Source organism: Desulfonatronum zhilinae (assembly GCF_900182865.1).
GTDB classification, from domain to species: Bacteria; Desulfobacterota; Desulfovibrionia; order Desulfovibrionales; family Desulfonatronaceae; genus Desulfonatronum; species Desulfonatronum lacustre.
Genome location: NZ_FXUJ01000014.1, coordinates 1 through 115,343 on the forward strand (window position 1 = coordinate 1; position 115,343 = coordinate 115,343).

At 59.7% G+C, this 115,343-nt stretch carries 101 protein-coding genes, 1 tRNA gene and 1 rRNA gene (1 of these 103 running past the window's edge); 56 read left to right on the forward strand and 47 right to left on the reverse strand.

The features are described 5' to 3' along the window. Positions 1-91 (forward strand): 5S ribosomal RNA (gene rrf, locus AC559A_RS11710); the annotation flags it as partial. An 80-nt stretch (positions 92-171) separates the two neighbouring features. On the opposite strand, the gene AC559A_RS11715 is transcribed toward rrf, so the two are convergent. Continuing rightward, positions 172-966: a PHP domain-containing protein gene (locus tag AC559A_RS11715; RefSeq protein ID WP_498818053.1), complete on the reverse strand. Its 795-nt coding sequence runs from the start codon at positions 964-966 to the stop codon at positions 172-174. Between AC559A_RS11715 and AC559A_RS11720 the strand changes: the two genes are divergently transcribed. Beyond that, complete coding sequence (locus AC559A_RS11720) at positions 966-1,871, forward strand: DMT family transporter (protein ID WP_498818054.1); 906 nt, start codon at positions 966-968, stop codon at positions 1,869-1,871. The two genes, AC559A_RS11715 and AC559A_RS11720, sit on opposite strands and share 1 nt — an antisense overlap. A gap of 77 nt (positions 1,872-1,948) precedes the next feature. Next, positions 1,949-2,025: transfer RNA gene (locus AC559A_RS11725), tRNA-Arg, on the forward strand. 148 nt (positions 2,026-2,173) lie between these two features. On the opposite strand, the gene AC559A_RS11730 is transcribed toward AC559A_RS11725, so the two are convergent. Both AC559A_RS11730 and AC559A_RS11735 read right to left on the reverse strand, forming a co-directional pair. Then, a complete protein-coding gene (locus tag AC559A_RS11730) occupies positions 2,174-3,952 on the reverse strand; it encodes an aldehyde ferredoxin oxidoreductase N-terminal domain-containing protein (RefSeq protein ID WP_498818055.1) in 1,779 nt (592 codons plus the stop codon). Continuing rightward, on the reverse strand, positions 3,945-4,379 hold the full coding sequence (locus AC559A_RS11735) for a 4Fe-4S dicluster domain-containing protein (protein WP_028571886.1): 435 nt from the start codon (positions 4,377-4,379) through the stop codon (positions 3,945-3,947). The genes AC559A_RS11730 and AC559A_RS11735 overlap by 8 nt, the downstream gene beginning before the upstream one ends. Before the next feature lie 437 nt (positions 4,380-4,816). Here AC559A_RS11735 and AC559A_RS11740 point away from each other — a divergent pair, with 437 nt between their 5' ends. Together AC559A_RS11740 and AC559A_RS11745 are read left to right on the forward strand one after the other, a co-directional pair. After that, positions 4,817-4,963: a hypothetical protein gene (locus AC559A_RS11740; RefSeq protein WP_498818056.1), complete on the forward strand. Its 147-nt coding sequence runs from the start codon at positions 4,817-4,819 to the stop codon at positions 4,961-4,963. Positions 4,964-5,145: 182 nt separating this feature from the next. Further along, positions 5,146-5,952 carry an ElyC/SanA/YdcF family protein gene (locus tag AC559A_RS11745; RefSeq protein ID WP_051434466.1) on the forward strand — a complete coding sequence of 269 codons (807 nt, stop codon included), beginning with the start codon at positions 5,146-5,148 and terminating at the stop codon, positions 5,950-5,952. A gap of 42 nt (positions 5,953-5,994) precedes the next feature. Here AC559A_RS11745 and AC559A_RS11750 read toward each other — a convergent pair whose 3' ends face one another. The 11 genes from AC559A_RS11750 to AC559A_RS11800 form a co-directional block, all read right to left on the reverse strand. Beyond that, complete coding sequence (locus AC559A_RS11750) at positions 5,995-7,086, reverse strand: AI-2E family transporter (protein WP_028571885.1); 1,092 nt, start codon at positions 7,084-7,086, stop codon at positions 5,995-5,997. Positions 7,087-7,116: 30 nt separating this feature from the next. Then, a complete protein-coding gene (locus tag AC559A_RS11755) occupies positions 7,117-8,067 on the reverse strand; it encodes a YbgA family protein (RefSeq protein WP_028571884.1) in 951 nt (316 codons plus the stop codon). 119 nt (positions 8,068-8,186) lie between these two features. Then, a complete protein-coding gene (locus tag AC559A_RS11760; RefSeq protein ID WP_498818057.1) occupies positions 8,187-9,359 on the reverse strand; it encodes an ATP-binding protein in 1,173 nt (390 codons plus the stop codon). Further along, complete coding sequence (gene lysA / locus AC559A_RS11765; RefSeq protein WP_498818058.1) at positions 9,344-10,597, reverse strand: diaminopimelate decarboxylase; 1,254 nt, start codon at positions 10,595-10,597, stop codon at positions 9,344-9,346. The genes AC559A_RS11760 and lysA overlap by 16 nt, the downstream gene beginning before the upstream one ends. Before the next feature lie 151 nt (positions 10,598-10,748). Then, positions 10,749-13,502: a DNA mismatch repair protein MutS gene (mutS, locus tag AC559A_RS11770; RefSeq protein WP_498818059.1), complete on the reverse strand. Its 2,754-nt coding sequence runs from the start codon at positions 13,500-13,502 to the stop codon at positions 10,749-10,751. Continuing rightward, positions 13,495-14,616: a tetratricopeptide repeat protein gene (locus tag AC559A_RS11775; protein ID WP_498818060.1), complete on the reverse strand. Its 1,122-nt coding sequence runs from the start codon at positions 14,614-14,616 to the stop codon at positions 13,495-13,497. Before AC559A_RS11775 ends, mutS begins: the two co-directional genes overlap by 8 nt. A 139-nt stretch (positions 14,617-14,755) precedes the next feature. Further along, positions 14,756-15,175, reverse strand: a complete 420-nt coding sequence (locus AC559A_RS11780; RefSeq protein WP_028571880.1) for a LapA family protein — start codon at positions 15,173-15,175, stop codon at positions 14,756-14,758. A gap of 21 nt (positions 15,176-15,196) precedes the next feature. Continuing rightward, on the reverse strand, positions 15,197-15,691 hold the full coding sequence (locus AC559A_RS11785; protein ID WP_028571879.1) for an HIT family protein: 495 nt from the start codon (positions 15,689-15,691) through the stop codon (positions 15,197-15,199). A gap of 153 nt (positions 15,692-15,844) precedes the next feature. Continuing rightward, positions 15,845-16,585 (reverse strand): amino acid ABC transporter ATP-binding protein, encoded by a 741-nt coding sequence (locus AC559A_RS11790; RefSeq protein WP_028571878.1) that lies wholly within the window; start codon positions 16,583-16,585, stop codon positions 15,845-15,847. After that, the gene (locus AC559A_RS11795; protein ID WP_498818061.1) at positions 16,572-17,399 is read right to left on the reverse strand and encodes an amino acid ABC transporter permease; all 828 of its coding nucleotides are present in this window, start codon (positions 17,397-17,399) and stop codon (positions 16,572-16,574) included. Before AC559A_RS11795 ends, AC559A_RS11790 begins: the two co-directional genes overlap by 14 nt. Positions 17,400-17,505: 106 nt before the next feature. After that, positions 17,506-18,249 carry a basic amino acid ABC transporter substrate-binding protein gene (locus AC559A_RS11800; protein ID WP_498818062.1) on the reverse strand — a complete coding sequence of 248 codons (744 nt, stop codon included), beginning with the start codon at positions 18,247-18,249 and terminating at the stop codon, positions 17,506-17,508. Positions 18,250-18,500: 251 nt separating this feature from the next. Here AC559A_RS11800 and AC559A_RS11805 point away from each other — a divergent pair, with 251 nt between their 5' ends. Next, a complete protein-coding gene (locus tag AC559A_RS11805) occupies positions 18,501-18,986 on the forward strand; it encodes a hypothetical protein (protein WP_028571875.1) in 486 nt (161 codons plus the stop codon). Positions 18,987-19,056: 70 nt separating this feature from the next. Here AC559A_RS11805 and AC559A_RS11810 read toward each other — a convergent pair whose 3' ends face one another. After that, positions 19,057-20,043 (reverse strand): DUF362 domain-containing protein, encoded by a 987-nt coding sequence (locus AC559A_RS11810; RefSeq protein ID WP_498818064.1) that lies wholly within the window; start codon positions 20,041-20,043, stop codon positions 19,057-19,059. Continuing rightward, positions 20,040-20,891: a rhodanese-like domain-containing protein gene (locus AC559A_RS11815; RefSeq protein WP_498818065.1), complete on the reverse strand. Its 852-nt coding sequence runs from the start codon at positions 20,889-20,891 to the stop codon at positions 20,040-20,042. The genes AC559A_RS11810 and AC559A_RS11815 overlap by 4 nt, the downstream gene beginning before the upstream one ends. Positions 20,892-21,312: 421 nt before the next feature. On the opposite strand from AC559A_RS11815, the gene AC559A_RS11820 reads away from it, so the two are divergent. The 6 genes from AC559A_RS11820 (at position 21,313) to AC559A_RS11845 (ending at position 30,507) form a co-directional block, all read left to right on the forward strand. Further along, the gene (locus AC559A_RS11820; protein ID WP_028571873.1) at positions 21,313-21,969 is read left to right on the forward strand and encodes a site-2 protease family protein; all 657 of its coding nucleotides are present in this window, start codon (positions 21,313-21,315) and stop codon (positions 21,967-21,969) included. 72 nt (positions 21,970-22,041) lie between these two features. Further along, positions 22,042-23,064, forward strand: a complete 1,023-nt coding sequence (gene trpS, locus AC559A_RS11825) for a tryptophan--tRNA ligase (protein WP_498818066.1) — start codon at positions 22,042-22,044, stop codon at positions 23,062-23,064. 50 nt (positions 23,065-23,114) lie between these two features. Continuing rightward, a complete protein-coding gene (locus AC559A_RS11830; RefSeq protein WP_498818067.1) occupies positions 23,115-24,302 on the forward strand; it encodes a lipopolysaccharide assembly protein LapA domain-containing protein in 1,188 nt (395 codons plus the stop codon). A 255-nt stretch (positions 24,303-24,557) separates the two neighbouring features. Continuing rightward, entirely contained in the window at positions 24,558-25,784 is a 1,227-nt protein-coding gene (locus AC559A_RS11835; protein ID WP_498818068.1) for a tetratricopeptide repeat protein, read from the forward strand. A gap of 293 nt (positions 25,785-26,077) precedes the next feature. Beyond that, complete coding sequence (locus AC559A_RS11840) at positions 26,078-27,262, forward strand: efflux RND transporter periplasmic adaptor subunit (protein WP_498818069.1); 1,185 nt, start codon at positions 26,078-26,080, stop codon at positions 27,260-27,262. Positions 27,263-27,405: 143 nt separating this feature from the next. After that, positions 27,406-30,507 carry an efflux RND transporter permease subunit gene (locus tag AC559A_RS11845; protein ID WP_498818070.1) on the forward strand — a complete coding sequence of 1,034 codons (3,102 nt, stop codon included), beginning with the start codon at positions 27,406-27,408 and terminating at the stop codon, positions 30,505-30,507. 86 nt (positions 30,508-30,593) lie between these two features. On the opposite strand, the gene AC559A_RS11850 is transcribed toward AC559A_RS11845, so the two are convergent. From AC559A_RS11850 to AC559A_RS11900, 11 genes are all read right to left on the reverse strand, one after another. Continuing rightward, on the reverse strand, positions 30,594-31,157 hold the full coding sequence (locus AC559A_RS11850) for a Uma2 family endonuclease (RefSeq protein ID WP_498818071.1): 564 nt from the start codon (positions 31,155-31,157) through the stop codon (positions 30,594-30,596). Between the two features lie 142 nt (positions 31,158-31,299). Then, positions 31,300-31,851 carry a ferritin-like domain-containing protein gene (locus tag AC559A_RS11855; RefSeq protein WP_498818072.1) on the reverse strand — a complete coding sequence of 184 codons (552 nt, stop codon included), beginning with the start codon at positions 31,849-31,851 and terminating at the stop codon, positions 31,300-31,302. Between the two features lie 107 nt (positions 31,852-31,958). Then, positions 31,959-34,241: a chemotaxis protein CheA gene (locus AC559A_RS11860; protein ID WP_498818073.1), complete on the reverse strand. Its 2,283-nt coding sequence runs from the start codon at positions 34,239-34,241 to the stop codon at positions 31,959-31,961. Further along, a complete protein-coding gene (locus AC559A_RS11865) occupies positions 34,238-35,353 on the reverse strand; it encodes an STAS domain-containing protein (RefSeq protein WP_498818074.1) in 1,116 nt (371 codons plus the stop codon). The genes AC559A_RS11860 and AC559A_RS11865 overlap by 4 nt, the downstream gene beginning before the upstream one ends. Before the next feature lie 80 nt (positions 35,354-35,433). Beyond that, positions 35,434-36,171, reverse strand: a complete 738-nt coding sequence (locus tag AC559A_RS11870; protein WP_498818075.1) for an ATP-binding protein — start codon at positions 36,169-36,171, stop codon at positions 35,434-35,436. Positions 36,172-36,173: 2 nt separating this feature from the next. Then, the gene (locus AC559A_RS11875) at positions 36,174-37,298 is read right to left on the reverse strand and encodes a PP2C family protein-serine/threonine phosphatase (protein WP_498818076.1); all 1,125 of its coding nucleotides are present in this window, start codon (positions 37,296-37,298) and stop codon (positions 36,174-36,176) included. Positions 37,299-37,458: 160 nt separating this feature from the next. Beyond that, entirely contained in the window at positions 37,459-39,036 is a 1,578-nt protein-coding gene (murJ, locus tag AC559A_RS11880; RefSeq protein WP_051434463.1) for a murein biosynthesis integral membrane protein MurJ, read from the reverse strand. A gap of 212 nt (positions 39,037-39,248) precedes the next feature. Continuing rightward, a complete protein-coding gene (locus AC559A_RS11885) occupies positions 39,249-40,511 on the reverse strand; it encodes an amidohydrolase (RefSeq protein WP_498818077.1) in 1,263 nt (420 codons plus the stop codon). Between the two features lie 21 nt (positions 40,512-40,532). Then, positions 40,533-41,864 carry an amidohydrolase gene (locus tag AC559A_RS11890; protein ID WP_498818079.1) on the reverse strand — a complete coding sequence of 444 codons (1,332 nt, stop codon included), beginning with the start codon at positions 41,862-41,864 and terminating at the stop codon, positions 40,533-40,535. 759 nt (positions 41,865-42,623) lie between these two features. Next, on the reverse strand, positions 42,624-43,040 hold the full coding sequence (locus AC559A_RS11895) for a MarR family winged helix-turn-helix transcriptional regulator (RefSeq protein ID WP_028571861.1): 417 nt from the start codon (positions 43,038-43,040) through the stop codon (positions 42,624-42,626). Beyond that, positions 43,030-44,952: a heavy metal translocating P-type ATPase gene (locus tag AC559A_RS11900; RefSeq protein WP_498818080.1), complete on the reverse strand. Its 1,923-nt coding sequence runs from the start codon at positions 44,950-44,952 to the stop codon at positions 43,030-43,032. The genes AC559A_RS11895 and AC559A_RS11900 overlap by 11 nt, the downstream gene beginning before the upstream one ends. 223 nt (positions 44,953-45,175) lie before the next feature. Between AC559A_RS11900 and AC559A_RS11905 the strand changes: the two genes are divergently transcribed. The 6 genes from AC559A_RS11905 to AC559A_RS11930 all read left to right on the forward strand — a co-directional run bounded on the left by AC559A_RS11905 (position 45,176) and on the right by AC559A_RS11930 (position 49,589). Continuing rightward, on the forward strand, positions 45,176-45,499 hold the full coding sequence (locus AC559A_RS11905) for a hypothetical protein (RefSeq protein ID WP_035261473.1): 324 nt from the start codon (positions 45,176-45,178) through the stop codon (positions 45,497-45,499). Next, positions 45,496-46,377 (forward strand): ABC transporter ATP-binding protein, encoded by an 882-nt coding sequence (locus AC559A_RS11910; RefSeq protein WP_498818081.1) that lies wholly within the window; start codon positions 45,496-45,498, stop codon positions 46,375-46,377. The genes AC559A_RS11905 and AC559A_RS11910 overlap by 4 nt, the downstream gene beginning before the upstream one ends. 12 nt (positions 46,378-46,389) lie before the next feature. Then, complete coding sequence (locus tag AC559A_RS11915; RefSeq protein ID WP_498818082.1) at positions 46,390-47,058, forward strand: hypothetical protein; 669 nt, start codon at positions 46,390-46,392, stop codon at positions 47,056-47,058. After that, entirely contained in the window at positions 47,058-48,341 is a 1,284-nt protein-coding gene (locus AC559A_RS11920; RefSeq protein WP_498818083.1) for a DUF4857 domain-containing protein, read from the forward strand. The genes AC559A_RS11915 and AC559A_RS11920 overlap by 1 nt, the downstream gene beginning before the upstream one ends. Positions 48,342-48,629: 288 nt before the next feature. Next, positions 48,630-49,052, forward strand: coding sequence for a hypothetical protein (locus AC559A_RS11925; protein WP_498818084.1), 423 nt, complete (start codon positions 48,630-48,632; stop codon positions 49,050-49,052). Positions 49,053-49,286: 234 nt separating this feature from the next. Then, entirely contained in the window at positions 49,287-49,589 is a 303-nt protein-coding gene (locus AC559A_RS11930) for a CopG family antitoxin (protein WP_498818085.1), read from the forward strand. A 148-nt stretch (positions 49,590-49,737) separates the two neighbouring features. On the opposite strand, the gene AC559A_RS11935 is transcribed toward AC559A_RS11930, so the two are convergent. From AC559A_RS11935 to glgP, 7 genes are all read right to left on the reverse strand, one after another. Further along, complete coding sequence (locus AC559A_RS11935; RefSeq protein WP_498818128.1) at positions 49,738-50,229, reverse strand: peptidylprolyl isomerase; 492 nt, start codon at positions 50,227-50,229, stop codon at positions 49,738-49,740. A gap of 167 nt (positions 50,230-50,396) precedes the next feature. Then, on the reverse strand, positions 50,397-51,473 hold the full coding sequence (locus tag AC559A_RS11940; RefSeq protein WP_498818086.1) for a branched-chain amino acid aminotransferase: 1,077 nt from the start codon (positions 51,471-51,473) through the stop codon (positions 50,397-50,399). Between the two features lie 41 nt (positions 51,474-51,514). Further along, positions 51,515-51,844, reverse strand: coding sequence for a HigA family addiction module antitoxin (locus AC559A_RS11945; RefSeq protein WP_498818088.1), 330 nt, complete (start codon positions 51,842-51,844; stop codon positions 51,515-51,517). 13 nt (positions 51,845-51,857) lie between these two features. After that, on the reverse strand, positions 51,858-52,136 hold the full coding sequence (locus tag AC559A_RS11950; protein ID WP_028571850.1) for a type II toxin-antitoxin system RelE/ParE family toxin: 279 nt from the start codon (positions 52,134-52,136) through the stop codon (positions 51,858-51,860). Then, the gene (locus tag AC559A_RS11955; protein ID WP_498818089.1) at positions 52,133-52,645 is read right to left on the reverse strand and encodes a hypothetical protein; all 513 of its coding nucleotides are present in this window, start codon (positions 52,643-52,645) and stop codon (positions 52,133-52,135) included. Before AC559A_RS11955 ends, AC559A_RS11950 begins: the two co-directional genes overlap by 4 nt. Before the next feature lie 5 nt (positions 52,646-52,650). Next, positions 52,651-53,973 carry a phenylacetate--CoA ligase family protein gene (locus AC559A_RS11960; protein ID WP_498818091.1) on the reverse strand — a complete coding sequence of 441 codons (1,323 nt, stop codon included), beginning with the start codon at positions 53,971-53,973 and terminating at the stop codon, positions 52,651-52,653. 176 nt (positions 53,974-54,149) lie between these two features. Continuing rightward, positions 54,150-56,714 (reverse strand): alpha-glucan family phosphorylase, encoded by a 2,565-nt coding sequence (gene glgP / locus AC559A_RS11965; RefSeq protein WP_028571849.1) that lies wholly within the window; start codon positions 56,712-56,714, stop codon positions 54,150-54,152. Between the two features lie 505 nt (positions 56,715-57,219). Between glgP and dut the strand changes: the two genes are divergently transcribed. Together dut and AC559A_RS11975 are read left to right on the forward strand one after the other, a co-directional pair. Then, on the forward strand, positions 57,220-57,672 hold the full coding sequence (dut, locus tag AC559A_RS11970) for a dUTP diphosphatase (protein ID WP_028571848.1): 453 nt from the start codon (positions 57,220-57,222) through the stop codon (positions 57,670-57,672). A gap of 197 nt (positions 57,673-57,869) precedes the next feature. Continuing rightward, positions 57,870-59,072 (forward strand): aspartate aminotransferase family protein, encoded by a 1,203-nt coding sequence (locus AC559A_RS11975; protein WP_498818092.1) that lies wholly within the window; start codon positions 57,870-57,872, stop codon positions 59,070-59,072. Positions 59,073-59,085: 13 nt separating this feature from the next. Here AC559A_RS11975 and AC559A_RS11980 read toward each other — a convergent pair whose 3' ends face one another. Further along, the gene (locus tag AC559A_RS11980; RefSeq protein ID WP_498818093.1) at positions 59,086-59,724 is read right to left on the reverse strand and encodes a Uma2 family endonuclease; all 639 of its coding nucleotides are present in this window, start codon (positions 59,722-59,724) and stop codon (positions 59,086-59,088) included. A 149-nt stretch (positions 59,725-59,873) separates the two neighbouring features. On the opposite strand from AC559A_RS11980, the gene AC559A_RS11985 reads away from it, so the two are divergent. Beyond that, a complete protein-coding gene (locus AC559A_RS11985) occupies positions 59,874-60,059 on the forward strand; it encodes a hypothetical protein (protein ID WP_028571846.1) in 186 nt (61 codons plus the stop codon). Positions 60,060-60,103: 44 nt separating this feature from the next. Here AC559A_RS11985 and AC559A_RS11990 read toward each other — a convergent pair whose 3' ends face one another. The 9 genes from AC559A_RS11990 to carB form a co-directional block, all read right to left on the reverse strand. Further along, positions 60,104-63,037 (reverse strand): [protein-PII] uridylyltransferase family protein, encoded by a 2,934-nt coding sequence (locus tag AC559A_RS11990; RefSeq protein WP_084031943.1) that lies wholly within the window; start codon positions 63,035-63,037, stop codon positions 60,104-60,106. A 109-nt stretch (positions 63,038-63,146) separates the two neighbouring features. Then, positions 63,147-64,316, reverse strand: coding sequence for a D-alanyl-D-alanine carboxypeptidase family protein (locus tag AC559A_RS11995; protein ID WP_028571844.1), 1,170 nt, complete (start codon positions 64,314-64,316; stop codon positions 63,147-63,149). Positions 64,317-64,452: 136 nt separating this feature from the next. Beyond that, positions 64,453-64,911 carry a chemotaxis protein CheX gene (locus AC559A_RS12000; protein ID WP_028571843.1) on the reverse strand — a complete coding sequence of 153 codons (459 nt, stop codon included), beginning with the start codon at positions 64,909-64,911 and terminating at the stop codon, positions 64,453-64,455. A gap of 77 nt (positions 64,912-64,988) precedes the next feature. Next, positions 64,989-67,412 (reverse strand): penicillin-binding protein 1A, encoded by a 2,424-nt coding sequence (locus AC559A_RS12005; protein WP_498818094.1) that lies wholly within the window; start codon positions 67,410-67,412, stop codon positions 64,989-64,991. Beyond that, positions 67,412-67,963: a YkgJ family cysteine cluster protein gene (locus tag AC559A_RS12010; RefSeq protein ID WP_028571841.1), complete on the reverse strand. Its 552-nt coding sequence runs from the start codon at positions 67,961-67,963 to the stop codon at positions 67,412-67,414. The genes AC559A_RS12005 and AC559A_RS12010 overlap by 1 nt, the downstream gene beginning before the upstream one ends. Before the next feature lie 213 nt (positions 67,964-68,176). After that, positions 68,177-69,214 (reverse strand): KpsF/GutQ family sugar-phosphate isomerase, encoded by a 1,038-nt coding sequence (locus AC559A_RS12015; RefSeq protein ID WP_211239039.1) that lies wholly within the window; start codon positions 69,212-69,214, stop codon positions 68,177-68,179. A 16-nt stretch (positions 69,215-69,230) separates the two neighbouring features. Next, entirely contained in the window at positions 69,231-70,628 is a 1,398-nt protein-coding gene (purF, locus tag AC559A_RS12020) for an amidophosphoribosyltransferase (RefSeq protein WP_028571839.1), read from the reverse strand. Then, a complete protein-coding gene (brnA, locus tag AC559A_RS12025) occupies positions 70,625-70,894 on the reverse strand; it encodes a type II toxin-antitoxin system BrnA family antitoxin (RefSeq protein ID WP_498818095.1) in 270 nt (89 codons plus the stop codon). The genes purF and brnA overlap by 4 nt, the downstream gene beginning before the upstream one ends. Positions 70,895-70,899: 5 nt before the next feature. Further along, entirely contained in the window at positions 70,900-74,145 is a 3,246-nt protein-coding gene (gene carB, locus AC559A_RS12030; protein WP_498818096.1) for a carbamoyl-phosphate synthase large subunit, read from the reverse strand. Positions 74,146-74,574: 429 nt separating this feature from the next. Between carB and AC559A_RS12035 the strand changes: the two genes are divergently transcribed. From AC559A_RS12035 to AC559A_RS12090, 12 genes are all read left to right on the forward strand, one after another. Then, complete coding sequence (locus AC559A_RS12035; protein ID WP_498818097.1) at positions 74,575-75,060, forward strand: chemotaxis protein CheW; 486 nt, start codon at positions 74,575-74,577, stop codon at positions 75,058-75,060. A 70-nt stretch (positions 75,061-75,130) separates the two neighbouring features. Beyond that, a complete protein-coding gene (locus AC559A_RS12040) occupies positions 75,131-77,413 on the forward strand; it encodes a methyl-accepting chemotaxis protein (protein ID WP_498818098.1) in 2,283 nt (760 codons plus the stop codon). A 339-nt stretch (positions 77,414-77,752) separates the two neighbouring features. Continuing rightward, positions 77,753-79,828 carry a PAS domain S-box protein gene (locus AC559A_RS12045; RefSeq protein WP_498818099.1) on the forward strand — a complete coding sequence of 692 codons (2,076 nt, stop codon included), beginning with the start codon at positions 77,753-77,755 and terminating at the stop codon, positions 79,826-79,828. 523 nt (positions 79,829-80,351) lie between these two features. Continuing rightward, positions 80,352-80,735, forward strand: coding sequence for a response regulator (locus tag AC559A_RS12050; protein WP_498818100.1), 384 nt, complete (start codon positions 80,352-80,354; stop codon positions 80,733-80,735). 2 nt (positions 80,736-80,737) lie between these two features. After that, a complete protein-coding gene (locus tag AC559A_RS12055; RefSeq protein ID WP_498818101.1) occupies positions 80,738-83,062 on the forward strand; it encodes a CBS domain-containing protein in 2,325 nt (774 codons plus the stop codon). A 5-nt stretch (positions 83,063-83,067) separates the two neighbouring features. Further along, positions 83,068-83,901: a sensor histidine kinase gene (locus AC559A_RS12060; RefSeq protein ID WP_498818102.1), complete on the forward strand. Its 834-nt coding sequence runs from the start codon at positions 83,068-83,070 to the stop codon at positions 83,899-83,901. A gap of 26 nt (positions 83,902-83,927) precedes the next feature. Then, positions 83,928-85,637, forward strand: coding sequence for a long-chain-fatty-acid--CoA ligase (locus AC559A_RS12065; protein ID WP_498818103.1), 1,710 nt, complete (start codon positions 83,928-83,930; stop codon positions 85,635-85,637). A gap of 502 nt (positions 85,638-86,139) precedes the next feature. Further along, positions 86,140-87,303 (forward strand): FprA family A-type flavoprotein, encoded by a 1,164-nt coding sequence (locus AC559A_RS12070; RefSeq protein ID WP_498818104.1) that lies wholly within the window; start codon positions 86,140-86,142, stop codon positions 87,301-87,303. Positions 87,304-87,336: 33 nt separating this feature from the next. Continuing rightward, the gene (locus AC559A_RS12075; protein WP_028571830.1) at positions 87,337-87,645 is read left to right on the forward strand and encodes a hypothetical protein; all 309 of its coding nucleotides are present in this window, start codon (positions 87,337-87,339) and stop codon (positions 87,643-87,645) included. 292 nt (positions 87,646-87,937) lie between these two features. Then, a complete protein-coding gene (locus tag AC559A_RS12080) occupies positions 87,938-88,369 on the forward strand; it encodes a hypothetical protein (protein ID WP_498818105.1) in 432 nt (143 codons plus the stop codon). Next, entirely contained in the window at positions 88,366-89,865 is a 1,500-nt protein-coding gene (locus tag AC559A_RS12085) for an ATPase domain-containing protein (protein ID WP_028571828.1), read from the forward strand. The genes AC559A_RS12080 and AC559A_RS12085 overlap by 4 nt, the downstream gene beginning before the upstream one ends. Continuing rightward, positions 89,856-90,797 (forward strand): diguanylate cyclase domain-containing protein, encoded by a 942-nt coding sequence (locus AC559A_RS12090; protein ID WP_498818106.1) that lies wholly within the window; start codon positions 89,856-89,858, stop codon positions 90,795-90,797. The genes AC559A_RS12085 and AC559A_RS12090 overlap by 10 nt, the downstream gene beginning before the upstream one ends. Before the next feature lie 116 nt (positions 90,798-90,913). Here AC559A_RS12090 and AC559A_RS12095 read toward each other — a convergent pair whose 3' ends face one another. Both AC559A_RS12095 and AC559A_RS12100 read right to left on the reverse strand, forming a co-directional pair. Continuing rightward, on the reverse strand, positions 90,914-91,201 hold the full coding sequence (locus AC559A_RS12095; RefSeq protein WP_498818107.1) for an addiction module antidote protein: 288 nt from the start codon (positions 91,199-91,201) through the stop codon (positions 90,914-90,916). Positions 91,202-91,204: 3 nt separating this feature from the next. Continuing rightward, positions 91,205-91,504: a type II toxin-antitoxin system RelE/ParE family toxin gene (locus AC559A_RS12100; protein WP_498818108.1), complete on the reverse strand. Its 300-nt coding sequence runs from the start codon at positions 91,502-91,504 to the stop codon at positions 91,205-91,207. 30 nt (positions 91,505-91,534) lie between these two features. On the opposite strand from AC559A_RS12100, the gene AC559A_RS12105 reads away from it, so the two are divergent. From AC559A_RS12105 to AC559A_RS12205, 21 genes are all read left to right on the forward strand, one after another. Beyond that, positions 91,535-91,885 carry a desulfoferrodoxin FeS4 iron-binding domain-containing protein gene (locus AC559A_RS12105; protein WP_498818109.1) on the forward strand — a complete coding sequence of 117 codons (351 nt, stop codon included), beginning with the start codon at positions 91,535-91,537 and terminating at the stop codon, positions 91,883-91,885. A 46-nt stretch (positions 91,886-91,931) separates the two neighbouring features. Continuing rightward, the gene (locus tag AC559A_RS12110) at positions 91,932-92,081 is read left to right on the forward strand and encodes a lmo0937 family membrane protein (protein ID WP_156932893.1); all 150 of its coding nucleotides are present in this window, start codon (positions 91,932-91,934) and stop codon (positions 92,079-92,081) included. Between the two features lie 153 nt (positions 92,082-92,234). Next, a complete protein-coding gene (locus AC559A_RS12115) occupies positions 92,235-92,483 on the forward strand; it encodes a hypothetical protein (RefSeq protein ID WP_028571823.1) in 249 nt (82 codons plus the stop codon). Between the two features lie 33 nt (positions 92,484-92,516). After that, complete coding sequence (locus AC559A_RS12120; RefSeq protein WP_084031940.1) at positions 92,517-92,669, forward strand: DUF3309 family protein; 153 nt, start codon at positions 92,517-92,519, stop codon at positions 92,667-92,669. A gap of 7 nt (positions 92,670-92,676) precedes the next feature. Then, positions 92,677-92,877, forward strand: a complete 201-nt coding sequence (locus AC559A_RS12125) for a DUF3096 domain-containing protein (RefSeq protein WP_281172400.1) — start codon at positions 92,677-92,679, stop codon at positions 92,875-92,877. Positions 92,878-92,938: 61 nt separating this feature from the next. Next, positions 92,939-93,118 (forward strand): CsbD family protein, encoded by a 180-nt coding sequence (locus AC559A_RS12130; protein ID WP_028571822.1) that lies wholly within the window; start codon positions 92,939-92,941, stop codon positions 93,116-93,118. A gap of 65 nt (positions 93,119-93,183) precedes the next feature. Beyond that, positions 93,184-93,573: a cytochrome c3 family protein gene (locus tag AC559A_RS12135; RefSeq protein WP_498818110.1), complete on the forward strand. Its 390-nt coding sequence runs from the start codon at positions 93,184-93,186 to the stop codon at positions 93,571-93,573. Between the two features lie 42 nt (positions 93,574-93,615). Continuing rightward, positions 93,616-95,133: a B12-binding domain-containing radical SAM protein gene (locus tag AC559A_RS12140; protein ID WP_498818111.1), complete on the forward strand. Its 1,518-nt coding sequence runs from the start codon at positions 93,616-93,618 to the stop codon at positions 95,131-95,133. A gap of 290 nt (positions 95,134-95,423) precedes the next feature. Then, positions 95,424-95,693, forward strand: a complete 270-nt coding sequence (locus AC559A_RS12145; protein ID WP_498818112.1) for a hypothetical protein — start codon at positions 95,424-95,426, stop codon at positions 95,691-95,693. A 55-nt stretch (positions 95,694-95,748) separates the two neighbouring features. Continuing rightward, positions 95,749-97,128 carry a PAS domain-containing sensor histidine kinase gene (locus AC559A_RS12150; RefSeq protein WP_498818113.1) on the forward strand — a complete coding sequence of 460 codons (1,380 nt, stop codon included), beginning with the start codon at positions 95,749-95,751 and terminating at the stop codon, positions 97,126-97,128. A gap of 196 nt (positions 97,129-97,324) precedes the next feature. Next, positions 97,325-100,426 (forward strand): chemotaxis protein CheB, encoded by a 3,102-nt coding sequence (locus AC559A_RS12155; RefSeq protein WP_498818115.1) that lies wholly within the window; start codon positions 97,325-97,327, stop codon positions 100,424-100,426. A gap of 57 nt (positions 100,427-100,483) precedes the next feature. Beyond that, entirely contained in the window at positions 100,484-102,703 is a 2,220-nt protein-coding gene (locus tag AC559A_RS12160; RefSeq protein WP_498818116.1) for a PAS domain S-box protein, read from the forward strand. 733 nt (positions 102,704-103,436) lie between these two features. Beyond that, the gene (locus tag AC559A_RS12165; protein ID WP_498818117.1) at positions 103,437-104,183 is read left to right on the forward strand and encodes a M15 family metallopeptidase; all 747 of its coding nucleotides are present in this window, start codon (positions 103,437-103,439) and stop codon (positions 104,181-104,183) included. 37 nt (positions 104,184-104,220) lie between these two features. Continuing rightward, the gene (locus tag AC559A_RS12170) at positions 104,221-105,951 is read left to right on the forward strand and encodes a uracil-xanthine permease family protein (protein WP_498818118.1); all 1,731 of its coding nucleotides are present in this window, start codon (positions 104,221-104,223) and stop codon (positions 105,949-105,951) included. A 29-nt stretch (positions 105,952-105,980) separates the two neighbouring features. Further along, positions 105,981-106,421, forward strand: a complete 441-nt coding sequence (locus tag AC559A_RS12175; protein ID WP_028571816.1) for a cupin domain-containing protein — start codon at positions 105,981-105,983, stop codon at positions 106,419-106,421. A gap of 16 nt (positions 106,422-106,437) precedes the next feature. Next, positions 106,438-106,641 (forward strand): amidohydrolase family protein, encoded by a 204-nt coding sequence (locus AC559A_RS12180; RefSeq protein ID WP_498818129.1) that lies wholly within the window; start codon positions 106,438-106,440, stop codon positions 106,639-106,641. Between the two features lie 85 nt (positions 106,642-106,726). Then, the gene (locus tag AC559A_RS12185) at positions 106,727-108,001 is read left to right on the forward strand and encodes a C45 family autoproteolytic acyltransferase/hydrolase (RefSeq protein WP_498818119.1); all 1,275 of its coding nucleotides are present in this window, start codon (positions 106,727-106,729) and stop codon (positions 107,999-108,001) included. 70 nt (positions 108,002-108,071) lie between these two features. Next, positions 108,072-109,628 carry an ATP-binding protein gene (locus AC559A_RS12190; protein ID WP_498818120.1) on the forward strand — a complete coding sequence of 519 codons (1,557 nt, stop codon included), beginning with the start codon at positions 108,072-108,074 and terminating at the stop codon, positions 109,626-109,628. Between the two features lie 3 nt (positions 109,629-109,631). Next, a complete protein-coding gene (locus AC559A_RS12195) occupies positions 109,632-111,425 on the forward strand; it encodes an amidohydrolase (RefSeq protein ID WP_498818121.1) in 1,794 nt (597 codons plus the stop codon). Then, positions 111,407-111,775 carry a hypothetical protein gene (locus AC559A_RS12200; protein WP_498818123.1) on the forward strand — a complete coding sequence of 123 codons (369 nt, stop codon included), beginning with the start codon at positions 111,407-111,409 and terminating at the stop codon, positions 111,773-111,775. Before AC559A_RS12195 ends, AC559A_RS12200 begins: the two co-directional genes overlap by 19 nt. Positions 111,776-111,813: 38 nt before the next feature. Continuing rightward, entirely contained in the window at positions 111,814-112,497 is a 684-nt protein-coding gene (locus tag AC559A_RS12205; protein WP_498818124.1) for a CatA-like O-acetyltransferase, read from the forward strand. A gap of 56 nt (positions 112,498-112,553) precedes the next feature. Here AC559A_RS12205 and AC559A_RS12210 read toward each other — a convergent pair whose 3' ends face one another. Further along, a complete protein-coding gene (locus tag AC559A_RS12210; protein ID WP_498818125.1) occupies positions 112,554-114,158 on the reverse strand; it encodes an AAA family ATPase in 1,605 nt (534 codons plus the stop codon). Positions 114,159-114,669: 511 nt separating this feature from the next. On the opposite strand from AC559A_RS12210, the gene AC559A_RS12215 reads away from it, so the two are divergent. Both AC559A_RS12215 and AC559A_RS12220 read left to right on the forward strand, forming a co-directional pair. Then, positions 114,670-115,104: an Lcl C-terminal domain-containing protein gene (locus AC559A_RS12215; RefSeq protein WP_498818126.1), complete on the forward strand. Its 435-nt coding sequence runs from the start codon at positions 114,670-114,672 to the stop codon at positions 115,102-115,104. 146 nt (positions 115,105-115,250) lie between these two features. Beyond that, on the forward strand, positions 115,251-115,343 hold the start of the coding sequence (locus AC559A_RS12220) for an Lcl C-terminal domain-containing protein (protein WP_498818127.1). Its footprint extends 372 nt past the window's final position; the window shows 93 of its 465 coding nt (coding positions 1-93); its start codon is at positions 115,251-115,253; the stop codon falls past the right edge of the window.

Here is a 115,343-nt window from a genome sequence, read left to right on the forward strand (position 1 = left end):
ACACCCGACCCCATTCCGAACTCGGAAGTTAAGCCCTCCAGCGCCGATGATACTGCGGTTCTAACCGTGGGAAAGTAGGACGCCGCCAGATCATTTCTCATCACAAAAACGCTCGCTTAGATACCTAAGCGGGCGTTTTTGTTTTTGAGAGAACTTGCAATCAGAGGCTTTTCAACCATGTGCGCCAAGCAAAGGGTGCAAAGCCAGCAGGGCACGGTTTTGAAATTCGACAGGAGAATGGCGCTTGAAGAGACGAGCGAGGTCCACTTCGTCGCTAGGAGGAGCGGATATCGGCAGGTCATTGGAAATCAAACCGATGATGTCTTCGTCATGGCCGTCGGTATTGTAGAGCGGGATGAGGTCGTACGCTTGTAAATAGTGCTCGTAGAGGGCATGGTCCGCCGAAAGGATTTTGTCGGGACGCTCTATGGCATGGTCGCGCAAGATGTTGATGGACCGCATTTCCAGGCCGTCGCAACAACCAAGGACTTGCTCCAGTTCCGGCGTCGGGCTTGTCTGGTATCGAAAGGCGTGCGCGACGAAAAGAAACGTGTTGTCCCGCTCCGGGGCGACAAGACGGTTGAGTTCCGAGAGGGAAAGGTGGTGTACTGGATGACTCAGAAAACGAGCCCCGAAGGCCACGATATGGTACCCTTCCGTCAGCGCGACCTCGATACCGGAGTAGAGTTTCAATTGCGGATAGTTGGATTGTAATGCTTCGAGGCGATCCTGATCCCAGTAGACGCCATGTTCCGTGAAAAGCAGGGAGTCCAAGCCTCGGGCAATGGCGATTTCACAAGCATTTCTGGGATTGACGAAGGAGCAGCAGGAGTGCTGGCTGGTATGAAAATGGCAATCAATACGCATAATGACGCGACGTTTCCGTTGTCTGATAGAGTCCGTGGAGATAAAAAGACTTGGCAGGGGCGGCCATATGAAGAAATCACACAAGGCGATCGCACTCAATGAAATTGTCCAGGGAATCCAAAATAGGCTACGCCTATGTTCTTCTGGCCGCAACTCTCTGGGGAATGATCGGTCCTCTGGCTTTGCTGGCGTTTCAACAAGGCCTGGAGCCGTTGGAAGTCGCCTTCTGGCGGGCGACGCTGGGAGCGCTGCTGTTCATGGTGCATGTCTCGATCCATGGCCAATGGCGTGTTCAACGAGCCGACGTCCCGGCTTTTTTCTTTTTCGGGCTGGTCTGTGTCGGAGTGTTTTACGGCGCGTTTCAGAAAACGGTTGATCTTGGCGGCGCTTCCGTCGCGGCGGTCCTACTCTATACAGCTCCGGCCTGGGTGGCCTTGCTGGCCTGGATATTTCTCGGGGAAGCCCTGGGACGCCTGAAGATACTGGCCGTGGGCATAACCTTGCTGGGTGTTCTGGGAGTCAGCCTCGGTCCGGACGGCCTGACCGCCCTTCGCGAAGGTCTCTGGAATCCGGCCGCCGTGGGGTATGGTTTACTTTCAGGGCTGACCTACGCTCTCTACTATATTTTCGGAAAGCGGTATTTGAGTAAATACTCCGCGGCCTCGGTGATGGTCGTTTCCTTGCCGATCGGGGCCCTCGCCCTCTATCCCTTTGTGGACTTTCATGAAAAAACGCTCGTCGCCTGGATAGCCTTGGCCGTTCTGGCTCTCGTTTCCACCTATGGGGCCTTCCTGGCCTATTGCGCGGGATTGCGTCGCCTTGAAGCCACTCGCGCCTCCGTGGTGGCCACGTTTGAACCCGTGGTGGCCGCGTTGGTCGCCTATGCATGGTGGGGGGAGCGATTGGGCTATCTTGGTATTTTGGGAGCGATGCTGATCATATTCGCCGTTCTGATCATGGTCCGGGCCGGCGACGATCCTCGGGCCCGTTGTGTATCCCGCTGATGATCGCGCTTGCTGAAGACAGATGCTTTCCTCACTCTTGACCAGGTTCATAAGCTTACAGTAGAGATAACCGCTTCGCGCCAGTAGCTCAGTTGGATAGAGCATCGGCCTTCTAAGCCGAGGGTCGGGGGTTCGATCCCTCCCTGGCGCACCAAGAAAATAAAGGGCTTCCGATGAACCGGAAGCCCTTTTTTCTTTCAATACCTCAATTCACTGAAAACCAATATTTTTCTGGATTCCTGCATGTCCATGGGTCGGTATCGCCGATAGACTTGGTTGAATCGTTCTGAGCGCTGAAAGCGCTACGTCGACGACTCCTCTTCCTTGGCCGGGAGTGGAGCGCCCAGTTCCCGGATGGCTTTGGTGTAGGATCGGCGCAGGGCTTCCAGGTATTCCGGGTCCATTTTGCCGGCCCAGGTTTCCACTTCCAGGAATCGCTTCGAAATGGTGGTTTTTTCCGGCTCATATCCCGTGGCCAAGCGCATCCGCCAGCGCAATCGCTGCATTTCATCGGCGGCTTTGTCCATGTTCTCGGCCAGTTCGGGCAGGCCGACGACCTTCAAGCATTCGGCCAGAAGCGATTTTTTGTAGACCCCCCGGGCGAAGAGGCAGGAGACCAGGGAGGTTAACAAGACACGTTCCCGTTCGTCCTCCACGAAATAGCGGGTGGCTTTTTCCGGGTCCTTGTCGTGTTTTTTCTGGTCATAGCCATAGGCTCCGGTGTCCAGGTGAGAGTGGCGGAAGGACAGGGACTGGGAGGCGAAAAAGGTCTCTCCGGTGGCGTACCCGGCCATTTCCTGGCCCAGGACGCAGGCGAAGTCCTCTCCGCCGTATTTCGCCGCGGCGTGGGCCACGCCTTTGGCTAAATCCTTATAGAATTCGTTCTTGGCATGGCCCAGGCACCAGATGGCTTCCTTGTAGGCCGCGGTGTTGCCGAAGACCAATTCTTCCTCCACCTGTTCCTTACTCAAAAGTCCTTTCTGATACGCCTCGGTGGCCCAGGCCAGGGCCACGCCGGTGCTCATGGCATCCAGTCCTTCCTTTTCCACTTCATCCATCAGGGCCAGGCACTCGGACGCGTTCATTACGCCGAGCATTGAGCCCAGGGCGAAGATCAGTTCATAGTCGTAGGCCACTTGGCGAATCTGGAAGCGGTGTTCGTCCTGGAACTGCTCCCGGAGCATGCCCACGTGGATGCAACCCACCGGGCAACCGGCACAGGCGGTGTTGCGGATCAGCAGGTCCTTGGCAAAGGTTTCGCCGGAAATGCCGTCCACCTCATGGTCCGTGGTCTGGGTCAAGTTGCGGATGGGCAGAGACTTGAGCGCGTTGAGCGGGGCCACGTTTCCCGGGGTGCCCAGGTTGTGGTACTTGCTCATCATTTCCGTATCGGTCATGTCGTCGTGGACTTTTTTGAACAGCTTGGCATAAGCCTTGGTGTCCGCGCCCGGCAATTCCTGGTCGCCATCCCCGGAGATCACCAGGGCCTTGACGTGCTTCGCTCCCATGACCGACCCCGCGCCCAGCCGTCCGAAATGGCGGAAGGTGTCCACGTTGATGCAGGCGTAGGCGGACAAGGTCTCCCCGGCCGGGCCGATGCGTAAGATGCTGCGATGACCGGAAGCCCCGGGAAAGGCCCTGCGGATCACTCGGCCCGTGGTCAGGGCGTTGGCGCCCCAGAGGTAGTTGGCGTCCTTGGTTTCGATGATCTTCGAGCCCACATGTACGGCCACGGGCACCTCGGCCCGGCCGCGCAGCACCACGGCGTCGTATCCGGCGAAGCGCATGGCCAGGGCTAGACGGCCACCGGCGTGGGATTCGGCGTACTGGTCGTGATGGGGCGACTTGAAGCCGCAGACCACCTTGGACATCAGCGGAAAATAGCCGGTCAGGCAACCGATGGCGAAGATCAAGGGCTGGTCCGGGTGAGACCATGGTTTTTCAGGTAGACCGTAGGTTTCAAACAAAGCTGCGGCTAAACCGCTGCCGCCGATGTGGACGTTCTTGTCGCCAAAGGAGATGATTTCGCCTTTGTCCCGGTCCAAGTGGACGATGCAGATACGAAACGCGGTATCAGTCATTGGCACCACCTCCCTGGCGGACATGTTCCTGTTTTTGGCGCATTTCCAGACAGTCGTGGGGGCAGAACTCCACGCATCGGCCGCAATGAATACACACGTATGGCTGTGTCTTCTCGTCCAGATAGACGGCGTCCACCGGACAGGCTGGGGCGCATTTGCCGCACTGAATGCACAGCTTCATTTTTACAATTACTCCGCCGCCTTTGCGCTGGGAAAAAGCGCCGGTGGGACAGGCCTTGACACAGGGGGCCGGGTCGCAGGCCAGACAAAGCCGGGCTTCAAAGCCGGTGGTGATGCCGCCGCTGGACTTGATCCGGATGCCGGCCATGCTCCAGGAGAGCTTCTTGTGCACCTGCCGAGCGCAGGCCAAAGAGCAGGAGTGACAGCCGATGCATCGGTCCATGCGTGATGCACGCAAAATCTTCATTGTATTCCTCAATGGTTGAAGGTTGGAAGGTTGAAGGAGAATGTCTCGTGAAAAATGCCAAGTTAGCCTTTTTACCTTCAGGGCGCAAAAATCACTTTCGACCTCACCGGGGCTGTTGGGCGGGGGGAGGATGGTTTGGGCTGAGGAAAGTCTAAAGAAAAAGAGAGCGCGAGGCGCGAAGAGAAGTGGGCGGGCTTGTTCAAGGATGTTGACCTGGCAAGAGTCCTCTGTATCATTGAAGGTGAGCAGGCATGACCAGGCGCGTGAAATGCCCCTTGAATTCGGTACACAACACTTCGGATCAGGATAACAAGCCGGAGTAATATCGAATCCGTTGCGACGAATGGGAAGAGTGGGGCTGTGTTGAGCAGAGTCGAGTGATTTTTATAATTGCGAATGAAGGAGAGCCGATGTAAGACGCGAACCACTCGTATTTCTTGATTCGACCTCCGGTCCCCAGGCCATCAATCCTCGATCTGCACCGCCACAAACGCGACCTGGCCACCAGTTTGCTGGAAGGAACGGACAGCGGAATCAAACTGTCCGTGGAGGAGATGATGGATATGATCCGGGGGGCGGAGTGATTTATACCAAGTTTACTTCGGTAGTGAGTTATTCACTTGAAAAAAAGTTATCGGGGTCGGCGTCGCTATCGGGATCGGGATCGGGATCGATACTGTTTGTTCGCCCATGACCCTTATTCGACCCCGATTCCGATACCGACCCCGACACCGAAGGAGAAGCTTTGAATCCTGAACCATCTCCAATGATCCTGTTGAAAAAAATCATCGGCCAGTTTTGCATGCCCCTGAGCGTGGCTGGATTTCTGTTGGTTGCCGGGCTGGCGCTGCTGTGGTTCGGGAAAGGCCGGAAGCCAGCCGGGTTGTTGCTGCTATTGGGGACGATGGTTGCGGTGGGCTTTGCCTCGTCTCCGGTGGCGGATCGCCTTCTGACTCCGTTGGAGCGTCGTTACGAACCCGTGACGGATGTTCGGGGTTTGGCGGACGTCAGGTTTGTCGTCGTGCTGGGCGGAGGGCATCGTTCCGATCCTCGATTGCCCGCGACAATGCAATTGTCCGACGCCTCGCTTGCCCGGCTCGTCGAAGGAATCCGGCTGCATCGACAGCTTCCGGAGAGCGTTTTGGTTTTTACTGGAGGAGCGGTTTTCGATGCGTTTTCCCATGCTCAGGTCATGGCTGAGGCCGCTGGAGAGCTGGGAGAGTTGGAGCCGAGGATTCTACTGGACCAACCCAGGGATACGGCGGAGGAGATGCTGGCGTTGCGGGAGGTGATCGCGGCGGATGAGCTTTTTTTGCTGGTGACCTCGGCATCGCACATGCCGAGGTCCGTGACCCTGGCCAAGGCCGCCGGACTGGCTCCGATCCCGGCTCCGACGGATTTTCTGGTCAAGCAGTCCTTGGAGAAGGAGCGCCATCCTGGTGATTATTTCCCGTCCGCCGCCGCGTTACGTCGCAGCGAACGTGCCGTCTACGAGTACCTGGGGATGGTCTGGGCCCAAGTCCGGGAGGTTCCTCGGTTGCGTCGCACTGTAGCGGAGACGAAGGACGGTTAAAGAGGATGGGAAGGGAAAAAGGCTGTCTCTCCCCTCCGCTCTTTATTCTGTGGACTGCGTGCCGGGTTCTGATGCCTCCGGAGGCGGAGCCATGGATCTGGGCCAGGCGCGGAGTACGGCCTGGACCACTGTGGCCAGGGGAATGGCGAAGAAAATGCCCCAGAAGCCCCAGAGTCCGCCGAAGACCAGGATGGCCAGGATGATGGCCACGGGGTGGATGTCCACCACTTCGGAAAAGAGCAGGGGGGCGAGGAGGTTGCCGTCGATGGCTTGGATCACGGCGTAGGCAATGAGCACGTACAACAATTCGTCCCCGAACCCCCATTGGGCATAGGCCACAATGGCCACGGGCAGGGTGACCACGGCGGCTCCGATGTAGGGAATCAGCACCGACAGGCCGACCACCAGCCCGAGCAGCATGGCGTACTGCATGCCGAGCCAGAGAAAGGTCGCGTAGGTAGCGCCCCAGACGATCAGGATTTCCCAAAACTTCCCCCGTATATAGTTACCGATCTGGTTGTCCACTTCCAGCCAAACCTGCTTAGCCAAGTTCCGCTCCTTGGGCAGGAAGCCTCGCAGCCAGCTCACTATTTTCTCTTTATCCTTGAGGAAAAAGAAGATCAGCATGGGCACGATGATCAAGTACACGATGATGGTGATCAACCCCGTGACCGAGGCCACGGAAAAGGTCAGCAGCTTTTGGCCGAAGGTGAACAGTTCGGTGCGCAGCGCCGTGGTGAACTGGACCACCTGTTCGTCGCTGATGAACTTGGGGTAGCGCTCCGGGAGCTGGAGCAGCAGGGCTTGGGTGTGGGTGATCAGGCCGGGGATCTGCTGAACCAGTTGGGCGATCTGCTTGGTGAGCATGGGCAGCAGCCAGAACAAGGCGATGAACGATCCGGTCAAGAACCCGAAAAAGACGATCAGCACGGCCAGGAGTCGAGGAACTCGCCAGTTGGTTAGAAACCGCACTAATCCTTCCAACAGATAGGCCATGACCAGCCCGGTCAGAAAGGGTACAACCATCCGCCCTAGGAAGTAGATCCCGGCGAACACCACGATCAGCATGCCCACCAGGATCACGACCTGGGGGTCGTTGAAATGTCGTTGGAACCAGTCCCGGATCAGGCGCATGGCGTGGGCGTGGGAAAAGGTGAGTAGGGGCTAGGCGTGGTTGCGCAGTTTGAGTTCCAAAGGGTGCGGATGGAAGAAGAACTGTGTTGTGAGATACGGTTCATCATACTTGCGGATGTAGTGGTTGAGCAAGGTTATCGGGACGATCAGCGGGATTTGGCCTTCCTTGAAGCGTCGGAAGACGTCCAGCAGTTCCTGCTTTTCCCAGGCCGTAATCTGCTTTTTGAAATGGCCCATGCTCTTTTCCAGCACGTTGAACAATTTGGCCTTGGTGGTGCGTATTCGCAGGGCCTCGGACAGCAGGCGACCATACTCGGCGAAGACCTGGTCCCGATCCATTTCCGAGGCCTGGGCCACCAAGCGGCCCAAGGCTGTGTAATGTTTCGGGCTGTGGGCTAAAATAAGATACTTGTGGTGTGCTTGAAAGGCAACCAGCGGGCCCAGGGCGGGTTTGGCCACGACTACGTCTTGCCAGCGACGGGCCACGAAGATCCGTTCGATGAAGTTTTCCCGAAGGCCCGGATCGTTCAAGCGTCCATCGTCCTCCACCGGAATGTCCGGAAAACGGGTGATGAACGTCTTGGCGAAAATACCCACCCCTTTTTGCTGGGGCATGCCTTGTTCGGAGTAGACCTTCACGCCTTGCAGGCCGCTGGATGGCGATTTGCTTTTGAAGATGAACCCGCAAAGGTCCTGTCCGGCCAGCCATTTATTCTTCTCCGTAGTCCAGGCCAGCATTTGGTCCGTAAGGTCTTCGCCGGAGCGAATGGCCCGCAATCGCGGATTCTCGATGTTCCCCACCAGCCGCATGGCCTCCCGGGGCACGGGCATGCCGCACTCCACCTCGGGACAGACCGGCACGAATTCCACGTACTTGCCCAGGGTGTCCCGCAGGAATCGATCCAGCTTGTGTCCGCCGTCATAGCGGACGTTGTTGCCCAGCAAGCATGAGCTGATGCCCAGACGTAATGGTTTTTCCATGTCGTCGTTCTCCGGGTAAATGTTAAAGGGGCTCACGCGAAGGCGCGAAGACGCTCAGGATGTACATATCATTTCGGCTTCGCGTCTTCGCGCCTTCGCGTGAGCCAAACATCACCCCATCACATCGGTAAGGTGACCAGACAAGTCGTGCCTTCCTCAGGATGGGACCGTAAGGTCAGGTGGCCGTGATTCTTGCGTACGGCCAGCCTGGCGATGGGCAGACCGAAGCCGGTGCCCAGGGCCTTGGTGGAGTAAAAGGGCGTGAACAGGCTCTCCAGGCTGTCCGGATCCGGGGTCGGGCCGTTGTTGAAGATGTGGAGATCCAGAAAGTCGCCGTTGGTCTCGCTTGGGGCGGAGCTGATCCGGACCTCGGGGGTGGAGGCGTCCGCCGCGTTTTCCAGGCTGTTTTGAATCAGGTGATACAGAATGACCCGCAGGTCTTCCGGATCCGCCAGTACGTTGGGGTGGTGCGGGTCCAGCCGGATTTCGATACGAACCCCCTCCTGGGGGAGCAGTTCCGCCAGGGCGGCCTTGATCGCGGAGTCCAGGTCGCAGGTGTTGGGCCGGGGCTCGCGTTGGAAGACCTCGTTGTAGGTGTTCACATTGCGAACCATCCGCTCCAGGCGGTTGGCCTCCAGCAGCATGGTCTCGTACACTTCGTGCCTGGGGTCGTCCGCGGGAAGCTGTTTGCGCAGACGCAGGACGTTGCCGCCGATGACCATCAAGGGATTGCGGACCTGATGGGCGATGCCGCGAATGATCTCCATATCGCACTTGGTCAGGGAAGTGATAAAGGCGTCCGTCTCCACCAGCAGGCAGAGATCCAGAAGGCGATCCATCAGGTCGATGGCCGCTGAGCAGGGTTCCGGGTCCAGCTTGGCAAAGGCCGTTTCATGGATGAATTTGCGGGCCATGGCGTAGCCCAGGCTGATGTAGCGATGGTCGATGCCCGCGGCCACGTGGTTCAAGCCGCTGCGCCACTGGGCGACCAAAAAAGCGTCTTGGTTGCGGTTCTGGAAAAAGGATTCGTACCAATGGGACCAGATCCGGATCATCCGTTCATGTGACGGGCCGTGGTCCAGGACGACGCGAGTCGCCGGGATGCCGTGAAAATGATCGAAGACCCGCTGGGCGAATCGCTCCTTTTCCGGCAAGAACGCGTCCGAAAGGTGATCCATCCGGACGAAGTCCTCCTGATCGATGCCCAATTGGCTTTGAAAGCCGCGCAGCCGGTCCATGGGGACCGGCACGGACGGCAACCGCTCGAAGAGGGTGTTCATTCCTTGAGACATTGACGCTCCAGGGCAATCAGGTCGCTGTAGGTTTCGCGTTTGCGGGCCAGCATTGTCTGGGAGCCGTCCACCAGAATTTCCGCGGCCCGGGTGCGGGAATTGTACTGGGAGGACATGGTAAAGCCGTAAGCGCCGGCGGAAAAGATCGCCAGCAGTTCTCCGGAGCGGACTTCGGGCAGGTCCCGGTCCCGGGCCAGGAAGTCGCCTGACTCGCAGATGGGTCCGACCACGTCCACGTTCCGTGTCGGCCGACGTTGGGGCGTCACTTCGGCGATGGAGTGATGGGACTGGTACAAGGATGGCCGAACCAGATCGTTCATGGCGGCGTCGACGATCACGAAATGCTTGGTTTCCGTGGACTTGGTGTACACGACTTCCGTGACCAGAATGCCCGTGTTGCCGGCGATGACCCGCCCCGGTTCGAGGATCAGGGTGACGTCCATGTCCTGAAGTTCCCGGACCAGGACTTGGCCGAACTCCTTGGGATGCGGAGGCTCTTCCTGGTCGTAGGTGATGCCCAGGCCGCCTCCCAGGTCCAGAAAACGAACATCCACGCCCATTGTTTTCAACTTTTGGCTGAAGTCCTTGATCCGGTGCAGGGCTTCCAGGAACGGTTCGATGGAGGTGAGTTGAGAGCCGATGTGGCAGTCAATGCCCACGGGCTCGATGCCTGGAAGCTTCAGGGCCAGTTCATAGCCTTCCAGGGATTGCTTGATGTCCAGGCCGAACTTGTTGTTTTTCATCCCCGTGGAAATGTAAGGATGGGTCTTGGGGTCCACGTCCGGATTGATGCGCAGGCTGATCCGGGCGACCTTGCCCAGTTCCAGGGCGATATCGTTGATCCGCCGCAGCTCGTCCATGGACTCCACGTTGAACATCAGAATGTCGGCCAGCAGGGCTTCCCGGATTTCCTCGGCCCGTTTGCCCACTCCGGAATAGACGATTTTGCGGGCCGGGACCCCGGCGGAAAGGGCCCGGAACAGTTCGCCCCCGGAAACGATGTCCATGCCCGCGCCCAGTTCGCTGAGCAGGCGCAGTACGCAGAGGTTGGAATTGGCCTTGACCGAATAGCACGTCATGTGCGGCAAATCGGCGAAGGCGGAGTCAAAGGCCTGGAAGTGGCGCTTGAAGGTGGCCGTGGAATAGACGTACAGCGGGGTGCCGTACTGAGCGGCCAAATCCCGGACCGCCACATCCTCGGCGTACAGTTCTCCATTGCGATATGTAAAGTGATGCATGGGTTCGATTCTCCTTCATTCATTTTTTACGTTCAATATGGTCGCACATTCAGGCTTTGCCTGGAGACGAAATCGAAATCGAAATCGGTATCGAAATCGCTATCGTCGACATTCGAGCTCGTTATTTGCTTTTCGCGATTTCGATTTCGATTCAGATTCCAACGTCGCCTTCCAGGCGTTCCTTCCATTGCTGGAGCAGGGTCAACGCCTGCATGGGGCTGAGGTGCGTCGGGTCCAGGTCGCGTAATCGGTTCAAAATTTCGGTTTCTTCCGGATTCTCGCGGGAGGGTGGCGTGATTCCCAAGCCGGGCAAGGGATCGCGGAGCAGTTGTTGTCGCGCCGGTTTGGATGACTGGTGGAGCTTTCGAGGTTGTTTCGCGGCGTCCAGTTCCTCCAGAATCTCCTTGGCCCTGGCCACGACCCCGCGCGGCAGGCCGGCCAGCTTGGCCACCTCGATACCGTAGCTGCGGTCCGAAGGGCCTGGGACCAGTCGGCGTAAAAAAATGATGTCGCCTTTCCACTCCTTGACCGCGATGTTGTAGTTGCGCACACCGGGCAACCGGCCTTCCAGGGAGGTCAGTTCGTGGTAATGGGTGGCGAACAGGGTCCGCACGGGCCCTCTGGATTGTTTCACCCCCTGGCCGGAGAGTTCCTCCACCACGGCCCAGGCCAGGGCCAGGCCGTCGTAGGTGCTGGTCCCCCGGCCGATTTCGTCCAGGATGACCAGACTGCGTTGGGTGGCCTGACGCAGGATGCGAGCCGTCTCAATCATCTCCACCATAAAGGTGCTTTGCCCAAGACTCAAGTTGTCCGAGGCCCCCACACGGGTGAAGATCCGATCCGTGAGGCCGATGGACGCCCGGGCGGCCGGGACGAAGGAGCCGATCTGGGTCAGGATGCAGATCAGCGCTGTCTGGCGGAGCACCGTGGACTTGCCGCCCATGTTCGGACCGGTGATGATCAGCACCCTCCGCTGGTCGTCCAGGTGCACGTCGTTGGGAATGTAGTCCGCGCTGCCCTGGCAGGCCTCGATGCCCGGATGACGGCCGCCGATGATGGAGATGTTCAGGTTCGTGGCCACGGCGGGGCGGGACCAGGACCATTTCCTGGCCGCTTCGGCCAAGGCCAACCAGACGTCCAGGCGGGCCACGGTCTCGGCCATGCGCATGACCCGTGGCCGGAATCCGTCTACCTTGTCCCGCAGTTCCTGAAACAGTTTGTGCTCCAGAACCTTGCGCCGATCCGAGGCTCCCAGCAAGCGATCCTCCAGCTCTTTCAGCTCTTCGGTCACGAAACGCTCGCTGGACACCAGGGATTGTCGCCGCTGGAATCGCTCGGGCAATTCCTTGCTCTGGGACCTGGGCAGCTCGAAATAATAGCCGAAAACCCGGTTGTAGCCCATCTTCAGTTTCGGTTGGCCGGTCAGTTCCTGTTCCCCGGCCAGCATCTCCCGCAAGGTATCCTGTCCGTGCTCCGCCAGGTCCAGCAGAACGTCCAGATCCGGGTCGTATCCGGGGCGAAAAATGCCGCCGTCCGTGATCAGCAGGGGCGGAGAGTCTACCAGAGCCCGCTGGAGCAGGTCCGCCAGGTCGTCAAGATCGTCCCATGTCCGCAAAACGTCCTGGAGCAGTTGCGGGGGCATGTCGTCGAAGTTGCCCGGTCCATGGTCGGAAGGTGAAACCACCGGGGATCCGTTTCCCGGCACGTCGGAATTTTGACCAGTCTGGGTCAGAGTGTTCAAGGCTTCCCGGAGCCCGGGCAGCCGGGCGACGCCTTGACGCAGGGCCGCGAAATCCCGGGGCGAGGTCCGGTTCATGGAAATCCGGGTGGCGATGCGTTCCAGGTCCGTTGTGGTGGACAGTCGCTGGGCGAGTTCGGAGCGGGATGCGTCGCTTTCCAACAGTGCTGCGACGACGGCCTGGTTTTGGAGGATCGGCTCCGGCTCCTTCCAGGGGTAGTGGAGTCGGGATTCCAATAGGCGGCCGCCCATGGGCGTCAGGGTCTGGTCCAGGACGTGGCGCAGGGTGCCCGGTCCGCGTCCGCCGTCTAGGCGGCGAAAAATTTCCAGGTTGCGCAGGGTGACTTCGTCCAGGAGCAGAAAATCGCCGGGTTGGATGACTTGAAACGACTGGAGGTGGTTCGGATCGTGTTTCTGGGTCTGCTTCAGATAGGCCAGCAGGGCCCCGAAGGCCTGGATGAGCTGCGGCTTGTTCTCCAGGTCCAGGACGTGCGGATCGGCCACGCCCTGGGTGCGCAGGACCCGTTCCTTGGCCTGTCCGAACTCGAAGAACCCGCGCACGGGCAGCGGGGTGATCCGGTCGGCGACGTCCCCGGCCTGGACCGGAGGGCGGAGATGCTCGGGCAGCAGAAGTTCCCGTGGCTGGAGCTTGTTCACCCAGGACCACAGGGGCATCTGCCCGCGTACCCGGATGCCTCGGCACGCCCCGGTGGACACGTCCACCCAGGCCAGCCCGCCGAAATCCGCCTGGGCGTCCCAGAACAGCGCCGCAAGAAAATGGTGCTCCTTGGCCTCCAGGCCGGCGTCCTCCACCAGGGTGCCCGGGGTCAGGACTCTGGTCACGGCCCGTTTGACCAGTCCCTTGGCCTCTTTGGGGTCTTCCACCTGATCGCAGATGGCCACCTTGAGCCCCTTGTTCAGGAGTTGGGTCAGGTAGGATTCGCAGGCGTGATAGGGCACCCCGCACATGGGAACGGGGTTTTCGGCGTTGGGGTTGCGGCTGGTCAGGGTGATCTGCAGTTCCCGGGCCGCCGTTTCGGCGTCCTCGAAGAACAGCTCGTAGAAGTCCCCCATGCGGAAAAAGAGCAGGGCGTCCGGATGGGCGGCCTTGATGCCCAGGTACTGCTCCAGCATGGGCGTCAGCTTGGGCGGACTTGGATCACTCATTCAGATTGCGGCGAAAGGTGATGGAGTGCCAGGAACCACAGCGGGGACAGATGAAAAAGATCGATTCCCGCTTCAGTCCGCACTGACGGCAGGAGAATCGTTTGACTTCCCGGGCACGGGAAAGAAAAAAATCCAGTTGCACGGCCAGGGTTTTTGGCAAATCGTGGTGTTTTTTTGCCAGATTCAGGATTTCCAGGCGGGCCAGCCAGAAATTCGGCTCCAGGATCAGGCAGCGCTCGAACCAGGCCTGGGCGTCCTGTTCGTGGCCTTGGTTCAGGAGCAGCAGGCCTCCGTAATACTGGAGCAGCATGTCCTGGGGATAGCCGGACAGCACGGCCAGGGCGGCGTCCAAGTCCGGGGCGGAAGAGGGGGCGTTGCCGGAACGGTCGTTGTTGCTCGAAGTATTTAGAAGTCCTTCAAGCAACATGAAGCGCATCTGTTCCGGGACCAGGGCCATGGCCTTGTCCAGGATAGTGGCCGGCTTGGTTTTTTCCAGCCCGCCCCAGGCGCGTTGCAGTTTTTCCAGCCAAGCCTCCATGCATCCCGGGGAAACCTTCAGGGCCCGGTCGAGCCATTTACCAGCCGGGAAGCGCTTGGGGTCGTCCCGACACTCTTTTTGGGCCTGCCGAACCATGTAATGGGCCTCGGCAACGGAGTTGCCCAACTCCTGGTAATACTTGGCCGCCTGGACGTATTCCTCGGATTCGGCGCTGAGTTTGGCCAGTTCCAGGGTGATGGCCGGGTTGTTGCCGGCGATCTTACGGGCTTGGCGCAAGGCGTCGAAGGCCCGGTCCACAAAGCCGCCGCGTTTGTAGTCCCGGCCCAGTTCATAATATGCACGGGCTTTGAACTCTTGATGCAAGCCGGGGCGCAGGATCAGGTTCTGGCGGATGTGAACGGCCCGCTCGATTTCCCCTTGGGAACGGTACAGGTTGCCCAGAGCCAGATAAATTTCCACGGCGTCCGGGCTGTTCTTGACCACCCGGCTCAGTTCGCTGATGGCCGCGAAGGTGTCCTCGGAGGGCGGCAACAACCCGTCCGCGTGGGATTCGTTGGGAAAATGATTCTGACCCATGGACCTGGAGGAGAAAACCATTTTTATCCAATCGCGCATTCGTTACAACTCAATGAAAAAGGCGGTCAAAAGGAAACACCACCGGGTTCACGCGCGGCCCGGAATGCCGAGATGCGTTTCGTGAACCCGATGGCGGCCAACAACGCGCCGAGAGGAGGCGCGACGTGGGACAATGACCTTATGCCACGCCGTCTTCGCGCTTTTTCTCGGAATAGGGCTGCGCCGACTCGTCTGCGTAGGATGCCGTGGAGAAGGCGGTTTCGGTCTTGGAGCTGGAAGGATAGACTTCCTCTTCCAACGGCAGGTTGCGCAGGGAGGTCACTTCCTGCTCCAGGGCGGCCAGTTTGGCCTTGGAGGATTTCAACTCATGGGTAAGCCGGATTTTTTCCGCCAGGAAATAACTCATGCTGAATACCGAGCCGATCACGAAACTCACCAGGACGATCAGGTAAAAGGGCATTTCGCGGGAAACGAAGCTCAGGTCGAACAGTTCCAATTTGAGAACGAGTTCGTTGGACAACATGTCGTTGTTTTGGATAAAGAACACCATGGAGACGAAGAAAAAAAGTGTCAGCAGCAAGACCTTCAAATAGCGCATACAGCCTCTCCTTATGCGGGGTTAGAGTGTGGGTGAGATGGTAAGAAACAGCGATGCCAGTTTGGCGTGCGTCGCCGAGAGGTGCTCGGAGACGACGCGGGTTTGGCCGCAAACCGTCATAAATGAGGTGTCTCCGTGCCAGCGGGGGACGACGTGCATATGCAGGTGGTCCTGAATGCCCGCGCCGGCGACGCTTCCCAAGTTCAAACCGATGTTGAAGCCGTCCGGCCCGAGCGCCTCGCGGAGAACCCGGACGGAGCGTTGCAGCCAATCCGTCATTTCACCGGCTTCCGCCTCGTTCATATCCGTCAGGTCCGGAACATGGCGGTACGGAGCCACCATCAGGTGGCCGTTGGTGTAGGGATACCTGTTCATGATCACAAAGCAAAGCCTTCCGCGAACTAAAACCAGTTGATCGCGATCCCGCGCGGTGGATTCCGGAAGGCAAAACACGCACTCGTCCGCCTTGGGACCGAGAATGTACTCCATTCTCCAGGGGGCGAAAAGGGTGTCCATAAGGGTTCAACTGTTCAGGGGGTCACGGTTCAACGGTTACGGTCGTGATTGAGGGCGAGTGAGGTTCGGATCAAAAGATCGTCATGGAAAGCAGGTTTGCATGTCCTGGCCAAAACCAACCGTTGAACCGTGAACCGTTGAATAGCTGAACCCTCACAAAATCTGGCTCAAAAACTTTTTCAGCCGGGGATGCTCGGGGCGTTCGAAAAAGTGGTCCGGTGCACCGACTTCCACGATTTCCCCCTGGTCCATGAAAACGATCCGGTCCGCCACTTCCCGGGCAAAGCCCATTTCATGGGTGACCACGGCCATGGTCATGCCCTCCTTGGCCAGGGTGACCATGACGTCCAGCACCTCGCCGATCATTTCCGGGTCCAGGGCGGAGGTGGGCTCATCAAAGAGCATGATCTTGGGGTTCATGGCCAGGGCACGGGCAATGGCCACCCGTTGTTTTTGGCCGCCGGAGAGCTTGACCGGATAAACCGCGGATTTTTCATCGATGCCCACTTTCTTCAACAGGGCCATGGCCCGTTCCTCGGCTTGGGCGCGGGGAATGTTCTTCAGCTTGATGGGGGCCATGGTCAGGTTTTCCAGCACCGTCTTGTGTGGAAAGAGGTTGAAGCTTTGAAAAACCATGCCCATTTCCATGCGCAAAACGTTGATGTCGTTTCTGGGGTCGTTGACGTCCTTGCCGTCCACGGTGATGACGCCCCGGTCGATGGTCTCCAACCGATTGACGGCCCGCAACAGGGTGCTTTTCCCGGAGCCGCTGGGTCCGATGATCACCACTTTTTCCCCGGCATGGATGTCCAGGGACACGTCGTTCAGAGCCTTGAGGTCGCCGAAAAATTTGCTGGCGTTGCGGATGCTGATGATTTTTTCAGCGGCGCTCATAATAATTCAACCTTTCTTCCATGGTGCTCACGACTTTGGACAGGAGCAGGGTGATCACCAGATAGACCAGGGCAACCATGGTGTACGTTTCGAAGTAGTTGAAGGTCACGCTGGCGAATTCCCGACCGCGGCGCAGGATGTCCGACACCGCCAGGATGGAGACCAGGGAGCTGTCCTTGAGCAGGGCGATGAATTCGTTGCCCACGGGGGGCAGGATGGTCCGCCAGGCTTGGGGCAGGATAACGTAGAACATGGTCTGGGTGCGGTTGAAGCCCAGGGATCTGGCCGCCTCGGTCTGACCATGGTCGATGGATTCGATCCCGGCTCGAAAAACTTCGCCCATGTAGGCCCCGTAGCAGATGCCCATGGCGATCACCGCGGCCACCAGGGGCGGCATGTTTTTCAGGAAGATGAACAGGGCGTTGGAGTCCGGAAGGTTGGCGAAGACCTGACCCAGAGCGAAATAGATGTAGAAGAGTTGGACCAGCAGCGGGATGCCGCGAACTACTTCGACATAGGTGGAGGCGATCAGGTTGATGACCCGTTTCTTTGAAATCCGCCCCAGACCGGTGAACAGGCCCAGGACCAGGGCCAGAAGAATGGACAGGATGGTGACCTGAAAGGTGACCACGATCCCGTCCGGGAGAAATTTGAGAACCCGCAAGTATGGATCTGGGCGGGAGATGCACAGATAGGCAATGATGCCCAGAGCGCCGATCAGGGCGATCCACCAGGCGCTGAAAAGTCCTCGGTCTTGCTTGCGCGGCAGGGCCGCTCCGTCTCCAACGTCAATGACGACTTGCTTTTCGGCCATCGTTTCCCTTTGGCGTCGCTTGAGGATTCAAGAAGGATCAAGCCTCTTCATGCCGGAGGCTGGCCGCATCCGGCATGAAGAGAGAGGTGATCATCAGGGAACTGGGTTATTCCCCGCCGAACCATTTTTTGAAGATTTGATCGTATTCACCGCTGGCCTTGACCGCGGCCAAGGCGCTGTTGATCAGTTCCAGGGTTTCTGTGTCACCCTTTTTCACGGCAAAGCCCAGGTACTCCGGCTCGTCTGGCTCGATCAAAAAGGCAAGGGTCAGGGTCTTGGAGAAGTCCGGATGGGTCAGGGCATAGTCCGCGGCCACGGCATCGTCGGCGATCACCGCGTCCAGGCGGCCATTGGCCAGGTCGGTGACGGCCAAGCCCACTTCGTCATAGCTTTTGGCGTTGTTTCCGGCAATGCGCATGGCGGCGAAGTAGCCGGTTGTCCCGATCTGCGCGCCGAGAGTCTTGCCGGCCAGGTCGGCCTCGGTCTTGATGTCCGAGCCGTCCCGGACCACGACGCCCTGCTTGACTTCAAAGTAGGGATCGGAAAAGTCCATGGCGTTCTTGCGTTCCTCGGTGATGGACACGGAGGAGGAGATGGCGTTGTACCGCCCGGTAGCCAATCCTGCGAAAATTCCGTCCCAAGCCGTGTTCTGGATCACGGCTTCGAATCCGCCGGCCTTGGCCATGGCATTGACAAGATCCGGCCCGAATCCGACGCACTCGCGGTCTTCGCTGATCATTTCCATGGGCGGCCACGTGCAGTCGGACGCGAAGGTGATCGTGCGCTGCGCCCAGGCCGTGGACGTCATTGCCGCCAACAGCAGTCCTGTCAGAAGAAAACGCTTCAACATGCTCCAAAACCTCCATTCGTTTGCGTTGAGATGAATATCATGTGGAGAGAAACATCATCTTCCACACCGTGTGCCTGTAAAGAGTTGGCCCCGTCAGGTCAAGAACCTGGGCGGAGATGGGGCGGGTTCGCGAAGCTCTGGGCGAGTTTGGTTTTGGTTAGGGCCGGAGTTGCGAAGCTTCCCGGCCCTGGGTAGTCTATACGTTTTGGAGCGGGCGCAGTTTTCTATATACTTTAAAAGATGGAGGAAGCATGCCTCAGATCAATCGAACGGCCACCGCGAGGCGGTGGTTTATGGGCTTGGCGGTCTTTTTTGCAATTTCTCTGAGCGGCCCGGCATTCGCCGCTGCTTCGTATGACGAGGCATTGGACGCGTTTTTTTCTTTGTTGACGGAAGGCAAGGCATCGGAGGCAATTGGCGGATTGATAGCAACCAATCCCAATTGGTATGCTGGAGGTGAAGGCATAGCGGAAACAACGTCAAAACTGGAGTTGTTGCCGGAAACGTTTGGAGCCTACACCGGTCGGGAACGCATCGGGCTTTACGAATACAGCAGCCGAATTCATGTCCTCACCTACCTCATGTACAACGCGGAAGCATCCTTGCGGATGGAATTCATTTTCTACAAGCCGGAAAATGAGTGGAAGATTATCAACTTCAACTTCGGAGAGGTCTCTTCCGAAGAGTTGATTGAAAATGCCAGAGCAGGTGTTTTTCGAAGTATTACGGATAAATGACCACACTCTCGAAGTCTGGGGATGTTCCCCCGGCTTCGAGCCGATCCCGCAGTCCCTCCTCTGCTCGTTATCATCTGCCCGCTGCTACAGCGCGAAGCCCCAGCCAAGCTCGGCGGCACATGCTTTTGACGACCTGCCGGGGGTGGAAAGAGATCGGGTTGAGGCGATCCGGGGCCTGGTAGGCGGAAAGGTCCAGGTCCGCGGGGGAGAGCAGAGGGGTGGTGATCTGGTCCGGGTGGTGGCCGGGCAGATTTTTCCGGCGGGCCTCACGCCAGAGGGGAACCTGTTCCGGACATAGGCCCAGGGCCGTATAGACGGCGGTATCCAGGGCCACGGGGTTGCCCGAGGCGGCCAGCAGGCCCAGGTAGCACGGCTGTCCGCTGGCCGGGCCGGAGACGTCCATGGCCGTGACCGCGTCCAGCAGAGAGGTGGTGGGCGGCAGGTGGGGTTGGAGATCCAGGATCAGCCCGGCCAGGTCGTCGCCCTGGCCGTGGCGCATATGGGCCAGGGCCTTGCGCACCCCGCAGACGCACCCGAACAGGTTCTTGGCCGCGGCGGTGATGTACATTTGGGAATGGGCCTTGAGCCGGGGCAGGTTGAGCAGCAGGTCGGCCTCCAGGACGTGGCGGGAGATGCCCACCTGGATGCCGGCCTGAGAAGCGCCGGTCAGGCGGACCGAAACCGGTCGGTTCAGGTTGCGCACCGGCACGGGCAGGTCGCCCAAGGCCTCGGTCAGGCCGGCGGCCCGGGCTACCTGTCCGGCGGTGCCGAAGGCCGGAGAGTCGCCCACCTGGACGCGGACCCCGTGATCCAGCAGCAGGATGCACACGGCCCGGACAACCTGGGGGTGGGTGCAGGAGAGATGGGCCCGGCGGGAGGTGACCAGATTGGGCTTGACCAGCACTGCGTCCCCGGGGCGAAAGACGCGGCCCAAAGCTTTCCAACAAGCCTGGATGGACTCGGCAAGCTGGTCCATCTCGTAGGCCGCGCAACGGGTCAGGGCCACGGGGATTCGAGAACCATCATAATGCTCATTTGGGCCGGGGCGCGTGGTCACGCCGTGCACTCCGGCAAGAGCCGGGCCAACAGGCGCTGGTGCTTCAGTTCATCCTCAGCCAATTCCAGAAAGACCGCTTCCAGTTCCGTTCCCGCATGGACCCCGGCCAGGTTTTTGTACAGGTCATAGGCCGCGGTCTCGATCATCAGGGCCAGTTCGGTCACGGAAAGGCAAAAGCCGTTGTTCGCCTTGTCGGTGCCGCGATGCTGGAGCCGCCCCACGACCGCCTCCAGCGATTCCCCGCCCTCAAGAATATCCCCTTTCAGTTCATCAAAGCAGGCCTCGAAATCCCGCTGGGCATATTCCGCGTCAGCGAGTTGCAGGCGGTGGAAGATCACCCTGGCATGGGCGCGCTCCACCTTGCCCAGGGTGGTGAGAGTCGCGGCCATTTCCGAGGATGTGGCTCTGCTTTCCGCGGCCTGGTAAAATCGCTGGGCGGCTTTTTCCAGATCCATGGCCCGCAGCAGGGCTTGGGACGTGGTCTCAAACGACTCCCGGCCCGGGGCGAACACCTCCAGCCGGGGCATGTCGGTCAGCGCTCGGCCGTCCCAGGCCATGAACCCGCCGAGCATGTTCAGGATGCGGGTATCCGGAGGCAGGGCGGTCTGGGCCAGGTTGGCCGCGGCCTGGGAGCGCGCGCCGCTGCGGCAGTAGAAAACCAGGTTTGACGTGGCGGCGAGTTCGTCCAGGCGGGCTTCAATTTCCGGCAACGGTAGCAATCGAGCCCCGGGGATATGGCCCTCCCGGTATTCGCCTGGCTGGCGGACGTCCACCAGGGCATAGTCGGACTCTTTCAGCTTGGCGCTGAATGCGGGCAGTTCCTCGGGGTAGATGGATTCGACGGGCATGGTATGGGTCCTTTGGGGTTTGACGTGCCTTATTGGATATCAGTGGTGCAGGGGAGATTCCCTGTGTGGTTTGAAAACGTAACCGACAAGCGTGATGTTGTTCAAGGCGGGAGGCCGGTCCGGCCAGGGCTTTTTTTCTCGGGAAACTCGCAATAATTTCAAATTTGTCAGGATAAATGGGGCCAGGGGGATATCGCCCTGGTTGGAGCAGGAAAGATCGAAATCGAAATCGCTATCGAAATCGGAAAGTTACCAGCAATCGATTTCGATCACGATTTCGATTTCGATACCGATCCAGAGAGCCTTGGCTTGAGAAAAAATTTGCCCTGCCCGGTCTGGCCAAGCTGAGAAAACCTTTGAAAATGGACGCTACGCGGCCATTCCTTGCTTCCATCGGCCAAGCGTGGTATTTTGATGAAATATGTTCGACATAGCATCTTTCATCCGCGAACTGGCGATTATGGCCGTACCGGTACTCATCGCCATCACCTGTCATGAGGCGGCGCACGGTTACGCGGCGTGGCGTTTGGGCGATCCCACCGCCAAAAACGCCGGACGGCTCACCTTCAATCCCATCCGCCACGTCGATCCCGTGGGGACGATACTTTTTCCGCTGATTCTCGTCCTTATTAAAAGCCCCTTTCTTTTCGGTTGGGCCAAGCCGGTTCCGGTGGATCCCCGCTATTTCCAGAACCCGGTCAAAGGGATGATGCTGGTCTCCCTGGCCGGTCCGGGGACCAACTTCGCTCTGGCATTGGCCTTCGCCTTCCTGTTTCACGCCTTGATCTTTCTGGCCGTGACCCTTGGCGGGGCCGGGATGAGCGTGATCGAACCGTTGGCCCTGATGGCCCAGTACGGGGTGCTCGTCAATCTGATTCTGGGGATTTTCAACCTGCTCCCCATCCCGCCTTTGGACGGCGCGAAGATCCTGGCCGGGTTTCTGCCCGCCGGCGGCGTTCGCATGATCTACAGTTTCGAGCGGTACGGCTTTGTCGTTATTATCTTGCTGCTGATGACCGGTGTGCTGCAAAGTGTTCTGCTGCCGATGGTCAGATTCTTTACCAATATTTTGCTTTGATCGATCCATTTGCGCAGTGGGTCGAGTTTTTATGAATTTTTAAACCACTTATTACTGAGGAAGATCGGTTTCATGTCCACGACCCCGCAACGCATTGTTTCCGGAATGCGGCCCACCGGGCCGCTGCACTTGGGCCATTACTTCGGCGTACTCGTCAACTGGATCGCCTTGCAGGAAGAGTACGAGTGCTTTTTCTTCGTGGCCGACTGGCATGCCCTGACCAGCGAGTACGCCAGCCCGCAGAGGATCCGGCAGTTCGTGCCCGAACTGGTCATGGACTGGGTGGCCGCTGGACTGGATCCGGAAAAATGCACGATGTTCCTGCAGTCCCAGATCAAGGAGCATGCCGAGCTGCAACTCCTGCTGTCCATGATCACCCCTCTGGGCTGGCTGGAGCGCAACCCCACCTACAAGGAAGTGAAAGGCGAACTCGAGGGCTCCAAGGACTTGAGCACCTACGGCTTTTTGGGCTACCCGGTGCTCATGGCGTCGGACATCCTGATCTACCGTCCGCAGCTCGTTCCGGTGGGCCAGGACCAATTGCCCCACCTGGAGCTGACCCGGGAAATCGCCCGGCGCTTCAACTTCCTTTATACTCCGCTCTTTCCGGAGCCCCAGGCCAAGTTGACCGAGGCCCAGAAGCTGCCCGGCCTGGACGGCAGAAAAATGAGCAAAAGCTACGGCAACGCCATCCACCTTTCGGAGTCCATGGAGCAGGTGACGCCGAAAATCATGAGCATGCTCACGGACACCAACAGGATGCGCAAAAAAGACCCCGGCAACCCGGATCAATGCAACATGTTCCCCTACCACATGCTGATGACGGATGCCGCTCAGCGCTCCGAGATCGTCTCCGGCTGCACCCAGGCCACGTTGGGATGCGTGGACTGTAAAAAGCTGCTTTTGAAAAGCCTCGGTGCGTTCCTTGAGCCCATGCGGGAACGGCGGGCCGCGTTGGAAGCCCATCCGGCCAGGATTTGGGAGATGCTGGAGGCCGGCAATCGCAAGGCCCACGAACAGGCCCTGGAGACGCTGACCCTGGTTCGGGAACGGGTTAACCTGGAATACAAGGAACTGGCCGCCCTTCGGGCCTGATACCGAGTTTTTTCGGGCGCTTTTTCGCGAAGTCGGGAAATGGAGCTGATATGAAACATGTCAAAATCCTGTTCTTCCTTCTGTTCTGTGTGGCCATCGCCCTGGGCGCGGTGCAGAACGCCGAAATCTTGTCTCCGGCCCTGCCCATGGTGATCCATTGGCCGGAGTTGCTGAGCGTCGAGTTCAGCTTACCCATTTTTGTCCTGATTTCGATCCTTTTCGTTGCGGGGTTCGTCGTAACCAGCCTGCCGTATCTCGGCGAGCATCGGCGCTTGAAACGCTCGGTGGCTGAAACAAAACGAGAGGTCGCGGACCTTGAACGCGAACTGCGCCCAGAGCCAGAGCCAGAGCCGGAACCCGACTCGACGCTCGAAACCTCCGAACCGGAAGAGCACCGGGACAATTCTTCGGCGACATCCCGCCGGGGGGCCGCCACCGACATTTCATCCACGGAAACTTCCACGCTAACCCTTCAGCCGCCCATGGAGTCCACGATGGAAAAGAAAACCATATCGGAATCGGAAGACAAAGTCCTTGCCGAGAATTCGGAACAGGCCTCCGCTGAAAATACCGCCGCATCTTCCCTTGAAGTTCAGGAAGGAACTCCGGAATCCACCCAGTATTCCCATGCAACCGACGCATCCGACCCTTCCAAAACTGTTTTGGAATCAATTTCGGAATCTCTCGATAAACAAGCTTCCGATCCTTCCCGGTCCGGCAACGCATCCGAAAACCGACCGGAATTCAAGGAAGATGAAGTCCTGGAACGTCCGTCCGGCCCGGGGTGGGGGGCCGTCCTGTTCCTCTCCGTCGCCTTGGCCTTGGTCGTGAGCAGCGGGGTTTACATCGTGCTTAACAACCAAATGACTCAACTGTCCGAACAGCTCGGAGACCTGCACATTCAAAGCGGTCATATGGCCTCGACCCAGGAGGAGATGGGACGGACCTGGGAGCGCGAACGGGTGTCGGTTCGTGATGAACTCGAGTCCCTGGGGCAAGGTCAGCAGCAATTGGGTGTCGAGGTCGAAACCCTGGAAGAGCAGATGCTGGCCTTGCAGGGCCTGCCCGAGATATTTCGCAAACAGCTTGTGGCCGGGTTTCTGCGGGACACCGCGGGAAAGACCGCGTTTTTGGGGTCCCAGGTGGAGACCGATGAGCAACGCGATACCCTGGAACGGGTTGAGGAGATGCTCCAGTCATTGGCCAAGGAACTTGAAGACGCCGGGGGCGGGCGCTAGCCTGGTCCTGCCATGAAGATTGAGAAATTTGGCGAGCCGGCGTCTTGGGAATCGGAAAAGGGTCGCGAAAATGATGCTTACAAAGTGATCATCGGGATCGCCGGTTCGCTCAACCGCTGATCGGAACGCGTTTTTCGCGTCCAAGCCGGTATTGCGATGGATCGCCGCCGAAACGAGGCTGGAGACAAGGCGTATGCAAACCGGGTTTCGTCCAAGCTCTTGTCTCCAAAGACATCTAAAGGGGGATGAATCAACGTGTCGAAGCAGAAAACAAGTAAATCCAGTTCCAGCAAACCCAGCGCAAGCTCCAGTGCGGGTTCCGGTTCCAGTTCAAAGCTGACCAAGGCTGAACTTGAAGCCATTGCCCTTGAGTTTCGCGAGGAGTTGAAAAAGGTCGCCGAGGGGCAACAGACTTTTCAAGCGTCCAGCGGACAGGAACTCGAAGCTTTGAAGACTGGATTGGGGCGCTTGGAACAGAGCCTCGCGGATTTCGACTCCAGGTGGAACATCAACGAGAAGCAGCTTCAGACCGTGGGAGAAATGGCCGCTTTGGCGCAACAGCGCCTGGATAAGGAACTCGCGGTCCTGGGAGATCGCCCTTGGGAGAAGAGCGGTGAGGAACTGCAAAACGTTCTCAAGGCTACTACTCAGAAAGTTATTGATCTGGAGAAAAGTTTACGGAAGGATATCGGCGACTTGAAGAAGGCGGCCCAAGAAGCCGCCCGAGAAGCCGCCCAAGAAGCCTCTAGAGATACCGCGCAACGTGTGGCCGATCTGGAAAGCCGGATGGCGGAGCAAGCCGCCAATCTTCCCGTTGACCGAGAGCAGGACATCCTTGCCTTGGGGAGCCGCTTGGATGCTCGCCTGAATGCACTGGAAAGCGCTTTGGAAGAACGTTTCGCGAGCGAAGAGGAACGCTTGGTCGTCTTGGAAGGGGAGCGCACTACTCTGGCCGACAAGCTCAAGGAATTGCACGAAGCGGTTCAAAAGTCGGCCCCGACTCCAGAAGCCCCCGCTGCTCCGGCGCCGTCCAAGCAAGCCGAGGAACAATCTTCTCCTCCTGTCGTCGCAGCCAAGCCGGAAAAAAGCGCTCAGGACTGGCTGCGCCAAGCCCGTCTGCTGTGGAACTGTCAGCTGTATACCGATCCTCAGGCCGCCGTGGACTGCCTGACCCGGGCCTTGGATATCGCTCCCGACAACCCCGAACTGCTCAATGAACGTGGCCTGGCCCTGGCCGACGCCGGGTTTCCGGACAAGGCCATAGCGGACTTCTCCAAGGCCATCCTTCAGGATGCAAGCCAAGCTTCTGCGTTCCACAACCGCGGGCTGTTGTATATGAAGATGGACAAGCGTGACCTGGCCTGCCGTGATTTTCGTTCCGCCGCGGCCTTGGGAGACTCACGTGCCCTGCGCATGGCCCAGGAAACCGGATATTGCGGGTGTTCCGTGTTCAAAAAGTTGTTCCGCGGCGTGATCGATTAATCGATTTCCCACGGATGCCCTCCGTATTGTCTTCGTGCGCTCATGCGGCACTGAGCGTGACACTGTATAACTGATCCTTTATTCCGTTTCGACGCGCTGGTTGCTCTGGGCGCGTTGAAACGGAATTTTCCGTCATTCATCCCACGTCTGATTCCATTCTTCCGTTTTGATAATTCCTAAGACTTGCCTTTTTCGAGGCCATGGCTACAGTCTTCCATTGTCGGAAGAAGCTTCGTGCCGGAGCGCTCTCTTCCACCTTGGAATCACTTCTTGATCAACCACGGAGCATGAACATGTCTCGACGACCGCGGCGGGTGGTTTTGCCGCTTGTTTTGCTGATTCTTTTCGCTGGATTGGGCTGGATGACCTACCGGGCGCTGCAACCCGATTCCCAACAGCCGGGAGCCGGAAGGCCCGCCGGAAGTCCGGCCGTCGCCGTCCAAGCCGAGTCCGTGGAACTTGGAGTTGTTCGTGATATTCGGACCTTTTCCGGAACCTTGTCGCCTCGGGCTCAATTCGATGTCGCGTCAAAGATTTCTGGACGGGTGGAAAAACTGTTCGTGGACGTGGGCGACCCGGTCGGACGCGGTCAACTTGTCGCGCAGTTGGAGGACGCGGAGTTCGTGCAGCAGGTGGAGCAGGCTCGGGCCGAGCTGGCCGTGGCTCGGGCCAATCTGGAAGAGGCCCGCAGTGAACTGGACGTCGCGGAAAAGGAATATGTCCGGATCGAGTCCTTACGAGGCCAAATGGTCACTTCTCAAGCAGAGCTGGATCTGACCCGTTCCCGGTATCTCGCCCAGCAGGCCCGCCTGCGCGTGGCCACGGCCCAGGTCGAACAACGCCAGGCCGCGTTGGGGGCCGCCGAGGTTCGGATGAGTTATGCCCGGATCGAGGCTTCCTGGCCTGAAAACGGCCCCCAGCCTCCACGGGTGGTGGGCGAACGGTTCGTGGACGAGGGGGCGACCTTGTCCGCCAACACCCCCTTGCTCAGCGTCCTGGATGTCAGTGCCGTGCTGGCGGTCTTCCACGTCACGGAACGGGACTATGCCCGGATTCGAGTCGGGCAACAGGCCCTGGTGACCGTGGACGCCTTGCCCGGACACCAGTTCGAGGGCCAGGTGGCTCGGATTGCCCCGGTCTTTCGGGAGGCTTCCCGCCAGGCCAGGGTCGAACTGGAACTGCCCAACCCCGAAGGGCTGATGAAGCCGGGCATGTTCGTCCGGGCGCGGTTGGAGTTGTCCCGAGCCGAGAACGCGGTCCTGCTGCCTTCCGCGGCCTTGGTCCGGCGTGACGGCCAACAGGGCGTCTTCGTGATCCAGGACGACGACACAGCCCGGCTGGTTGCCGTGCGAGTCGGTATTTCCGAGGAGGGCATGTCCCAGATACTGGAACCCGAAGATCTTTCCGGCAGTGTCGTCACTCTCGGGCAACACCTCCTGGAGGACGGCTCCACGGTGCGCATCGTTCATGATCAGTAATTCCACAGGTATCGTGTCGGGGGCGGTATCGGTATCGGAATCGATACTGTTTGTTCGCCTCTAATCATATTTCGATCCCGATTCCGATACCGATACCGACCCCGAAAGAGCCATCAGCACTTCCCTTCTTACCCTCACGCCCCATGCACATCACCCAACAAAGCGTCTCCCGCCCGATTTTCACCATCATGGTCGTCCTGATCGTGGTGATCCTGGGCGGGGTGTCCCTGTCCCGGCTGCCCATCGATTTGATGCCGGAACTGACCTATCCCACCTTGACCGTGGTGACGTCCTACGAGAATGCCAGCCCCGAGGAAATGGAAGAGCTGGTCACCCGGCTGGTGGAGGAAGCCGTGGCCGCGGTTCCAGGCGTGGAAGAGATCACGTCGATCTCTTCCGAGGGCCGGAGTTCGGTGCGGGTTTCCTTTTCCTGGGGCACGAACCTGGACGCGGCGTCCAACGACATTCGCGACCGGCTGGACCGGATCGCCGGTCGGCTTCCCGACGCCGCGGATCGGCCGCAATTGTTCAAGTTCGACGCGGCCCAGTTTCCAATTCTGATCCTCGGTGCGTCCAGCCGCCTGGACCCCGTGGAAATGCGCCTGGTGATCGACAACCAGGTCAAACAGCGCATCGAGCGGATTCCCGGCGTGGCCGCCCTGGACATTTGGGGCGGGTTGGAGCGGGAAATTCAGATCAACGTCGATCCGGACCGCGTCCTGGCCCTGGGGTTTTCCTTGGATCAGATCGTCCAGGCCGTGCGCGAAGCCAACATCAACGTGCCCGCCGGGACCATCGATCAGGGCCGGTTCGAGGTCACCCTGCGCACTCCCGGAGAGTTCACCAGCCTGGAGGAAATCCGCTCCACCGTTGTCGCCGTTCGGGACGGAGCGCCCATCTATCTTGGTCAACTGGCCGAGGTCCTGGACGGGCACCAGCGCCAGACCAGAATCATCCGCATCAACGGCGAGCCCGGAGTACGCTTGGCCGTTCGCAAGCAGGCCGGGACGAATACCGTTCAGGTGGCCCAGACCGTGCTTCGGGAGCTGGAACGGATCAACGCGGACTTCCCCCAGATACAGATAACCTCGATCATCGACACCTCCAAGTACATCCAACAGTCCATCACGAACGTTGGCCGGTCCATCCTGTTCGGTGGAACCCTGGCCGTGCTGGTCCTGCTCTTTTTTCTGCGCAACATTCGCAGCACCCTGGTCATTGCCACGGGCATCCCCATCTCCATTATCGCCACCTTTACCCTGATCTATTTCGGCGGCTTCACCCTGAACCTGATGACCCTGGGCGGATTGGCCCTGGGGGTGGGAATGATGGTGGACAACGCCATCGTGGTCCTGGAAAATATTTACCGCCTTCGTGAACGGGGCGGCGAAGGTAAGGCCGTGGCCGTTCAGGGGACCAGTCAAGTGGCCGCGGCGGTGACGGCCAGTACCATCACGACGCTGGTGATCTTTCTGCCCATGGTCTTCCTGGAAGGTGTCGCCGGGGTGATGTTCCGACAGTTGGCCTATGTAGTGGCCTTTGCCTTGATCTGTTCATTGCTGGTGGCCCTGACCGTGGTCCCCATGCTTTCCGCGCGGTTGCTGCAACCCACTGCCGGGACCGCCTCCCCCATCACGGGCGTACGGGGACGGATGTACGCTCTCAGCGGGCGGATGTTCAAGGAATTGGAGGACGCCTACCTGGATTTACTGCAATGGGTTTTGCAGCACCGGATGATCACCCTGGGACTGACCGTGGCCGTGTTCGTCGGCGCGTTGACCCTGATCCCGCATCTTGGTTCGGAATTCATGCCCAGCACGGATGAGGGCGAAGTGCGGGTCAATATCGAAATGGAGGTGGGCACCCGCCTGGAGGTGGTGGACGCCCAGGTCCGACGGATTGAGGAGATCGTCCGGGAACTGGTGCCTGAAGCTGAAAACATGGTCGTCAACGTGGGCGCTTCGGGCTGGCGTGGGGGAGGCGGGTCTCGGGCTGAAATTCGCATGGCCCTGGTTCCGGCTGCCCAGCGGACCCGAAGCAGCGAACAGATCGCCGCGGCCCTGCGCCCGGCCTTGAGCGGAATTCCCGGAACCGTGATCCGCACCCGGGCCGGTCAGGGCTTGTTCATTTTGCGCATGGGCGCCGGAGACGGCGACAGCATGGTCGTGGAGGTCCGCGGCTGGGAGCTGGATCGCCTGGACGCCCTGGCTTCCGAGGTGGCCGCACGGATGGAGAACGTTTCGGGCATCACCGACGTCCGGCTCAGCCGGGAGGCCGGAGTGCGCCAGGAGCTTTTCCACATCGACCGGACTCGGGCCGCGGACTTGGGCCTGTCCGCCACCAAGATCGCCCGAACCCTGGAAACCGCCATCGCCGGGAGCCGGGCCGCGAACTATCGGGAGGGCGGCTATGAATACCGCATCCTGGTCAAGCTGGCCGAGGCGGAGCGGATGGGCATCGAGGACATTCTGGACATGACCATGCTCAACACTGCCGGGGAGCAGGTCATGCTGCGCAACGTCGTCACCGTGGAAAGCGGCCGCGGTCCGATCCAGATCGACCGCAAGGACCAGCAGCGCATCACCTCGGTCTCCGCGGGCATCAGTGGACGGGATCTGGGGGCCGTGGCCGGGGACATGCGCGAGGTCCTGCGGGAGATTCCGGTCCCTCGGGATTATGAAATCGTCTTTGCCGGGGATTACGAGGAGCAGCAGGAGGCTTTCGGAGAACTGACCCTGGCCCTGATCCTGGCCCTGGTCCTGGTGTACATGGTCATGGCCTGCCTCTACGAATCACTGCGCGATCCGCTGGTGGTCATGTTCGCCGTGCCCCTGGCCGCCATCGGCGTGGTCCTGATGCTGCTGCTCTCCGGAACCACGCTGAACGTGCAGAGCTTCATCGGCTGCATCATGCTCGGCGGGATCGTGGTCAACAACGCCATCCTGATCGTGGACCAGTCCTCGAACCTGCGTAAGAACAAAGGCTTCTCGCCCATGGACGCCGTCCAGGAAGCCGGACGACGCCGACTGCGTCCGATCCTGATGACCACCCTGACCACGGCCTTGGCCCTGACCCCCTTGGCCCTGGGCTGGGGCGAAGGCGCCGAAGCCCAGGCCCCCATGGCCCGCGTGGTCATCGGCGGCCTGGCCAGTTCCTCGTTGATTACCTTGGTGGTGATTCCGGTGATGTATACGTTGTTTTACGGGGCGAAGAGAAAGGAAGACGGGAGTCCGGCATCGGTGTGAGGCATACATGGAATGCGCTGAATAAATGCGACTTAAAAACATTCGACAGTTAGGAGGGAACTTTCATTCTTGGTGGGAAACCTCGATCAGTCCCACTGAATGACCACCTCCGGCAAAATCCCCACTCCGGTTTCACCTTCCATGGGCACAACGTCCGGCTTGCCAAATCCTTCCTTTTCCAGCCGATAGATCATCACCACCCGGTCCTCCGGATGAACCAGCCAGTATTCCCGTACCCCCGCCTGCTCGTAGATCCGGCGCTTGGCGATATGGTCCCGTGAGGCCGTTTTCGGGGAGAGAACCTCCACGATCCAGTCCGGCGCGCCGACAACGGCGTTGGATTTGATTTTGCGCTGATCGCAGACCACAAAAAGATCCGGCTGGAGAACCGTCCGAACATTGTCTTCATTTTCAATAGGTTTGGGAAACAAGACATCTAGAGGTGCGATGAACGGACGGCATTCTTTTTCAGAAAGCGCTCGTTCCACTTGTGCGGCTATGGAGAGCACCACCTGCTGATGGGTCACGGATGGACCGGGAGTCATGGCCTGTGGGGTGCCGTCGATCAGCTCCCAGCGTTGATCGTCCGGCCATTCCAGGTAGTCGCGATAGGTGTACGGAGTTTCTTGGAACTGAGGATAGGCGGTCATGCGGTTTGCCTTTTGTTGAGGGTTCGATGGAAACGAAAACGTCCATGTTGACCATCAACTCTGACCGGTATTTTTATAAGCAGTGCATGTCAAGAATGATCGGAAAGGGCGGCCCGCGCGAGCCGCCCTTTTTTGAGGCTGATCAGGCCGCGCCCTGATTGATGACGAAGCCCTTGCCGAATCCGCCGGTGGAGGCGGAGGTGCCGGCGATTTTGGAGAGGTAGACGTTGCCCAGGTTCTTGATGTGGCCGGCCACGTTGTCGAAGTGGCTGAAGTGGGCCTGTTCCTCGTCGATGATCTGCTCGAAGAGCTTCATGCTGATGCTGTCGCCGTTTTCCCGGCAGACCAGCAGAAATTGGTTGTAAACGTCCACGGTGTTGTCTTCCAGATCGGCGTCAAAGGTGAAGATGGTTTCCACGTCCTGATTCTTCTGGGTTTTGGCCGCGGGATCGGTGGTGGGTTCTCCGCCCAGTTCCTTGATCCGCTCCGCGAACATCTCGGCATGGCGCATTTCGTCGATGGCGATGAGTTTCTGGTTGGCGGCCAGTTCTCCGTAGTCCATGTCGTCCAGGCCGTAATGCTGGTTCATGTACTGGGTAATGGCGTGCAGTTCCATGGCCCGGGCCTTGTTCAGGACCTCGATCACTTTGGCCCTGCGTTCTTCCTTGCTTGCTGAAAGGGTCGCGCTTTCCATCGTGGTTGCTCCTTGATGCGGGTATTGGGTTTGCCTGGCGGTTGGTTTCACCGACTTCCGCATGGTAGTCCCAACGTTTTGGATGTCAAATGGAATGTCAATGCGGGCTACAAGCGCCTGTTCCGGCGCGTTCCGGCTTCTTCGTGCTGTTCCAGCTCGGCGACCAGGGAGGCCACGTCCAGGATCAGGGCCAGGGCGCCGTTGCCCATGATCGTGGCCCCGGAGAGGCCCCTCATCCCGTTGAATACTCGGCCCAGGCCCTTGATCACGGTCTGGAGCTGACCCACGATGCTGTCCACGACCAGGCCGACGCGGCGGTTGCCGGCCTGGACCACCACCACCTGTTCGATTTCCGGCCCGCTGGAGCCCATGTGGTACCAGTTGCGCAGAACCAGACAGGGCAGCAGTTCGCCGCGTACGTCGTACGCCTTGGCGATGCGCTCGGGGTCGTCGTCCCCGCGTTGGATCTCGACGCATTCCAGGACGTCGGAAAGCGGGATAACGTAGTATTCGTCGCCCAGAGTGACCAGCAGACCTTCGATGATGGCCAGGGTCAGAGGCAGGCCGATGCTGATGGCCGTGCCCTGGCCGGGGCGGCTGTCGATCTCCACCGTGCCCTTGAGGGACTCCAGGGAGCGTTTGACCACGTCCATGCCCACTCCGCGTCCGGAAACGGCGGTGACCTTTTCTGCGGTGGAAAAGCCGGGGGCGAAAATCAGTTGGAGCACGTCCCGGTCCGAAGGTCGGGCATCGGCCCTGGCCAGCCCCCGTTCCACGGCCTTGGCGTAGATTTTGTCCGGGTCGATGCCCCCGCCGTCGTCCTCGATAACGATCCGCACCTGGCCGGCGCTCTGCATCGCGGAGAGGGTGATCGTGCCCTTGGCCGATTTGCCCTGGGCCTGGCGAACATCGGCGGGCTCGACACCGTGGTCGATGCTGTTGCGCAGGATATGCACCAGTGGGTCGCTGAGCTTTTCGATGACCGTCTTGTCCAGCTCGGTCTCCGCGCCGTTGGTCTTCAGTTCGATTTCCTTGCCCAACTCCGAGGACAAGTCCCGGACCAGGCGGCGAAACCTGTTGAAGGTCGAACCGATGGGCAGCATGCGCAGGGACAGGGTCCGCTCGCGCAGGTCGCCGCTCAAGCGTTCGATTTCCTCGCTGACCGCGGTGAGCAGCGGATTGTGCAGCTCGGATTCGATCTGCTTTAGTCGGGCCTGGACAATGACCAATTGCCCGACCAGATCGACCATGTCGTCCAGTTTCGTGGCGCTGACCCGGATGGAGGCGATCTCTTCGGCCGTTGTTCCTCCCGCTGGAGTGGCTTTCCGTTCTCCGGCCTGGGAGGCCTGGGGTGTGGACTGGTGTGTGGCCTGGGGTGGAGAAAGCGCTTCCTTGGGTTGTCCGGAAGGTGCGGAAGACCGGGGAGGGGATGCTTGAGCGGGTTGCCGCGACGATGCGGGGTGGGCCGGAACGTCAGGTTTTCGCGACTGAAGCGTGGACTGCGTTTCGGCTGATTGGGCGGTGTCGGTGGCTGGGGCGGGTGCGTCATTGGCCACGATGTCGGCCACGGGCTGGATCGGAGCTTGACACCGTGCCGCCGCGGCCAGCAGTTCGGCGGTTTGCTCGGCCTGGGCTTGGCGGAGCAGGGCCGCCTCGTCGGCGTCGATTTCCCTAAATCGGCTCACGTCGTCGGGGTCGTCCAAGAACAGGAATACGTCGCGAATCGTTTCCTCGTTCGCGCCGGTTTGGAGAATCACGTCCCAACTCGTGACGCAACGCGAAGGCTCCAGGTTGTCCAGCGCAGGAACATGCTCTGGAGATGCATGGATCTCGCATGAACCGAGTTGTTGTATTTGGCTTAAAAAATCCAAGGGATCCAGGGAGTCGAAGGATTCTTTCACTGGGTGGTAGCGCAGGTGATAGAGCCGAGGGAGCGTGTCCGCATTGTTGTCGTTATTGGGTCGGCAGGGCGCGCAGTCTTCGAAAGCGGGTTCGGCGGGCTCGGGGGCGGCGTGTTCCCGGGCGTCCATGACCTGCTCCAGGGCCATCAGAATTTCGGTGGTCTTGTCTTGGGGCAGGCCGTTCTCCGGGGCCTGGAGATAATCGGTCAACGTATCCTTGTAGCGGAAGGACAGGGAGACCAGCGCCGGAGTGCAGGCGATTTCCGCTGATCTCACCCGGTCGAAAAGGGTCTCCAGATCGTTGGTCAGCTCCCGGACGTCCTCCAGGCCAAGCATGGCCGCGGAGCCCTTGATAGTGTGCAGGGAGCGGAAAACGCGGTGCACGCCGTCGATGTTGCCCGGCTCGGTCTCCAGTTCCAGCAGGGCGCTTTCCAACTCAGCCAATAGCTCCTGGCATTCTTCGATGAACAACTTATATTTCGTGCTCATGAGCCGCTCTCCAGCATCCAGGCGAAGCCGAGGTTTTGGAATTGCTCGAGAAGTTCGTCCGCTGGAGCGAAGGTTAGCCCGCGATCCAGACGGGCGCTGGTCTTCAGGGCCGAGGCAAGGGCTTGCAGACCGGCGGCATCCACGTATCGGGTGGCGCTCAGGTCCAGACGCAGGCTTGCGGCTTTGGCCGGGGCGGTGTGGAAGCAGCTCCGAAATTCCTCGATTTGGGACAGTTCAAAGCGCTCCCCGAAGAGCAGGACGGCTTGGTTGCCGACCATCTTCCAGGGTGAATCAGCGCCCTGGAAACAGGTTCCCGCGATCGTCGCTTCCCGGCTTGCCGTCTCGCTTGGAGACGATTGGATCTGAAACATGGACTTTTCCAGTTCTCTGATCCGTTCCGCCGGTACGTCGATCAACATCCCGACCACGTCGGGATCAATGATCGAGGCGAACAGAACGTTCAGGGGGATGCGTTGAGCAAAGCCGTCTTCCAGGGTGCCCGTGGCCACGAAATCCACCTTGCAGTCCAGGATCAGGCCGGAGTCTTGGAGAGTTTTGATGATGTCGTAGGGCGTTTTATTCTTACGGTGGATGTCGTGGATCAGGTCGAATTCGATGTGGTAGAGAAATTTTCCGCCCTTGAGCCCCTGTTCCAGGGTGAACATGTCCACGTCGAAAATGGACTGACCTTGGCTGGACGGCAGGCTCATGGGCGTTTCCGTGCTGAGCTTGGTTTCCGGGGTGAGCAGCCCTTGAATTCGGGATAGACTATCTGAAATATCCAGGCATTCGCTATTTCCGGGATTGTTGATCATGGCGTTGAGCTGATCGAAGCCTTCCAAAAGGATCTGGCAAGTCGGCCGATCCGGGCGGAGTTTTTGATCACGCATCAAGTGCAGGGCGTTTTCCAGCTTGTGGGCCAGGGAACCGATGGCCTCCAGGCCGAAAAAACCGGCCGCGCCCTTGATGGAATGGGCGGTTCGAAAAATTCGGTTGATCAGTTCCTCGTCATAAGCTCCTTCCAAGTCCTCCAGAGCCATGATGTCGGATTCGATGCTTTCCAGGTGTTCCTTGGAATCCTCGATAAACGCGTCCATCAATTCGTCGGACATAAAGCGATCTCACTGTTTGGGGTCAGGGGCGGCGGTCGTCGAAGTAACGGGATCCGGCAGGCATGCATGGGCAGTGCGGGTCATGCGGCCTTTTGAATCGTGAAGTGCTTGTCCAGGCGCATGACGACGAGCACATTGTAGATGTCCTGCTTGACGTTCACCAGGGTGAGGCGGCCCTGTTTGGCTTTCAGGGAGTTGTGCGTGGCCACGAGCAGTCCCATGCCCAGGGAGTCCACCATGTCTACGTTGCTCAGGTCAATGGTCAAGTCGGTATGATCGTTTTGAACTAGGTTTGATAATTCCATGCGGAGTTCATCAATCTTCGAGCCGACCATGTTTTCCGTCATCTTGGCGAAGGTTTTCGGTCCATCTTTTTGTATTTGTAACATTTTTTTGACTCCCGAAGGTTCTAATCGCTTGCGTAACGTTATCCGGTTGCCGGAATTATTGAATTCAATCTGCTCAAAGCAACTGCGAATGATCGCCAAGCCTCGTCCGGACTCGCTGTTGGGCGGGGGCAGTTTCCAGTTTCGGTTTTGCCATGCGAAGCCGGGGCCTTGATCCTGGATCACGACTTCAAGCAAGTCAGGGTGAATGGTGGCCATGCAAGTCACTGATTTTCCCGGGTCGGAACAGTTGCCGTGGATCACGGCGTTGGTCAAGGCTTCACGCAGAGCCAGGAGAATCATGAAATGATCCTCTGTGGGAAGTTTGTCTTGCAGGAGACCTTGAGCCGACAGGCAGGCTTGATCCACCTCCGTAAGGTTCGATGGGAAGCTCAGCCCCACTTGGTTTTCGGTCCGCGATAAAATCAGCATGGTCATACCTCGACGGCCAGCAACACGACATCGTCCTGTGCCGTGGCCTTTTGCAATATTCGGACCTGAATATGGCCGGGGCAAGTTGACAAGGGCAGAGAACGGCATTCTTCGCAGGCTTGGATCAGGGTCCGGATGTCGTCGTGAACGTCGCGGGCTTGGTTGTTTTTCACGTCCAGCAGGCCGTCGGTGTAGAGAAAAATCCTGTCACCCTTGGTTACAGGGCGGGAAATCGGGTTCAGGTAGATGTGCGGGAACGGGCCGAGGATATCGCCCTCGGCGCGCAGGATTTCCACCTCGCCGTCTTTGCCCACGAAAATCGGTGGCGGGTGACCGGCCGAGAGAACCGTGAGGTGGTCGCGTCTGCCGTTGAGCACGGCGTAGGCCGCCGTGAGGAATCTCCCCGGCGGTAGAACGTCATGGAGCACGTTGTTGATGGTGGTCAGGGTTTCCACGGGCGTGAACAGCGGGCTGGCGTTTTGGCGCAGCAGGGCCTTGACCCCGGAGGTGATGAAGGACGTCTTCAGGTCGTGTCCGCTGATGTCCGCGACGACATAGCCGAACCCGCCGCTGACGGGAAACACGTCGTAGTAGTCTCCTCCGGCTTCCAGGATGGGCTCGTAGAAGACGGCGAATTTGGCTTCGGGATGCTCTTCGGGCTTGGTGAGCATGGACTGCTGGGCCTCGCCGATCTGGCGCAGCTTCTCGGCCTGTTCGGCGATCACGCTCCGGTAGGCCCGCGCCACCTTCAGGTTGGTTCGTACTCGGGCCAAAATTTCCAGGGGTTCGAAGGGTTTGGTGACGTAATCCATCGCGCCCAGTTCAAATCCCTTGACCTTGGAGCTCACGTCGTCCAGCGCGGAAAGAAAAATGACCGGAACGGAGGCGGTGACCGGCTCTTCCTTGAGCCGGAGCAATGTTTCAAAACCGCTTTCCCCCGGCATCATGATGTCCAGCAGGATCAGGTCCGGGCCGTGGGTCAGGGCCAGGCTTCGGCCTTCACTTCCAGTTCCGGCCTGAAGCGTCGCGAACCCGGAAGAGGCCAGGATTCGCTGGAGGACCACACGATTCGTGGGATCATCGTCGATGATCAGCACCAAAGGCGTGTCGCGTGGATGATGGACCATGGGGTGTCGGGTATAAGGTTGTTTGTCTAAGACGGTATGGTGTGTCCGAGGCTTCGGTAAGACTCTTATCAGACTATTCTTTTTTTTGCCAGCAGGGAAACGAGCCGGGATGCGAAAGAAATGAGAGGATGGAGAGCCGGTCCGCGTCGTGAGAGAGGGGTCAGGTCGGCTCGCCGGGGCGACGTTGATACCTGCTCCGCAACTTGCGGCACAGGTCCCAGGTCATCCGGGCTTCGTCGATGTTCCACCTCAGAGCGGTCAGCCCGTACAGGACCGTCAGCACCGGGATGAACAGCAACGCGGACTTGCCCAGCATGGAAGCCGCCAGGGCCGCGCCGCCCAAGACCGCGCTGAGCCCGGTCATCCGCGCGAGTTGTGGACCGATGGTCAGCCAGGGGCCGACCTTGCGGCGCAGGATCAGTCCGAGAAGGAGCACGTTGGCCCAGGAACTGAGCGCCGCGGCCAGGGCCAGGCCGACATGCGCCAGGTAGCGCATCAGCACCAGGCTCAAGGCCACGTTGATCAGCAGGCAAGCCGCGGCCACCAGGACCGGGGAGCGGGTGTCCTCCAGGGCGTAAAAGGCCGAGACCAGGGGCCGGACGCAGGCGAAAGCCGGCAGGCCGACGCTGTATCCCACCAGGGCCCAGGCCGTGGCCCGCACGGCTTCGTCGCCGAAGGCCCCTCGTCCGAACACCGCGTCGATGATCGGCAGGCTCATCCCGGCCAGACCCGCGGCCGAGGGCAGGCAGACGAACAGGGTCATGCTCAGGGTGGTGTTCAAGGTCCGTCGAAATCCTTCCATGTCCTTGCCCGCGGCCAGCAGGGACAGGCTGGGCAGGGCCGCCGTGCTCAGGGCCACGCCGAATACTCCCAGGGGAAGCTGGACCAGCCGGTCCGCGAAATAGAGGTAGGAAATGCTCCCGGCGGCCAGCAACGAGGCCAGCAAGGTGCCGATGACGATGTTGATCTGGTAGACCGCCGCCCCGAACACCGTAGGCAGCATCAGGGACCCGATTCGTTTCACCCCGGGATGCTTCAGATCCACCGGGCCGCGCCAGGACAATCCGAACCGACGCAGATAGGGCTGCTGGAGCAACCATTGCCCCAACCCGGAAAGACAAACTCCCCAGGCCAGGGCCAGGGCCACATCCCAGCCCATGAACATGGCCAGCAGGGCGGAGAAGATCAGCCCCAGGTTCAGGATGCAGGGGGCCGCGGCCGGGGCCCAGAAGTGGTTCAGGGAGTTGAGCACGCCCATGCACAGGGCCACGGCGGAGATGAACAGGATGTAGGGAAAGCAGATCCGGACCAGGGTTACGGTCCCGGCCAGGATTTCCGGGTCTCGGCCGAAGCCCGGGGCAATGAGCAGGGTCAGCGGTTCGGCCCAGATCATGGCCGCGACGCAGATCACCGTCAGGATCGCCGTCAGCCAGACCAGCACGGACCTGGCCAGGACAAAGGCCTCCTGGCTCCCTTTTTCCCGCCAGGTCCGGGAAAAGACCGGGATAAAGGCCATGGTCAGAGACCCTTCGGCAAACAGTCTGCGCAACAAATTGGGCAGGCGGAAGGCCACGAAAAACGCATCCGCCCAGATGCCCGCGCCCAGGGCGAAGGCAATGGTCATATCCCGCAAAAAACCGAGGATCCGGCTGGCTACGGTACCCGCGGCGACCACGGAGGCGTTGCGGGCGATGCGGCCTGTGAAGGATGCGGGGGCGGATGGGGGTTGTTCGGTCACTGGAGGGTCTCGGCGGGCTGTTGCAAGGGGAGGAGAGCAGGACGGGGGATGTCTTGATTCTTCCACGTATCGCTATCGAAATCGAAATCGCGATCGAAATCGAAATCGGTCTTTAGAAGTGTGCGTCAGGGAATGCCGACGACAGGCATGTTTCGATTTCGATTTCGATAGCGATTGATGCCGTCGCCCCTTGAAACATGAGTTTGTCGAAGCTACCGCTGGAGCAGGGCGCGGACACGGGCCTTGACTTCCTGGATGATCTCCCGTTCTCCGGGCACTTGGCGGCCCTGCATCAGGACCTTCCCGGCGCAGATGGTGGTGTCCACGCAGTCGCCGTTGGCGGCGTAGACCAGGCTGGAAATCAGGTTGTGGTTCGGGACGAGTTGGGGATGATTCAAGTCCAACAGCAGGCAGTCCGCGAGCATGCCCGGGGCGATGCGTCCGGCGTTCAGGCCGAAAATTTTCGCCCCGTTGACCGTGGCGCAGGCCCAGGCTTCCGGCGCGGGCATGACCGTGGGGTCTCCGGTCACGGTTTTGCGGCTCAGGGCCGCGAACTTCATTTCCTCGAACATGTCCAGATTGTTGTTGGAGGAGCAGCCGTCCGTGCCCAGGCCGATGCAAATACCCAGGCCGTGCAGCCGACGATACGGAAAGGCCCCGGAGCAGAGCTTCATGTTGGAAGCGGGCAAGTGGGCGACCTTGACGTCCTGATCGGCCAGGATGCGCATTTCCTCGTCGTCCAGCCAGATGGCATGGGCCGCGAGGACATTCGGGCCGAGAAAGCCGATCTCCTTCAGATAACGAACAGGCGTCGTGCCGTGGGCCGCCACGCAGTCCTCAACTTCCCGTTGGGTTTCCGCCAAATGGATGTGCAGGATCAGATTCTTGTCCCGGGCGAATTCGGCCAGCCAGATCAATGAATCCCTGGACACGGTATAGATGGCATGGGGCCCCAGGGCGTATCGGATGCGGTGTGAGGTTTCGTGTTTCTGGTCGAAAAAATCCTGGGCCCGTTGCTTGAACTTGGATGCTTGTCCCGAATCGTTGAAGTCGATGAACGGCAGGGAGAGCATGGCCCGCGGGCCCATGTCTTCCACGGCTCGGACGGCGCCGGGCATATGCCAGTACATGTCGCAAAAAAACGTGGTCCCCGTCTTGATCATCTCCAGGCAGGCCAGTTTTACGCCCCAGTAGACGTCTTCCTTCGACAATTTCCGTTCCAGAGGCCAGATGTGCTCATGCAGCCACGTATGCAGGTCAATGTCGTCGGCGTATCCGCGCAGCAGCGTCATGCCCGCATGGGTATGGGCATTGATCAGCCCGGGAACGATGGCCTTGTCCGCGGCGTCGATGACCGTCCCGGCCCATTCCGGCGGGGTCTCCAGGTTTGGGCCCACCGCGACGATCTGCTCGCCCTGGATCAGGACGTCGACTTCCCGGCCTTCGTGCAGGGCGTTTTTGATCAGGATGCTCATGGTTGTCGGCAGCGTGACGGGTCAGGAATTCGGCCGCAGACCAGCCCGGATTTTCAGGGCGATTTCACGGACACGGGCCATGATCGCATCCTCGTCCAGGGTTGTCAGGCTGCGGTTGCGCATCACGATGCGTCCGTTGATCAGCACCGTGTCCACGTCGGAGCCAGAAACGGCATAGGCCAGGTGGGAATATTCATCGTACAGGGGGGTCAGGTGGGGCTTGTTCATGTTGATGACGCAGACATCCGCCTTCATGCCGGTCTTGAGGACGCCGATTTGCCGGTCCAGGGCAAGAACCCGGGCTCCCTCGCGGGTGGCCATGTGGACCACCGTCTTCGCGGACATGACCACGGGGTCGAGCAGTGCCGATTTATGAAGCTTGGCCGCAGTGTCCATTTCCTGGAACATGTCCAAATTGTTATTGCTGGCGCAGCCGTCCGTGCCCAGGCCCACGGGGATGCCCTGCTTAAGCATGGCCGGGACCGGGGCCACGCCTGAGGCCAGCTTCATGTTGCTTTCAGGGTTATGGACCACCTTGCAGCCATGATCGGCAAAAATCCGCATGTCTTCATCATCCATGGTCACGCAATGAAACGCGAAAAACCGCTCATTGAGCGCGCCGATTTCCTTCAGGAACATTGTTGGCCGTTGTCCCAGCTTTTCCAGGATCTGTCTGGACTCGGCCCCGTTTTCCAGAAGGTGGGTCGCCAGGGGGGCCTGGTACGCATCGGCCAGGGCCGTGGCCGCTTTCCAGAGATCAGGCGAGCAGGTGTACAGGGAGTGGGGTTCGACCATGATGTTCACGAGGGGATCGTCGGCCCATTTCTGAAGCATTTTCTCCGTGTAGGCCAAGCCTTCTTGGGAGGTTTTGGCGTTGGGCGAGGGAAAGTCGAACAGGACTTCGCCGATCACGCAGCGCATGCCGGCCTGTTTCGCGGCTTTGGCGGTCTCTTCTTCAAACAGATACATGTCCGAAAAGGTCGTGGTTCCGGATCGGATCATTTCCGCGCAGGCCAGCAGGCTGCCCCAGTAGACCAGTTCCGGATCGACGTTGTTGGCCTCGGCCGGAAAGATGTAGTTGTTCAGCCAGTCCATCAGTTCCATGTCGTCCGCGATGCCCCGGAAGCAGGTCATGGCCGCGTGGGTATGGGCATTGACCAGACCGGGCATGATGATGGACAGCGGCATGTCGATGACCGTGTCCGCCGTGAAGGCGCGCGACAGATCCTCCTTGCGCCCCACGGCCACGATATCCGTGCCCTGGATGGCCAGGGCGCCGTCCGTGATTGTCGTGTCCGCTTCGTCCATGGTCAGGACGGTTCCGCCCGTAACCAGGATGTCAATCCGCTGCATCGGTAGCTCCCAGCCAAAATTTACATTTTTTCATTCGCGTTAACCGGAAATCGTGGCGCCGATCACCAACCGGTCCGGCCTTGTCCGGGCCATCGTCAGCCCCGGGGCATGAGTCAGGTCCGGGGATGCCCGAAAAAATTCCTCCCACGGAGTTCGCGCAGGAAACGCTCTTCAGGCCATGCGCGATTTCAGGATGAAATGTCCTGACAAAAAAGAGACTGGTGGAAAAAGGCATATTTCCGGTTGGTCTGTTAATCAGGCATGGAGAGACATGTCAATCTGACGGTTGCCCACGCCAGAGACCCGTCAAAGTCAGGTGAGGATACCGATCATTCTCAAGACCTTGTTTTCCATTCTTGCACAAAGCCTCAAAGCCGGTGCGATGAATCTCGCTTCCGCGATTCTCAGCTGCGTGCCCCGGCCTTTTCGAACAAACGTGGTAACTACTCAGTACATTTTGTGTCCGATCTTGCTCCGGCAATCGGTGTCGGGGTCGGCGCTTCGCTATCGGAGTCGGAATCGAAACAGGAAGAATTTAGAACGCATCCCAGCGTTTTCGATCCCGATCCCGATTCCGATTCCGACCCCGGCAACAGAATTACTCTGTGCTGAGTAGTTACCAAACGTGTAGAAAACCATGACGGAGCCCTGGTGCTTGCCGTTCCTTTCCAAGCGGAAAAGGCGGATGGCCTCAACGGACTGCTCTACCCTGCTGAGGGCGAGAGAGGGATGCACGAGAGAGCCACGGAAGGATAAAATTCAGAAAAACGGCAACATCTTCCGCAGCAGATTGATCAGTTGATTCGTTTCCTCGGGACTCAGGCAGGCGGTGAGTTCGCGGGTCAGTCCCAGGTGCAGGTCGTGGTGTTCGGCTGCCAGTTGTTCGCCTTTGGCCGTCATGCCCAGGCGGATGGAGCGGCGGTCGGATTCGTGGGGTTGGCGCTCCACGATGCCTTTCTTTTCCAGGCGATCCACCAGCACGGTCAGGGAGCCGGTGGTCACGCCCATTTTTTCGGCCAGTTCCTTCATGGTCAGCCGACCGTGTCCGCACAGGATCTCCATGGCGTGGATCTGCTGCAGGGTCAGCGGCTTGCCCCGGACCACGCATTGCTCCCAGGAAGCGAATTTTTCGTGAAATTCCACCAGCAGGGAGGTCAATTCCTCGTCATGTTGCATTGCGTTCCTCCTGATCATCATCCTTGCCCATGGCCAGGGCCGCGGAGGAGAAGACCACGATCACGGCCCCCACGTTGTGCATCACCGCGGCCTGGATCGGTCCCAGGATTCCCGCGGCCCCGCCCCAGATAGCCAGAGCGTTGAAGCTCAGTCCCAGGACCACGTTGATTTTGATCACGGTCAACATCTTCCGGCTCAGGCGTATCAGCAGCGGCAACCGGGAGATGTCGTCCCGTGTCAGGACGATGTCCGCGGTTTCCAGGGCCACGTCCGTGCCCGCGGCGCCCATGGCCACGCCCACGTTGGCCCGGGCCAGGGCCGGGGCGTCGTTGATGCCGTCGCCCACGACCATGACCTTGTGACCGGCTTCCTGGAGCCGACGCAGTTCTTCCAGTTTCTGATCCGGCTTGAGCCCCGCCCTGGTCCAGGTAATGCCGAGCTGTTCGGCCACCCGTCGCACGGATCGGTCATGATCCCCGGAGAGAATCCCCAGGTGTGAAATGCCCAGGTTGCGCAAGCGGTGCATGGTTTGGGCGGCTTCGCTCCGGATCGTGTCCGAAACGCCGATCACGCCGATGGGGTGCTGGTCCCGGTAGACCAGCAGCGGGGTGGCGCCCCTGGCCTGGATGGTTTCCAGGCAGGTTCGCAAGTCCGGCGGCAAAGATCCGGCCCCGGCTCCGGGCCCGGTATCCAGGGCTGCGCCTCCCACCTCAATGTGTCGGCCCTGGACCACGGCCCGCACGCCCCGGCCTACCTCGGCCACGACTTCCGTGGCCTTGTCCACGGTGATCCTGGCATATTGGGCGGCCTTGAGCACGGCTCGGGCCAGGGGATGGCTGACGTCCTGTTCCACGCAGGCCGCGCAGGCCAGGACTTCTTCCGGCGTGCATCCCGCATCGGCCCGGACTTCCTCCACCCTGGGTCGTCCGCTGGTTAGGGTGCCGGTCTTGTCGAAGAGCAGGGCGTCCACCTTGGAGGCCTGCTCCAGGTAGCGACCTCCCTTGACCAGCACTCCGGCCCGGGCCAGACGGCCCACCGCGGCCACCGTGGCCGTGGGCGCGGCCATGATCAGCGCGCAGGGGCAACCGGCGATGAGCACGCTGACGGCCCGGCTCCAATCGCCGGACCAGTACCAGACCAGTCCGGCCAATCCCAGGATCACCGGAGTGAACCAGGCGGCGTATCTGTCGATGAACCGGGTGGCCAGGGGCTTGTGCTGCTCGGCCTCGCCGACCAGGCGGATCACCCGGCCCAGGAGCGTGTCCTCGCCAACCTTCTCGGCCCGGATGCGCAGCACGCCGTTGTGATTCAGGGTTCCGGCCAGAACCTCGTCTCCCTCACTTTTGGTCACGGGCAGGGATTCCCCGGTGATGGCGGACTCGTCCAAGGCCGAGGCCCCGGAAACGATCCGGGCGTCCACGGGAATGCGGTCTCCGGGCTTGACCAGGAGCAGGTCGTTCGGGGCGATATCCCGGACCGCGATTTCCCGCTGACCGTCGCCGTCCAGAAGCAGGGCGGTCCGGGGGGCCACGCGCATCAGTTCATGGATGGAGCGGCGGGCCGAATCGCTGGTGGCCTCCTCGATCAGCGTGCCCAGGGTCATGATGAAGGCCACCACCGCCGCGGTGAGCAGTTCGCCCTGGATCAGGCAGGCGATCAAGGCCAGACTGACCAGCTCGTCCACGTTCACCCGGCGCTCCAGCAGGCCCTGGATTGCCCCCCAGATGATCGGCCCGCCGTTCAGGCCGATGGACCCGGCGTAGAGCACGAGCACGGGCCACGCCCAAACCGGCCCGAAGACCTCCCAAAGATACCCGGCCAGGGCCAACCCGCCTCCGGCCAGACACACCTGAAATTCCCGAAAGACGAACAACTCCCTGTACACGCCCAGGGTGGCGAAGCGGCCGATCATGGTCAACTCCGGATAGTGAAGCAGGTTTGTGTTTGGAAATATTGTTTGAGTATAAAGATTTTTGATTAGCGAATAGTTTGTAGGTTGTAAAGGAGTGACATCAAATTAAAATCAGTATTATGAAAATTGTTTTCATCACCATTGACTTTTTGGGTTTGGTGATTGATATGATTAATCTGGTTTTCGCGACTGGACTACAAGAATAAATACATCGAGGTGTAGGATGATTTTGAAAAGAACGATCATTTGTCTGGCATTTGCTTTGCTGCTCTCAGCCGGTTCTCCAGCCTGGGCGCATATGCCGCTTTGTCTGTGCATGGACAACGGCGACAATTCCATCACCTGCCAGGGCGGATTTTCCGACGGTTCGTCCGCCGCCGGGGTGATCATGCGGATCAAGTCCCCGGATGGGCGCGTGTTGCAGGAAGGCCGAATGGATGACAGCTCGGAATTCACCTTCATGAAGCCCCGAGCGGATTTCCTCGTGGTCTTTGACGCGGGCCCCGAGCATCAATTGCGGGTGCCGGGCAGCCGGATCGCCCAATGAGCAACGCCATCGAGGTCCGCGGCCTGGGCCACCGGTACGACGGACGAACGATCTACGAGAACCTCAATTTCAGCGTCCCGGAGGGGTCGGTCTGCGGATTGTTGGGCAAGAACGGGCAGGGCAAGACCACTTTGGTGAACATCCTGATGGGCTTTCTCAAACCCTTCAAGGGAGAGTGCCTGGTGCTGGGCGAGGATTCCCACGACCTGCCTCCGTCCGTGCGTGCCCGGATCGGCCTGCTCCACGAAGGGCACCTGGCCTATGAGTTCATGACCATCGCCCAGACCGAACGTTTTTATCGCGGTTTCTATCTCCGCTGGAATCCGGAGGTGTTTTTCGGGCTGGTGAACAAGATGGGCCTGCCCCTGGACCACAAGGTGGGCAACATGTCCTGCGGCCAGCGTTCCCAGGTGGTCCTAGGCGTGATCCTGGCCCAGGACCCGGACCTGCTGATCCTGGACGACTATTCCATGGGCCTGGACGCCGGATACCGGCGGCTGTTCCTGGACGTGCTGCACGATTTCGCGGCCGGGAAGGGCAAGACCATCTTCGTCACCAGTCACATTGTCCAGGATCTGGAGCAACTGGTGGACTCCATCATCTTCATCGACCGGGGCGAGATCATGCAGGTCGGTCTGGACGAGTTCATGGGCACGTTTTGCAAGTACGTCTTTCACGGCGAAACCGTGGTCGAACCGCCCCAGGACGAGGTGATCAAGGGCTTTGAACGGCGGGGGACAAAAATTTCGGTGTATTCCTACGAAGACATCCAGACCGTGGAGCGCCATCTGGTCGGCCTGGGCATCCAACCCTTGGAGCTTTGCCGGGCGCCCATGAGCCTGGAGGATGGATTTATCGGCCTGATGGGCAAATATTGACCGGGAGGGGGAATGATTCGATCGATATTGCTCAAGGAAGGGCTGAAACTGCGCTGGGTGTTTCTGGCGGCCCTGGCCGTGAACGTGGCGTTCTGCGTCAAGGTGTTCCTGGACATCCGGCAGCAGATGAACACGGAGCACGCCCAGATGGTCTGGTACCAGGCCGTTCATCTCCAGACCGTGTTCCAGTATCAGATGCGCCACCTGCCGTTGCTCACGGGCCTGGCCCTGGCCGCGGCCCAGTTCGTTCCCGAACTGCTGGGCCGCCGGATGCGCATCGCCCTGCATCTGCCCGTTGCCCGGGAAACCATGCTTGTCTGGTGCCTGCTGGCGGGCCTGGGGCATGTCCTGGTCGTGATCGGGATGGTCGCCGGACTGACCCATCTGACCATGACCAGATATTTTCCCGCTGAGGTGAGCCTGTCCGCATTGGCGACCATGGCTCCCTGGTACGCGGCCGGGCTGATGGGCTACCTGGGAGCGGCGGTCCTGCTCCTGGAGCCGGGTTGGCCGCGACGCCTTTTCCTGGGGCTCATGTACGGGACAGCGGCTTTCGTGCTCCTGATGGGCCTCGGTTACGGCTGGTTCACCCCGGCCTTGCCCTGGCTGGTGATTCTTTTGCCCTTGGCGCTGCTTGGCGTCTTTGAACCCTGCCGCCGATTTCACCAGGGAGGCGCGTGATGTCCCCATTTATACCGTCCCGCGTGCTGACCCCGGTCTCGCGATGGAGCACGACGGTCCTGGCCGTCCTGGCTGTCTTGGCCCTGAGCTTCCTTCTGCCCGAGATTTTCGACAAGGTAGCGGGATCCGGAGGGGACGAGCCGCTGCTGTTTTACAGTCCGCTCTCGGAAGGCTTCATTTATCAAGAGTCCCTGGGCGGCCACCAGTTCGTGTATCGGGATGAACAGGGCCGCGACTACAGTCGGCAGGAGTTCGAGGATCAACTGCCCTTTGTCTATTTTCGCAATCTGGAGCGGCGCAACCTGCTGCCCATGACCATTGCCGGGCGAACCTTCGACACGGAAGCCATTGCCGCCGACCGCCAAGGCCTGGAAATCCGGGCCCGCCACCTGCGCGGCCATCACCCGCGCATCGACCTCTATCCGCTGTTCAACATCGACCCGGCAATCGCCATGATGCGCTTTCCCGTGGAGATGTTCCGGTTCACGGATTCGGCCATGGAATTCCTCAACGCGGATTTCAACCGCATCGACCACGACCTGACGGAAATCTTCACCAATGCCCTGAAGGAGCAAGGTTTTTCCTTCCCGGCCACGGTGATCGGCGGCAAGCCCACGAATCTGAAGCCCTTTGACGACGGGTACTTCATCCGCGACGCCGTGGGCCGGATATTCCACGTCAAACGGGTCCTGAACCAGCCCGAGGTGTTCGCCACGGCCATTGATCCGACCCTGGACGTGCTGGACATCATTGTCAACGAAAACGAGCGCCGGGAGTTTCACGGGGTGATCATCACCAAGCAGGGCGAAGCGTTCCTGATTTCCTGGGACGACTACCGGCTGATCCCCCTGCCGGTGCAAGGCTACGACCCCGCCCGCATGGACCTGAAACTGCTCATCGATCCCCTGTACCGAACCGTCACCGTCAGCTCGGCCACCAGCGTATTCGGCGTGGCCATGAACACGGCCTACGAACCCCTCCACCGATTCGAGCTCCCCCGCCGGGATTCCTCACCACCCTGGGTTCTCCGGATGCGCGAGTTCTTCTTCCCCGTCGAGCTGCACCTGGAAAGCCCCTGGCGCGGCCAAGCCGCCCCTCACATCCAGCTCGGCGGTCCCTGGTCCATCGGCGGAATTCTGACGGCCCTGGCCACCCTCCTGCTAATCCGCCGCGCCCGCAACGAAACCCTGCCGGGTCTTGCGGACCTTGGCCCCGTTGCCTTGACCGGCTTCATTGGGCTACTGGCCGTGCTGTTCCTCCAGCCTGGACGCCGGGATTCCTGACAACATGCCGAACCGTTGCACGATCGATTTACCGCTGTTCCCCTTGATCTAGTCAGATGTTCAAGCTATTTTGCGATGTCAGTATGAGGACGGGCAGATGGAGAGACACGTTGCGGAAGAGGTGGAGCCTCTTCACCCTGTTCCGGTATAAGCCTGCGTTTTCCCGGGATGATACGCTAGACCAATAAATAATGCATAACAAGGCCAAGCATAGCGACGGTTACTGCATTACAGATTCCCATCAATTATATAACCGCACGTTCTTGCGTCGTTATGTGAAATAATAATATGAAACATATAATATCAAAGTTCCTCATGTGGCGAAAATCATCCGAAGAAATTGCTGACGAAGAATATCTCGAAGGCTGGGAGGGCGTACCAGAAAGCGATAAACAGCGGAGAAAATTATCAGCTGCTCAACTCGCGATTCGTCTTTCAAAGTGCGTGAAAGACTCACCAGCCTATTTGCTGTACGAGCATGAACTAAATCGAAGAATAGCAAATATCCAGGCAATTCCAGTATGGGTTTCAATAGGGATGATAATTGTCGGCATTTTCTTAGGCTGGGCACTATCACAATACAGACCATTCGAATCAAAAATATCTAGCGATATAATAATAGAACACATTATAAGGTATGAGTACGAAGAAGTAAGTGAAACAAAACATAACACCGAAAATATGCACAAACAAAACAAAAAAAAACATTAATACTTAAAATGTGATGAAGAATTTTATTTCAATAAGCAGTAGAATAAAAAATTACACAACAAGCGCATCCATCGGAATGGGAAGGTGCACTGGCTCACGAAAAATTCTACTTGATATAAGGTAGCTACGCCGCCGCTGTTCTTTCCGTTATGGAAATATATGACAAAAAAAAGGCTGTGGCGATCGTATTATTCCCAGTCGCAAGACCACCAAGATATTTTTGAAGAGGGGAGTATGACCAAGACGAGATTAGACCCGGAAGAGCGAGAGTTGCTGGAGGCTTATGAGTCAGGAGAGTTTGAATCGGACCTGAATGCCGACCGGAGGGAGTATCTTGCGAGGGTAGCAGAAGAAACGTTCAAGAAAGACAAGCGCATTCATGTCCGAATTTCCAGCCGGGATTTGGAAGCACTTCAGCGTCGGGCGCTGGAGGAGGGGCTTCCATACCAGTCCCTGGTGTCCAGTGTTCTGCACAAGTTTGTTTCCGGCGGACTCAAGGACATCTCCGCACTCAAGTCAGCCCAGCGACCGCGCTGATGTGCGCCCTCAAGCAACCGCAGACTGACAAAAAAAGGTCGCTCACTGATACCGACCAGCCATGCTTGGCTGAATGACGGTTTCAGTGAGCGACCTTTTTTGTGGGGCGAGCTCGCCGGAGAGCGTCCGGCGGATTCCCCTGCGGTTACTACTCGGCGCGGACCGCGTCCGTGATCAGCACCGCTTCCACCGGAACGTCCTGGTGCATGCTCTTGTTGCCGGTCTTCACCCCGGCAATGGCGTCCACCACGTCCATTCCCTCCACCACTTTGCCGAATACGGCGTAGCCGAAGTCCCGGCCACCATGGTCCAGGAAGGCGTTGTCCTTGAGGTTGATGAAGAACTGGCTGGTGGCGCTGTTGATGTCCGCGGTGCGGGCCATGGCCAGGGTGCCGCGCAGGTTTTTCAGGCCGTTGTCCGCCTCGTTCTTGATAGGCGGATGGCCGCTTTTGGGCGTCATGTCCTCGGTCATGCCGCCGCCCTGGATCATGAAGCCGGGGATCACGCGGTGAAAAATGGTGTTTTGGAAAAAGCCATCATCCACGTAACGCAGAAAATTTTCCACGGTTATCGGCGCTTTTTCAGCGTCCAGCTCAATGGTGATCGCTCCATGGCTGGTGGTCATCACGACTTTGGTCATCGTCTTCTCCAACGGTTGAGCCCCCTCGGGGGCGGGTGAGGCGGCGTCCTGGGCGGATGCCGCCAAGGGGATTATGGCCAGAACCAGGGCCAGGATCAGGGCAGACAGAATTCGCGTCGCCCGTGTGCCGGGCTTTGGGGTGTTTCGCGTCATGGCTATGGCCTCGGTCAGATTTTCACTTCATGCACCCAGCCGAACACATCTTCCTTCTCGCCGTACTGGATGCCCACGATCTCGTCATGCAGCCGCCGGGCGAGATCGCCCACGCCGCCGTCCCGGACCGTGTATTTTTTGTCCTTGTAGGAAATGGAGCCCACCGGGGAAATGACCGCGGCGGTGCCGGAACCGAAGATTTCGGTCATGGTTCCGCTTTGGATGGCGTCCACGCACTCCTGGATGTCGATCAGCCGTTCCTGGACGTCCATTCCCCATTTTTTGGCCAGGGTCAGGACCGAATCCCGGGTAATGCCCGGGAGGATTGAACCGGTGAGAGGCGGGGTGACCAGGGTGTCTCCGATCCGGAAAAAGATGTTCATGGTCCCCACTTCCTCGATGTACTTCCGTTCGATGCCGTCCAGCCAGAGCACCTGGGTGAAGCCTTTCTTTTTGGCCACTTCCGCGGCGAAGAGGCTGGCCGCGTAGTTGCCCATGGTCTTGGCCTCGCCCACGCCGCCGCGCACGGCTCGTACGAACTCGTCGGACACGTAGATGCTCACGGGGCTGAAGCCTTCGGCATAGTAGGCGCCCACCGGCCCGGTGATGATGTAGTAGATGTATTCCTTGGCCGGTCGGACCCCGATGTGCGGTTCCGAGGCGATCATGGTCGGGCGGATGTACAGGGACGAGCCCATGCTGTGGGGAATCCAGCCGTGGTCCACGCGCAGCAGTGTCTCTAGGGCCGCGAGCTGGTCGTTCACGTCGATGGTGGGCATGCACAGCCGGGTGGCCGAGCGGTTCATGCGCTCGAAATTCTGGAAAGGCCGGAACAGGTGAATCCGTCCGTCGCGACAGCGATAGGCCTTCATGCCCTCGAAGATGCCCTGGCCGTAATGCAGGACCATGGCCGCCGGATCAAGGGTGATGTTCTGGTACGGCGCGACCCGCGCGTCCACCCAGCCCTGGGGCTCACGGTAGTTCAGCCGGAACATGTGGTCGCTGAAGGTATTGCCGAAGACCAGCTTGCTCTCGTCCGTCGGCTTGCCGCGACGTTGGGCCTCCGGGGCCGGTTCGATGCGGATATCCATTGATTATTCCTCCCAATACAGTGGGGTTGAAGGTTGTGGGGTCAAGCGGTGTAACAAGGCACGGAGGCTGTTTCGATACGAGACAGCTCATCGGAAAGGCGCTGTTCCGCCATCCAAATATCATAATTCAGTTGTAATCTAAGCCAAATCCCCGGCCCATTCCCAGCGAACTTGCCGATTCGCAAAGCCATTTCGGCCGTGATGGGGTGAGAGCAGTCAAGTATTTGGCGCAGATGCTGATGGGAAACGCCGAGTCGTTCCGCCGCTTCATGCGTCGAAATTCCCAACTGCTCCAAAACGTCTTCACGCAAAATTTCTCCAGGGTGGATCGGAGCGCGGTGGAGTGGGCGATTAACGAAATATTCAGACATGCTATAAACTCCTTCAGTGGTACTGCTCAAGGTCGGCGCGGAGAACATTTCCGTCTTGCCATTCAAACGTGATGCGCCATGGACCATTCACGGATATGCTGTAACGCTTTGGTGGTTCTCCTTGAAGAGGATGACAGAAGAAGCCCGGCAAGTGAAGGTCTCGCAATGTCTCGGCTTGATCCAGCACTTCCAGGCGTCGAAGTATCCGAGCATGGAGTTCCGGATTGATCTTTTTCGTGAACCCCTTTGCAAACAACTCGGCAAGACCTTTATGCGAAAAGCTGGTGATCATTTCACTTGCGGAGAAGGATATGCTCCCGGCTTCGACTCCATGCCGACAGAGCGCCCGGTTGCCCTCTGTATCGCTTGAACCAGCGCTTCAGGTTCGTCCGTGCCGATGCGGAAGGTTTTGCCTTGTTTGGTGCGGATTTCCACGGCGTCCAGGCCGGAGACGTTGTAGAGCGTTCCGTGGGGCGTGAGGCGGATGCCCCAGCCGTAGTACCACGGGTTGCGGACCACGTGGGCCTGGGCAATGTTTTCCAGGCGCTCAACCTTGCGCGGCCAGCCAGGCGTGAAGGCGGCGGTCAGCACGGAGGAGGTGATGGTCACGGTCAGGCTGGAAAAGGTGAAGCCGATGGCCACGGCCACGGCCAGCAGCGCCCAGAGCCAGGACGCTCCGCCCTGGATCAATTGATGCAGGACAAAGGCCCCGGCCAGCATGAAAGAGGCGATCATCAGGGTGCCGCGTTGGGTATGGCGGTAGAGGGGGCGCTCTGAAGGGGCTTGGGAAGCTGCGCTCATCACGTTCACCCGGTCTTGGCCTTGGCCTGGTCCAAAAAGCTGGACATGCTTTCCCGATGGTCGAAGACCCGTTTGCTCTTGCGCTCGGTACGGGGCAAGGCCGCGTAATCCAGGATTTCGACCTGGGAGCGGACCATGATTTTGCGTCGGATCTCTCCGGCCACGGCCTCGGCCAGGTCCTTGTCCGCGGAGGCGTCTACGTTGGGCCCGCGTTCCACCTTCAGGGTCATGACGTCCCGGCCGTCGTCCCGGTGGAGCAGGTGGATCTGGTATTCGCTGCCCAGGCCGGGAATGCGGCTGAGGACGTCGTCGATCTGACCCGGGTAGATGTTCACGGCCCGGTAGATGAACATGTCATCCGTACGGCCCAGGACCCGGTCATGCAGCGGGAATTTCACGCCGCAGGGACACTCGCCGGGGATCAGGCGGCTCAAGTCGTGGGTACGGTAGCGGATCAGCGGGGCGGCCTGTTTGCGCAGGGTGGTGACGACCATTTCGCCGGGTTCACCGGGTGGGACCGGCTCCAGGGTGACCGGGTCCAGGATTTCCAGGATGAAATAGTCGGCCCAGTAGTGGATGCCGCGGTGCAACGCGCAGTCCAGCCCCGTGCCCGGACCATAGAGTTCGGTCAGGCCGTAGATGTCGAAGATGTGCTCCACGCCGAGCAGCTCCTTGATCCGCTCGCGCATGGAGTCGCCGTGGCGTTCCGCGCCGAGGATGATCTTGGAGACCTTGACCAGGTCGATCAGGCCCCGGCGGTGCAGCTCCTCGGCCATGAGCAGGGCCATGGAGGCCGTGGCGCAGAAGACCGTGGTTTCCATGTCCACCATCATTTCGCAGTGCATGTCCGAATTGGCCGGCCCCAGGGGCACGGCCATGGCCCCGAACCGCTCGCACCCGAGCTGAAACCCGGCCCCCGCGGTCCACAGTCCGTAGCCCACGGCGATCTGGACCCGGTCCGCCGGGGTCAGCCCGGCCAGCTCGTAGCAGCGGGCGAACATATTCCGCCAGTCGTCAATGTCCCGCTGGGTGTAGCAGAGCACCTTGCGCTTGCCCGTGGTGCCGGAGGAGGCGTGGATGCGGACGATGTCCTCGAAGGGCACGCTGCGCAGGGGGTACGGGTAGCCGGTCTGCAAATCCCCGGCGTCGCAAAAGGGCAGGCGGTGCAGATCGTCCAGAGTCCGGACGTCCTCGGGCCGCACTCCGGCCTGGTCCATGCGCTCACGGTAAAACGGGCTGCCCGCGTAGGCGTGTTCCACGGTCCAGCGCAGCCCGGCGGTCTGGATGTCGATCAGTTGTTCGGGCGATGTTTGGGGGATGAAGGGCATTTGGGGTGATGGTTGAAGGGTTTGAATGGTTTCGTCGAAATCGAAATCGAGATCGCAATCGCCGTCATTCAGTGACGGATTTGTTTTGCTCGATTACGATTTCGATTTCGATTTCGATCCTGACTTCTGACTTCTGACTTCTGACTACTGAATCCTGACTTCTGATCCCCCCCCCCTCACTGCGCCCAATGAATCAATCCCAGGGAGTGCGGGTCCAGGAGGAGTTTGTGGTTGGGGAGCATGCGCACGGTGAAGCCGAAGCGTCCGGGGACCTCGGGGATGAACTGGCCGGAGTAGCGGTACCAGCCGTCCTTGAGAGGCCCGGTCAGGTCCATGCGGGCCGTGCCGCGCTGGGCGAAGGAGCCGTCGGCGGTGACCGGACCGGCGTAGATTTCCATCCGGACGTCCTCCGGAGTCAGGCCGTCGAGGTAGACGTCGGCCTGGACGTCCATGGGCTGGGTCACGTGCAGGACGTCGGGAGCACTGGCCTGGACGTTGGTAATCCGCAGGGCGTTCCACTTGGTCATGATTTCCATCCGCCAGGAGGCCAGTTGCTTGGCCGGGGCGAAGTTCTCCTCCATCAAGCTGACGGAGTTCTTGTAGGCCGGCTGGTAGGCGTTCTTCACGTAATCCGCGACCATCCGGTGGGAGGTGAAGACCGGGGTGAAGAGTTGGAGGCATTTTTTCATCCGACGGATCCACTCCCGGGGCAGGTTGGTCTGGCCGCGCTCATAGAAGGTGGGGATGACCTCCTTTTCCAGGAGGGTGTAGAGGATCTGGCTTTCCACGAAATCCTGGTAGGCCGAGTCTTCATACTCCTCGCCCTGGCCGATGGCCCAGCCCACGGCGCTGTCCATGCGGTGCGCCTCCACCCACCAGCCGTCCAGGGTGCTGACCTGGAGTACACCGTTGGCAATGGCCTTCATTCCGCTGGTGCCGCAGGCTTCCAGGGGGCGGCGGGGAGTGTTCAGCCAGACGTCGCAGCCTTGGACCATGTACTCGGCCACCTCCATGTCGTAGTCCTCCAGAAAGACCACCCGCTTGCGCACCTCGGGCTGCTGGCAGAATTGGACAAGCTGCTGCATGAACTTTTTGCCCTCGTTGTCGTGGGGGTGGGACTTTCCGGCAAAAATGAACTGTACCGGTCGGTCGGGGTTCGTGAGCAGGCGCAGAAAGCGCTCTTGGTCCGCCAGGAGCAGGGTGGCCCGCTTGTAGGTGGCAAAACGCCGGGCAAAGCCGATGGTCAGAACTTGCGGGTCCAGCACTTCGTCGGCTTCCTGCAGTTCCTTGCGCCGGGCCCCGCGATGGACCAATTGCTCGCGCAGACGAAAGCGGGCGTAGTCCACGACCCGCTCCCGCAGCCGTTCATGGGCCCGCCACAACTCCCCATCCGGGATGGTCTCGGCCTGCTGCCAGACCCGGGTGCAGTCCGGATCCTCCTTCCAGTTGCCGCCCAGGTAGCGCTCGAAGAGCATGGCGATGTCCCGGGCCACCCAGGAGGCGATATGCACGCCGTTGGTCACCGTGCCGATGGGGATGTCCTCCACCGGGTACTGGGGCCAGACCTTTTGCCACATCCGCCGGGAAACATGGCCGTGCAGCTCGCTGACACCGTTGTTGAACCGGGACAGGCGCAGAGCCAGGACGGTCATACAGAACCATTCCCCGTCGTTGCGCGGATCTTCCCGGCCCAGGGCCAAAAGCACCTTGAAGGCCAGCCCCAGGCTGCGGGCGTAGCCGTCGAAATAGCGCTGCATCAGCTCTGCGGGGAAGCGGTCGTTGCCGGCCGGGACCGGGGTGTGGGTGGTGAACACGCTGGTGGAGGCGGTCAGTTCCATGGCCGCCTCAAAGGACAGCCCGTACTCGGCCATGAACACCCGGATGCGCTCCAGGCCGGCAAAGGCGGAGTGGCCCTCGTTCATGTGGATCACCCGGGGCGTCAGGCCCAGGATGTTCAGGGCCTTGATCCCGCCGATGCCCAGCAGGATTTCCTGCCAGATGCGCATTTCCAGATCTCCGCCGTAGAGCCGGGAGGTGATTTGCCGGAAGTGGGGCGGGTTCTCGGCGATGTTGGAGTCCAACAGATAAAGCTGGATCCGGCCCACCCGGACCTTCCATATCTGGGCGGACAGCGGCTGACCGGCCAGATCCACGCTGACGGTGATCGGTTTCTGATCCGTGTCGCGGACGAGCTCCATGGGCATCTGGGAGAAGTCGTAGTCCGGGTAGCGTTCGTTCTGCCAACCGTCCGCGGTCAGGTACTGCCGGAAGTAGCCCTGCTGATAAGCCAGGCCCACGCCCACCAGGGGGATGTTCAGATCGCTGGCGGACTTGAGGTGATCTCCGGCCAGGATGCCCAGGCCCCCGGAATAGATGGGCAGGCAGAGGCTCAGTCCGTATTCCAGGCTGAAGTAGGCCACCAAAGGCTGGTTTTCCTTGTAGGCAAAAGGCAGCGCGGTGCTCTTGCGCTCCATGTAGATGTCCTGGCTGTGTTTGACCGCACGCAGGCGCTCCAGGAAAAAGTCGTCCTTGGCCAGGGATTCCAAGGTGGCCTGGGGCAGATGGTTGAGAAAGGCGATGGGGTTCCCGTAGCTTCTGGCCCATAACTTGGGGTCGATCTGGGAAAAGAGCCCGGTCACCTCGTGGTTCCAATCGAACCAGACGTTGTAGGCCAAGTCCCACAAGGCGTGCAGCTTGGCGGGGAGCTTGGGAATGACGCTATAGGTGCGGAGCGGTTTCATGGGGTTCTCCTGAATCGAACACGTTTGGCGAGGGCCGGGAGTTTCCCGGAAGGCCCGTTCCCGCGGGCCGTTGCCGAGGGTGCGGTGAAATGGTCAGGGCAATATCCGGGCTTGCTTTGGAGTTGTGCCAGGGAACGTCCGAAAATTCAATGGTTGAGAATGTCGTCGAGGAGGGGAAATATGTTCTTTTGTTCTCATCAAAAATCCAAATCGCGATCGAAATCGAAATCGAAATCGGAAAATAGCTGTGTATCACCTCGATAAGCCGCCATCTTTATGGATATGACGCTCGATTTCGATCTCGATCTCGATTTCGATCTCGACCGCGATAAATCGTCCTGTAAACGCTGGGTCTGTATCATCTTGATTTCACAGGGGGTAAGTCAAGAATAAAATTACTCCGCACATCACGTCGCCCTACTTGCGAGGGCTGGGCGCAAGGGCTATTGAAAAAAACGCGGCGGCACGCCGGAAAAATACATTTCAAAAACCGAGGATTTTTTCCATGCATTCCATTCCAGTCGATGTACGCCTTCTCAGCCCGCTGTGGTCCCAGTCCGATCTGCGGGGCGCGACGCCGGGGTCTTGCGGACTGGATCTGATGGCCTGTTTTACCGAAGAACAGCGGGTCTTGCTTCCGGGAGAACGCACGGCGGTACCCAGCGGTCTGGCCATCGACATCCGCCGACCGGGAATCGCCGGGTTCGTCTACTCCCGCAGCGGGCTGGGCACGAAGCAGGGCTTGGTGGTCAGCCAGGGCGTGGGCGTGATCGATCCCGACTATCGCGGGGAGATCATCGTCTCCTTGCTGAACACCTCCGGGGAGGAAAGGACCATCACCCGCGGCCAGCGCATCGCCCAGTTGATCTTTCAGCCCTTTTTCCCGGCCGAATTCACGGTCCGGGACGAGCTGACCGCCACCCGGCGCGGGGCCGGGGGGTTTGGGCATACAGGGTGAATAGAGCCAGGGGCGTACTCGAAATCGCGATCGAAATCGAGATCGGCATCATCGCCATTCAATGACGGGGCTATTTTCGATTTCGATTTCGATACCGATTTCGATTCCGGCTCCAATGCCAAGTCTGATTGCTCATGTCGTTTGGAAAGTGGAGTGGAATTCACCAACATGCAACGTGTAACTGACGAATTATGCCTATGACATCTTCCCTTGAATTGCTTCAGGAGCGCGAACAGCGCGTATTGTGTCGGACCTACGGTCGCTATCCTTTGGCCGTGGCTTCAGCCTCGGGATGTACCCTCGTCGATCCGGACGGACGGGAGTATCTGGACCTGCTGGCCGGAATCGCCGTGTGCAACCTCGGGCATTCCCACCCGGAACTGCTGGCCGCGATGCGGGACCAGGCCGAGCGGCTGATCCATGTCAGTAATTTGTTCTATCAGGAGGAGCAGTTGATCCTGGCTGAGAAGTTGCTGGCCACCTGCTCCCTGGACAAGGCCTTTTTCTGCAATTCCGGAGCCGAGGCCAACGAGGCGGCCATCAAACTGGCTCGTCGGTACATGCGCAAGGTCAAGGGCCGCGAGGCCTACGAGGTGATCTCCCTGGCCGGGTCGTTCCATGGCCGGACCCTGGCCACGCTGACGGCCACGGGACAGGACAAGGTCAAGGACGGCTTCGCGCCGTTGCCGGAGGGGTTTCTGACCGTTCCGTTCGGGGATTTTTCCGCCCTGGAGCGGGCCGTGTCCGGGAAAACCGCCGCCGTGCTCCTGGAGATCATCCAGGGGGAAGGCGGGGTGCGGCCCTTGACCGACGACTACCTGGCCGCTGTTCAGGAACTGTGCCGGGAGCGGGGCGTGTTGCTGATGGTGGACGAGGTGCAGACCGGGATGGGACGCAGCGGAAGATTCTGGGCCCATCAGCATGCCGGGCTTCGTCCGGATGTTCTGACCACCTCCAAGGCCCTGGCCAACGGCCTGCCCATGGGGGCGATGCTCTGCACCGACGAGGCGGCCCTGGGGTTCGAGCCGGGCAGCCACGCCACCACCTTCGGCGGCGGGCCGGTGGTGTCCATGGTGGCCGCCAAGGTGGTCGACATCCTGCTCCGGGACGACCTGCCCGGCAGGGCCGCGAGCCTTGGCGAGCTGGCTCAGGGACTGTTCCGCGAGGTTCAGGCGGCCCATCCGGGCAAGATCACCGACGTGCGCGGTCGCGGCCTGATGCTGGGCATCGAACTGTCTTTTCCCGGCCAGGACGTCTGGCGTGGGCTTCTGGAAGCGGGCTTTGTCCTGAACCTGACCCAGGACCGGGTGCTTCGGCTTCTTCCGCCGTTGGTCGTTACGGAGGCGGATTTACGACGGTTCAGTCAAGCCCTGGCTGAAATCTTGGAAAAAACGACTTGATCGGACGGGGGCGTCATGGGTGGGCCAGGGGGGCTTCAGCCTCTTCGCCGTACCCCAAAGCATCTTGCTCCCGAAGGACGTCAACGCCTGGGCCCGGAAGCGGGACGTCTTCGTAGATCAATTCCAGCGGCAGTTCCACGGCCAGACACTCAAACAGGACCGATCCCAAGGTCATGCTCTGGCCGACCCAGTTCCCGGACTGGCGATGCACCTGAACCAGTTTGCAATCCTGATCAACGAGCACGTATTCCCGCAGGCTGGGGATGGTGATGTAGGTGGACAGCTTCTCCTGCTGATCCACCCGGCGTGTAGAGGCGGAAAGGACCTCGACGATCAGGCACGGGCTGGTTCGGAAGTAAGTGTGTCGGTCGTTTTTGTCGCAGGATAGGATGAGGTCCGGGTAGTAGAAGATGGTTTTGCCTTGAAGCTGGATGCGGACTTTCATGTCTGACATGAACAATTGGCAGGGAGTGCCCCGGACATGAGGCCGCAGGGCCGTGGCGATATTCAGGGCGATCAGGCCGTGCCGGTCGCTGGCGCCGACCATGGCGTAGACCGCGCCGTCGATATACTCGTGGCGGACGTCGCTTTCCAACTCACCGGCCAGGTACTCCTGAACGCTGATGGTCTCGACGGGTTGCGCTCTGCCCATGGTTGCCTCCGTCTGGAAGGATTTCAGATCATTGCGGGGTAGGGGGAACGGCTTGATCGTAGAGCAACGCCGTCAGCAAGACAAGGTTTGACCGATCTCGATCGAGGTCGGCTGGATCATTTTTCTTTAACCGAACAAGGAGGTTGCCCATGGACGTTTCCTCGGCACAGGCCCAGGTGGCCGCGGCCAAAATTGAAGCGGAGCGCGAGCGGAGCAGGGAAATCGCGGAGCAGGAACGGCTTCAACAGCAGGATATTCGCCGCCAAGAGGAATTGGCTGCTGCCTCCAGGGCCCCGGAGCAGGCCGCGGGGCAGATCGTCGACGAGGCGGTGTAGCGCGACGGGAAGGATATCGCTCTGTTCTCCACTACTGGCCGATTTTACCCAATTTGGGTCGGAGAGGAACTGCTTCGGAGTGCGAAAAGCAGAGCGTTTTGGATTTCGCGGAGGTGGGCGGGGTCGGTGATTTTTTGGCCCAGGTGGTCCCGGACGTCGAAGGTGTCGGCGATGCGGTCGGCCTGGGTGGCGATTTTGGCGCGATGGACCCGGACCTGGAGACGTTCGAGGGAATCGGCGATCTGGTAGAGGCAGCCGGGGCGGTCGTCGGCGATGATCTCAATCTGGGTGGAAAAGTCGTTGGTCTCGTTGTCGATGTGGACCGTTGGCGGCAATGGGTGGGGGACGACTTTGGCGTTCAACCGGGAACGGCGTTTTTCTTCCAGACGGTAGTCCAGAAAAAGTTTGCCGGTCATGGCGTACTTGACCGCCTGTTTGAGGCGAAAGGCCAATTCTTCCAGGTGCAAAGGGTCCGGCGGGTCCTGAATCTTGAACACGGTGAGCACCACGCCGTCGGGCCAGGTGACCACTTCCGCGGCCAGGACGTTCACCTCGTGCAGGGCCAGTGAGCCGCAGAGCACCGGAAAGATGCCGGGCTGGCCCATGACGGCGAAGGTTACTTCATGGCAGCCCATTTCCGGAAGGTCCGCCGCTTCAACGGTTGCGAGCCCCAGGCCGCCGCGGCCGCCGGGAATGCGTCTTCTTTCCTCGGCCACCTCCCGACCCAGGCGGGCGACGAGGTGGATGTGGCCGCGGATGGTGCCGGGCGGGGTGGTCAGCAGGTAGCGTAAGGGGATTTTTCGCAGGAGTTCATCCAGGTCGGCATCAAGCTTGTCATCCAGTTTGTCATCCAGTTTTTTGGGGACGTCGCGTCCCAAGAAAAGGTGCCTGACCTCTTCTCGAACCCTTTCGACCCGCTTCACGGCTTGGGGTTCGGACAGCGGGCCATGGGCGAAGAGCTTGCGGATTTTGAAGTAGAGATCCTGAAGCAGGGACGCGGTCCACTCGTTCCAGGCCTTGGGGCCGGTGGCCCGGGCGTCGGCCATGCTGAGCAGGAACAGGCGATCCAGCCGCGCTTCGTCGCCGACGCGCTCGGCGCAGGCGGCCACCACCTGTTCGTCGTGCAGATCCTTGCGGGTGGCGGTCTTGAACAGCAGCAGGTGTTCACGGACCAGGAAAATGGTTTCCCGGACGATCGGCTCCGGAACCCGGAAGCGCCCCAGTATCCTCGCGGCCAGTTCCGCCCCGGCCGCGGCATGGTCGGGAGCGCCTTTGCCGATGTCGTGCAGCAACGCCCCCAGGACCAAGGACGTGGCGTCCGGCAGGCGTTGCAGGATGTCTCCCGCCAACACCGACCTTCGTTCCCCATTTCGGGCAGTTTGCTCCTCCACGCCCCTCTTGTTCCACCTGTTCAGCCAACCCAGAGTTTCCATGGTATGCGCCCCCAAAGGGCGCAGATGGTAGGCGTCGAACTGGATTCGGTCCTGGACCCGGCCCAATTCCGGGATCAGGGCGCCCAGTACGCCGGAGGCGAGCAGGTCGCGTCCGGCCTGAACACCGCCGGGAGCCATCAGAATGGCCGTCAGTTCCTGGAGGGTTTCGAAGCGTTCTCCCACGTCCTGAAGCAGAGTGGTGCAGGCGGAAGCCACCGCCTCACGAACCGTCCAGGAAAGGGGCAGGCCGTTTTGCCCCATAGCGGTGAACAGGGCCATGACCTGTTTTCCAGGCGGGAGGTGCCGAGGAGGGAATATCTGGGCAAAGGTCAACCCGTCCGCGGCCAGGACGATGCCCTGTTTGCTTTCTCTTTCCGGCCAGGGGACAACGGACCGGGGACGGTCCAGTCCGCGGATGGTCCGCAGGACTGCCAGGTACATGGCCCGGATGCGCTCCATGGCCTTGTGTAGTTTGCTCAGAAACAACTCCACGGCCAACCCGGCGTTGTTTGCTTCGAACCCCAGGAGACGGGCGACACGGGGTTGCAGTTCCAGATGCAGCACGTCCGCCTTGCGGCCGACCGTTAGGTGCAGGGCCGTGCGGGTTTGGAGCAGAAATGTCACGTCCCGTTCCAGTTGGAGAACGTCCGCTTCAGAGAATGGCCCCGCCGGTTGAGTGGTTATTTGGTTCTTGCCCGGGGCCAAGCGCGGGATCGCCAGCCAAAGCAGGCCGTGGTAGTCCCGAAGGCCGCCGGGGCTGGTCTTGATATTGGGTTCCAGGAGATTTTCCGTCGCAAGGTCGAAAAAGAAATCCGCGTTTCGTTTTCGAGCTCCGCCCGAGAGTGCCTCTGAGAGTTCCCCCGAGACTTCCCCTGGAACTTCCTGCGCGGACTCCGCCGGATTGGAACCATGCGCTCCATGCCTGTCCCGACCACCAAGACTATCGGTCGCGATGGCTGTATCAGCCAGGAGTGCGAGGTCGTGGTGCGCGGCCAGTTCGATAAAGGCCTCGGCGAACCGATGCATCACGGGACGGCTTCCGGCCAGAAACCGCGTTGAAAGCAGGGCGGTGAAGGTCTTATGGTCTTCCTGGGCCAGGGTGAGACATTCCTGGAGGCCGCGAACCCCGTGCCCCAGATCCAGCCCCAGATCCCAGAGCGGGAGAAAGAGCTCTCGACAAAAAGGCCCGGCCGTTTCAGGCACGCTATCCTGGAACAGCACCAGCACGTCCAGATCGGAATAGGGGCACAGAGATTCCCGACCATATCCACCAACGCCCAGAACGACGAAAGAGTCAGCGAAAATCCGGCTTGTATCCTCGGTGGATTGCGTCAGGATTTCCGAAACCCTGGTCTGGAAGTAGCGGTCCGTAAGCCGGGACAAGCACACCGGAAAATCAGTTGGGACCAGCCCTTCGGCCAACGTGGCCCGCAAAAGATCGTCGCGCTCGCCGCGTAACCGAGCGACCGCGCTTTGTCGCGGCGCTGCATCGAGTGGAGGGGAATCGGAAGAATGAATGGAGGAAGAGTCGGGGGAAGGCGACATGGAATGCGTACCGCCGCGGAAAAAGTGAATGGCAACCGCTGAGCGGCGGGGACGGGTGGGGATGTTCGGCTAAAAGGCTTCGACTCTCTGCTCCAAAAAAACGGAGCCTTTACTGAAACCAACGCAGAATCGTGTCCAGAAGATAGCGGAAGATGCCGCCCTTGCTCACGGTGCGTAAGGCAACCAGAGGATGCTCGGCGATCAGGTCGTCTTGGAGATAAACACGCAACTCTCCCACGGGCTGACCGACCTCCACCGGAGCTTCAATCAGTTCCTGAAGAGCCATCTCCTGGCGAAGATTTTCCCGGCTGCCTCTGGGTATGGAGGCGTAAAACGTCGTTTCAACGCCCACGGGCAGGCGGGTCTCCGCTCCAAACCACAGCCGAGGTTCAACGAGAATGTCTCCGGGTTGTTGAATGGTCGCGGTTTCAAATTGCCGAAACCCCCAATTCAGCAGGGCCTGGGATTGGTCCGCCCGGGCCAGTCCGCCTTCACGGGAACTGGAAGCTTCGATGCCCATGACCACGGCCACCAATCGCATGTCGTCGCGTTGGGCCGAGGTCACCAGATTGTATCCGGCCGCCGAGGTCCAGCCGGTTTTCACGCCGTCCACCGAGGGGTCCCGGCCGAGAAGCAGGTTGCGGTTGTGCTGGGTGATGTTGTTGTAGGTGAAGCTGCGTTCCGAGTAGTAACCGTAATATTCCGGGAAGTTGATGATCAGCTCTCTGGCCAGGGTGACGATGTCTCGGGCGGAGGTGTACTGCGTCTGTTCGCTGGGCAGGCCGTGGCTGTTCTGGAATTGGGTGTCGTTCATGCCCAGGGCCAGGGCCTGGGCATTCATCAGGTCCACGAAGGCCGCTTCGGTTCCGGCGATCCGTTCGGCCAGGGCCACGCAGGCGTCGTTGCCGGACTGGACGATCATCCCCCGGATCAGGTCCTCCACGGAGACGTGGCTGCCCACGTCGATGTACATCCGGGACGCTCCGGTCATTCCGGTGCGCCAAGCCTGTTCGCTGACCGGTACGTTCTCGTCCAGGGTCAACTTGCCGGCTTGCAGTTCGCGGAAGACCAGGTAGGCGGTCATGATTTTGGTCAGGCTGGCCGGTTCCACGCGCTGATCCGCGTCTTTGTCCGCCAGGGTCGCGCCGCTGCGGGCGTCCATGAGAAAATAGTTGCGGGCCGTCAGCTCGGAGGGCGGGTTGATGTCCAGGCGGGCGTGGACCGACGCGGCCAAAAGCAGGAAAAGGAAAAAAAGAAAAGAAATACGGAGTAGTCGCATGATACGCCATCCTGGAAAAATGTTTTCAGTCAGATGATGCGGAGCCTGAGGTTGAGGCATCCGCAATATGCTTGGATGTCCTTGGGGCGGGGAGCACGGGAGGTCTATTCCGCTCCGTCGGCATGGGAGGTTCGCATCATTGAAAACAAAATTCAACCGTGAACTCGCCATGATCCGTGGTGAACGGGATGGCCATGATCGGCTCGGAGGAGATGTGATGGATGGTGTGGCCTTTGCCCATGATCACCGTGGGCGTGGCCGATTGGATGGTCAGACCGGTTTCGGCCAGAAGTTGTCGGGACTTCCCGGAAATCATGTTCGTGATTTCCCCCACGGCGTCCTTTGTGTCCGTGATGACGTCTTCAATGGCGTCGCCCAGCATGTTCTTGACCACCGCCAAGGCGCATTTTTGCGTGAAGGTCACGGAGATGGTCCCGCTCTTGTCCCCGGTCAGGCCGATCACGCCGGTAACATCGCCTTTGGCCATGCTGTCCTTCTTGACGTACGGCTTGCCCGCCACGGGGGTGATCATGGCCATGGTGGACAGAACTTCCGTTGTCGCCTTGATGAAGGACTTGGCGATTTCTATGCTCATGGATGGTGCTCCTGGATGGATTGGTGCCGGGCCGGCAACAAGCCACAAAAAAAAGTGTTGGCAATGTGATATATTGGCTAAAATATTTGCCGCAACAGGTCTTCTTCCGAACTCGGTCGCCCCGCGTCGCCGTTCTTTCGTGAGCTGGCCACCTGCTGGGGCTGGGTTCCGGAAACAAAGGGCAGCAGATAAGTTTCTCCCTCCCAGGCCGGTCCGGCCAACAGACCACTGCCGGCGTCGACCCGGGCCATGACCAGCCCGGGGGGAGGGGTGAAGTTTTGCGTGGGATACATGTTTTCCACCTCCTGGCGGTATGCCAGCCAAGCCGGAAGCGCGGCCCGCGAACCTGTCTCCAGGCGGCCCAGAGGGGCGAGTTGGTCAAAACCGATATACACCCCGGTCAGCAGATACGGGGTGTAGCCGATGAACCAAGCGTCGTGGTGGTTGTTGGTGGTGCCGGTCTTTCCGGCCACCGGGCGTCCCAGGGCGCGGGCCCGGCGCCCTGTCCCGTCGCGCACAGCCTCCTCCAGCATGTTGGTAATGATGTATGCGTTCTGGGGGGATATGGCCGGAGTGGCGTGGACTTCGTTTTCCAACAGCACTTCACCCCAAGCCGTATGCACGGAGAGAATGGTTCGGGGTTCGACCGTGGAGCCGTCCCGGGCAAATGCGGAGAACGCTTGGCACATATTGACCAGATTGACCGGGATGGAACCGAGGCTGACGGAGAGGTCGGGGGTGAAGTCGCCTTGGAGGCCGAGTTCCCGAGCTCGTGCGATAATGTTGGTGATGCCCACGGACTGGGCCACCCGGATGGTGACCAGGTTTCTGGATTTGACCAGGGCGGTCCGGAGGAGGGTCGGGCCGTAAAATCGGCCCTCGAAATTTTCCGGTTTCCATGTGTCGCTGGTCGCGGCGTCCGTAAAGACGATGGGCGCGTCCATCACGATGGATGCCGCCGTGTAGCCGTGATCCAGGGCCGCGGAATAAACGATGGGCTTGAACGTGGAACCGGGTTGGCGAACGGCCTGGGTGGCTCGGTTGAAGTGGCTGCGCTGAAAGCTGTAGCCTCCGACCAGGGCCAGGACATCGCCGGTCAGCGGATCGATGGAGGCCAGAGCGCCCTCCACGGTGGGTTCCTGCTCCAGGGCGAGTTCCCACTTCCTGCCCAGCAAGGCCTGGGCGATATCATCGGCCTGCTCGCCGTTCTCCGCTTCCAAGTCCAGGGCCAGTTCGTCCAGGCTCTCGTTCTCCATGGGAAGCAACGAGGCCCAGACAACGTCGCCGACCTCCAGAACGCGTTGAGCGTCCCGGATCGGCGGAACATCTTCCGGAGCTCGGGCCGGGTTTGGAGTTCGCGCCCAGCCCATGGCCGCGACGTCCAGCCATCCATGATACGGACCGAAGCGGACATATGCGCCGTCGGCACGCACGTCCGTGACCAGGGCCCGAATCCAGTCGCCGCTCAGCACGGCGTCCATGTCCACATGCTGGTTCTGTAAAAAAACATCCGCCGCCGCGCCGGTCAGCCGTTCGATGGGGCCGCGCCAGCCTTGGCGCTTGCCCAGGGCGATCAATTCGGAGCGCATGGCCTGTTCCGCCGCGATCTGGTGGCGCAGGTTCACCGCGGTCCGGACTTTCAGTCCACCGGTGTAGACCTTTTCCTCTCCGTACTTGGCGATCAAATCCCGGCGAACTTCTTCCAGGTACCAGGCCCCGCGTTGCCAGGAGGGGTCGCTTCCGCTGTCGAAGACCAACTGTTGTTCCAGGGCCGCCGAATACTCTGCCGGGGAAATCCATCCCAGGGCCAGCAGACGATCCAACACATAGACTTGCCTGGATCTGGCCCCGGCGGCGTTGCGCAACGGATTGTTCAAGGAAGGCGCCTTGGGCAGACCGGCCAGCAGGGCCACCTCGGCCAAATCCAGCTCATGGGCGTGTTTGTTGAAGTAGGTCCTGGCCGCGGCTTCGATGCCGTAGGCCCCGGCGCCGAAGAATATCTGGTTCAGATAGATGGTCAGGATTTCGTCCTTGGTCAGGTAGCGCTCCAGCCGGTAGGCCAGAATGGCTTCCTTGAGCTTGCGCTCATAGCTGCGTTCCGGAGTGAGCAGCAAGGACTTGATCACCTGCTGGGTGATGGTGCTGCCGCCCTGAACGATGCCCCGAGCCTGGATATTGCGGATCAAAGAGCGCATGATCCCTGAGATGTCGATGCCCTCATGTTGATAGAAATTGCTGTCCTCGGCGGCCAGGAAGCTCTGGACGACGTGGGGGGGCAAGTCGGAGGATTCCACCAGAAAACGACGCTCGTTGTAGAAGTAGCCCAAGACTTCGCCGTCCTGGGCCAGCACCGTGGTAACCAATGACGGGTTGTAGTCCGTGATTTTCTTGAAGCTGGGCAGGTCCCGCGCGGCCCAAACATACAGTCCAAGGAGGCCTCCGGCCCCGGCCAGGACCAGAAAAACCACCAGTATAAGGCCAATGATCAACAGTTTACGCATTATCTTGGTCTCGGTTCATCCGCGAAGAGCCCCCAGGCGGTCAGCAAGGAGTCGTGCAAGGAACGCAGGGCGGATGGATCGGTCTTGAACAGGGCGAGAAGCCCCGAAGTTGACGAACAGGTGTTCACGGCCAGGCATTCCGGCGAGGTCAACGTGAACAGCTTGGAATGAATAAACCAGAATGGATAGAGTCGGCAATAATAGGGACGGTCCGTCACGGGCAGAACGCAGCCGTTTTGGTCGAGAAAAATACAGCTTCCGTCAGTGGTTACCGACAAACGATAGTGGGTGTTCCGGGATGGATAGAGCTTTTGGATTTCTTCGCGACGGCCTGGAAACAGCTTATGCACGGCCCGTAAAAAACTTTCGGAATTGGGCTCCTCGACGCATGCTGGAACACCGGGCTCCAAAGCGTGGGGCTCCAGCCGCAAGCGTTCTTCCGGGCTGATGGGGATGCACGAGGCCTCCATCCCGGGAATGATCCGGCAACAGGTCGGAAACTTCTCGGCGCATCGGCCGCAAATGTCGACTGGTTCAGACTGGGTATTCATTGAATCTTTGTATTTGCTCAGCACGTTTTGCGACCTCTCTTGTTCCGGCAATCGGGGTCGGTATCGGTATCGGAGTCGGAATCGAAACAGGAAGAATTGAGAACGCATCCCAGCGTTTTCGATCCCGATCCCGATTCCGATTCCGACCCCGGCAACAGAATTTACTCTGTGCTGAGTAGTTACGAATCTTTTTGAGCAGACGCACGTATGGGCTCACCCGGCAAATTTGACGCCTCCCTTGCCCAGCAGGTCGTGCAGATGGACCATGCCCTGGAGTCGGCCCGCGGCGTCCACCACGGGCAGAACCGTAATGGCGGCGGATTCCATGACGTCCAGGGCCAGGGCGGCGGTCTGGTCCGGAGAGACGCTGCGCGGGGATTTGGTCATCACCGCGTCCACCGCGATCGCCGGGTCAAGCCGCTCCTGGCAGACCAGCCGCCGGACGTCGCCATCCGTGAGAATGCCCGTGAGACGGCCTTGGTCGTCCACCACGGCCACCGTGCCCAGGCCGCCGGAGTTCAGCGCGGTCAGGGTCTGGGCCAGGGCGACTCCGGAGCGGACCACTGGAAGATTTTTCCGATGCATGACGTCCTGGATCAGCAGCCGCAACCGCTGCCCCAGGGTGCCGCCCGGGTGGCAGCGCCGAAAGGCGCAGGCGTCGAAGCGCTTCCAGTGAATCAGGCAGACGGCCAGGGCGTCGCCCACGGCCAGGGCCGCGGTGGTGCTGGCCGTGGGGGCCAGTCCCAGTGGGCAGGCCTCCTTGGGCACGGCGACCTTGATCACGATATCGCTCAACCCGGCCAGGGAGGAGTGCTCGTTGCGGGTCAGGGCCACGACGCGCACTCCCAGGGAGCGCAGGGTGGGCAGAATGGCGTTCAACTCGTCGGTTTCGCCGCTGTTGGAGATGGCCAGGGCCACGTCTTCGGGACGGATCATGCCCAGGTCGCCGTGGGCCCCTTCCACAGGATGCAGAAAAAAGGCCGGAGTGCCGGTGCTGCTCAGGGTGGCCGCGATCTTGCGGCCCACGAGGCCGGACTTGCCCAGGCCGATGACCACGACCCGTCCGGAGCATTCGGCCAGGGTTTCCAGGGCGTCCAGAAAGCCCCGGCCCAGGTCGTCGCGTACGGCGACCAGGCCGGCAATCTCCACGTCCAGGACTTCCCGACTCAGGGCCAGCCAGTCGCGGGCCGGTGCCTGGGATGGTGGGGGAGACAGGGCTTGATGTGCAGCCTGGGGCGGAACCTGGGTCATCGCCGTCCTCCGGAGGTTATCCGCAACACTTGTCTTCCAGGCACATCTTGGAGCAGGCGGGATCCACGTCCAACGGATAGCGTCCGTCGAAGCAGGCCAGACAATAGCCCATGTCCTTGCCGGCCGAGGTCAGCAGGCCGTCGATGCTCAGGTAGTGCAGGCTGTCCAGGCCGATGTAGCGGGCGATGTCCGGGACCGGATGGTTGGAGGCGATCAGTTCTCCCTTGGAGGAAAAGTCGATGCCGAAATAGCAGGGGTGCCGGATTGGCGGACAGCTGACCCGCATGTGGATCTCCCGGGCTCCCAGCTCGCGCAACTTTTTGACCCTGGTCCGGATGGTGGTGCCGCGAACGATGGAGTCTTCGATGATCACCAGGCGCTTGTTCTTGATCAGCGAGCGGACCGGGTTGAGTTTGACGCGCACGCCGAAGTCCCGCATGTCCTGGGAGGGCTGGATGAAGGTCCGGCCGATGTAGTGGTTGCGGATCATGGCCAGTTCGAAGGGCATGCCCGAGGCTTGGGCGTAGCCCACGGCGGCGTACATCCCGGAGTCCGGGAACGGCATGATGAAGTCCGCGTCCACGGGGGCTTCCTGGGCGAGAAGCTCGCCCATTCTCTTGCGGGCCGCGTAGACCTCCCGACCGAAGACAAACGAGTCCGGCCGCGCGAAATAGACCAACTCGAAGATGCAGGACTTGGAGGGCGCGACCTCGGCGAAGCGCCGTGAGCTGAGACAGCGATCCTCAATGATCACCATTTCCCCGGGCTCGATGCAGCGCAGGTATTCCGCCTCCAGCAGGTCAAAGGCGCAGGTTTCCGAGGCCACCACGTAGGCGTCGCCCATCCGGCCCAGGGACAAGGGGCGGAAACCCAGGGGGTCGCGCAGGGCGATGAGCTTGTTGTTGGCCAGGATGACCAGCGAATAGGCCCCCTGAATCCGAGAGCAAGCCAGGGCGATGGCTTCTTCCAGGCTTTTGCCGTTCAGGTTGCGGGCGATCAGGTGAACGATGACTTCGCTGTCCATGGTGGTCTGGAAGATCGATCCTTGCTCTTCCAATTCCTGACGCAGGGTCTGGGCGTTGACCAGGTTCCCGTTGTGACCGATGGCCAGACGGTATTCCCCGAAGCGGACCATGAAGGGCTGGGCGTTGCGCAGCAGGGAGGCCCCGGTGGTGGAGTAGCGGATGTGCCCCACCGCGGTGGAGCCCTTGAGTTCCTTGCCCAGATGGCGCTCGTTGAACACGTCGGCCACCAGGCCCATGCCCCGCTGCTCGCGAATCTTGGTCCCATCCCAGGTTACGATGCCGGCGCTTTCCTGGCCGCGATGCTGCAGGGCGTACAGTCCGAAATAGGCCATTCTGGCCGCCTCCGGATGCCCGGAAATGCCGACGAGTCCGCAGTATTCTCGTTTCATTGAGCGTGTTCCTGAAAAGTGTGTCGGTGTGTTTTCGGCAATTTTTCGGAAATCCACATGGTCACCATGGCTTCCGTGGAGACCCCGAGGATTTTTGCTTGATCAGCCATTGATGCAATCATCCAACTCGGAAAGGAAAAGGAAACGGTCTGTTTTTCCAAGCCTGGCCTTGATGCTTGAGAGAAGTCGAGAAAATCGGAAATATCTTCTCCATCATCGAAACGTCGATCAAATTCATCGGCTTTCAGCATAGTGTTCTCGCTCATGAGATTCACCCACGATGATACTCCTGCAAACTCTTCACTTCCATGCCCCGGCCTTTGAGTTCCTGGAGGGCCTGGGCCATGGCTTTGGCTCCGGCCAGGGTGGTGGTGTAGGGGATGCCGTAGAGCAGGGTGGTTTGCCGGATGGAGGAGGAGTCGTGCACGGTTTTCTTCCCGGAGGAGGTGTTGATCACCAGGTCGATGGCCTTGTTTTTGATATGGTCCACCACGTGGGGACGGCCCTCGTGGACCTTGAAGACGTGCTCCGCGCTGAGGCCGTGTTGCTGGAGCAGGCCGGCGGTGCCCTTGGTGGCCAGAATGCGGAAGCCCAGTTCCTGGAATATCTTGGCCACGGGAAGCACCTCCTGCTTGTCCGCGTCGTTCACGGAGATGAACACCGTGCCGGATTCGGGCAGGCGTTGGCCCGCGGCGAGTTGGCTCTTCATGAAGGCCAGGCCGAAGCTCTCGTCAATGCCCATGACCTCCCCGGTGGAGCGCATTTCCGGGCCCAGGAGCACGTCCACGCCGGGAAAGCGGCGGAACGGAAACACGGATTCCTTGACCGAGATGTACTTCAGCGGAACCTGGGCCGGGATGCCCAGATCCTTCAGTTTTTGCCCGAGCATGATCCGGGTGGCCAGTTTGGCCAGGGGCAGGCCGGTGGCCTTGCTCACGAAGGGCGCGGTGCGCGAGGCCCGGGGGTTGACCTCCAGAATGTAGATCGTCCCGTCCTGGACCGCGAACTGGATGTTCATCAGTCCGATCACGCCCAGTTCACGGGCCAGGGCCTCGGTCTGGCGACGGATCTCGGCGATGATTGCCTCGGGCAGGGTGTGCGGAGGCAGGACGCAGGCCGAGTCGCCGGAGTGGATTCCGGCTTCCTCGATATGCTCCATGATCCCGGCCACCAGCGTATCCCGGCCGTCGCTGAGGGCGTCCACGTCTACTTCAATGGCGTGTTGCAGGAATTTGTCGATGAGAATGGGGTGGCCGGGGCAGACCTGGGCCGCCTGGGTGAAGTAGGAGCGCAACTGCGCCTCGTCAAAGACGATCTCCATGGCCCGTCCGCCGAGGACGTAGGAAGGCCGGACCACCACCGGGTAGCCGATGCGTCCGGCAATGACGATGGCCTCGTCCGGGGTCATGGCCGTGCCGTTGGCCGGTTGGCGCAGATTCAGCTTCTGAAGCAGGGCCTGAAAGCGTTCCCGGTCCTCGGCCCGGTCGATGCTGTCCGGGCTGGTGCCCAGGATGGGCACGCCGGCGCGCATCAGGGGCACGGCCAGGTTCAGCGGCGTCTGGCCGCCGAACTGGACGATCACGCCCTCGGGCTGTTCCGTCTCCACGATGTTCAGCACGTCCTCGAAGGTCAGGGGCTCGAAATAGAGCCGGTCCGAGGTGTCGTAGTCCGTGCTCACGGTTTCGGGGTTGGAATTGACCATGATCGATTCCACGCCCATTTCCCGCAGGGCATAGGAGGCGTGGACGCAGCAGTAGTCGAATTCGATGCCCTGGCCGATGCGGTTCGGACCGCCGCCCAGAATAACCACCTTGCGCCCGTTGCTGCCTTGGGCGCCGGCCCGGGTCTCGCTTTCCTGCTCGTAGGTGGAATAGTAATAGGGCGTGTAGGCCTCAAACTCCGCGGCGCAGGTGTCCACCAGCTTGTAGGTGGGCAGGATGCTCAACTCCTGGCGCAGTTTGCGGATGTCCGTCTCGGCCCGCTTCCAGACCGCGGCCAGCTGGGCGTCGGAAAAGCCCATCTCCTTGGCTCGGCGCAGGATGTCCGCCATGTTCGGGTTGGCGGCGGAGAGGTTCTCGGCCAGGGCGAACTGCTTCAGCTCGTTCTCAAAGACGACGATCTCCGCGATCTGGCGGATGAACCAGGGATCAATGCCCGTGGCCTCCACGATTTCGGCTTCGCCGAGTCCGGCTACCAGAGCCTGACGCAGAACGAACAGCCGCTTGGAGTGGGGCAGGCGCAGCCCGCTGAGAATGGTTTCATGGTCCGGGACGGACTGGGAAAGATCCGAGCTGAGCCCCGTGACCCCGACCTCCAGGGAACGCATGCCTTTTTGCAGGGCTTCCTTGAAAGTCCGACCAATGGCCATGGTCTCGCCCACGCTCTTCATGGATGTGGTCAGATAGTCCTGGGAGCCGAGAAATTTTTCGAAGGTGAACCGGGGGATCTTGATCACGCAGTAGTCGATGGCCGGCTCGAAGGAGGCCATGGTTTCCCGGGTGATGTCGTTGGGCAGTTCGTCCAGGGTGTAGCCCACGGCCAGCTTGGCCGCGATCTTGGCGATGGGGAAGCCGGTGGCCTTGGAGGCCAGGGCCGAAGAGCGGGACACCCGGGGGTTCATCTCAATGACCACCAGGTCGCCGTTTTGCGGATTGACCGCGAACTGGACGTTGGACCCGCCGGTCTCCACGCCGATCTCGCGCATGATGGCCAGGGAGGCGTTGCGCATCCGCTGGTATTCGGCGTCGGTCAGGGTCTGGGCCGGGGCCACGGTGATGGAGTCCCCGGTATGCACGCCCATGGGATCCAGATTTTCGATGGAGCAGATGATCACGGAGTTGTCGTTCTTGTCCCGCATCACCTCCAGCTCGAATTCCTTCCAACCCAGGACGGACTCTTCCAGCATCACCTCGGTCTTCATGCTGGCGGTCAAGCCCTGTTCGGCCAGGGCTTCAAGGTCTTCCTGGTTGTAGGCCACCCCGCCGCCGGTGCCGCCCAGGGTGAAGGCCGGACGGACGATGATCGGAAAGCTGATCTCCCGGGCCGCTTGGCGGACCTGATCCATGTTCCGGGCGATCAGGCTTTTGGGAACGTTCAGACCGATGTTGTGCATGGCCTGGCGAAATTCTTCACGGCTTTCGGCCTTGCGAATAGCCTCCTGCGTCGCGCCGATGAGTTCCACGCCGTACTGGTCCAGGACCCCGGACTCGGCCAGGGCCAGCCCCGTGTTCAGACCGGTTTGACCACCCAGAGTGGGCAACAGGGCGTCCGGACGCTCCCGGGCGATGATCTTGGCCACCACTTCCGGATCAATGGGTTCGATGTAGGTTTTATCGGCCAGTTCCGGATCGGTCATGATCGTGGCCGGATTGGAATTGACCAGAATGACCTCGTAGCCCTCTTCCTTCAGGGCTTTGAGGGCCTGGGTCCCGGAATAATCGAATTCGCAGGCCTGACCAATGACGATGGGGCCGGAGCCGATGAGCAGAATGCGGCGAAGATCGGTTCGTTTGGGCATGTTGGAATGTCTCGAAAACGGGTTCTTGGGGTGGTGGCGAAATGAATGGACCTGGAACGGGAACGCGTCGCGCCGTGACCTTGGGCCGTCCGGTTTGGACTGTTCGCCGAGCCGGTCACGATACAGCGGCGCGTGGATCAACCGTTCGGTCGTTTACAAGAGAGCGCCTGTAAACGCAAACACAACGGCATTTCAGGCTTGGAAAAATAAGACATTCAATGTCATTTCTTTTTGCCGCCCCTCGTGTTAAGATTGTTAAAAAAATCACGTGACCTGTCGATAAGGCTGAAACAAAAAGAGTTTATCACGACGCTTCGTCAAATGCGGCGGCGTTCGCGAGACACGACGGCGCGGAGTTCGGACGATCGGGCCATGGACTTTTCATGTCGTTGGCGGCGTCCCGTCACGACAAACATGCGCGGAGGCAGGATGGCACAGGAGAACCTCGTTCAAAAAGGTCCGGAAGCGGAACTGCTGCAATTGGTCACCTTCCACATCGGGGAAGAGGAATTCGGCGTGGAGATCCTCAAGGTCCAGGAGATCATCCGGATGATGGGCATCACCAGGGTGCCCAAGGCACCGGATTTCGTGGAAGGAGTGATCAACCTGCGGGGCAAGGTCATTCCGATCATCGATCTGCGCAAGCGCTTTGGAATGACGACCCAGGAGCACGACAAGCACACCCGGATCATCGTCATCGAAATCAACAACGTCATCGTCGGCTTCGTGGTGGATTCGGTTTCCGAAGTGCTGCGCATCCCGGCGAATACGGTGGAACCGCCCCCGGCCATCATCTCGGGGATCGAATCCGAATACATCAACGGAGTGGGCAAGCTGGCCGACAGGCTGTTGATCCTGTTGGACCTGGATCGCCTGTTGAGCAGGGGCGAACAGAGCATACTGGCCGGCATTTAGGTTGTTTCCGGCCTGAAGCGCGTTGGTTCGAATAGCCGCTCACGTAACGAAACAGAAGGAGACCGAGGCAATGAAGAACATGACCATTCGAATGAAGCTGATCATCGCGGGGGTGGTGGCGACCATCATTCCCCTGGTGCTTATCGCGGGGATAGCCATGTGGAAGGCCGAGCAGGCCGAGGAGATCGCGGCGCACGCGGTGGAGCAGCTCGCAAGGAATCAGAACGAGGGCGTCGTGTCCGGGGTCGTGGCCATGGTCACCAGCATGCAGGAAGTGCTGGAGCAAAAGACCATCAGCGACCTGAACGTGGCCCGGGACATTTTGCGCCGGACCGGTCGGGTGCATTTCGCGGAGACCACCGTGCAATGGCGGGCGATCAATCAATTTTCCCGTGAAGAGACAAATATCCGCCTGCCGAGGATGATGGTCGGCGACACCTGGCTGGGCCAGAACGCCAACGTGGACCGCTATTCGCCGATTGTCGACGACACCCGGGAACTGGTGGGCGGCACCGCCACCATTTTTCAACGCATGAACGAGGCCGGAGACATGCTCCGGGTGAGCACCAACGTCCAGACCCTGGACGGAAACAGGGCCATCGGCACCTACATTCCGGCGCGCAACCCGGACGGGACCCCCAACCGGGTCTTGGAGCGCGTGCTGTCCGGGCAGCGTTTTATCGGCAGGGCTTTTGTGGTCAACGCCTGGTATGTCACGGCTTATGAGCCGATCATGGACGATGGCGGCAGGGTCGTGGGCGTGTTGTATGTCGGAGTGCCGGAAGAAAGCGCCGAGAGTCTGCGTCGACAGATCATGGAGATCACGGTGGGCGAGACCGGCTATGTGTTCGTGGTCGACTCCAAAGGCCAATATATCATTTCCCACCATGGCGCACAGGACGGCGAGAACATCTGGGAGGCCCGGGACGCCGGCGGCAGGTTGTTTGTTCAAGAAATGATCGCCAGAGCCAAGGCCTTGAGAACCGGGGAATTCGCCGAAGACCGCTATCCCTGGAAAAATCCGGGGGAAGCCGAAGCCCGGATGAAGACCGTCAGCATCGCTTACTTTGCGCCTTGGGACTGGATCATCGGCGCGGGAACTTTCGACGAGGAAATTTTTCAGGATGTGGAATTGATCAGGACCACGAACAGCCAGGGCCGGATGGTCATTTGGAGCGTTCTCGCGGCGACCCTGATCGCCGTGGTGGCCTTGTGGCTGCTGCTGGCCTCCCGGATTACCGGACCCATCAATCGTTTGATGAAGTACGCCGAAGCCGTGGCCGGTGGAGACCTGCACGCCCAGTCCAACATTGATCAACAGGACGAGGTCGGGAAGCTGAACCGGAGCATTCAATCCATGGTCGGCACCTTGATCGAAAAAATGGAAGAGGCCGACGTCAAGGCCAAGGAGGCGGAGCAGAAGGCCGAGGAATGCAACCTGGCCACTCAGGAGGCCGAGGAAGCTAAACGCCAAGCCGAACAAGCCCAACGCGACGGGATGCTCCAGGCAGCCGGACGCATTGAAGGCGTGGTGGAACAGGTCGGATCGGCCTCCGAACAGTTGGCGGCTCAGGTGGAGCAGGCCAGCCGGGGCGCGGAAGAGCAGCGCTCCCGCACCGGCGAAACGGCCACGGCCATGGAAGAGATGAACGCCACGGTTCTGGAGGTTGCCAAGAACGCCTCCCAGGCCGCCGAGGCCTCGGATATGGCCCGGACCAAGGCCGTGAACGGCGCGGACGTGGTCAGCGCCTCGGTCGCCGCCATCAACAAGGTTCAGCGGCAGGCCGGAGAAATGAAAAACAATCTCAGTCAACTGGGACAGCAGGCCGAACAGATCGGACGGATCATGAACGTGATCGAGGATATCGCGGATCAGACCAACCTCCTGGCCCTGAACGCGGCCATCGAGGCGGCCCGGGCCGGGGACGCTGGACGCGGCTTCGCCGTGGTGGCCGACGAGGTCCGCAAGCTGGCGGAAAAGACCATGAACGCCACCAAGGAAGTGGGCGACGCCATTTCCGCCATCCAGCAGGGCACCAGGAACAACATCCAGGGCATGGATCAGTCCGTGGCCGCCATTGAGGAAGCCACGCAACTGGCCAACAAGTCGGGCGAAGCCCTGAAGGAAATCCTGGCCCTGGCCGAACAGGCCGCTGACCAGGTCCGGTCCATCGCCACGGCCGCGGAACAGCAGTCCGCCACCAGTGAGGAGATCAATCGCGGCGTGGAGGACATCAACCGCATCGCCTCGCAAACCAGCGAGGTCATGAACCAGTCCGCCGAAGCCGTGTCCGAACTGGCCAGGCAAGGAAACGAGCTGCGGGAGCTGGTCCGGCAGCTGAAAGAAGCTTGATGCGCAGGGACTGTTTCTTCGCGGTCGTCAAAAGGCGACCGCGAAGGAACGGTTCGCGACGCCGTCATACTTGAGATTCATCCGGCTGGAAGGTATCGCCCGATCGGCGATGTTCCAGTCGGGTGAATTTTTTTGTTACTACTCAGCATAGAGTAATGCCGTTGCCGGGGTCGGAGTCGGAATCGGGATCGGGATCGAAAACGCTGGGATGCGTTCTCAATTCTTCCTGTTCCGATTCCGACTCCGATAGCGAAGCGCCGACCCCGATCCCGATGGCCAGATCAAGAACGGACACAAAATGTGCTGAGTAGATACTCTTTTTAGCCAAAAACCAACGACATGCCCGAACCTTCTCTCACGGCGCGCCGATTCGGCGCTCGTCTGCGCTATTTGCGAACCTTGCGGAACATGACGCAAGCGGAATTGGCCGACAAGGTCGGATTGAGTCTGCGTCAGATCAGCCGCATCGAACAGGGATCGTCCTCACCGTCCTTCGCGGTGTTGGAAAAAATCGGCCAGGTGCTGGACGTCAGCATGGTCAGTCTGTTTCTGTTTCCCGATCAGGACTCTCCTGGTCGTTCCCCGGCCTCGCAAAAAATCCCTTTCATGGAGGAGGATCGTCCCTGGGTCATGGATATCCGTACGCCCGCGAGGATCGGCGTATGGAGCCTGGAGGTCGGTTCGGGAAAGACGCGCTGGTCCGCGTCGGTTTTTGAACTTCTGGGGTATCCGCCCTTTTCCGTCAAACCGACGTTGAAACGCTTTCTGAAGCATGTTCGCCCGGATCAGTGCGACGAAGCACGGATTTTTTTTGAGGAGGCCGGGCAAGGGCGTGGCCGCCATATACTGGTCCAAGTGGACACCAAATCCCTGGGGCCGCGGACCGTTTCCATTCATGTGGACAAAGGCCGTGTGGAGAAAGGTCTTGAAGAAAAGAATGCAATGCGGCCGGAAACGGGTCGAGAGATGCTGTTGATTCTTCAGGACGTCACGGACGTGACGGCCATGGCTGGAACGCTGATGCAGAACCAGCAGGAACTTGAAGAGCATGTCCGGGTGCGAAACAAGGATCTGGCTCTGGCCCTGGATAATTACAAGCGGGAGACCGAGGAAAAGGCGAAGGCCGAGTATCATCAACGCATCTGGGGGTTGATGGTGCGCAACTCCCAGGACGCCCAGGCTTTTGTCGACCATTCCGGGACCATCGTCGTGGTCAATGAGGCGTATGAACAGCTTGTCGGCGTGTCCGCGGACGAACTTCACGGTACCTGCTACGCCGACTTTCTCCGTCAATTCTGGGGAGATGAGTTTTTTGAGAAGGAAATCCGCCTCCACCTTGATCGGGCCTTGCTGCGAGGCGCCAAGGCCCAACGCGAAGGATGGGTGGATTATGGTCGCGGGCCGCGGTTCGTGAAGCGGACCTACGTGCCGTGCCGACATGGCCGGGACATCGTGGGCGTGGTCGTGACGATCCACGACCTTACGGACATCATGACGGCCCAGGAGCAACTGCGTCATGCCGAAGCGGCCCTGCGTGCCAGAATTCAGGAACTGGACTGCTTTTTCTCGATTTCCCAGGATCTTTTGGTGATCGGACAAAGAAACGGCTCCATTCTGCGGCTCAGTCCGGCCTGGGAGCATCTTCTCGGGTATCCCCGGAGCGAGCTGGAAGGGTACAAGTACCTCCGGTTCATCCATCCCGCGGACAAGGCGGACAGCGTGGCCATGTTTGAAAAGCTGGCCACCGCCAAGTTTGCGCGATCCACCAACAGATATCGCGCCAGGGACGGCCGGTACCGGACCATTGAATGGAATCTTCAGGTCATGGGCGACTTCGTCTACGCCGTGGGCCGGGACGTCACCGCCCGCAAGCAGGACGAGGACACGTTGCAGCAACGGGATCTGCTTCTGGAGCTGGCCGCGACGACGGCGTTGAAGCTGCTGCGGTCATCGAACCCGGACCAGTGCCTTCCGGGCATCCTGGCCCAATTGGGCCTGCGCACGAACACGGACCGCGTCTACATCTTCAAAAATCACCAGGACGAACCCACCGGAAAGCTGTTGTCCAGCCAGATTCTGGAATGGTCCAGGTCCGGCGTGACCCCGCAGATCGACAATCCGATGCTGCAAAATGTTCCGCTTTGCGACCTTGCCCCGCGCTGGGTGCGGGAAATGAATGCGGGGAACTCCATCATGGGATTCGTGCAGGATTTTTCGGAACAGGAAAAGCTCATTCTGGAGGCCCAGAAGATTCAAAGCCTGTTGGTGGTTCCGATTCAGGTGGATGATCGCTTCTGGGGCTTTCTCGGGTTCGACTCCGTGCGCACGCCCAGGATATGGTCGGCGGCCGAGGAAAGCGTGCTGCGCATCGTGGCCGCGGCCATCGGCGCGGCCATACCGAGAAATATTTGCTAGTTCTTCCCTGGCCGCTCGCCCCTCAATGAGCCGTTTTTTTCTCTCCCGCCGGATAAGGATTTTTTCTACACTCGGATCAAGCTTGGGCGCCCCGTCGGCTCGTCCTGGAGCGGCGAGGGCCATTTCGGGCCTTTCGAAATCAAACGTTCTTTGTTATGCAAAGCAATTTCGATTTCCGGAGACTCGATTTCCGGACACCGACGCGCTTCTCGAATCAGGCTGCTCGGAGGCGACCCGCTTCTTCCAGTCGTCGAGATCGAATGAATCCAGCATCGAACTGAGGCGTTACCCTGGATGTGCTGGATCGTTACTATGTTTGCCACCATGTATCTGCTCAGCACATTTTGTATCCGCCCTTGCTCCGGCAATCGGAGTCGGGGTCGCTATCGGAATCGGAATCGAAACAGGAAAAATTTTGAACGCTTCCCAGCGTTTTCGATCCCGATACCGATCCCGACTCCGACCCTGACAACGGCATTACTCTGTGCTGAATAGTTACGCCACCATAACCTTTGATACAGCGATGCCCCAAAAAATTCTGATCGTGGACGACGAGGCGCACCTTCGAATGTTGCTGGAACAGACCCTGGAAGATCTGGTCGAGGAAAACGGCGTTGAATTGTTGACCGCCTCGGATGGTCGCGAGGCGGTGGAGATGATTCGCGAGCACCGTCCGGACCTGGTTTTCCTGGACGTGATGATGCCCCATATGAATGGGCACGAGGTCTGCGAACAGGTGGCCCGGGACGAGCATTTACGCGACTTGCCCATCGTCCTGCTCACGGCCAGGGGCCAGGATCTGGATCGTCGTCGGGGTCTGGAGCTGGGAGCGTGCCGGTACATGACCAAACCCTTTGACCCTGACGATATACTGGGGCTGGCCAGGCAATTGCTGGCTTTGGAGTAGCCATGCCCGAGCACCCACCGGAGAGAATCATGCCGACCCATGTCTATTCCATTGATTCGGATCAACCGTTGCGGGCCGCCGTGACCCTGATGCGGGAGAAAAACATTTCCTGTTTGCCGGTGCTGCGCGGCGGCGTGGCCGTGGGCATTCTTACCGAACGGGATCTGGTGCGGATCGTCCTGAATACCGGGCTGGACCTTGAAGGCTATCTGGTCCGGGACGTGATGAGTTCCAGGGTGGTCGTCGCCTCGGAGCATGACGATCTCTACGAAATCTATTCTCGGATGTGCGGCAACCGCATCCGGCACCTGGTGCTCACCGACGAACGGGAAGCCGTGGCGGGAGTCAAGACCTTCACGGACCTGATGTCCGGTCTGGGTCGGGAGTACCTGGCGGAAATCAAGACCGTGGGCGACGTGATGACCAGGGATGCCGTCACCGCGTCGCGAGAGGACACCGTGCGCTCGGTGCTGAATCTGATGCTGGAGCACGGCATCAGCTGCGTCCCGGTGGTGGAGCACGGACGCGCCGTGGGCATTCTTACGGAACGGGACCTGAGCCGGTTGACCACGTCGGACGCGTCCGCCCTTCTGAGTCCGGTGAGCGATGTGATGAGCAAGCCGGTGCATGCCGTGTCCGGGGAAATGTACGCTTTTGAGGCCGTGGCGGCGATGAACGATTTCGGGGTGCGTCACCTCGTGGTCAACGACGCCGACGGTCTCCTGATCGGTCTGATCACGCAAAGCGACATGGTGGCCACGCTGATCAAGCGGCACGCCAACCTGGAATTCATGGTCCGCAAACGGACCCGGCAGTTGACCAGAAAAAGCGAGGAACTGGAGTTTTCCAATCAACAGTTGCGGCACCTGGATGAGATCAAGTCCGCGTTTTTATCCTCGGTTTCCCACGAGTTGCGTACTCCTCTGACTTCCCTGCTGGGGTTCGCGAAGATCACGGGCAAGACGTTTACCCGCCATTTCGGGCCATTGGCCCAGGAAGACGACAAGCTGCGCGCCCAGGCCGCCAAGATTCTCGGCAATCTCGACATCCTCGTCCACGAAGGCGAACGGATGGCCAGGTTGATCAATGATTTTCTGGATCTGACCAAGATCGAGGCCGGTCGGGTGGACTGGCAGGACAAGCTGGTCCATGTCGCTGATTTCGTGTTCCATGCCGGCCATTCTCTGCAGGGCCAGTTCGAGGCTAAAAAGAGTCTGGAACTGCGCATTCTGGTCGAGGACGACCTGCCCATGGTCTATGTGGACGTGGACAGGATGCTCCAGGTGATGATCAACCTGCTGAGCAACGCGGCCAAGTTTACGGACCGGGGCAGCGTGACCGTGGAAGCCCTGAACGTGGACAACCAGTTCGTGGAAATTCGGGTGGCCGATACCGGGATGGGCATCCCCGAGTCCGAGCTGAGCAAGGTCTTTGACAAGTTCCACCAGATGGAGCAGCGCGGCCAGGGCCAGGGCCAGGGCCAGGGCCAGGGGCTGGAGGTCAAGGGGACCGGCCTGGGGTTGGCCATTTGCAAGGAAATCGTGGAGCACTATCAGGGACGGATCTGGGTGGAGTCCGAGGTGGGACGGGGCAGTTGCTTCAAGTTTCGCCTTCCGGCTGCCGGCCCGAAATCCCGCGATCGGTTCCCCGAGCCGATCGTTCAGACGTCTCAAGTAACCACGGCCCAAGAGGCTCCGTTGGTGATGGCCGTGGACGACAGCCCGGCCATCCGGGAGTATCTGCATCAGCTTTTTGCTGACGAGGGCTTCCGAGTGGTCACCGTGCCCGACGGAGTGACGGCCTTGCGGGTGGCCGAGGAAGTCCTGCCCCAGTGCGTCATCATGGACTTGATGATGCCCGGAATGGACGGCGGCGAGGTCATCCGGCGACTGCGGGAGAATCCGGTCACCAAGGACATTCCGGTGGTTATCCTTTCCGCCTATCCGCATCGGCGCTCCAGTGGGGAGGACGCGGCCTTGGCCAAGCCCGTGGACGAGAGCATGCTGGTGCAAACCGTCCGGGGACTGATCCGCGGCGGGCGGATCAAGGGACGCAAGTGCATTTTGGTTCCCAACGCCAAACCGGAAGGCAACATGCTGATGATCGCCGCCGGAAAGTTGCGCTATGTCCGGCCCGAGGAGTTGGCCGACCGTTTTTCGGACAAGTTCGCGGGCACGGTGTACCTGCCCGGACGACGGGCCCAGACTCCGGAGGTGGTCAGAGCCATCTCCAGGATCGACGACGTACTGATCATGATCCTGCCCGAAGAACAGGAGGCGGACGCCCTTGGTTCCTCGGTCGGCGGGCACGGGCAAAGGGGAGAATGAACGGGATGAAGCCCTGTTCCTGCTCAGCCGATTCGCCCGGTTCTCAAAACCTTGTCCGGGACGACGTCTCCAGCGGACATTCTGGTGATTCCAAGGCTTCAGAGGCCTTTTGGGCCGCGGTCTGCCATGAATTGCGCACCCCGTTGACCTCGCTGCTGGGCTTTTCCGCCTTGGGCAAAAAAGGGTTTGAGCGCCATTTTTTGCCTTTGGCGGAGGACGAGAAAATCCGTGAACGCGGTCGGAAAATTCTCAGAAATCTGTCCATGATCGAGCAGGCCGGCTGGCGGCTTTCCCGGCTGGTCGGGGACGTCCAGGATCTGCATCGGATTCAAAGCGGACGCATGGAGTGGCACGACCAGGACGTGGCCGTGTCGGACGCCGTCTCCGAAGCGGTCCGACAGGTTCAGCCTCTCTACGACGCCAAGCCGGAGGTGCGCCTGGAGGTGAACGTGCCGGACGCCTTGCCGATTCTCCGGATGGACCGGGACAGACTGATCCAGGTCCTGGTCAATCTGCTTTCCAACGGCGTTCGCTTCACGCCGTCCGGTTGCGTGACCCTTGCCTCCGATTTCGTGGACGAGACTATCCGGATTCAGGTTCAGGATACGGGTGTCGGGATCGCCGCGGAGAACCTGGAGGCAGTGTTCCAGCCCTTTCACCAGCCCTCGGCGGAAAGCCGGGATGCATCCTGGATGACGATTCCCCGGGAAACCGGCCTGGGTCTTGCCCTTTGTAGAAGCATCATTGAGCACTACCATGGCCTGATCAGGGCCGAATCCGTACCCGACGGCGGCAGTGCCTTCATCATGATGCTGCCCGTGCAGCTCGCCAACAGCTAACCAACCCCCATTGCCTCGAGGTGACCATGATCGACGTTCCAAGCCCCTGGCGAAAATTCTATGACCCCGAAGTTCCCTCCCCGTTTGAGCCGGAAGCCATGGCCATCCATGACCTGCTGGCCCGGTCGGCCCGGAAGAATCCCCAGCGCAAGGCCATTGTTTTTCAGAATTGGTCCATAACCTACGCCGAGTTCGATCGTTTGACCGGGGTCATGGCCGCGAATCTGCGACGGCTGGGCCTGACCTCCGGGACCCGGGTCGCTGTGCTTCTTCCGAACCTGCCCCAGACCCTGATCACCTACTTCGCCATCCTCAAGGCCGGGGGCGTGGTGGTGATGATGAATCCTCTGTACATGGAAAACGAGCTGCAAGACCAGATATCGGACAGCTCGGCGGAATTTCTGGTCACCCTGGATCTGCTCTGGTCCAAGGTCGCGGGGTTGCGACGGCGGGTGCACCTGAAAAAGATCATCGTCGCCGGCATCGCCGACGCCCTGGGCTTTCCCCTGCGCCAGCTCTACAAGCTCAAGGCCTGGAAACAGGGTATGGGCAAGGACGTGCCTTACGATGACGGGGCGATACTTCCGTGGAAAGAGATCGTCAAAGGTCGGGAGGTCTATAGCCAGGTCGTCGACGATCCGCGCAACCATCTGGCCATGCTCCAGTACACCGGCGGGACCACCGGCGTGCCCAAGGGAGTGATGCTGTCCCATGCCAACCTGACCGCCAATGTCCAGCAGTGTCTGGCCATGCTGCCCAGGCTCACGAAGTCCCGGCACACCCTGCTGGCCGTGTTGCCGTTTTTTCATATTTTCGGCCTGACGGTCTGCATGAATTTCGCCGTGGGACTGGGCGCGACCATTATCCCCTTCCCGAGGTTGGTGGTTCCGGACCTGCTCAAGGCCATCCAGAAGTACAAGCCCACGATTTTTCCGGCGGTTCCAGCCATTTTCGTGGCCATGGTCCAGCACAAGAATCTCGGCCGGTTCAAGCTGTCTTCCATCGACTACTGTATTTCCGGCTCCGCGCCGTTGCCCGTGGAAGTCATGCAGAAATTTCAGAAATTGACCGGAGCCGAGATCATCGAAGGCTACGGCCTGACCGAAGCCTCGCCGGTGACCCACCTCAACCCCCTGGACGGCAAGCACAAGCCCGGCTCCATCGGGATTCCCCTGCCCGGCACCGAAGCGGGCATCGTGGACATGGAAGGCGGGGCCGTACCCGTGCCCGTGGGCAAGCTGGGCGAGATGGTGGTCCGGGGGCCACAGGTCATGCAGGGCTACTGGAACCGGGCCGACGAGACCGCCTCCACCATCCGCAATTCCTGGCTGTACACCGGGGACATCGCCTATATGGACGAGGACGGCTTCTGCTTCATCGTGGACCGCAAGAAGGACCTGATCATCACTGGAGGGTACAATGTTTATCCCCGGGACGTGGACGAGGTGCTCTACGAGCATCCCAAGGTCAAGGAAGCCGTGGCCGTGGGCATCCCGCATCCCACCCGTGGGGAAATCGTCAAGGCCTTCATCGTGCCCAAGGACGGCGAAGTGATCGAACAATCGGAAATCATCGAGTTCTGCTCCCAGAAACTGGCCAAGTACAAAGTCCCCCGCCGGGTGGAGTTCCGGACCGAATTGCCCAAGACCCTGGTGGGCAAGGTTCTGCGGCGGGCCTTGCGCCAGGAGGAAATGGAAAAGGTGGAGCAGCGCAGGAAGAGACGGAAGGGGGATTGAGGGGCAAAGAACTTGCCTGCTCATGATCAAAGGGGGCCGAGGATGAACATCCTCGGCCCCCTTTTTAATTTAATTTCAGCACCTCCGTCCGGGAATTATTCCCACTGTCTATGATTTTTCCTCACACTAACTATGCGATTTCCCTACAGACTAGGGATGTCTAAATAGATATCCTCCAGCGCAACTTTCAGCGTGAAGAGAAAAAAACTAACCGGGCAACACTGAAATAATATTTGTTTCAGGCGTTTCGCAGATTTTTGGATGATGCATTTTCTGTTTTTGAATACAGGGAGTGTGTAAAGCAAATCATATCTGTGTTGTCCGGTTAGATTTTTGCAGGAACAAGACGTTGAAAAGAACGAATCTGTTTTTTGCGGAAAACTCCGTTGGATTGCTGGATTTCCAAAATCGCGTGTTGAAGAAGTCCTTATTCGTCAGTCCGTAAATAATGGCAACAGACAATAACCGGTTAAAAAACAGGTGAAAAATGAACAGGCGAAGAATGAAAGACAATGTGTTTTTGCTCGGCGCGGTGGACTGGAACCGGCGGCTGTTTGATTCCCTGATCCCTCTTCCGGATGGGACGTCGTACAATTCCTACATGGTTTGCGGAAGTGAAAAGACGGCTTTGCTGGACAGCGTGGATCCCTGCATGGCGGATGTCCTGCTTTCACAGATAACGGACGTAGCCAAAATCGACTACATCGTGTCCCACCATGCCGAACAGGATCATTCCGGGTCCATTCCGATGCTTCTGGAGAAATACCCGGATGCCAAGGTGGTCTGCACCACAAAAGCCCGGGGCATGCTCATGGATCTGCTGCATATTCCGGAGGAATCGTTTCACACGGTCGAAGACGGGGCAACGCTGTCTCTCGGCGCCAAAACCCTGGAATTTATCTACACGCCCTGGGTGCACTGGCCCGAAACCATGGTGACCTACCTGCGGGAAGACCGGATCCTTTTCTCCTGCGACTTTTTCGGCTCTCACATCGCCACCTCCGACATGTTCGTGGTGGATAAAGGCCCTGTACACGAAGCAGGCAAGCGGTACTTTGCCGAAATCATGATGCCGTTTCGCGACGTGATCGGAAAGAATCTGGAAAAGCTGAAACAGTACGACATCGACATGATCGCGCCCTCCCACGGCCAGATCTATGACGACCCGGCATGGATCATGGACGCCTGGCGGGACTGGGTGTTCGCCCCGCCCAAAAATCTTGTGGTTTTGCCCTACGTGTCGATGCATGAAAGTACGGCCCGCATGGTCGATCACCTGACGACCAAGCTTGTCGACAACGGGGTGCGGGTCGAGCTGTATGATCTCACGGTCACCGACATCGGCAAGCTGGCCATGTCCCTGGTGGACGGTGCAACCATTGTCGTGGGAACGCCCACTGTTCTTGCGGGTCCTCACCCCCTGGCCGCGTATGCCGCGTTTCTGGCCAACGCCCTGCGTCCCCGCGCCAAGTACCTTTCCATCATCGGGTCCTACGGATGGGGCGGCAAAACGGTGGAGACACTCTCCGCCATGATCCCCAACCTCAAGGTGGAGGTCATTGATCCGGTTCTTTGCAAGGGACTGCCGACGAAAGAGGTGTTTGCGGCCATTGATGTCATGGCGGACACAATTGCCGAAAAACACCGGGAACAGGGTTTTTCCTGATGAAGGTCGAAATCAAAGGAGGGCGCAGGGAGTATGCAGACACAACAGGACGGGCGTACCGGCGCAGGGCGACGAAAACCGGACACGGATCGCAGGAAGCAGACCGACCGCAGAAGCGGCCTGGACAGACGGCTGGAAGATGAAAGACGTGCGCGTGGGGTTCATGGGACGCTGCACATGAATGATGGAAAATCCTCACAAAAGAAAGGATTCAAGCATGATGCCGCGGAGGAGCGTCGGGTCGGCAATGACCGAAGAGGAACCTATCAGGCCCGTGGACAAGCCGGTCATGTCATGACGGACAATGAAATCCGTTTTCTGTTGGGATCCGCGCAGCCGTAAAATCATCCCAAGCCCAACGACAGGTGGGGCAAGAATTTTAAGTAACTACTCAGCACAGAGTAATTCTGTTACCGGGGTCGGAATCGGAATCGGGATCGGGATCGAAAACGCTGGGATGCGTTCTAAATTTCTGTTTCGATTCCGACTCCGATAGCGAAGCGCCGACCCCGACACCGATTGCCGGAGCAAGATCGGACACAAAATGTACTGAGTAGTTACGAATCTTATTGGATTATTGCACTGATTTTTTTACTGATTCCAAAGTCAACGCCGCGTCACGGGAGATGCTTCAATGCCGAAAAAAGACAGTGGCTTGGATCGGGAAGCGATTCGGCGAACCCTGGTGGATCGCGTCGGAGATTCCCCTGATGCCGCGGCCGTCGCTGATGCTGTATTCGATATATGGCTCCAGATGAGTGCCCAGCTTTCGCCGGTGATCGGCGTGCGGGGCTTCAACATTCTCTTTGCCTGCACGCTGCACATGACGAGCAAGGCATACCCGTGGCTGGCGGTTCCCGAGGATACAGACAACAATTCCGCGGTACTCGCGGAGATCAAGACGCGCTTGGCGAACAGTGAGCCGGATGCCGCGGCGGAGGCATGCCATGCTCTGCTTGCGACCTTCATCAAACTGTTGGTGGACATGATTGGAGAGCCATTGGTCGAGCGCTTGTTGGGCCCGGTTTGGGCATCTCCTCAGTCTGAACAGGAGAGATTATCGTGAACGAGAAAACAGTCATCCGTCGTCTGCCCACGGGCGTAGCGGGCCTTGACGCGATCCTGGGCGGCGGTTTGCCGGAATATTCCTTCAACATCATTATTGGGCCCCCGGGTTCCGGCAAAACGACGCTGGTGAACCAAATCATGTTCTCCCTGGCAACCCGGGAGAAACCCGCATTGTTTTTCACCGTGCTCGGCGAACCGCCGCTGAAGATGCTGCGTTATCAACAGCAGTTTTCGTTCTTCAACCCAGACAAAGTCAATGACACGATTCGTTTCGTCAGCCTGAGCGAGGACATCGCATCCGGCGATTATGATCGGGTGCTGGCGCGCATCGCCCAGGAAGTCCAGGTTTCACCACCGGGTCTGGTTTTCGTCGATTCCTTCCGCTCGGTGATGTATGAGGCGCGGCAACTTCCCAGGGACACCATCAACCTGCAACAGTTCATCCAGCAGCTCGGAATCCAACTGAGCTGCTGGCAGGCCACCTCTTTTCTGATTGGTGAATACTCGTCGGAAAGCGAATACCATCCGGTCTTCACCGTGGCCGACGGCCTGCTCTCGCTGCATCAAAGCGTCTATCGCAATTCCATGGTCCGCAAAATTCAGGTTCTGAAAATGCGCGGCCAGGCGACGAGCCCGGGGATGCATACCTTGAGTATCACCAGCGCGGGGATCGCCGTCTACCCGACCGCGCTGGTTCTGGACACCATCGGGGGCGCCTCGTCGGTGGCCGGGAAGCCGTGCAGAAGGGTGAGGCTGGCCACCGGCGTGGCGCGCCTCGACGAAATGCTGGGCGGTGGGTTGCCGTCGGGGTATTCCCTGTTGGTGGCGGGGCCGTCCGGATCGGGAAAGACCGTTCTGGCCACGGCCTTCCTTGCCGAAGGCGTCCGCCGGGGCGAGCCGGGCGTGATCGTTGCTTTTGAACAAACGCCGAATCAATCCTGTATGCGCACGCTCTACGATATGATTTGTAACGGACAAGTTGGCCTGATCAATACCCGTTCCCTGGATCTGTCCATCGACGAGATTGTTTATCGCCTGACCGAACTCATTCAGCGCATGAACGCCGCCCGTGTGGTGATCGATTCATTGTCCGGGTTCGAGTTGGCCGTGGCGCCGACCTTTCGCGAGGACTTTCGAGAGTCTCTTTTTCGGATGTTCACCGTGCTGTCCAAACTCGGGGTCACGGTGCTGATGACGTCGGAACTCGAAGATCGCTACAATGATTTGCGGTTCAGCCCCTATGGGGCGGCCTTTCTCACCGATGCGATCATCGTGCAGCGCTACATTGAGGTGGGAAGCCGTCTGCAGCGGGTCATGGCGGTGGTCAAGGTGCGTGCCAGCGCTCACAACAAAGAGATCAGGCGGTATGAGATAACCGATGAGGGCATCGTCATCGGCGACCCGGTGCTCGACTACGAAGGCATTCTTGGTGGTCAGCCGTCGCTTATCAGGACGGAAGACACGATCAAGGGAGGCAAACAGCAATGCGCATGAATGGACGTTCCCGGCACAATACCGCTCCCGGTGAGCGGCAAACGACGCGCGTAAGCCCCGGATATCCTGCTTTGGCGATCATGAACGACCTTGCACGACGTATGGCTTTACCTGCTGCCGCCAGACAAACGGCCCTTGTCGGCAAATATGTCGAAGACAGGCGCAAAGGGGACACTGACAGGCGCAGGAGGGACACTGACAGGCGCCAAGGTTTCGCGGAGCGGCGCAGGAAAACTTTCGGACCGCGCAGGAATGATTCGCGTGCCGGGAGGTTGTATGAGAAAACATCGTTCGCGGAGGGTGGGCAACCCGAGGCACTGCTCCGCGAAGTCAATGAAAAACTCGTCGCCGCGACGGTCCGCGCCCAAACCGCGGCTGAAGCCGCTGAGCAGACCGTCCGACAAATGACCCATAAGGCCGAGCACGACTTTCTCACGGGCTTGCCGAACCGGGCCCTGCTGGCCGACCGATTGGAACGGTCGATAGCGCTCGCCGAGCGTCACGGCACGAAGGTCGCCCTGATGTATCTGGACGTCGACAACTTCAAGCAAATCAATGATACGTTCGGACATTCCATCGGCGACCAGTTGTTGCAGTCCGTTGCAAAGCGTTTGCAAACGTGCGTCCGCTTCTCGGATACCGTCAGCCGCCAGGGAGGCGACGAATTCGTGGTGCTGTTGACCGATGTCGAGGATGTCGGCGGCGTTACCCTCACCGCGCAAAAATTGATCGAGGCCGTGGCTGAGCCGCATCTTGTCGGCGACCAGAGTTTCCACCAGGTGACCCTGAGCATCGGCATCAGCATCTATCCGGATGACGCCAAGGACATGGACACGGTGCTCTGCAATGCCGACGCCGCGATGTATTATGCCAAGAAAAACGGGCGCAACAACTATCAGATGTTCAGGCCGGACATGAAGAGCGCGCGGTAACGGTTGAAAGAAGCCAGATTCCGCGCGGGTTGGTCAAAAAACTGATGGCAAGGAGCAATAAAAGGCCTTGCCTCTTTTCACAGGCGCGGGCCTCACGGTGGGAAACAGTAAATTGCTCACGAATGGATCGGGGAAACCGAGAGCTTTACGCCGAGAGCATGTAACAGCTTGAGCATCGTGTCGTAGCGTGGCTTGGCCCCGGGCGTCAGCGCCTTGTAAAGGCTCTCGCGGCCAAGGCCGGCGTCTTTCGCGAGTTGGGCCATGCCCCGGGCGCGAGCCACATCACGCACCGCGGAGAGAAATACGTCGGGATTCGGATCTTCCAGTGCGGCAGCTATGTATTCCGCAATGGTGTCTTCATTGTCCAGGTAGTCGGCAGCGTCGAAGGGGGCAAATTTGGTCATGGTTCACTCCTTGTTCAAAGTCCGCGCCATCTCGATGGCGCGTTTGATGTCGCGCTTCTGCGAGGACTTGTCGCCGCCCAACAGAAGCAGATAGAGCAACCCGCCGCGACGGGTGAAGTAGACTCGGTAGCCGGGGCCGAAATGAATACGCATTTCAGAGACCCCTTCGCCCACAGGCTCACAGTCACCGAAATTTCCGTGCTCAGCAGACCGGATGCGATGGGCTATGCGGGCACGACCCACCTTGTCTTTCAATGCCGCGAGCCAGGAATCGAATTCGTCGGAGCGGTAAAAGCTATTCATGCAGTCGAGTGTATCCGATCGGATACCGGCATGCAATCTCCCAATTCGCAATCCACTCGGGAATTATTCCCGTTCCCCGGGATTTTTCCTGGGCGAAAACAAGTGATCCCCCTACAGACACGGCCAAGCAAAATGCTATTGTGTTGGAAAGGGAAATATATCTTCGCGGATCCTTTTCAACAAGGGCGGCTGGTGGTTCGGAAAATGAAAAAGAGGATCTCCAGGCATGCAATTTCGCAACGGGAAATAAAAAATGGAGGACAGATCATGACCAAGGTAAATGAGATTTACAAGTGTGAATTATGCGGCAATGTCGTGGAAGTGAAAGAAGCAGGTGAAGGCGAACTGGTATGCTGTGATCAGCCCATGGAGAAACAGTAGCTGTGATTCAGTATTATAGATGAATTCAGCATTTTAGGAGGTCAATATGTTGTGGACAATTTTCGTCATTCTATTGGTCTTATGGCTGGCTGGTCTGATGACAGGGTACACTATGGGCGGCGTTGTGCATGTTTTGCTGGTCATCGCCCTCATTGTCGTCGTGATTCAGGTACTTCAGGGAAGAAGAGTTACGTAATGTCGACGCCATCAAGAACGATCTGGTCCTGAAATAGTGGATCATGGGGCCTTCAGGACCGGGCACGAAGAAGCGCACGGTTCTGGACGTCACCATGGGGTGTGAGCCACATGGATAAACATAGCCAGAAGATTTATTCGTGCGGGAGGCTGTATGAAATCAAGAATTCTTATCGGATCTTTGTTGATCGCCGTATCGTTCGCCTTTTTCGGTTGTGATCGGTTTACAGGCGGCGCGGCCACGGGAGCAGCCGTAGGCGTGCTTGGCGCGGGAGCGGCATACGAATATCAAAATAAGCGGCAGATGGATCAGCTCGAGCTGGATTACAGTGAAGGAAGAATCAACGAACAGGAATACAACATCAGGAAAGAGCAGATTCAGCGGGGTTCGATCATCTATTAGCTAAAAAAGCATTGAAAACAGGAGATGCATGTCATGGGAACCATTCTGGTCGTCGTCCTTGTCCTTTTGCTCATTGGCGCTCTGCCCACCTGGAACCACAGCAGATCCTGGGGACCTTACCCCAGTGGCGGAATCGGATTGATCCTGCTGATCCTGGTCATTCTCCTGCTCATGGGGCGTATTTGAGATGGTCATGATGCACGGCATCACGGCAAGGCGGTCCATGAATCGCCGCTATTTTCATGGGAGGTTGAAAAATATGCAACTGAACATCGCGCCTGAGCCGGTGGTTGCGCTCATTGCGGGGATCCTGATTCTGATGTTTCCGAGACTGTTGAATTACATCGTCGCCGTCTATCTGATCATATTCGGTATTCTCGGGTTGATTGGATGACCGGAATCGTTGGGAGCATTCCGAGTTTTTGATAATCACTGACAATAACGGAGAAACCATCATGAAATCCAGCACGATGGATGAGGCTGAAGGCAAGTTGCATCAGGGAAAAGGAAAGATCAAAGAGGTCCTCGGGAGGGCCGTCAACAATCCCGAGATGGAAGCCGAAGGCAAAATCGAAAAACTCGGCGGAGTCGTGCAGGAAAAAGTCGGCGATGTGAAAAGGGCCGCGGGAAAGTAGAGCGGTACGCCACGCGGGAACGAATCACGATTTGTTCCCGCGTTTTTATCGACGGAGTCACCCCCATGAAAAAATCACCGTCCGCGATTCTGGCTTCGGTAGCCTTTGCACTGCTCTTCATGTGGTCGTCCACTTCGGCGGCCCGGACCGAATTGATCGCCAAACCGGAAGGAATCGAGACCAGGCAGAAGTCCGTAGTTTTCTCCCACGGCAAGCACGAAACCATGGAATGTATCGCATGCCACCACACCTCCGGAGGCACCGAGGTCGATCAGGGGTGCAAGGATACCGGCTGTCACGACATGTTCGTTGTGGAGACTCCCGAGCAGAGAAGGGACGTCAGGTATTTTCAAAAGGCGTATCATGATCTGTGTATCGGCTGTCATGCGGACTTTAAGAAACGGGAACAGCCCGGCGGACCCGTCGACTGCAAAGGCTGCCATACACAAGAATAGCCTGTTCGGACTTCTTGTCAGCCTCTATCACAGGGAGAGCACATGACTCCTGCATCATCACCGCGCACCGTGAACGTCCTGCTGGTCTATCCCGAGATCCCGGATACGTTCTGGAGCTTCAAGCACGCTTTGAAGTTCATAGATAAAAAAGTTTCTTCGCCGCCATTGGGACTTGTGACCATCGCGGCCATGCTTCCGGAAAACTGGGACCTGCGCCTGGTGGATTTGAATATCCGGGAATTGTCCCTGGATGACCTGATCTGGGCCGACTACGCCTTGATCAGCGCCATGACCGTGCAACGGGAATCATCGCGCAGGGCGATCAAATTGTGCAAGGACGCCGACCTGCTGGTCGTCGCCGGCGGGCCGCTGTTCACGGTGGAGCATGAACAGTTTCCCGAGGTGGATCATTTCGTGCTCAACGAGGCCGAACTGACCCTGCCCGAATTTCTGCGTGACCTGGCCCAGGGACGAGCCAGACGGGTCTACTCCTCGGATGCGTACGCGGATATCGAACAAACGCCCATTCCGCGGTGGGACCTTCTGGAGTTGAAACAGTACGCGAGCATGAGCGTCCAGTACTCCCGAGGGTGTCCCTTCAGTTGCGACTTCTGCAACATCACGGCCCTGCTGGGCCGCACGCCGCGCAACAAGAGCGCCCCCCAGATGATCGCCGAGCTGGACGGTCTGTATGCCAACGGCTGGCGGGGCGGGATCTTTTTCGTGGACGACAACTTGATCGGGAACAAGCGGCGGCTGAAAACCGAGCTGCTGCCCGCCCTGGTCAACTGGCGAAAAGACAAGAAGGGTATGCCCTTCGGCACCGAGGCGTCCATTAACCTGGCTGACGACGAAGAGCTGATGGCCATGATGGTCGAGGCGGGGTTCGATACCGTGTTCATCGGCATTGAAACGCCCAACGAAGCCAGTCTGGCCGAATGCGGCAAAGGGCAGAACATCCGTCGCGACCTGATCCGGGACGTGAAGCGGATCCAGCGGTTCGGGATCCAGGTCCAGGGAGGGTTCATCGTCGGCTTTGACAACGACGAACCGGCCGTTTTCACCCGCCTCGTGGAGTTCATCCAGCAAAGCGGCATCACAACCGCCATGGTCGGCCTGCTCCAGGCCCCTCCCGGCACCAGGCTTTACAAGAGGCTTAAGCAGGCCGGGCGGCTGCGGGAAGGCATTTCCGGCGACAACGTGGACGGAACGACGAACATCCTGCCGGCCATGACCCTGGAGTTGCTGCGCGACGGGTACAAGGACATCCTGAAGAACATCTACTCGCCCGAGGCGTACTATCAGCGGGTGATCACTTTTTTGCGGGAGTACAACCTGCCGAGCACCAAGAGCCCATGGCAAATCCGGCGCGTCTCCGAAAGCCTGCTGGCCTTGTCCCGGTCCGTCATCCGTCTCGGCATCCTGGGTCAGGAACGGTTCCACTACTGGAAATTGTTCTTCTGGACCCTGCTCCGGCGGCCACGATCCCTACCCCTGGCCGTGACCCTGGCCATCTACGGTTACCATTTTCGGCGGGTCTGCGAATTGCGGGTGTTGTAATTGTAGTTTGCGTTCAATTTAAGATGCATCGCCAAGGCCGGCACTGGATAAAAATCGAAATCGAAATCGAAATCGAAATCGAAATCGAAATCGAAATCGAAATCGGAATAGCAACCGTGCCGTAGGGGCGCACCTGTGTGTGCGCCCCTTGCGGGCTGAGGCGACACGTCGCATGGGCGGAAAATGCCCACGGTTGAATGGCTAAACGCTGCAAACGGCATCATAAACAGCAGGATCGACCATCCGCGGGGGCAGACACATAGGTCCGCCCCTACAGATTTGAAAGCAGAGTGGAAGAGCGACGGATTGCTGGAAAAGAGGCAGGACGACAAATCGGCGGGGTTATGGTGAAAGACGACACGGCAGAAAAGCGGCCCGCACAAGAACTGAAGAGAGTGGGCGTGTTCACGACCGGCCATGCCGCTGAATATGCCGAAAGCATCGTGAACACCATCAGGGAATCACTGTTGGTCCTGGACGCCGAACTGGTGGAGTTCGGCGAGCGTGTTGCTGATGTTTTCGATCACTCCAACATGAAAAAAGAGGAACCATGCGGGTGATCAGGCTGAAACGAACGCGGTGGGAAGATTTGGCTTTTATCGGTTGGTGGGACCAATGAAAAAAAGATCTGACCCCGGGTACGCCGAGAAACTGCGCCAAAAGGCCGAAGCGATTGTGCGCAAGCAGGACTCGCAGTCGCCACCCGACAACCAGGTTGCCTTGTCGGTTGAAGAATATCTTCGCGAACAGCATGTGCAGCGGATCAAGCTGGAGATGGAAAACATGGAGCTGGCCGCCGCGTTGTCCACCGACGACGTGCGCCGGACCCTCCACGAACTGCGGATGCACCAGATCGAACTGGAGCTGCAGAACGAGGAGCTGCGCACGGCCCATGATGAACTTGAGGTCGTCAAGGCCCGCTACTACGACCTCTACAATCTGGCCCCCGTAGGCTATGTCACCATCTCCAAGCCGGGACTGATCCTGCAGGCCAACCTTGCCGCGGCCGCCCTGCTGGGCACGGATCAAGACGCCCTGGTCACCCAGCCGTTGGTCCGATTTATTCACAAGGAGGACCTGGACGCCTACCACTTGTACCACAGGCAGGTTTTCAAGACCGGCAAGCCCCTGGAGCGAGAGCTGCGGCTTGTCCGGGCGGATGGAGGATATTCATGGGCGCACCTGGCATCCTCCAGTACCCGTGACGACAACGGCAAGCCGGTCTGCCGCATGGTGATCAGCGATATTTCCAAGCGCAAGGAGGCCGAGGAGCAGCTTCAGCGGGCGTTGGCCGAAAAGAACAAATTATTTGCCATCATTGCCCATGATCTGCGTTCTCCCCTGGTCGGCTTTGTCGGGATTGCCAGACTCCTGGCAAACGGTGTCGTTGACTGGTCGCCGAACAAGCTGAAAAATGTTTTCTTAAATCTGAAGGAATCCGCGGAAACACTGTTTCGCCTGCTGGACAATCTGCTGGAATGGTCCTCCTTGCAACGTGGGGAATTTAAATATGAACCAGTGGAGCTGGATGTGGACGATCTGGTCAAAGACAACCTCGTACTGGCCAAAACCAGAGCCGATCAGAAAGCCGTAGCCTTGCAACGCATCGTTCCTCGAGGTTTGAAGGTCTTCGCCGACCGGCATATGCTGAACGCCGTCTTGCGCAACCTCATCTCCAACGCCGTCAAATTCAGCGGCCCCGGGGGCCACGTGGCCGTCGCGGCGACCCAAGACGACGGAATGGTCACGATTTCCGTGCAGGACAACGGTATCGGCATGAATCAGGAATTTATGGACACTATTTTCGCCGTTGACCACAAGACGTCGCATCCCGGCACTCGCGGGGAAAAAGGGTCCGGCCTGGGACTGGTCCTGTGCAAGGAATTCGTGGAGAAACTCGGCGGGCAAATCCGGGTGGAAAGCATTCCCGGCCAGGGCAGCACGTTTTCCTTTACCATTCCGCTATCTGAATCGAAATCGAAATCGAAATCGTGATCGAATCCAAGAAGATGGCGTCATCACGGGGGAAGATGAACAGTATTTTTCGATTTCGATTTCGATCGCGATTTGGATTTTGAGGAGAAACAATGATTGCCCCGCAAGGATTCCATCTTATCCTTGACTGGCCCGATTCTGAGGGCGATAGTTCCCAACTTTGCTCTCAGCGATCTCTCTAGCCAAGGACCACATCATGACTCCAAGCAAAACAAGCAAGACAAGCAAGGCCAAGCCGGACAAAGTCAAATCGGGCAAGGCCGCCGGACAGGAAGCAGCCGCGCCGGAGTCGGCTGAAGCGTCGCAACAGCCCGATCCCGTGCCCGATTTAGGCCCCGATCCAGGCCCCGGCCCGGACTTCCCCATCGTGGGCATCGGGGCCTCGGCCGGGGGCCTGGCCGCGTTTGAGGCCTTCTTTTCCGGCATGCCCGAGAATGCCGACCCCGACATGGCTTTTGTCCTGGTGCAGCACCTGGCCCCGGACCACAAAAGCCTGCTCACGGACTTGGTCCAGCGCTACACCCGGATGGAGGTCATCGAGGTGGAGGACGGGATGCAGGTCCGTCCCAACTGCACCTACATCATCCCGCCGAACCGGGACATGGCCTTCCTGAACGGCTCGCTCCAGTTGCTGGAGCCCGCCGCCCCGCGTGGTCATCGTCTGCCCATCGACTTCTTCTTCCGCTCCCTGGCCCATGATCAACGCGAACGGGCCATCGGCATCGTGCTTTCCGGCACGGGCAGCGACGGCACCCTTGGCGTCCGGGATATCAAGGGCGAGGGCGGCATGGTCATGGCCCAGAACCCGGCATCCACGGAATTCGACGGCATGCCGCGCAGCGCCCTGGCCACGGGCCTGGTGGATTTCGAGCTGCCGCCGGCCGAGATGCCGGCCCAGCTTGTCACCTACGCGGCCCATGCCTTTGGTCGGCCTCCCAAGCCCGCGACCCCCGCGCCCAAGGCCGACACGGCGTTGAAAAAAATTTATGTCCTGCTGCGCAGCCAGACCGGGCACGACTTTTCCCAGTACAAACCATCCACTGTCCTGCGGCGCATCGAACGGCGCATGGCCGTTCATCAGATCGAAACCATGGAGGACTACGTTCGGTTCGTGCAACAGGCGCCGAAAGAGGTGGAATCCCTGTTCCGCGACCTGCTCATCGGGGTGACCAATTTCTTCCGCGATCCCGAAGCCTTCAAGGCCCTGGAGCAGCAGGTCGTGCCCAAACTCTTTGCCGGCAGGTCGGCCAACGCCGTCATCCGGGTCTGGTCCGTGGGCTGCTCCACCGGCGAGGAGGCCTATTCTCTGGCCATCCTTCTGGCTGAACACCAGGCGGCCATCCGCCAGAACTTCCAGGTCCAGGTCTTTGCCACGGACATTGACAGCCGGGCCATTGCCACGGCCCGGGCCGGGATTTATCCGGCTTCCATCGCCGCGGATATTTCACCGGAGCGGCTGGCGCGTTTTTTTACGGCCGAGCCGGACAACAGCGCCTATCGCATCCACAAGAAGATTCGCGACATGCTGATCTTTTCCGAGCAGAACGTGATCAAGGACCCGCCTTTTTCCAAGCTCGACCTGATCAGTTGCCGCAACCTGCTGATCTACATGAGCGCCGAGCTGCAGAAAAAAATCATCCCGCTGTTCCACTACGCTCTGCGTCCGGGCGGCTTTCTCTTTCTGGGGTCTTCCGAGACCGTGGGCGAGTTTTTGGACATCTTTGCCGCGCTGGAGCGCAAGCAAAAACTCTTCCAGCGCAAGGACGACCTTTCGGGGGGCCAGCGCACGAGCCTGGGGCGGTTTGTGCCGTCCATGACGACCATGGGGGCCGCATCCCCACAGGGTGCCGAAAGGACATTCGCCCCCAATAGACCGTCGGTGCGCGAGCTGACCGAACAGGCCCTACTGCAGGAGGTCGTCCAGGCCGGGGTTCTGGTCAACGCCCAGGGCGACATCCTTTACCTGCACGGCCGCACGGGCATGTACCTGGAACCGGCCCCCGGGGAGGGCGACTCCCTCAATATTTTGAAGATGGCCCGTGAGGGCCTGCGCCGCGTCCTGACGAGCGCCCTGCACAACGTTTCGCAAACCAGGGAAACCGTGCACCATCCGGGTCTGCGGGTCAAAACCAACGGCGACTTCATCACCGTCAACCTGATTGTCCGTCCGGTGCCCGTCGCCCCTGCCGCCTCGCTGGAGCCCCCCCTGTGCCTGGTCGTCCTGGAACAGGCACGGGAGCAGGCACAAGAGAAGTCGGCAACAATGGCCGTCGGGCCGGATGGCATCCCGTCCCTAGAGCCGGGCACGGGGGAGAGGGGGGATGCCGACGCCCGCATCGCGGCCCTGCAACAGGAATTGCTGGCCAAGGATGAGTACCTTCAGGCCGCCAACGAAGAACTGGAGACATCGAATGAAGAGTTGAAGTCCTCCAACGAGGAGATGCAGTCCGTGAACGAGGAACTGCAATCCACCAACGAGGAGCTGGAAACCTCCAAGGAAGAACTGCAATCGGTCAACGAGGAGTTGTCCACGGTCAACGTCGAACTGCAGACCAAGGTGGCCGACCTGTCCCGGGCCAACAACGACATGAACAATCTGCTGGCCGGCACGGGCATTGCCACGGTTTTCGTGGACCACCAACTCCGCATCCTGCGCTTCACCCCCGCGGCCACCAGGATCATCAACCTGATCCTGAGCGACATCGGTCGGCCCGTGGCCCACATCGTCTCCAACTTGTCCGGTTACGACACGCTGATATCCGACACCCAGTCCGTGCTGGACACCCTGGTCTCCAAGCAAGTGGAAGTGCGGACAACCGAGGGCCGGTGGTACGCCATGCACATCCAGCCCTACCGCACCCTGGACAACGTCATCGAAGGCGCGGTGCTGACCTTCGTGGACATCACGACGATGAAAAAGGCCCGTGAGGCGTTGCAGCAGAGCGAAGAGCGGTTCCGTCTGCTTGTCCAATTCTCCAGCGATCCGATCTTCAGCGTCAATCGCGACGGAACATACCGGTTCGTGAACGACGCCTTTGCCGAAGTCCTGCATGTCCAGCCCGCTGAACTGATCGGGAAAACGCCCCATGACTTTTTTCCTCCTGAGCAGGCGGAGGAACAGCTTGCCCTGGTCCGCCGGGTCTTGGGCACGGGAAAGAAGGAAGAGGTCCGGAGCAGGGTCGTTACAGACGCCGGAGTGGAAAGATTCGCGACGTTGCAGGCTGAACCGGTCAGCGACGAACACGGAAAGCCCGCCTGGGCGTTGTGCGTGTCCAGGCATGGACCCGCCACTCCCTAGCAACCGTCGGTCCAAAAGACCGAAAAATGTCGGGGACACGTCGCAAGGAGAGAAGCCATGACCAAACGGAAAGCAAGACAAGGCGGCGGGAGCGTTGTTTCAAAGAAAAGGGGCGGCCCCGCTGACCGGATTCTTCTGCGGCGACGGGCCGAGGATTACCTGCGGGACAATGACGACTGGTCGTCCGGGAATTTGGAAGGCCAGGTTCCCGAGGAAGTCCGGCAAACCCTCCATGAGCTGCGGGTGCACAAGATCGAACTGGAGCTGCAGAACGAAGAGCTGCGCCGGACCCAGGCCGAACTGGATACGGTCCGGGCACGCTATTTCGACCTCTATAACCTGGCCCCGGCGGGCTACTGCACGGTCAATGAAGAGGGGCGGATCCTGGAGGCCAACCTGACCATGGCCACCCTGCTGGGCACGACCATAAGCAAGCTGGCCAAGCAGCCCTTGACCCGCTTCATCCTTCCCGAAGACCAGGACATTTTCTATCTGCATCGCAAAACACTCGTTGAGACGGGCGAACCCCAGAAATGGGATCTGCGGCTGGTCAAATTGGACGGGGCGCTTTTCTGGGCGCATCTGTCCGCCGCCTGCGCACGGGACGGAGACGACGCATGGGTCTATCACCTTGTGATCAGCGACATTTCCGCGCGCAAACAGGCCGAAGAGGCGCTCTGGGAGAGCGAACAGCGCTACAGACATCTGGCCGACTTCGGCCAGGCCCTGATCTGGACCGCGGGCCTGGACAAGAAGTGCGACTACTTCAACCAGCCATGGCTGGCCTTCACCGGGCGGCCCTTGGAGCAGGAACTGGGCAACGGGTGGATCGAGGGCGTCCATCCCGACGACTTTGATCGGTGCCTGCACATCTACACCACGGCCTTTGACCGCCGCGAGCCGTTCAGCATGGATTACCGTCTGCGCAGCCACGACGGCGAATATCGATGGATCCAGGACGACGGCACTCCCCGCTATGACGCCCAGGGGAATTTTCTCGGCTATATCGGCCACTGCCTGGACATCATGGATCGCAAGCAGGCCGAAGCCGCCCTGATTCAGGCCAAGCACCAGGCCGAGGCCGCCAACAAGGCGAAGAGCGAGTTCCTGGCCAACATGAGCCATGAAATCCGCACTCCCCTCAACGGCATTATGGGCATGATGCAGCTTCTGGACACCACGCTCCTTGATGCCGAGCAGGAGGAATACGTCAAATTGTGCACATCCTCTGCTCGTCGATTGACCCGGTTGCTATCGGATATCCTGGATCTGTCCCGGGTCGAAGCAGGCAAGATGACCATCCACGAGGCCGAGTTCCTGATCCGGGAGCTTGGCGATTCCGTGTCCGACCTGTTCGAGGTCGCGGCCAGGGAAAAGGGCGTCCATCTGGAATGTTCCATTGATCCAGACACCCCCTCACGGCTCATCGGCGACGAGGCGCGGGTCCGTCAGATTCTGTTCAACCTGGTGGGCAATGCCCTGAAGTTCACGAAACAGGGGAGCGTCCGGCTGGAAATCGCGCCGTTGGCCACGGACACGGACAATGTCCGCAAAATCTGGTTTTGCGTATCCGACACGGGCATCGGCATTCCTGACGACAAGCTGGGCGGCCTGTTCAAGCCCTTTGTCCAGGTGGACGGCTCCTATGCCCGCGGCTTCCAGGGAGCCGGGCTCGGCCTGGCCATCGTCAAACGCCTCGTGGCCCTGATGGATGGGAAAATTTCCGTTGAAAGCGAGGTCGGCAAAGGAACCTCCGTACATGTGGTCCTGCCGTTCAGACCGACCGCCGGGGAGAGCGCTCTTGACCGCCATGGCCGACATGGCCGAAATGGGCCGGCACGATCGCATGAATCCAAAAACAAACTGCGCATCCTGCTGGCCGAAGACGACCCGTCCAACGCCCTGCCGATCCGCAAATTGCTGGAAAAAGCCGGCCACGCCGTGACCCTGGCCGAGGATGGCCAACAGGCTTTGGACGTGTTCAAGGATCAGGATTTCGACGTTATCCTGATGGACATCCAGATGCCGGTGATGAACGGAGTGGAAGCCACCAAAGCCATCCGCTCATCCACCGACCTCGGTCCCAAGAAAGATGTCCCCATCATCGCCCTGACCGCCTATGCCATGACCGGGGACCGGGAGAAGTTCATTGAAGCCGGGATGGACGATTATTTGGCCAAGCCGGTGCGGATGGAGGATTTGGAAAGGATGCTGGAGGCGAACGTATATCGCCCCAAGGCCGACCGCCAAGCCGACCATGAGACCGCCAGCCAATAAAAGCTGATCGTCAGTTCCAGGCCGCAAAGGCAGTTTGAAATCCTTCGACCAACCCCTGGGGCCATTTCGCCTCGGCCCTGGGCATCATCTTCGGCTACCACCCGGCCCGCCAGGCCGCGACCCTCAATCCCATCCAGATCCTCCGCGTACAGACCACCAGTCTCTTTCCGCCAAGAAGCCTATTGCGGGATGTCGCGACAAATCCGCAATGAAAAGCGATATTGTCTTGACGGCGAGACCGAATATCCTCGAAATCCCCGCGCAAGAAATGTCCGCGTAAACCTGGAAGCGACAGGGTCCGCAATCCCGAACAGCGCTGCGGCACCCACACCGGCCCCTCCCCCCCCACTTTCCGTGCGGCCTGAAATGGACTAAGGCGCTCCAAGAAACGTCAAGCCGCCGACTCCCGACAGATATGTCGGTACTGCCAACGAAAAAACAAGTCATTCCCGCGAAGGCGGGAATCCAGGTCATGCTTGCCGCAAGTTTGAAAAGTGTAATACCATTTCTAATTCAAAGCTTCTCTTTCGGTATCGGGGGCGGTATCGGGGTCGGTATCGGCATCGGGGTCGAATTAGGATTATTGGCGAACAAACAGTATCGATCCCGATACCGATACCGACGCCGACCCCGATACCTGCATTTTCTCAAGCGAAAACGAGGCATGGACTTGGGGCCGTTGCCATGAGGAGCAATCCTCCAAAACTCTAACAGCGTATCACGGGTTAACATCATGAAAAGAATGATCATGCTGCTGCTTGCCGTCGTCGTGTCGGGTTGGGTCCAGGCCTCGGAGCGGCCGGACGCCTTTGTGGAAATCAGGGAGGTGATTCCGGATGCGATCATGGATATCCGGTATTTCACCGAGCACAATTTTGTCGGCGCACGGGTGGACGGCTACGCGGCCCCCAAGTGCTATCTGACCAGGGAGGCGGCCCAGGCCCTGGCCGGGGTGCGGGCGGACCTCGCGCCGTTCGGCTTCGGGATCAAAATCTACGACTGCTTCCGGCCCCAGCGCGCCGTGGACCATTTTGTCCGCTGGGCCAAGGACGTGGACGACACGGCCACCAGGACCGAATTCTATCCCACGGTGGATAAAAGAAACCTGTTCCGGGACGGCTACATTGCCGAAAGGTCGGGACACAGTCGGGGCAGCACCGTTGATCTGACCATCGTGGAACTGCCGCCCGCGGAGCAGCCCGCATTCATCCTCGGCGAGACGGGGCAAAAGGAATGCTTCCTCCCGGCGGACCAGCGCTTTCCGGACAACGGCATCGACATGGGCACGGGGTTTGACTGCTTCCATGAACGCTCCCACCCGGAGAATCCCAACCTGACCACCCGGCAACGGCTGAACCGGCTGCTGCTGAAGACCCTCATGGAAAAACACGGCTTCAAATACTATGACAAGGAATGGTGGCACTTCACTTTGGCCGACGAACCGTTCCCGGACACCTATTTCGATTTTGTGGTAAAATAGACAGTCTCTTCCATATTTTTCAAGAAGATAGCCATCCATGACCCTACGCGCTGATTCCGATCGCATCCTGCATGCCGTGGACGACAAGCCGGGCTGGGGGCTGTCGCTGCTTTTGGGTTTGACCCATGTTTCCCTGATTTTCGACGGGATCATCTTCCTGCCGATCATGATCGGCAAGGCCACCCACACTCCGCCGGAACAGGTCGCCTTCGTCACCTTTGCCACGATCCTGGTCGCGGCCCTGGGCACCTTGATCCAGACCCTGCGGGTGGGGCGCATCGGTTGCGGGTTCGTGCTCTTCATGGGCTCCTATTCCGCCTTTCTGGCCTGCACCCTGAGCGCGATCCGCATGGGCGGGCTGGAGCTGATGGCCACCATGACCCTGCTCAGCGCGCCGGTGGTTTTTTTCTACTCCTACTTCCTGCGGTTTTTACGCCATATCGTCACCCCGCAAATCGGCGGGATCATGATCATCCTCGTGGCGCTGAGCCTGATGCCCATCGCCATCGAGCTGTGGCAGGGCGGCTTTCCGGATCGGCCCGGATTCGGCTCGTATCCCAACTATGTCGTGGGCGTGGTCACCATGGCCGTCCTGGTGCTGCTGATGCTGTTCGGCACCACCACGTTGCGGCTCTGGACTCCGCTGCTGGGCCTGGGCGCGGGATGCGCGGCGGCCTGGTTTTTCGGGATTCTCCAACTCGACCAGGTCCTCTCCGCGCCCTGGATCGGGTTGCCTCAATGGGCCTGGCCCGGGCTCGAACTCAACCTGGGATTGACCCATGTCCCCCTGCTGGCCGCATTCGTCATGGCCGCGCTGGTCAGTGCCATGGAAGGCACCGGGAACATCATGCTCGTGCAGCAGTTTTCGTTGCGTCGGTTTCGCAAGGTGGACTACCAGCAGGTTCAGGGCGGGCTGTACGGCGACGCCGCGGCCAAGGCTCTGGCCGGAGTGAGCGGAGCCGCGCCGGTGGCCACGTTCTGCGACAACCTGCCGCTACTGAAGATGACCCGGGTGGCGTCCCGCCGCGTCGGCCTGATGGGCGCGGCCATCCTGTTCGCCCTGGCCTTTCTGCCCAAGATTTCCGGTTTTCTGCTGGACCTGCCCGCCCCGGTCATCGGTGGAATGCTCGTGGTCATCTGCGGGATGCTTTTTGCCGCGGGCATCGGTCTGATCATCAGTTCCGGACTGGATTTTCAAATCGGCCTGATCCTGGGGTTGTCTTTGTGCACGGGGCTCGTGGCCGAAACCCGCAGTTTCTTTCCCGAGGTGATGCCCGTTGCTCTGGCCCCGATGCTGCAAAACGGCGTGGCCATGGGTGGGTTCGTGGCCATGTTCATGAGTCTGTTGCTGGTCCTCTTTCCCAAGCCCCGCAAGACCTTCCGGCTTGCGCCGCGGTCGGAGGAAATGCCCAGGCTGCTGGCCACGCTGGAGGATGTTCGACACGAATTCAAGATGAGCGACGGAAGCTTTCATCGTCTGCGCCTGGCCTGCGAGGAGACGTTCGATCATCTCTGCGGGCACGTCGCCGACGGGGACGAGACCTGCCTGTTCGACATTCAGCGCAGGGAAGACGGGGTGTTCGTGGAAATCATCTGCGGTTCACGGGTCGAAGACGTGGACAATTGCCCTCCGCCCGTCCACCCCTCCTGCGCCAACGAAGCGGAATTGTCGCGGCTGGGGCTGTTCCTGCTGGCCAAAATGGCCCGCGACGTGTTGCACTACCATCTCTCCGGGAATACGTACATTTCTTTTTTCATTGACGACTGAACTTGAAATAACGCAACAAAGGACATCCCATGCGACGTCGTTTGACCAGTCTTTTAGCCATCGGTTGGTTCGTCTTCCTTGGTTCTGGGCTTGGCCCTGGTCCGGTTGCCGCCAAAGGCACGGGCGTTCTGGTCCGGGAACTGGCCAGGGCGGAAACGAGCTGGGATGGAGCATTGCTGCCGTCCTACCCGGAAGGACAGCCGGAGGTCCGCATTCTGAGCATCACCATTCCGCCTGGAACAAAGCTGCCCGTGCACCAACACCCGGTCATCAATGCGGGCATCCTGCTCAGCGGCCGCCTGCGGGTGCATACCCTGGACGGCCAGGTCCTGGACTTGCAAGCCGGGGAGGCCATTGTCGAGGTGGTCGGCACCTGGCACTGGGGCGAAAGCCTGGGCGACGAACCCGCGCACATCGTGGTCTTCTATGCCGGGACAGCGGACCTGCCCATCACGCAAACACGGGAATAGCCCGCGCCACGTGTCCATGCTCCACGCGCACAACCTGGGCGGGGCCTATGCCGACTTCCAGGAAGCCGTCACCGGGTCCATCAGTATCGGCAAGTCCGCCGACCTGGTCGTCCTGGACCGCAATGTCCTGGAGGTCCCGCCAAGCGAAATATCCCGGGCCGGGGTCAGCCTGGCCATGTTCCAGGGCAAGGTCATCCATCGCGCTTCAAGCGCGAAATAGCCTTTGAAAAACTCCCAAATGCCGCGTTGTTGTCCAGCACCCATTTGGGATGACGGATTCAACCCAATGCAACCAGGAGAAGGTTATGCAGCCAACACGCGATGATCGGTATTCCGCACCCAAGATGGCCCTGGCCGGCAAGCGGTATGTCTTCTTTGTCGCGCTCATCGTCCTGCTTCTTTTGCCGGGCTGCGGCGGGAGCGACGGGGAGGGCGGCTCAATCCGGTCTTTTGAAAACGGACGCGCCGAAAGGACTGTTTCCGGAACGTACTGGGTCCTGGATCTGGCGGGTTCATGGCTGGAGATGGGTCGCCAGTACGGAGGCCTGATGGGGCCGGAACTGCGTCGGTTTCATGCCGAGATAACGCGGGATGTCATCGCCCGGGGCATACCCGAAGAAGACCAGAAGAGGACGGCGACCGAGGCGGTCAGCCAGTATTCATCTCAGTTGCAGGAGCTGCTTCGCGGCATCAGCCAAACCTCCGGCCTGTCTTATGAGGAAACTCTGGTCCTCAATGCCGGGATGATGCTGCTGACCAACGCGGTCCTGGGCGGAGAGCCGCCCAGCGCATGCAGCGGCATCGCGGTCTGGGACGGCTACACCAAGGACGGAGCCCTGATCTTCGGCCGCAACTGGGACATCGACCGGAAGGCCATGAGCCGGTACATGCGCTATCTGGCCGTGGTCGTGTTTCATCCGCTGGAAGGCAATGCCCTGGCCAATATCCACCCCCTGGGCAACGTGTATCTGGAAACTGGGATGAACAGCCGGGGGCTGTTCATTGAGCTGAACAACGGCGAGTATTCCGACCCCACGGTGCATGGCGAGCGCGAGGACACGAGTTCGGTTCTGGTCACGGCGCTCAACCGCAGCGACACGGTGCAACAGGCCTCGGCCCTGCTCAAAAGCATCCCGGCGGACATCTCCTACATTCTGCAGATCGCGGACCCGACCCACGCCGTCTCCCTGGAGCGCCCCACGTTTGACGCCAGGGTCCGTCCGGCGGACGATCGCGGCCTGGTCATCGCCTACAACAGCTTTGTCCCCCCGTATCCGGCGCATTGGCGGAACAGGGTCGCTCCGCCGAAACCCTCGGACATTGATCCGCGCTACGACAACATGCTTCGCCTGGCCCAGTCCCCGGCGTACAAGGGATTGTTCACGCCCCAGACCATGATGGCCTACCTGGAGGTGCCCATGGAAGAGGGCGGCGCCTACCATCCCGGCACGGTGGTGCAGGTCGTGGCCGTACCCGCCGAGCGAACGATCTGGATGCGGGGATGCGACTACGCGGATTGGGAACGGGTGCCCCTGGCCGGGTATTTCGACGGCAGGCAGGAGAGTGGCGCTGACAAGTGAGATCGTCGTCATTGACCCGACCAGGTAATCTTTTACCGGTTTTCCTGGGAACAGACACAGGAGTTGATTGATGCGCAACCATTCCCTTTCCTTCAAGCTCACCGCCCCCTGCGATATGGCGGCCCTTCCCCTTGTCTTGGCATACGTGCGCGAGGCGGCCGTACTCGTCGGCTTTGCCGGGGACGACATTTCCCGGATCGAACTGGCGGTGGAGGAAGCGGTGTCCAACGTCGTGCAGCACGCCTTTCTGGAAGACGACGAGCCGGGTGCCTTTGATATTGTCTGCGAGCAGGTCACCCTGGGCCTGCGGATCATCATCCGGGAAAAGGGCATCCCCTTTGACCCGGGCAAGGCTCCTGTTTTCGAGCAGGGCGACGACCTTGAGCAGGTTTCCGCCAGGGGCATGGGCATGGCCTTGATGCGCCAGACCATGGACGAGGTAGCCTTCCACAACCTGGGGCCGGACGGCAAGGAAACCCGCCTGGTCAAATACCTGCCCGGAAAAAGCGTCCACCCGGGTTTCGAGGCCCAGGGACAGGACGCGGACCCTGCGGAGAACGCCCCTGATCCGCAACCTGCGGACAGCGCCTCTGCGCCTCAGACTCCTCAAACGCCTCCCCCGCGCATCGACTACGCCGTGCGCCGAATGACTGCGGACGAGGCCATCGAGGTTTCCCGCAGCGCGTACAAGAATCATGGCTATACGTTTTTCAACGAGGTCATCTACTACCCGGAGCGTCTGGCGGAAATGAATGCGACCGAGGAGATGATCTCCGCCGTGGCCGTGACCGCGGACAACGAGTTCATGGGCCATGCCGCGCTGGTTTTCGATGACGCCGGGGCCAGGACCGCGGAGTACACCTTTGTTTTCGTGAACCAGGCCTTCCGCAACCAGGGCTGCATGGGCCGGCTGGCCAAATTCCTGCTGACCACCCCGGCCAAGCGCCCCCTGACCGGAGTGTACTCCTATTCCGTGGCCAATCATGTCTTTACCCAGCGCGGCGTGATCAAGCTGGGCTTCCGGGACTGCGGCATTTTTCTGGCCACCAGTCCGGCCACCTGGAAATTCAAGGGCATTGACGAACCCGGCACCCAGCGGATCAGCGTGGTCCTGAGCTTTGTCTACCTCAAACAGCCCAGCCCGCGCCAGATTTTCGCCCCCCCGCACCACCGGGAGATGATCGGGCGCATTCTCGAACATATTGCCGCCCCCCATGTCCTGGCCCCGTTGCCGCACAATCCACCAACGCTCGCACCCCAGGCCTCGCGCATCGATACCAAGGTCTATCCCCTGGAAAATTGCGCGATGATCAAGGTCCACGACTACGGCTCGGACTGTGTTCGCGAGGTGCGGCGCATTCTGCGCGATCTGTGCCTGAAACAGGTGGCGGCCATTGACCTCTTCCTGCCCCTGGATGACCCGACATCCGCTTTCATCACCGCGGAGCTGGAAAAACACGGATTCTTCTTTGCAGGCATCCAACCGGAAACCGGCCGGGGAGACGCCCTGGTCCTGCAATATCTGAACAACATTCCTTTTGATTACGACAAGGTCCAGGTCTTTTCGGACCTGGCCCGGGACCTGCTGGCCTACATCAGGCGCCATGACCCCAACGAGAATCTGTAGGCCATGAATCACGAACGACCCTATGCGGACAGCGTCCTGTTGGCGGGGCGTGTTGCCGGGCCAGGCGCACCAAATGGTGCAACATATGGTGGACCAAGTGATGCGCCAAAGGACGCGTCTGAAACACGCTCCGATGCCGTGGCCGTGCGCCAGGGCAGAATCGCGGCCATCGGCACAACCCGTGAGATCCGGGCCTGGATCGGGCCGAACACGGAGGTTGTTGACATTGCGGGCGGACTGATCCTGCCGGGGTTCCGGGACGCCCACATCCACCCCATCCTCGGCGGCATGAATCTGGTGGAGTGCAATCTGACCGGTCTGGTGGAGCGGGATGCCTGCCTGGCCCATATCGCGAGCTATGCCCGGGCCAACCAGGACCAGGACTTCATCCGGGGCGGGGGCTGGTTGCCGGATCTTGCGCCGCGCCGCGAGCATCTGGACGCCATTGTTCCGGACCGTCCTGTGCTGCTTAAATCCATTGACGGCCACAACGCCTGGGTGAACACCAGAGCCCTGGATCTGGCCGGAATCACCAGGGACACGCCCAACCCGCCCGGCGGGATCATCGAACGGGATGCGCTCAGCGGCGAGGCAACCGGTATCCTCCGGGAGTGGACGGCCATGGAGCTGGTGGAGTCACGCCTGTCGGCCCCGACCTTGCGGGATCGGGTCATGGCCGGCTGGGCCTTTTTGCAGCGGGCCGCCGGTATGGGCATTGTCTCGGTCCATGAGGCCATGGCCCATGAAGAAGAGCTGCTGGCCTATCAGGCCCTGGAGCGAGACGGCGACCTGCACATGCGGGTGCAGGCCTCCCTGCTCTGCGAACCGGAAAAAGGCCTGGCCCAGATTGATCACCTGCTCCATCTCCGGGAGTCCTTTCAGTCCGCGCTGCTCACGCCGCGCACGGCCAAAATTTTCGTGGACGGGGTCATCGAAGGCCGCACCGCCCTGCTCCTGGAACCCTACGCGGACATGCCGGGCTACCGGGGCGAAAGCCTGTGGGCCTTGGACGAGCTGCACCGGATTGTCACGGCCCTGGACGCCCACGGCTTCCAGATCCATTTTCACGCTGTTGGGGATCAGGGCGTGCGCCTGGCCCTGGATGCAGTAGAGCAGGCCCAACGTGAAAACGGCCGTCCGGAAACACGTCCTGGCGCCCGACACATGATCGCCCATGCCGACCTGATCCATCCCCGGGACATTCCCCGCTTCCGGGCCCTGGGCGTCATCGCCAACCTCCAGCCGATCTGGTTTTGCGAGGAAAAGCATTTTGCCCATACCACCCTGGTCTCCCTGGGGGCGCAGCGGGCCTGGAGCCTCTATCCGGTCCGGGATCTCCTGGACAGCGGCGCGGCCCTGGCCTGCGGCACGGACTGGCCGTTCAGCGGGGAGCTGAACACCTTCAATCCCCTGGAATCCATCCAGATCGGCGTCACCCGCCGCGGCCTGGACCCGCAAGAGGTTCAGGCCTACAACCCGGCCCAGTGCGTCCCCTTGGCCGCCATGCTCCACGCCCACACCCTGGGCGGCGCCTATGCCGACTTTCAGGAAGCCGTCACCGGGTCCATCACGGTCGGCAAATCCGCCGACCTCGTTGTCCTGGACCGCGACATCCTCAAGGTCCCGCCCGACGAAATCTCCCAGGCCAGGGTCAGCCTGACCATGTTTCAGGGCAGAATCATTCACCGCACTCCCATCGCGGATTCAGCCTCGGCCAGGCCCGGGGGTTCAAGTACAGCAACATCACCAGATCCTCCGGGGAATCCGGAGTCGTGGCCATGCAGCACGTCCGCCTGATCGGCCGGCAGGTCCGCACGGCCCAGGCCAACTGCGTCGAGGGCAGCGCGCTCTTTGCCTCGGTCTTCCGCAAACTGGAAATGAGTCCGTTTCTGGTCTCCGTGCCGGGCCACATGTTCGTCTGCGTTCACCTGGATGAGGAGCAGGAAGAAACCTTGTGCATTGAGACCACCATGGTCGGAACCGCATCCTTCGAGAAGGCCGTGTCCGCGGGCAACGATCAATTCCTGAAAGCCCTGCCTTTCTTTATCAGCGACTCCATGAACGAGGAAACCTCGGAAGGCTACGCGATCATCGACATTGACGACGCAAGGCAATCCGGCATCATGCCCATCAGCGAGGGCTTGTGATTGGCTGAGCAGGGCGAAAACCTGAAAAAGGACGATCAATGCGCAAGATTGAACTGGCAACTTGGGCGAGAGCGGAGATGTTTCGCTACTTCAGCCGGATGGAGTATCCCTATTTGACCCTGACCGTGGAGATTGAGGTGGGGGCCTGTCTGGAATACATGAAGGCGCGGAACATCCCTCCCTACCTTGGGATGATTTTTTTGGTTTCCAGGGCGCTCAACGCGGTCGAGGAACTCCGAGTACGTGTCGTGGGTGATGAGATTCTGCTTTTTGACATGGTTCACCCGTCCTTCACGGTGCAGACCACGGACGGCAAGCTCAATTTTTGCAGAGGGCGTCATGCTGAAGAGATAGCGCGTTTTCTGGAGATCAATGCCCCCATCAAGGCGGATGCGCAAAGCGGCGTGAAGGAAAAGGAGCTGGAACCGGACAGTGCGGACCAGATCTATATCAGTTGCCTCCCCTGGCTCCATTTTACCTCCCTTGTCAATCCCGCGCCCCTCAATCCCGCGGACTCCTTTCCGCGCATTACCTGGGGACGTTTCGTGGAGCGCGGTCACGGCCATATCATGGCCTTCAATGTTCACGTGCACCATGGTTTGGCGGATGGCCTGCATGTCTCTAATTTTATCAACACTTTCCAGGCCTCTTGCTCGGTCCCCGAAGAGGGATTCTCGCAAGATCCGCCGGCCCGCAAAAATGGCCGGAACGACATGAGGTGACGATCAAGGCTCTCCACTGGCATTGTGTACAAACACCATATCCACCGCGGCATCACTCAACACCCCCACACGGCAATCTCCCACTTCCCGAACCGCTCCCGCCGCATCCAGATCCGCTCTTCCCAGGTTTTGCCTGGATCCCGATGGAAGACGACCAGATGGGCCTCCCCGGCCCCGACCTTGTCCGCGTAATCCGCCGTCTGCTCCAGACCCTCGGCCAGGGTGGATTCCAGGCTTCTCCGGGCATGAAGCAGTTTCAGTTCGATGACCACCCGCTGCACCGGACCGAAAAATCCCTGGGCCTCGTCCAGGGGCCATTCCAGGAGCAGATCGGTGCGCCGACGGCCCAGGCCGAATTCCCGGTTCAGCCGACCGCCGCCGTTGAGCACGCGCTGCAGGAAGGCCTGGAGCAGCAGTTGCGGCCCGGCCTCCTTGTACTCGAACCGCTCCACCCAGCTTTCTCCGTTTTCCCGGAAAAACTGCTGGAACGCTCTCAGCAGCTTATCCATGTCCAACCGATGATCCGGGCCGACATACCAGGCCAGATCCTGGTTGGCGATCATGGTTTGGGTGGACCAGGTCAGTTCACGGGGGATGATCTCCTGGTAAATGCGATTGCTGATGGCCAGTTGGGGACGAACGCGGATCAGCCCCAGATCCTCCACGTACTGCAAGTCGTCAACAGGCATCTGCATCCCGGTCTGCTCCGCGGACAGCAGGGCCGCGACCACTTTATGCACACGGGGTTCCTTGAGCTTGTCCGCCAACTGATCCAGGTGCGTGGCCCGGGACAGGATCAGCCGCTCCCGTGCGGCCCGGTAATCTTCCAGGGCGATGGGCCGGGTCCGATCCCGAGCGTCCTTGTCCTTCCAGGTTGTCTCGTAACCCAGGGCATTGACCAGCCAGGGCTGGCCCGTGGTGTCCAGCCAGAGTTCGTCAAAAATTTCACCTGCAAAGGTCTGACCCGTGGCCTCGGTATGCTGCCGCCACAAGCTCCGGATTTCCTCCTCGGTGAAGTTGCCCATGCGCAGGGATTCGGCCTTGATATTGAAGGCGCTGCCGCCGGTGATCACTTCCACGCCCTCCTGGCGCATCCGGTAGTCGCGCACATCCCTGACTCCGCAGAGAATCACGCTCTGGGGAAAGGCTGCGGGCCGCTGGGCGTATCCGGCCCGGATCTGCCGCAGCAGGGAGATCAGTGTGTCGCCAACCAAAGCGTCCACCTCGTCCAGGAGGAGAACCACCGGTTTGGTCGAGTGCTGGGACCAGAATTGCAGAATTGAGGTGAGCAGGCGCAACGGAGAGATTTCGGACCTGAACTTGCTGTACCAGTCGTTCAGTTCAACCGCTTTCAGATGGAAAGCAATGGACTCCACCAGGGTATCGCACACGGCGAGCATTCCTTTCATCTCGTCCCCTCTCGCTGCCTGGGCCCCCTCGATGTTGGCGTAGGCGCAGGCAAAGCGACCCTCGGCGTTCAGCTCGGCCATGATGGCCAAAAGCGTACTCGTCTTGCCGGTCTGGCGCGGGGCGTGGAGCACGAAATAGCGCTTGGTTCGGATCAGGTGATTGACTTCTTCCCAATCCACCCGGTGTAGCGGGGGCAGGGAGTAGTGTTCGGCAGGGTCCACCGGTCCGGAAGTGTTGAAGAATTTTTCCATGACGGCTCCTTGGCGATATTTTTTCAAGGTTCGATCGAGGGGGAAATGTCCGTGGATACCTGGAAGCGACAAGGCCCGCAATCCCGAACAGCGCGGAATCGCGACCCATCCTCGCCCACTATTCGTGGAGTCTGGGATGAACTATAGACCGCGCGGGCAGGTTTTGACTTTGTCTGTCATTGGCCGGATCGGGCAGGCTGTCGTGTCCGTCCAGGCTGTCGCCGCACAACCGTCCACGGTGACGCCGCGCCGTGAACAGCGCCAACACTATTGGGGTACCGCCAACCATGTTTGCGGTCGCAGACTGCGCAGAATGTTGGCGGATAATAAATTATGCCTTGATTTCAAAATGTTCTTGTCTGGCTTGGGTTTTGCTTTAGAAAAGACATCGGCCAGAAGACCGCCTGCAATCAGATGCCCATGACGTCATGCTTATCCCGGTGCAGGCTGGAATACCAACACTTAAAGAGATGCAAGACCATTAAAGCCCAACCTCAACAGGAGAAGAATCATGAAAAAGCTATACGCGGTTGCAACCATGGCGGTTCTGCTTTGCCTGGCCGGATTTGTTATGCCTGGGGTGACCTTTGCCCAGCGGTGCGTGGACAATGGGGATGGGACCGTGACGGACAATGGCACCGGTCTGATGTGGCAAAAAGCAACGGCTGGTCCAATGGATTGGGTTCAGGCCATGCGTTATGCCTCCAGTCTTTCTTTAGGCGGACATTCGGATTGGTGGCTGCCGAGTAAGGAAGAATTATGGGGAATGTGCTCTTTACCGTGTAGATCTCTAATGGATGTGAGTCCGGGACGTTACTGGTCGTCTACTACTTACACCAACTATACGAACTACGCGTGGGGCGCCGACTTCGAATACATCTGCTCCGCGGGCAGCAACTTGAAGTCGGTTAGTCACTACGTTCGTGCCGTGCGTTCTGGACAGTGATAGATGATTTGATTCTTCGGTAATTTGGCCCTTTGAGTTGGATGGGGTTGTCGCTGGAACAGCCTCATCCAGCCAAAGCAAAATGATAAAAACATTCAGCTTGTGAAGATTATTCAACCCAACCACGGAGGAACGTCATGAGAAAAATGTGGAGAAAGGCTTTCACAACAGCGGCCCTGGCCTTCATGCTCTGCCTGACCGGGCTGGCCTTGTCTGGCGAAGCTCAGGCCCAGCGGTTC

Excerpts from the sequence above, each read along its gene's own strand:
- AC559A_RS11720 (WP_498818054.1), top strand. The coding sequence starts at position 966 with ATGAAATTGTCCAGGGAATCCAAAATAGGCTACGCCTATGTTCTTCTG.
- AC559A_RS11730 (WP_498818055.1), bottom strand. The coding sequence starts at position 3,952 with ATGACTGATACCGCGTTTCGTATCTGCATCGTCCACTTGGACCGGGAC.
- AC559A_RS11735 (WP_028571886.1), bottom strand. The coding sequence starts at position 4,379 with ATGAAGATTTTGCGTGCATCACGCATGGACCGATGCATCGGCTGTCAC.
- AC559A_RS11745 (WP_051434466.1), top strand. The coding sequence starts at position 5,146 with ATGATCCTGTTGAAAAAAATCATCGGCCAGTTTTGCATGCCCCTGAGC.
- AC559A_RS11750 (WP_028571885.1), bottom strand. The coding sequence starts at position 7,086 with ATGCGCCTGATCCGGGACTGGTTCCAACGACATTTCAACGACCCCCAG.
- AC559A_RS11755 (WP_028571884.1), bottom strand. The coding sequence starts at position 8,067 with ATGGAAAAACCATTACGTCTGGGCATCAGCTCATGCTTGCTGGGCAAC.
- AC559A_RS11760 (WP_498818057.1), bottom strand. The coding sequence starts at position 9,359 with ATGTCTCAAGGAATGAACACCCTCTTCGAGCGGTTGCCGTCCGTGCCG.
- lysA (WP_498818058.1), bottom strand. The coding sequence starts at position 10,597 with ATGCATCACTTTACATATCGCAATGGAGAACTGTACGCCGAGGATGTG.
- mutS (WP_498818059.1), bottom strand. The coding sequence starts at position 13,502 with ATGAGTGATCCAAGTCCGCCCAAGCTGACGCCCATGCTGGAGCAGTAC.
- AC559A_RS11775 (WP_498818060.1), bottom strand. The coding sequence starts at position 14,616 with ATGCGCGATTGGATAAAAATGGTTTTCTCCTCCAGGTCCATGGGTCAG.
- AC559A_RS11780 (WP_028571880.1), bottom strand. The coding sequence starts at position 15,175 with ATGCGCTATTTGAAGGTCTTGCTGCTGACACTTTTTTTCTTCGTCTCC.
- AC559A_RS11785 (WP_028571879.1), bottom strand. The coding sequence starts at position 15,691 with ATGGACACCCTTTTCGCCCCCTGGAGAATGGAGTACATTCTCGGTCCC.
- AC559A_RS11790 (WP_028571878.1), bottom strand. The coding sequence starts at position 16,585 with ATGAGCGCCGCTGAAAAAATCATCAGCATCCGCAACGCCAGCAAATTT.
- AC559A_RS11795 (WP_498818061.1), bottom strand. The coding sequence starts at position 17,399 with ATGGCCGAAAAGCAAGTCGTCATTGACGTTGGAGACGGAGCGGCCCTG.
- AC559A_RS11800 (WP_498818062.1), bottom strand. The coding sequence starts at position 18,249 with ATGTTGAAGCGTTTTCTTCTGACAGGACTGCTGTTGGCGGCAATGACG.
- AC559A_RS11805 (WP_028571875.1), top strand. The coding sequence starts at position 18,501 with ATGCCTCAGATCAATCGAACGGCCACCGCGAGGCGGTGGTTTATGGGC.
- AC559A_RS11815 (WP_498818065.1), bottom strand. The coding sequence starts at position 20,891 with ATGCCCGTCGAATCCATCTACCCCGAGGAACTGCCCGCATTCAGCGCC.
- AC559A_RS11820 (WP_028571873.1), top strand. The coding sequence starts at position 21,313 with ATGTTCGACATAGCATCTTTCATCCGCGAACTGGCGATTATGGCCGTA.
- trpS (WP_498818066.1), top strand. The coding sequence starts at position 22,042 with ATGTCCACGACCCCGCAACGCATTGTTTCCGGAATGCGGCCCACCGGG.
- AC559A_RS11830 (WP_498818067.1), top strand. The coding sequence starts at position 23,115 with ATGAAACATGTCAAAATCCTGTTCTTCCTTCTGTTCTGTGTGGCCATC.
- AC559A_RS11840 (WP_498818069.1), top strand. The coding sequence starts at position 26,078 with ATGTCTCGACGACCGCGGCGGGTGGTTTTGCCGCTTGTTTTGCTGATT.
- AC559A_RS11845 (WP_498818070.1), top strand. The coding sequence starts at position 27,406 with ATGCACATCACCCAACAAAGCGTCTCCCGCCCGATTTTCACCATCATG.
- AC559A_RS11850 (WP_498818071.1), bottom strand. The coding sequence starts at position 31,157 with ATGACCGCCTATCCTCAGTTCCAAGAAACTCCGTACACCTATCGCGAC.
- AC559A_RS11855 (WP_498818072.1), bottom strand. The coding sequence starts at position 31,851 with ATGGAAAGCGCGACCCTTTCAGCAAGCAAGGAAGAACGCAGGGCCAAA.
- AC559A_RS11860 (WP_498818073.1), bottom strand. The coding sequence starts at position 34,241 with ATGAGCACGAAATATAAGTTGTTCATCGAAGAATGCCAGGAGCTATTG.
- AC559A_RS11865 (WP_498818074.1), bottom strand. The coding sequence starts at position 35,353 with ATGTCCGACGAATTGATGGACGCGTTTATCGAGGATTCCAAGGAACAC.
- AC559A_RS11870 (WP_498818075.1), bottom strand. The coding sequence starts at position 36,171 with ATGCTGATTTTATCGCGGACCGAAAACCAAGTGGGGCTGAGCTTCCCA.
- AC559A_RS11875 (WP_498818076.1), bottom strand. The coding sequence starts at position 37,298 with ATGGTCCATCATCCACGCGACACGCCTTTGGTGCTGATCATCGACGAT.
- AC559A_RS11885 (WP_498818077.1), bottom strand. The coding sequence starts at position 40,511 with ATGAGCATCCTGATCAAAAACGCCCTGCACGAAGGCCGGGAAGTCGAC.
- AC559A_RS11890 (WP_498818079.1), bottom strand. The coding sequence starts at position 41,864 with ATGCAGCGGATTGACATCCTGGTTACGGGCGGAACCGTCCTGACCATG.
- AC559A_RS11895 (WP_028571861.1), bottom strand. The coding sequence starts at position 43,040 with ATGCAACATGACGAGGAATTGACCTCCCTGCTGGTGGAATTTCACGAA.
- AC559A_RS11900 (WP_498818080.1), bottom strand. The coding sequence starts at position 44,952 with ATGATCGGCCGCTTCGCCACCCTGGGCGTGTACAGGGAGTTGTTCGTC.
- AC559A_RS11905 (WP_035261473.1), top strand. The coding sequence starts at position 45,176 with ATGATTTTGAAAAGAACGATCATTTGTCTGGCATTTGCTTTGCTGCTC.
- AC559A_RS11910 (WP_498818081.1), top strand. The coding sequence starts at position 45,496 with ATGAGCAACGCCATCGAGGTCCGCGGCCTGGGCCACCGGTACGACGGA.
- AC559A_RS11915 (WP_498818082.1), top strand. The coding sequence starts at position 46,390 with ATGATTCGATCGATATTGCTCAAGGAAGGGCTGAAACTGCGCTGGGTG.
- AC559A_RS11920 (WP_498818083.1), top strand. The coding sequence starts at position 47,058 with ATGTCCCCATTTATACCGTCCCGCGTGCTGACCCCGGTCTCGCGATGG.
- AC559A_RS11925 (WP_498818084.1), top strand. The coding sequence starts at position 48,630 with ATGAAACATATAATATCAAAGTTCCTCATGTGGCGAAAATCATCCGAA.
- AC559A_RS11930 (WP_498818085.1), top strand. The coding sequence starts at position 49,287 with ATGACCAAGACGAGATTAGACCCGGAAGAGCGAGAGTTGCTGGAGGCT.
- AC559A_RS11935 (WP_498818128.1), bottom strand. The coding sequence starts at position 50,229 with ATGACCAAAGTCGTGATGACCACCAGCCATGGAGCGATCACCATTGAG.
- AC559A_RS11940 (WP_498818086.1), bottom strand. The coding sequence starts at position 51,473 with ATGGATATCCGCATCGAACCGGCCCCGGAGGCCCAACGTCGCGGCAAG.
- AC559A_RS11945 (WP_498818088.1), bottom strand. The coding sequence starts at position 51,844 with ATGTCTGAATATTTCGTTAATCGCCCACTCCACCGCGCTCCGATCCAC.
- AC559A_RS11950 (WP_028571850.1), bottom strand. The coding sequence starts at position 52,136 with ATGATCACCAGCTTTTCGCATAAAGGTCTTGCCGAGTTGTTTGCAAAG.
- AC559A_RS11955 (WP_498818089.1), bottom strand. The coding sequence starts at position 52,645 with ATGAGCGCAGCTTCCCAAGCCCCTTCAGAGCGCCCCCTCTACCGCCAT.
- AC559A_RS11960 (WP_498818091.1), bottom strand. The coding sequence starts at position 53,973 with ATGCCCTTCATCCCCCAAACATCGCCCGAACAACTGATCGACATCCAG.
- glgP (WP_028571849.1), bottom strand. The coding sequence starts at position 56,714 with ATGAAACCGCTCCGCACCTATAGCGTCATTCCCAAGCTCCCCGCCAAG.
- dut (WP_028571848.1), top strand. The coding sequence starts at position 57,220 with ATGCATTCCATTCCAGTCGATGTACGCCTTCTCAGCCCGCTGTGGTCC.
- AC559A_RS11975 (WP_498818092.1), top strand. The coding sequence starts at position 57,870 with ATGACATCTTCCCTTGAATTGCTTCAGGAGCGCGAACAGCGCGTATTG.
- AC559A_RS11980 (WP_498818093.1), bottom strand. The coding sequence starts at position 59,724 with ATGGGCAGAGCGCAACCCGTCGAGACCATCAGCGTTCAGGAGTACCTG.
- AC559A_RS11985 (WP_028571846.1), top strand. The coding sequence starts at position 59,874 with ATGGACGTTTCCTCGGCACAGGCCCAGGTGGCCGCGGCCAAAATTGAA.
- AC559A_RS11990 (WP_084031943.1), bottom strand. The coding sequence starts at position 63,037 with ATGTCGCCTTCCCCCGACTCTTCCTCCATTCATTCTTCCGATTCCCCT.
- AC559A_RS11995 (WP_028571844.1), bottom strand. The coding sequence starts at position 64,316 with ATGCGACTACTCCGTATTTCTTTTCTTTTTTTCCTTTTCCTGCTTTTG.
- AC559A_RS12000 (WP_028571843.1), bottom strand. The coding sequence starts at position 64,911 with ATGAGCATAGAAATCGCCAAGTCCTTCATCAAGGCGACAACGGAAGTT.
- AC559A_RS12005 (WP_498818094.1), bottom strand. The coding sequence starts at position 67,412 with ATGCGTAAACTGTTGATCATTGGCCTTATACTGGTGGTTTTTCTGGTC.
- AC559A_RS12010 (WP_028571841.1), bottom strand. The coding sequence starts at position 67,963 with ATGAATACCCAGTCTGAACCAGTCGACATTTGCGGCCGATGCGCCGAG.
- AC559A_RS12015 (WP_211239039.1), bottom strand. The coding sequence starts at position 69,214 with ATGACCCAGGTTCCGCCCCAGGCTGCACATCAAGCCCTGTCTCCCCCA.
- purF (WP_028571839.1), bottom strand. The coding sequence starts at position 70,628 with ATGAAACGAGAATACTGCGGACTCGTCGGCATTTCCGGGCATCCGGAG.
- brnA (WP_498818095.1), bottom strand. The coding sequence starts at position 70,894 with ATGAGCGAGAACACTATGCTGAAAGCCGATGAATTTGATCGACGTTTC.
- carB (WP_498818096.1), bottom strand. The coding sequence starts at position 74,145 with ATGCCCAAACGAACCGATCTTCGCCGCATTCTGCTCATCGGCTCCGGC.
- AC559A_RS12035 (WP_498818097.1), top strand. The coding sequence starts at position 74,575 with ATGGCACAGGAGAACCTCGTTCAAAAAGGTCCGGAAGCGGAACTGCTG.
- AC559A_RS12040 (WP_498818098.1), top strand. The coding sequence starts at position 75,131 with ATGAAGAACATGACCATTCGAATGAAGCTGATCATCGCGGGGGTGGTG.
- AC559A_RS12045 (WP_498818099.1), top strand. The coding sequence starts at position 77,753 with ATGCCCGAACCTTCTCTCACGGCGCGCCGATTCGGCGCTCGTCTGCGC.
- AC559A_RS12050 (WP_498818100.1), top strand. The coding sequence starts at position 80,352 with ATGCCCCAAAAAATTCTGATCGTGGACGACGAGGCGCACCTTCGAATG.
- AC559A_RS12055 (WP_498818101.1), top strand. The coding sequence starts at position 80,738 with ATGCCCGAGCACCCACCGGAGAGAATCATGCCGACCCATGTCTATTCC.
- AC559A_RS12060 (WP_498818102.1), top strand. The coding sequence starts at position 83,068 with ATGAAGCCCTGTTCCTGCTCAGCCGATTCGCCCGGTTCTCAAAACCTT.
- AC559A_RS12065 (WP_498818103.1), top strand. The coding sequence starts at position 83,928 with ATGATCGACGTTCCAAGCCCCTGGCGAAAATTCTATGACCCCGAAGTT.
- AC559A_RS12070 (WP_498818104.1), top strand. The coding sequence starts at position 86,140 with ATGAAAGACAATGTGTTTTTGCTCGGCGCGGTGGACTGGAACCGGCGG.
- AC559A_RS12075 (WP_028571830.1), top strand. The coding sequence starts at position 87,337 with ATGCAGACACAACAGGACGGGCGTACCGGCGCAGGGCGACGAAAACCG.
- AC559A_RS12080 (WP_498818105.1), top strand. The coding sequence starts at position 87,938 with ATGCCGAAAAAAGACAGTGGCTTGGATCGGGAAGCGATTCGGCGAACC.
- AC559A_RS12090 (WP_498818106.1), top strand. The coding sequence starts at position 89,856 with ATGCGCATGAATGGACGTTCCCGGCACAATACCGCTCCCGGTGAGCGG.
- AC559A_RS12095 (WP_498818107.1), bottom strand. The coding sequence starts at position 91,201 with ATGACCAAATTTGCCCCCTTCGACGCTGCCGACTACCTGGACAATGAA.
- AC559A_RS12100 (WP_498818108.1), bottom strand. The coding sequence starts at position 91,504 with ATGAATAGCTTTTACCGCTCCGACGAATTCGATTCCTGGCTCGCGGCA.
- AC559A_RS12105 (WP_498818109.1), top strand. The coding sequence starts at position 91,535 with ATGCAATCTCCCAATTCGCAATCCACTCGGGAATTATTCCCGTTCCCC.
- AC559A_RS12110 (WP_156932893.1), top strand. The coding sequence starts at position 91,932 with ATGTTGTGGACAATTTTCGTCATTCTATTGGTCTTATGGCTGGCTGGT.
- AC559A_RS12115 (WP_028571823.1), top strand. The coding sequence starts at position 92,235 with ATGAAATCAAGAATTCTTATCGGATCTTTGTTGATCGCCGTATCGTTC.
- AC559A_RS12120 (WP_084031940.1), top strand. The coding sequence starts at position 92,517 with ATGGGAACCATTCTGGTCGTCGTCCTTGTCCTTTTGCTCATTGGCGCT.
- AC559A_RS12125 (WP_281172400.1), top strand. The coding sequence starts at position 92,677 with ATGATGCACGGCATCACGGCAAGGCGGTCCATGAATCGCCGCTATTTT.
- AC559A_RS12130 (WP_028571822.1), top strand. The coding sequence starts at position 92,939 with ATGAAATCCAGCACGATGGATGAGGCTGAAGGCAAGTTGCATCAGGGA.
- AC559A_RS12135 (WP_498818110.1), top strand. The coding sequence starts at position 93,184 with ATGAAAAAATCACCGTCCGCGATTCTGGCTTCGGTAGCCTTTGCACTG.
- AC559A_RS12140 (WP_498818111.1), top strand. The coding sequence starts at position 93,616 with ATGACTCCTGCATCATCACCGCGCACCGTGAACGTCCTGCTGGTCTAT.
- AC559A_RS12150 (WP_498818113.1), top strand. The coding sequence starts at position 95,749 with ATGAAAAAAAGATCTGACCCCGGGTACGCCGAGAAACTGCGCCAAAAG.
- AC559A_RS12155 (WP_498818115.1), top strand. The coding sequence starts at position 97,325 with ATGACTCCAAGCAAAACAAGCAAGACAAGCAAGGCCAAGCCGGACAAA.
- AC559A_RS12160 (WP_498818116.1), top strand. The coding sequence starts at position 100,484 with ATGACCAAACGGAAAGCAAGACAAGGCGGCGGGAGCGTTGTTTCAAAG.
- AC559A_RS12165 (WP_498818117.1), top strand. The coding sequence starts at position 103,437 with ATGAAAAGAATGATCATGCTGCTGCTTGCCGTCGTCGTGTCGGGTTGG.
- AC559A_RS12170 (WP_498818118.1), top strand. The coding sequence starts at position 104,221 with ATGACCCTACGCGCTGATTCCGATCGCATCCTGCATGCCGTGGACGAC.
- AC559A_RS12175 (WP_028571816.1), top strand. The coding sequence starts at position 105,981 with ATGCGACGTCGTTTGACCAGTCTTTTAGCCATCGGTTGGTTCGTCTTC.
- AC559A_RS12180 (WP_498818129.1), top strand. The coding sequence starts at position 106,438 with ATGCTCCACGCGCACAACCTGGGCGGGGCCTATGCCGACTTCCAGGAA.
- AC559A_RS12185 (WP_498818119.1), top strand. The coding sequence starts at position 106,727 with ATGCAGCCAACACGCGATGATCGGTATTCCGCACCCAAGATGGCCCTG.
- AC559A_RS12190 (WP_498818120.1), top strand. The coding sequence starts at position 108,072 with ATGCGCAACCATTCCCTTTCCTTCAAGCTCACCGCCCCCTGCGATATG.
- AC559A_RS12195 (WP_498818121.1), top strand. The coding sequence starts at position 109,632 with ATGAATCACGAACGACCCTATGCGGACAGCGTCCTGTTGGCGGGGCGT.
- AC559A_RS12200 (WP_498818123.1), top strand. The coding sequence starts at position 111,407 with ATGCAGCACGTCCGCCTGATCGGCCGGCAGGTCCGCACGGCCCAGGCC.
- AC559A_RS12205 (WP_498818124.1), top strand. The coding sequence starts at position 111,814 with ATGCGCAAGATTGAACTGGCAACTTGGGCGAGAGCGGAGATGTTTCGC.
- AC559A_RS12210 (WP_498818125.1), bottom strand. The coding sequence starts at position 114,158 with ATGGAAAAATTCTTCAACACTTCCGGACCGGTGGACCCTGCCGAACAC.
- AC559A_RS12215 (WP_498818126.1), top strand. The coding sequence starts at position 114,670 with ATGAAAAAGCTATACGCGGTTGCAACCATGGCGGTTCTGCTTTGCCTG.